This is a genomic window from Arthrobacter sp. B2060 (assembly GCF_059090445.1).
In genome coordinates this window covers 1-112,927 of record NZ_JBNHFR010000003.1, presented here as the reverse complement: position 1 = coordinate 112,927, position 112,927 = coordinate 1, and the positions used below count along the sequence as shown (strand labels likewise).

108 protein-coding genes, 5 tRNA genes, 1 other RNA gene and 1 riboswitch are annotated in these 112,927 nt (G+C 65.8%); of the genes, 32 read left to right on the top strand and 82 right to left on the bottom strand.

The annotated features are described in order from the left end of the window. Positions 1-78 precede the first annotated feature (78 nt). Both AC5RUM_RS07305 and AC5RUM_RS07300 read left to right on the top strand, forming a co-directional pair. A tRNA-Arg gene (locus AC5RUM_RS07305) sits at positions 79-154 on the top strand. Between the two features lie 323 nt (positions 155-477). Then, a complete protein-coding gene (locus AC5RUM_RS07300; protein WP_494034316.1) occupies positions 478-855 on the top strand; it encodes a LapA family protein in 378 nt (125 codons plus the stop codon). A 77-nt stretch (positions 856-932) separates the two neighbouring features. Here the strand turns inward: AC5RUM_RS07300 and AC5RUM_RS07295 are convergent, their stop codons facing one another. Beyond that, complete coding sequence (locus AC5RUM_RS07295) at positions 933-1,364, bottom strand: SRPBCC family protein (protein WP_494034315.1); 432 nt, start codon at positions 1,362-1,364, stop codon at positions 933-935. A gap of 109 nt (positions 1,365-1,473) precedes the next feature. Then, positions 1,474-2,241 (bottom strand): type I methionyl aminopeptidase, encoded by a 768-nt coding sequence (gene map, locus AC5RUM_RS07290; protein WP_494034314.1) that lies wholly within the window; start codon positions 2,239-2,241, stop codon positions 1,474-1,476. 193 nt (positions 2,242-2,434) lie between these two features. Between map and AC5RUM_RS07285 the strand changes: the two genes are divergently transcribed. After that, complete coding sequence (locus tag AC5RUM_RS07285) at positions 2,435-3,121, top strand: DNA alkylation repair protein (protein WP_494034313.1); 687 nt, start codon at positions 2,435-2,437, stop codon at positions 3,119-3,121. Here AC5RUM_RS07285 and mptB read toward each other — a convergent pair. Continuing rightward, on the bottom strand, positions 3,114-4,670 hold the full coding sequence (gene mptB, locus AC5RUM_RS07280) for a polyprenol phosphomannose-dependent alpha 1,6 mannosyltransferase MptB (protein WP_494034312.1): 1,557 nt from the start codon (positions 4,668-4,670) through the stop codon (positions 3,114-3,116). The two genes, AC5RUM_RS07285 and mptB, sit on opposite strands and share 8 nt — an antisense overlap. Positions 4,671-4,867: 197 nt before the next feature. On the opposite strand from mptB, the gene orn reads away from it, so the two are divergent. The 3 genes from orn to def all read left to right on the top strand — a co-directional run bounded on the left by orn (position 4,868) and on the right by def (position 6,463). Further along, positions 4,868-5,536 carry an oligoribonuclease gene (orn, locus tag AC5RUM_RS07275; RefSeq protein ID WP_494034562.1) on the top strand — a complete coding sequence of 223 codons (669 nt, stop codon included), beginning with the start codon at positions 4,868-4,870 and terminating at the stop codon, positions 5,534-5,536. Positions 5,537-5,673: 137 nt separating this feature from the next. Beyond that, a tRNA-His gene (locus AC5RUM_RS07270) sits at positions 5,674-5,746 on the top strand. A gap of 144 nt (positions 5,747-5,890) precedes the next feature. Further along, entirely contained in the window at positions 5,891-6,463 is a 573-nt protein-coding gene (gene def / locus AC5RUM_RS07265; RefSeq protein WP_494034311.1) for a peptide deformylase, read from the top strand. 32 nt (positions 6,464-6,495) lie between these two features. Here the strand turns inward: def and AC5RUM_RS07260 are convergent, their stop codons facing one another. The 4 genes from AC5RUM_RS07260 to rnpB all read right to left on the bottom strand — a co-directional run bounded on the left by AC5RUM_RS07260 (position 6,496) and on the right by rnpB (position 9,911). Then, entirely contained in the window at positions 6,496-7,293 is a 798-nt protein-coding gene (locus tag AC5RUM_RS07260) for an HNH endonuclease family protein (protein ID WP_494034561.1), read from the bottom strand. 121 nt (positions 7,294-7,414) lie between these two features. Beyond that, a complete protein-coding gene (locus tag AC5RUM_RS07255; protein WP_494034310.1) occupies positions 7,415-7,636 on the bottom strand; it encodes a hypothetical protein in 222 nt (73 codons plus the stop codon). 108 nt (positions 7,637-7,744) lie between these two features. Beyond that, positions 7,745-9,238 carry a glyceraldehyde-3-phosphate dehydrogenase gene (locus tag AC5RUM_RS07250; RefSeq protein ID WP_494034309.1) on the bottom strand — a complete coding sequence of 498 codons (1,494 nt, stop codon included), beginning with the start codon at positions 9,236-9,238 and terminating at the stop codon, positions 7,745-7,747. A gap of 281 nt (positions 9,239-9,519) precedes the next feature. Continuing rightward, an RNA gene (gene rnpB, locus AC5RUM_RS07245) (RNase P RNA component class A) lies at positions 9,520-9,911 on the bottom strand. Between the two features lie 101 nt (positions 9,912-10,012). Between rnpB and AC5RUM_RS07240 the strand changes: the two genes are divergently transcribed. Both AC5RUM_RS07240 and AC5RUM_RS07235 read left to right on the top strand, forming a co-directional pair. Next, on the top strand, positions 10,013-10,870 hold the full coding sequence (locus tag AC5RUM_RS07240) for an alpha/beta hydrolase (RefSeq protein ID WP_494034308.1): 858 nt from the start codon (positions 10,013-10,015) through the stop codon (positions 10,868-10,870). A 68-nt stretch (positions 10,871-10,938) separates the two neighbouring features. Further along, on the top strand, positions 10,939-11,703 hold the full coding sequence (locus AC5RUM_RS07235; RefSeq protein ID WP_494034307.1) for a YaaA family protein: 765 nt from the start codon (positions 10,939-10,941) through the stop codon (positions 11,701-11,703). Positions 11,704-11,731: 28 nt separating this feature from the next. Here the strand turns inward: AC5RUM_RS07235 and AC5RUM_RS07230 are convergent, their stop codons facing one another. Both AC5RUM_RS07230 and AC5RUM_RS07225 read right to left on the bottom strand, forming a co-directional pair. Then, positions 11,732-12,469, bottom strand: coding sequence for a zinc ribbon domain-containing protein (locus tag AC5RUM_RS07230; protein ID WP_494034306.1), 738 nt, complete (start codon positions 12,467-12,469; stop codon positions 11,732-11,734). A gap of 62 nt (positions 12,470-12,531) precedes the next feature. Continuing rightward, positions 12,532-13,449: a Nif3-like dinuclear metal center hexameric protein gene (locus AC5RUM_RS07225; RefSeq protein ID WP_494034560.1), complete on the bottom strand. Its 918-nt coding sequence runs from the start codon at positions 13,447-13,449 to the stop codon at positions 12,532-12,534. A gap of 100 nt (positions 13,450-13,549) precedes the next feature. Here AC5RUM_RS07225 and msrA point away from each other — a divergent pair, with 100 nt between their 5' ends. The 3 genes from msrA (at position 13,550) to epsC (ending at position 15,701) form a co-directional block, all read left to right on the top strand. Continuing rightward, on the top strand, positions 13,550-14,074 hold the full coding sequence (gene msrA / locus AC5RUM_RS07220) for a peptide-methionine (S)-S-oxide reductase MsrA (RefSeq protein WP_494034305.1): 525 nt from the start codon (positions 13,550-13,552) through the stop codon (positions 14,072-14,074). A gap of 65 nt (positions 14,075-14,139) precedes the next feature. After that, positions 14,140-15,075 (top strand): cysteine synthase A, encoded by a 936-nt coding sequence (gene cysK, locus AC5RUM_RS07215; protein WP_494034304.1) that lies wholly within the window; start codon positions 14,140-14,142, stop codon positions 15,073-15,075. A 41-nt stretch (positions 15,076-15,116) separates the two neighbouring features. Next, positions 15,117-15,701, top strand: a complete 585-nt coding sequence (epsC, locus tag AC5RUM_RS07210; protein ID WP_494034303.1) for a serine O-acetyltransferase EpsC — start codon at positions 15,117-15,119, stop codon at positions 15,699-15,701. A gap of 18 nt (positions 15,702-15,719) precedes the next feature. Here the strand turns inward: epsC and AC5RUM_RS07205 are convergent, their stop codons facing one another. Next, positions 15,720-16,553, bottom strand: coding sequence for an oxidoreductase (locus AC5RUM_RS07205; RefSeq protein ID WP_494034302.1), 834 nt, complete (start codon positions 16,551-16,553; stop codon positions 15,720-15,722). 146 nt (positions 16,554-16,699) lie between these two features. Further along, positions 16,700-18,136, bottom strand: a complete 1,437-nt coding sequence (gnd, locus tag AC5RUM_RS07200) for an NADP-dependent phosphogluconate dehydrogenase (RefSeq protein ID WP_494034301.1) — start codon at positions 18,134-18,136, stop codon at positions 16,700-16,702. Positions 18,137-18,367: 231 nt separating this feature from the next. Between gnd and AC5RUM_RS07195 the strand changes: the two genes are divergently transcribed. Next, positions 18,368-19,108 (top strand): FadR/GntR family transcriptional regulator, encoded by a 741-nt coding sequence (locus AC5RUM_RS07195; protein ID WP_400575672.1) that lies wholly within the window; start codon positions 18,368-18,370, stop codon positions 19,106-19,108. Here AC5RUM_RS07195 and AC5RUM_RS07190 read toward each other — a convergent pair. The 3 genes from AC5RUM_RS07190 to AC5RUM_RS07180 are packed head-to-tail and all read right to left on the bottom strand — an operon-like array spanning position 19,105 to position 21,904. Continuing rightward, entirely contained in the window at positions 19,105-20,205 is a 1,101-nt protein-coding gene (locus AC5RUM_RS07190) for an L-idonate 5-dehydrogenase (protein WP_494034300.1), read from the bottom strand. The two genes, AC5RUM_RS07195 and AC5RUM_RS07190, sit on opposite strands and share 4 nt — an antisense overlap. Next, positions 20,205-20,975, bottom strand: coding sequence for an SDR family oxidoreductase (locus AC5RUM_RS07185; RefSeq protein WP_494034299.1), 771 nt, complete (start codon positions 20,973-20,975; stop codon positions 20,205-20,207). Before AC5RUM_RS07185 ends, AC5RUM_RS07190 begins: the two co-directional genes overlap by 1 nt. Next, a complete protein-coding gene (locus AC5RUM_RS07180) occupies positions 20,972-21,904 on the bottom strand; it encodes an NAD(P)-dependent oxidoreductase (RefSeq protein WP_494034298.1) in 933 nt (310 codons plus the stop codon). The genes AC5RUM_RS07185 and AC5RUM_RS07180 overlap by 4 nt, the downstream gene beginning before the upstream one ends. A 70-nt stretch (positions 21,905-21,974) precedes the next feature. Here AC5RUM_RS07180 and AC5RUM_RS07175 point away from each other — a divergent pair, with 70 nt between their 5' ends. Both AC5RUM_RS07175 and AC5RUM_RS07170 read left to right on the top strand, forming a co-directional pair. Beyond that, positions 21,975-23,039 carry a D-2-hydroxyacid dehydrogenase gene (locus AC5RUM_RS07175; protein ID WP_494034297.1) on the top strand — a complete coding sequence of 355 codons (1,065 nt, stop codon included), beginning with the start codon at positions 21,975-21,977 and terminating at the stop codon, positions 23,037-23,039. A 287-nt stretch (positions 23,040-23,326) separates the two neighbouring features. Then, entirely contained in the window at positions 23,327-24,154 is an 828-nt protein-coding gene (locus tag AC5RUM_RS07170; protein ID WP_494034296.1) for a DUF1206 domain-containing protein, read from the top strand. Positions 24,155-24,345: 191 nt separating this feature from the next. On the opposite strand, the gene AC5RUM_RS07165 is transcribed toward AC5RUM_RS07170, so the two are convergent. From AC5RUM_RS07165 to AC5RUM_RS07130, 8 genes are all read right to left on the bottom strand, one after another. Next, complete coding sequence (locus AC5RUM_RS07165) at positions 24,346-24,555, bottom strand: hypothetical protein (protein WP_494034295.1); 210 nt, start codon at positions 24,553-24,555, stop codon at positions 24,346-24,348. A 155-nt stretch (positions 24,556-24,710) separates the two neighbouring features. After that, entirely contained in the window at positions 24,711-26,060 is a 1,350-nt protein-coding gene (locus tag AC5RUM_RS07160; protein WP_494034294.1) for an MFS transporter, read from the bottom strand. A gap of 172 nt (positions 26,061-26,232) precedes the next feature. Next, positions 26,233-27,030: an IclR family transcriptional regulator gene (locus tag AC5RUM_RS07155; protein ID WP_494034293.1), complete on the bottom strand. Its 798-nt coding sequence runs from the start codon at positions 27,028-27,030 to the stop codon at positions 26,233-26,235. A gap of 339 nt (positions 27,031-27,369) precedes the next feature. Further along, on the bottom strand, positions 27,370-27,660 hold the full coding sequence (locus tag AC5RUM_RS07150; protein WP_494034292.1) for a hypothetical protein: 291 nt from the start codon (positions 27,658-27,660) through the stop codon (positions 27,370-27,372). Between the two features lie 145 nt (positions 27,661-27,805). Next, a tRNA-Val gene (locus AC5RUM_RS07145) sits at positions 27,806-27,878 on the bottom strand. Between the two features lie 81 nt (positions 27,879-27,959). Next, a complete protein-coding gene (locus AC5RUM_RS07140) occupies positions 27,960-28,889 on the bottom strand; it encodes an NAD-dependent protein deacetylase (protein ID WP_494034291.1) in 930 nt (309 codons plus the stop codon). A 4-nt stretch (positions 28,890-28,893) separates the two neighbouring features. After that, entirely contained in the window at positions 28,894-29,370 is a 477-nt protein-coding gene (locus AC5RUM_RS07135; protein WP_494034559.1) for a peroxiredoxin, read from the bottom strand. Between the two features lie 23 nt (positions 29,371-29,393). Beyond that, a complete protein-coding gene (locus tag AC5RUM_RS07130; RefSeq protein WP_400575657.1) occupies positions 29,394-29,813 on the bottom strand; it encodes a DUF3052 domain-containing protein in 420 nt (139 codons plus the stop codon). A 339-nt stretch (positions 29,814-30,152) separates the two neighbouring features. On the opposite strand from AC5RUM_RS07130, the gene aceE reads away from it, so the two are divergent. The 6 genes from aceE to AC5RUM_RS07100 all read left to right on the top strand — a co-directional run bounded on the left by aceE (position 30,153) and on the right by AC5RUM_RS07100 (position 38,157). Next, a complete protein-coding gene (aceE, locus tag AC5RUM_RS07125) occupies positions 30,153-32,921 on the top strand; it encodes a pyruvate dehydrogenase (acetyl-transferring), homodimeric type (protein ID WP_494034290.1) in 2,769 nt (922 codons plus the stop codon). Positions 32,922-33,073: 152 nt separating this feature from the next. Next, the gene (locus AC5RUM_RS07120) at positions 33,074-34,318 is read left to right on the top strand and encodes a PucR family transcriptional regulator (protein WP_494034289.1); all 1,245 of its coding nucleotides are present in this window, start codon (positions 33,074-33,076) and stop codon (positions 34,316-34,318) included. A gap of 88 nt (positions 34,319-34,406) precedes the next feature. Further along, the gene (locus tag AC5RUM_RS07115; protein ID WP_494034288.1) at positions 34,407-35,336 is read left to right on the top strand and encodes an ACP S-malonyltransferase; all 930 of its coding nucleotides are present in this window, start codon (positions 34,407-34,409) and stop codon (positions 35,334-35,336) included. Next, entirely contained in the window at positions 35,333-36,421 is a 1,089-nt protein-coding gene (locus tag AC5RUM_RS07110; RefSeq protein WP_494034287.1) for a beta-ketoacyl-ACP synthase III, read from the top strand. Before AC5RUM_RS07115 ends, AC5RUM_RS07110 begins: the two co-directional genes overlap by 4 nt. 79 nt (positions 36,422-36,500) lie before the next feature. Continuing rightward, positions 36,501-36,746 (top strand): acyl carrier protein, encoded by a 246-nt coding sequence (locus tag AC5RUM_RS07105; protein ID WP_400581526.1) that lies wholly within the window; start codon positions 36,501-36,503, stop codon positions 36,744-36,746. Positions 36,747-36,921: 175 nt separating this feature from the next. Further along, positions 36,922-38,157: a beta-ketoacyl-[acyl-carrier-protein] synthase family protein gene (locus AC5RUM_RS07100; RefSeq protein ID WP_494034286.1), complete on the top strand. Its 1,236-nt coding sequence runs from the start codon at positions 36,922-36,924 to the stop codon at positions 38,155-38,157. Between the two features lie 70 nt (positions 38,158-38,227). Here the strand turns inward: AC5RUM_RS07100 and AC5RUM_RS07095 are convergent, their stop codons facing one another. The 17 genes from AC5RUM_RS07095 to AC5RUM_RS07015 form a co-directional block, all read right to left on the bottom strand. After that, on the bottom strand, positions 38,228-38,731 hold the full coding sequence (locus AC5RUM_RS07095; RefSeq protein ID WP_215054028.1) for a DUF3145 domain-containing protein: 504 nt from the start codon (positions 38,729-38,731) through the stop codon (positions 38,228-38,230). A 261-nt stretch (positions 38,732-38,992) separates the two neighbouring features. Then, on the bottom strand, positions 38,993-39,919 hold the full coding sequence (locus AC5RUM_RS07090) for a tyrosine recombinase XerC (RefSeq protein WP_494034285.1): 927 nt from the start codon (positions 39,917-39,919) through the stop codon (positions 38,993-38,995). Between the two features lie 92 nt (positions 39,920-40,011). Continuing rightward, positions 40,012-41,193 (bottom strand): DNA-processing protein DprA, encoded by a 1,182-nt coding sequence (dprA, locus tag AC5RUM_RS07085; protein ID WP_494034284.1) that lies wholly within the window; start codon positions 41,191-41,193, stop codon positions 40,012-40,014. Positions 41,194-41,203: 10 nt separating this feature from the next. Beyond that, positions 41,204-42,748: a YifB family Mg chelatase-like AAA ATPase gene (locus tag AC5RUM_RS07080; protein WP_494034283.1), complete on the bottom strand. Its 1,545-nt coding sequence runs from the start codon at positions 42,746-42,748 to the stop codon at positions 41,204-41,206. After that, positions 42,748-43,104 (bottom strand): YraN family protein, encoded by a 357-nt coding sequence (locus AC5RUM_RS07075; protein ID WP_494034282.1) that lies wholly within the window; start codon positions 43,102-43,104, stop codon positions 42,748-42,750. The genes AC5RUM_RS07080 and AC5RUM_RS07075 overlap by 1 nt, the downstream gene beginning before the upstream one ends. 106 nt (positions 43,105-43,210) lie before the next feature. Further along, complete coding sequence (locus AC5RUM_RS07070) at positions 43,211-43,537, bottom strand: DUF2469 domain-containing protein (protein WP_400581532.1); 327 nt, start codon at positions 43,535-43,537, stop codon at positions 43,211-43,213. A 68-nt stretch (positions 43,538-43,605) separates the two neighbouring features. Next, positions 43,606-44,277, bottom strand: a complete 672-nt coding sequence (rnhB, locus tag AC5RUM_RS07065; protein WP_494034281.1) for a ribonuclease HII — start codon at positions 44,275-44,277, stop codon at positions 43,606-43,608. A gap of 2 nt (positions 44,278-44,279) precedes the next feature. Then, positions 44,280-45,074, bottom strand: coding sequence for a signal peptidase I (gene lepB, locus AC5RUM_RS07060; RefSeq protein ID WP_494034280.1), 795 nt, complete (start codon positions 45,072-45,074; stop codon positions 44,280-44,282). Beyond that, positions 45,075-45,755: a signal peptidase I gene (lepB, locus tag AC5RUM_RS07055; RefSeq protein ID WP_494034279.1), complete on the bottom strand. Its 681-nt coding sequence runs from the start codon at positions 45,753-45,755 to the stop codon at positions 45,075-45,077. Positions 45,756-45,839: 84 nt separating this feature from the next. Next, on the bottom strand, positions 45,840-46,199 hold the full coding sequence (rplS, locus tag AC5RUM_RS07050) for a 50S ribosomal protein L19 (RefSeq protein WP_003806064.1): 360 nt from the start codon (positions 46,197-46,199) through the stop codon (positions 45,840-45,842). Between the two features lie 264 nt (positions 46,200-46,463). Further along, the gene (trmD, locus tag AC5RUM_RS07045; protein WP_494034278.1) at positions 46,464-47,258 is read right to left on the bottom strand and encodes a tRNA (guanosine(37)-N1)-methyltransferase TrmD; all 795 of its coding nucleotides are present in this window, start codon (positions 47,256-47,258) and stop codon (positions 46,464-46,466) included. Next, positions 47,259-47,828: a ribosome maturation factor RimM gene (gene rimM / locus AC5RUM_RS07040; protein WP_494034277.1), complete on the bottom strand. Its 570-nt coding sequence runs from the start codon at positions 47,826-47,828 to the stop codon at positions 47,259-47,261. It abuts the gene before it with no gap. Between the two features lie 135 nt (positions 47,829-47,963). Continuing rightward, positions 47,964-48,206, bottom strand: coding sequence for an RNA-binding protein (locus AC5RUM_RS07035; protein ID WP_400581538.1), 243 nt, complete (start codon positions 48,204-48,206; stop codon positions 47,964-47,966). A gap of 1 nt (position 48,207) precedes the next feature. Then, the gene (gene rpsP / locus AC5RUM_RS07030; protein WP_056632653.1) at positions 48,208-48,618 is read right to left on the bottom strand and encodes a 30S ribosomal protein S16; all 411 of its coding nucleotides are present in this window, start codon (positions 48,616-48,618) and stop codon (positions 48,208-48,210) included. 194 nt (positions 48,619-48,812) lie between these two features. Further along, on the bottom strand, positions 48,813-49,250 hold the full coding sequence (locus tag AC5RUM_RS07025; RefSeq protein WP_494034276.1) for a hypothetical protein: 438 nt from the start codon (positions 49,248-49,250) through the stop codon (positions 48,813-48,815). Between the two features lie 111 nt (positions 49,251-49,361). Next, positions 49,362-50,237, bottom strand: coding sequence for a VOC family protein (locus AC5RUM_RS07020; protein WP_494034275.1), 876 nt, complete (start codon positions 50,235-50,237; stop codon positions 49,362-49,364). Between the two features lie 72 nt (positions 50,238-50,309). Continuing rightward, positions 50,310-51,398, bottom strand: coding sequence for an amidohydrolase family protein (locus AC5RUM_RS07015; protein ID WP_494034274.1), 1,089 nt, complete (start codon positions 51,396-51,398; stop codon positions 50,310-50,312). Between the two features lie 62 nt (positions 51,399-51,460). Continuing rightward, positions 51,461-51,568: riboswitch (TPP riboswitch) on the top strand. Here AC5RUM_RS07015 and thiC point away from each other — a divergent pair. Further along, on the top strand, positions 51,563-53,386 hold the full coding sequence (gene thiC, locus AC5RUM_RS07010; RefSeq protein ID WP_494034273.1) for a phosphomethylpyrimidine synthase ThiC: 1,824 nt from the start codon (positions 51,563-51,565) through the stop codon (positions 53,384-53,386). (Overlaps the previous riboswitch by 6 nt.) Before the next feature lie 88 nt (positions 53,387-53,474). On the opposite strand, the gene AC5RUM_RS07005 is transcribed toward thiC, so the two are convergent. Beyond that, positions 53,475-54,209 (bottom strand): alpha/beta fold hydrolase, encoded by a 735-nt coding sequence (locus AC5RUM_RS07005; RefSeq protein ID WP_494034272.1) that lies wholly within the window; start codon positions 54,207-54,209, stop codon positions 53,475-53,477. A 52-nt stretch (positions 54,210-54,261) separates the two neighbouring features. Continuing rightward, complete coding sequence (gene ffh / locus AC5RUM_RS07000; protein WP_494034271.1) at positions 54,262-55,839, bottom strand: signal recognition particle protein; 1,578 nt, start codon at positions 55,837-55,839, stop codon at positions 54,262-54,264. A 143-nt stretch (positions 55,840-55,982) separates the two neighbouring features. Between ffh and AC5RUM_RS06995 the strand changes: the two genes are divergently transcribed. Then, positions 55,983-57,386: a glucose-6-phosphate dehydrogenase gene (locus AC5RUM_RS06995; protein WP_494034270.1), complete on the top strand. Its 1,404-nt coding sequence runs from the start codon at positions 55,983-55,985 to the stop codon at positions 57,384-57,386. A gap of 108 nt (positions 57,387-57,494) precedes the next feature. Here AC5RUM_RS06995 and AC5RUM_RS06990 read toward each other — a convergent pair whose 3' ends face one another. Continuing rightward, positions 57,495-57,833 (bottom strand): P-II family nitrogen regulator, encoded by a 339-nt coding sequence (locus tag AC5RUM_RS06990; RefSeq protein WP_131131786.1) that lies wholly within the window; start codon positions 57,831-57,833, stop codon positions 57,495-57,497. Next, a complete protein-coding gene (locus tag AC5RUM_RS06985) occupies positions 57,830-59,194 on the bottom strand; it encodes an ammonium transporter (RefSeq protein WP_494034269.1) in 1,365 nt (454 codons plus the stop codon). The genes AC5RUM_RS06990 and AC5RUM_RS06985 overlap by 4 nt, the downstream gene beginning before the upstream one ends. Before the next feature lie 229 nt (positions 59,195-59,423). Here AC5RUM_RS06985 and AC5RUM_RS06980 point away from each other — a divergent pair, with 229 nt between their 5' ends. Next, positions 59,424-60,683 carry an MFS transporter gene (locus tag AC5RUM_RS06980; protein ID WP_494034268.1) on the top strand — a complete coding sequence of 420 codons (1,260 nt, stop codon included), beginning with the start codon at positions 59,424-59,426 and terminating at the stop codon, positions 60,681-60,683. A gap of 66 nt (positions 60,684-60,749) precedes the next feature. On the opposite strand, the gene ftsY is transcribed toward AC5RUM_RS06980, so the two are convergent. The 8 genes from ftsY to coaD form a co-directional block, all read right to left on the bottom strand. Further along, complete coding sequence (gene ftsY, locus AC5RUM_RS06975; protein ID WP_494034267.1) at positions 60,750-61,958, bottom strand: signal recognition particle-docking protein FtsY; 1,209 nt, start codon at positions 61,956-61,958, stop codon at positions 60,750-60,752. 73 nt (positions 61,959-62,031) lie between these two features. Next, positions 62,032-63,288 carry a low temperature requirement protein A gene (locus AC5RUM_RS06970; protein WP_494034266.1) on the bottom strand — a complete coding sequence of 419 codons (1,257 nt, stop codon included), beginning with the start codon at positions 63,286-63,288 and terminating at the stop codon, positions 62,032-62,034. A gap of 43 nt (positions 63,289-63,331) precedes the next feature. Beyond that, positions 63,332-66,982 carry a chromosome segregation protein SMC gene (smc, locus tag AC5RUM_RS06965; protein WP_494034265.1) on the bottom strand — a complete coding sequence of 1,217 codons (3,651 nt, stop codon included), beginning with the start codon at positions 66,980-66,982 and terminating at the stop codon, positions 63,332-63,334. Positions 66,983-67,092: 110 nt separating this feature from the next. After that, entirely contained in the window at positions 67,093-68,049 is a 957-nt protein-coding gene (gene mutM / locus AC5RUM_RS06960) for a bifunctional DNA-formamidopyrimidine glycosylase/DNA-(apurinic or apyrimidinic site) lyase (RefSeq protein ID WP_494034264.1), read from the bottom strand. A gap of 7 nt (positions 68,050-68,056) precedes the next feature. After that, positions 68,057-68,776 carry a ribonuclease III gene (rnc, locus tag AC5RUM_RS06955; RefSeq protein ID WP_494034263.1) on the bottom strand — a complete coding sequence of 240 codons (720 nt, stop codon included), beginning with the start codon at positions 68,774-68,776 and terminating at the stop codon, positions 68,057-68,059. A gap of 21 nt (positions 68,777-68,797) precedes the next feature. Next, complete coding sequence (gene rpmF, locus AC5RUM_RS06950) at positions 68,798-69,001, bottom strand: 50S ribosomal protein L32 (RefSeq protein ID WP_009356569.1); 204 nt, start codon at positions 68,999-69,001, stop codon at positions 68,798-68,800. Between the two features lie 36 nt (positions 69,002-69,037). Continuing rightward, on the bottom strand, positions 69,038-69,562 hold the full coding sequence (locus AC5RUM_RS06945; RefSeq protein ID WP_494034262.1) for a YceD family protein: 525 nt from the start codon (positions 69,560-69,562) through the stop codon (positions 69,038-69,040). Positions 69,563-69,745: 183 nt separating this feature from the next. Then, the gene (gene coaD / locus AC5RUM_RS06940) at positions 69,746-70,246 is read right to left on the bottom strand and encodes a pantetheine-phosphate adenylyltransferase (protein ID WP_494034261.1); all 501 of its coding nucleotides are present in this window, start codon (positions 70,244-70,246) and stop codon (positions 69,746-69,748) included. A 92-nt stretch (positions 70,247-70,338) separates the two neighbouring features. Between coaD and AC5RUM_RS06935 the strand changes: the two genes are divergently transcribed. Next, positions 70,339-71,547: an aminotransferase class I/II-fold pyridoxal phosphate-dependent enzyme gene (locus AC5RUM_RS06935; RefSeq protein ID WP_494034260.1), complete on the top strand. Its 1,209-nt coding sequence runs from the start codon at positions 70,339-70,341 to the stop codon at positions 71,545-71,547. A gap of 2 nt (positions 71,548-71,549) precedes the next feature. Then, positions 71,550-72,335 (top strand): spermidine synthase, encoded by a 786-nt coding sequence (locus AC5RUM_RS06930; protein WP_494034259.1) that lies wholly within the window; start codon positions 71,550-71,552, stop codon positions 72,333-72,335. A gap of 16 nt (positions 72,336-72,351) precedes the next feature. On the opposite strand, the gene rsmD is transcribed toward AC5RUM_RS06930, so the two are convergent. The 4 genes from rsmD to thiL all read right to left on the bottom strand — a co-directional run bounded on the left by rsmD (position 72,352) and on the right by thiL (position 77,352). Beyond that, complete coding sequence (gene rsmD / locus AC5RUM_RS06925) at positions 72,352-72,957, bottom strand: 16S rRNA (guanine(966)-N(2))-methyltransferase RsmD (protein ID WP_494034258.1); 606 nt, start codon at positions 72,955-72,957, stop codon at positions 72,352-72,354. Positions 72,958-73,020: 63 nt separating this feature from the next. Further along, on the bottom strand, positions 73,021-75,282 hold the full coding sequence (locus AC5RUM_RS06920; RefSeq protein ID WP_494034558.1) for an ATP-dependent DNA helicase RecG: 2,262 nt from the start codon (positions 75,280-75,282) through the stop codon (positions 73,021-73,023). Then, positions 75,282-76,304: a DAK2 domain-containing protein gene (locus AC5RUM_RS06915; protein WP_494034257.1), complete on the bottom strand. Its 1,023-nt coding sequence runs from the start codon at positions 76,302-76,304 to the stop codon at positions 75,282-75,284. The genes AC5RUM_RS06920 and AC5RUM_RS06915 overlap by 1 nt, the downstream gene beginning before the upstream one ends. 22 nt (positions 76,305-76,326) lie before the next feature. Beyond that, a complete protein-coding gene (thiL, locus tag AC5RUM_RS06910) occupies positions 76,327-77,352 on the bottom strand; it encodes a thiamine-phosphate kinase (protein ID WP_494034256.1) in 1,026 nt (341 codons plus the stop codon). 209 nt (positions 77,353-77,561) lie between these two features. Between thiL and AC5RUM_RS06905 the strand changes: the two genes are divergently transcribed. After that, positions 77,562-78,014, top strand: coding sequence for a DUF3515 family protein (locus tag AC5RUM_RS06905; protein WP_494034255.1), 453 nt, complete (start codon positions 77,562-77,564; stop codon positions 78,012-78,014). A gap of 26 nt (positions 78,015-78,040) precedes the next feature. Here the strand turns inward: AC5RUM_RS06905 and AC5RUM_RS06900 are convergent, their stop codons facing one another. The 6 genes from AC5RUM_RS06900 to leuC form a co-directional block, all read right to left on the bottom strand. After that, positions 78,041-79,186 carry a D-alanine--D-alanine ligase family protein gene (locus AC5RUM_RS06900; RefSeq protein ID WP_494034254.1) on the bottom strand — a complete coding sequence of 382 codons (1,146 nt, stop codon included), beginning with the start codon at positions 79,184-79,186 and terminating at the stop codon, positions 78,041-78,043. A 2-nt stretch (positions 79,187-79,188) separates the two neighbouring features. Continuing rightward, on the bottom strand, positions 79,189-80,241 hold the full coding sequence (locus AC5RUM_RS06895; protein WP_494034253.1) for an NAD(P)H-dependent glycerol-3-phosphate dehydrogenase: 1,053 nt from the start codon (positions 80,239-80,241) through the stop codon (positions 79,189-79,191). Then, positions 80,238-80,984 (bottom strand): lysophospholipid acyltransferase family protein, encoded by a 747-nt coding sequence (locus tag AC5RUM_RS06890; protein ID WP_494034252.1) that lies wholly within the window; start codon positions 80,982-80,984, stop codon positions 80,238-80,240. Before AC5RUM_RS06890 ends, AC5RUM_RS06895 begins: the two co-directional genes overlap by 4 nt. A gap of 9 nt (positions 80,985-80,993) precedes the next feature. Beyond that, positions 80,994-82,319: a UDP-N-acetylglucosamine 1-carboxyvinyltransferase gene (gene murA / locus AC5RUM_RS06885; protein WP_494034251.1), complete on the bottom strand. Its 1,326-nt coding sequence runs from the start codon at positions 82,317-82,319 to the stop codon at positions 80,994-80,996. 200 nt (positions 82,320-82,519) lie between these two features. Then, the gene (gene leuD / locus AC5RUM_RS06880; protein WP_400581565.1) at positions 82,520-83,122 is read right to left on the bottom strand and encodes a 3-isopropylmalate dehydratase small subunit; all 603 of its coding nucleotides are present in this window, start codon (positions 83,120-83,122) and stop codon (positions 82,520-82,522) included. Positions 83,123-83,131: 9 nt separating this feature from the next. Beyond that, positions 83,132-84,589 carry a 3-isopropylmalate dehydratase large subunit gene (gene leuC / locus AC5RUM_RS06875; protein WP_400581566.1) on the bottom strand — a complete coding sequence of 486 codons (1,458 nt, stop codon included), beginning with the start codon at positions 84,587-84,589 and terminating at the stop codon, positions 83,132-83,134. Positions 84,590-84,700: 111 nt separating this feature from the next. Between leuC and AC5RUM_RS06870 the strand changes: the two genes are divergently transcribed. From AC5RUM_RS06870 to AC5RUM_RS06860, 3 genes are all read left to right on the top strand, one after another. Beyond that, complete coding sequence (locus AC5RUM_RS06870; RefSeq protein WP_043420062.1) at positions 84,701-85,420, top strand: IclR family transcriptional regulator; 720 nt, start codon at positions 84,701-84,703, stop codon at positions 85,418-85,420. Between the two features lie 59 nt (positions 85,421-85,479). Next, entirely contained in the window at positions 85,480-86,031 is a 552-nt protein-coding gene (locus AC5RUM_RS06865; RefSeq protein WP_494034250.1) for a DUF1697 domain-containing protein, read from the top strand. Positions 86,032-86,102: 71 nt separating this feature from the next. Continuing rightward, positions 86,103-86,855 (top strand): hypothetical protein, encoded by a 753-nt coding sequence (locus AC5RUM_RS06860; RefSeq protein ID WP_494034249.1) that lies wholly within the window; start codon positions 86,103-86,105, stop codon positions 86,853-86,855. 36 nt (positions 86,856-86,891) lie between these two features. On the opposite strand, the gene AC5RUM_RS06855 is transcribed toward AC5RUM_RS06860, so the two are convergent. The 5 genes from AC5RUM_RS06855 to AC5RUM_RS06835 all read right to left on the bottom strand — a co-directional run bounded on the left by AC5RUM_RS06855 (position 86,892) and on the right by AC5RUM_RS06835 (position 91,759). Further along, positions 86,892-88,508, bottom strand: coding sequence for a GTPase (locus AC5RUM_RS06855; protein ID WP_494034248.1), 1,617 nt, complete (start codon positions 88,506-88,508; stop codon positions 86,892-86,894). Continuing rightward, the gene (locus AC5RUM_RS06850; RefSeq protein ID WP_494034247.1) at positions 88,505-90,292 is read right to left on the bottom strand and encodes a dynamin family protein; all 1,788 of its coding nucleotides are present in this window, start codon (positions 90,290-90,292) and stop codon (positions 88,505-88,507) included. The genes AC5RUM_RS06855 and AC5RUM_RS06850 overlap by 4 nt, the downstream gene beginning before the upstream one ends. A 7-nt stretch (positions 90,293-90,299) precedes the next feature. After that, positions 90,300-91,355 carry an acyltransferase family protein gene (locus AC5RUM_RS06845; protein WP_494034246.1) on the bottom strand — a complete coding sequence of 352 codons (1,056 nt, stop codon included), beginning with the start codon at positions 91,353-91,355 and terminating at the stop codon, positions 90,300-90,302. Between the two features lie 126 nt (positions 91,356-91,481). Next, positions 91,482-91,557: transfer RNA gene (locus tag AC5RUM_RS06840), tRNA-Glu, on the bottom strand. Between the two features lie 130 nt (positions 91,558-91,687). After that, positions 91,688-91,759, bottom strand: a tRNA-Gln gene (locus AC5RUM_RS06835). 171 nt (positions 91,760-91,930) lie between these two features. Here AC5RUM_RS06835 and AC5RUM_RS06830 point away from each other — a divergent pair. Genes AC5RUM_RS06830 through AC5RUM_RS06820 form a run of 3 tightly spaced genes read left to right on the top strand, consistent with a single transcriptional unit; the run spans position 91,931 to position 93,067 of the window. Next, on the top strand, positions 91,931-92,128 hold the full coding sequence (locus AC5RUM_RS06830; protein ID WP_494034245.1) for a hypothetical protein: 198 nt from the start codon (positions 91,931-91,933) through the stop codon (positions 92,126-92,128). Between the two features lie 31 nt (positions 92,129-92,159). Next, entirely contained in the window at positions 92,160-92,837 is a 678-nt protein-coding gene (locus AC5RUM_RS06825; RefSeq protein ID WP_494034244.1) for a GDSL-type esterase/lipase family protein, read from the top strand. Then, positions 92,834-93,067, top strand: coding sequence for a zinc-ribbon domain-containing protein (locus AC5RUM_RS06820; protein ID WP_494034243.1), 234 nt, complete (start codon positions 92,834-92,836; stop codon positions 93,065-93,067). Before AC5RUM_RS06825 ends, AC5RUM_RS06820 begins: the two co-directional genes overlap by 4 nt. Positions 93,068-93,097: 30 nt before the next feature. On the opposite strand, the gene AC5RUM_RS06815 is transcribed toward AC5RUM_RS06820, so the two are convergent. The 16 genes from AC5RUM_RS06815 to AC5RUM_RS06740 all read right to left on the bottom strand — a co-directional run bounded on the left by AC5RUM_RS06815 (position 93,098) and on the right by AC5RUM_RS06740 (position 112,609). Further along, positions 93,098-93,838, bottom strand: coding sequence for an HAD family hydrolase (locus AC5RUM_RS06815; RefSeq protein ID WP_494034242.1), 741 nt, complete (start codon positions 93,836-93,838; stop codon positions 93,098-93,100). Next, the gene (gene gltX, locus AC5RUM_RS06810; RefSeq protein WP_494034241.1) at positions 93,838-95,361 is read right to left on the bottom strand and encodes a glutamate--tRNA ligase; all 1,524 of its coding nucleotides are present in this window, start codon (positions 95,359-95,361) and stop codon (positions 93,838-93,840) included. The genes AC5RUM_RS06815 and gltX overlap by 1 nt, the downstream gene beginning before the upstream one ends. A gap of 130 nt (positions 95,362-95,491) precedes the next feature. Further along, positions 95,492-96,268 carry a fumarylacetoacetate hydrolase family protein gene (locus AC5RUM_RS06805; RefSeq protein ID WP_494034240.1) on the bottom strand — a complete coding sequence of 259 codons (777 nt, stop codon included), beginning with the start codon at positions 96,266-96,268 and terminating at the stop codon, positions 95,492-95,494. 69 nt (positions 96,269-96,337) lie between these two features. Continuing rightward, positions 96,338-97,135, bottom strand: a complete 798-nt coding sequence (locus AC5RUM_RS06800; protein ID WP_494034239.1) for an MBL fold metallo-hydrolase — start codon at positions 97,133-97,135, stop codon at positions 96,338-96,340. Positions 97,136-97,161: 26 nt separating this feature from the next. Next, complete coding sequence (locus tag AC5RUM_RS06795; RefSeq protein WP_494034238.1) at positions 97,162-97,533, bottom strand: DUF1304 family protein; 372 nt, start codon at positions 97,531-97,533, stop codon at positions 97,162-97,164. A gap of 165 nt (positions 97,534-97,698) precedes the next feature. Next, positions 97,699-98,811 carry a branched-chain amino acid aminotransferase gene (locus tag AC5RUM_RS06790; protein WP_494034237.1) on the bottom strand — a complete coding sequence of 371 codons (1,113 nt, stop codon included), beginning with the start codon at positions 98,809-98,811 and terminating at the stop codon, positions 97,699-97,701. A gap of 101 nt (positions 98,812-98,912) precedes the next feature. Then, the gene (locus tag AC5RUM_RS06785) at positions 98,913-99,965 is read right to left on the bottom strand and encodes a 3-isopropylmalate dehydrogenase (RefSeq protein ID WP_494034236.1); all 1,053 of its coding nucleotides are present in this window, start codon (positions 99,963-99,965) and stop codon (positions 98,913-98,915) included. Positions 99,966-100,042: 77 nt separating this feature from the next. Continuing rightward, positions 100,043-100,825 (bottom strand): class F sortase, encoded by a 783-nt coding sequence (locus tag AC5RUM_RS06780; RefSeq protein ID WP_494034235.1) that lies wholly within the window; start codon positions 100,823-100,825, stop codon positions 100,043-100,045. A 75-nt stretch (positions 100,826-100,900) separates the two neighbouring features. Continuing rightward, positions 100,901-101,674: a hypothetical protein gene (locus AC5RUM_RS06775; RefSeq protein ID WP_494034234.1), complete on the bottom strand. Its 774-nt coding sequence runs from the start codon at positions 101,672-101,674 to the stop codon at positions 100,901-100,903. Between the two features lie 344 nt (positions 101,675-102,018). Continuing rightward, positions 102,019-103,578 (bottom strand): methionine--tRNA ligase, encoded by a 1,560-nt coding sequence (gene metG / locus AC5RUM_RS06770; protein ID WP_494034233.1) that lies wholly within the window; start codon positions 103,576-103,578, stop codon positions 102,019-102,021. 35 nt (positions 103,579-103,613) lie between these two features. Next, positions 103,614-104,369 (bottom strand): ABC transporter ATP-binding protein, encoded by a 756-nt coding sequence (locus tag AC5RUM_RS06765; protein ID WP_205653709.1) that lies wholly within the window; start codon positions 104,367-104,369, stop codon positions 103,614-103,616. After that, complete coding sequence (locus AC5RUM_RS06760; protein ID WP_494034232.1) at positions 104,366-107,161, bottom strand: ABC transporter permease; 2,796 nt, start codon at positions 107,159-107,161, stop codon at positions 104,366-104,368. Before AC5RUM_RS06760 ends, AC5RUM_RS06765 begins: the two co-directional genes overlap by 4 nt. 200 nt (positions 107,162-107,361) lie before the next feature. Then, entirely contained in the window at positions 107,362-108,951 is a 1,590-nt protein-coding gene (gene serA, locus AC5RUM_RS06755; RefSeq protein WP_494034231.1) for a phosphoglycerate dehydrogenase, read from the bottom strand. Positions 108,952-109,078: 127 nt separating this feature from the next. Continuing rightward, positions 109,079-110,104 carry a ketol-acid reductoisomerase gene (gene ilvC / locus AC5RUM_RS06750; protein WP_494034230.1) on the bottom strand — a complete coding sequence of 342 codons (1,026 nt, stop codon included), beginning with the start codon at positions 110,102-110,104 and terminating at the stop codon, positions 109,079-109,081. Positions 110,105-110,186: 82 nt separating this feature from the next. Beyond that, positions 110,187-110,699 carry an acetolactate synthase small subunit gene (gene ilvN / locus AC5RUM_RS06745; RefSeq protein WP_055796055.1) on the bottom strand — a complete coding sequence of 171 codons (513 nt, stop codon included), beginning with the start codon at positions 110,697-110,699 and terminating at the stop codon, positions 110,187-110,189. A gap of 2 nt (positions 110,700-110,701) precedes the next feature. Beyond that, a complete protein-coding gene (locus AC5RUM_RS06740) occupies positions 110,702-112,609 on the bottom strand; it encodes an acetolactate synthase large subunit (protein ID WP_494034229.1) in 1,908 nt (635 codons plus the stop codon). Between the last annotated feature and the right edge of the window lie 318 nt (positions 112,610-112,927).

Genomic DNA, 112,927 nt, shown 5'->3' with positions numbered 1-112,927 from the left:
CGTTCACGGCCCTGCCACCGGCCGGCCGGAAGGCAATGTAGACTTTTTGAGGCACCCGGCTAAGCCGGGCACCCACTTGCCCCAGTAGCTCAGGGGATAGAGCAGCGGCCTTCTAATCCGCCGGTCGGGGGTTCGATTCCCTCCTGGGGCACCAACGAAAGAGGCTCTGGCCTGCGCATCGCAGATCAGAGCCTCTTGTTCTTTGCTATTCCTCTCCGCAGTCGTTCCGGTGCTGCCCCGACATGCGCGGCACCGGAGAATGCCAAGCATGCTTACTATAAGCGGAAAACGTGCTTATGATCGAAGTGGGCTGCCCGCACGCTGGCGTGGCGTCGGCGCCCACGTACCCCGCCCTGATGGAGCGAACACCGGAAGGATTCATTCGACATGCCGCAGAGTCGTTCTGATCGTGACCCGTCCGAGCAGCAATCCTCACCCCCTCCGGCGCAGACTCCTGGACCTGCCACACCCCCGCCTTTGGAAGAACCCCGTCCCGCCGCCGAGATGGGGCAAACCCGGCCAGGGACCGACGCCCTCCCGGGCTATGACGGAACCTCCACCCCTGCTGCGGACAAGGAGGAACCGAAACGTCAGGTGACCCGCGCCGGCATGATCTGGGCCGCGGTTGCGTCGGCACTGGTAGTCCTTGTGCTGCTGATCGTCTTCATCCTGCAGAACCAGGAACTGGTCCAGGTGAAGTTCTTCGGGCTGGAAGGTGCTGTGGCCCTCGGCATCGCGCTGTTCATCGCCGCAGTGGGCGGCGGCGTCCTCGTGGCCATGGCCGGCGCTGCGCGGATCATCCAGCTCCGGGCCGCTGAACACCGCCGCCGCGTATCCGCCACGCGCCGACGATAGGAACTAAAGCCGGCGTTAGGAACTAAATTCAACGTCCCTAGACGCGGTTTGCCAGGAATCTGAGCCTGCTCGCCCGCTCAGCGCTCCAGATACTCCTTGAGGTTACTAAGCACCAGGTCCCACAGCTTCGCAGATTCCTCGGCTTCGGCGTCGTCCCGGTTATTGCTCTGGACGATGGTGACTCCAGTGCCTTCGGCCCGTGCTGACAGGCGGTACTCCACCGTGTGATAGTTCTCGGGGAGGTCGGGCAGACCGCTCAGCGGACTGTAATGGCTGATGCGAAGGAGCACATTGGGCCTGCACTCCAGAACGGTGCCCTTGTCCTCGTAGGCCTTCCCCTTCCACTCACCGGTGAATGTCACCGGATCACCCTCACGCCACGTCGACGTGACGATCGTGCCCAGAAAGTACTCTTTGACTTCCACGGGGTCGGTGAGTGCTTTCCAGACTCTTTTCGGCGAGCACGCCACAACAATGGACGAGACGGCGTCCCTCCCCCGGTGATCCATCAGCCTGCCTCCTGAGCAACGATTCCTGCGTCAGCATCACCCTACGCGGAGCGGGAGAGTGCAGGTAAGGGGATGGTCAGGGCCAACGCCTGGGGAAGGCGCTGTTTCGTCATGGCAGCGTAAGGATCACCGGGCCGTCGGCGGTCACTGCCACCGTGTGCTCGCTGTGCGCCGCGCGGCGGCCGTTCGCGGACCGCAGGGTCCACTCGTCATCGTCATGGTAATAGTCCCCCTTGCCGCCGAGAATGAGCATCGGCTCGATGGCGATCACGAGCCCTTCGGTGAGCTTGAGCCCCCTGCCGGGACGCCCGTCGTTGGGTACAGGCGGCTCGGCGTGCATGGTGCGGCCGATGCCGTGCCCGCCGTGGTCGGCCAGCAGCCCGTACCCGGCACGCCGCGCGGCACCGCCGATGGCATAGGCGAGGTCACCCATCTTGTTTCCGACGCGGGCCGCCTCGATCCCCCGGGCCAGGGCCGCATCCGTCGCAGCGATGAGTTCCTGGTCAACGGGATCGGGGGTGCCCACAATGAAACTCACCGCGGCATCTCCGCACCAGCCCTCCAGGAAGGCGCCGCAGTCCACGCTGAGCAGGTCCCCGTCCTGCAGCCGGTACCCGTTGGGGATTCCGTGGACAACGGCGTCGTTAACGCTCGTGCAGATGACCCCCGGGAACGGAACCGACGCCCAGCGCGGCCGGTAGTTGAGAAATGCCGGGGTGGCGCCGGCCTCGGAAATGGACGCGGCCGCCACATCGTCGAGTTCCTTCAGGGAAATGCCGACGGCGGCAGTTTCGCGGACGGCGGCCAGGGCATTGGCCACCACCCGCCCGGCTTCGCGCATCAGGGCTATCTCAGCGGGGCTCTTGATCATGTTCATCTGATGCCCTCCGGGCTTTTAGGCGATTCGGCTGGACGCTGGCGCCGCTGCGGCTGACGGAAGTGCGTGCATCGCATCGGTACCCTGCCTACTTTAGGACCCGGCGAGATCCAGGACCACGGGGGATGGCAGGCGAACGGCATTCATGGCCGCGATCCCCTGCCGCCCACTGCGCAGCGGCTATGTTGGCTGCATGGTGAACGAGGACGTCCTGGCCGCTATCCGCTCCGCGCTGCAGTCTGCCGCCGATCCTGTCCGGGGTGCCGGCGCGCAGGCCTACATGAAGTCCTCAATGCCGTCCCTGGGCGTGCGGGTTCCGGAGGTGCGCCGCACCGTGAAGGCTGCCGCGGCGGCGTACGCCTTTGCCTCGGCCGATGAACTGCGGGCAACAGTCCTCACACTGTGGCGCGAGGCGGCCTGCCGCGAGGAACGCTACGCGGCCATCGACCTTACCGGACTGCGCCTGGTGGCGGCCGACCTGGGAATGCTGCCCGTCTATGCGGAGATCATCCGCAGCGGGGCGTCCTGGGACCTCGTGGACGGCGTGGCCCACCGCCTCTGCGCATTGCTCCAGGCGCACCGGCAGGAGGTCACCCCGGTGCTGCTTGGGTGGGCGGAAGATGAGGACTTCTGGTTTCGGCGGGCAGCGATCACTGCCCAACTCGCCGCCAAGGCGCACACCGATACGGCGTTGCTCGCCCGTGTCATTGAAGCCAACCTGGCCGACCGGGAGTTTTTCATCAGAAAGGCGATTGGCTGGGCTCTGCGCGAATACGCCAAAACGGACCCGGGCTGGGTCGTCGGTTTCGTGGAACGCCACGGCCAGTCCCTGAGCCCGCTGTCCCGCAGGGAGGCCTTGAAGAACCTGCCCGTCAGATAACGGGCCGGGTGGTCACCGGCTGGTCGGACTTGCTGAACAGGTGCTTTGTCCGTGGGTCCATGAAGATCAGATACAGGGCGAACATCAGGGCGATGATGGCCGCCGCGTTCCTCGCGAGGGCGAGTGCGAGTCCGAGGTCCTCGGACTGCAGGTACGGGAAGACCTCCAGCTGGTCCGAGATGGCGTAGACCATGAAGAAGGACACGATGAAGTAGAGCGCCTTGACCTGCCAGTCATCCCGGATGCCTGTCACCGCAAACAGCGGGATCAGCCAGACCACGTACCAGGACTGGATCATCGGGGCCAGGACGACGACGGCGGCAAAGGCCAGCGTCAGCCGGCGCATGAGGCGGTCGTGGTCACCTTTGAAAATCTGCCAGGCGACGATGCCGACGGCGAGCAGCTTCCCGGCGTCGTAAACCCATTTAGCCAAGCCCCACCCGTCCAGGCTGAAGGCATTGGCGATGGACGCCACCACAAGGCCGAGGAGCCCCACCGGGGCGTACCAGATCCAGACGCTGCCCGGGGCTGACAGTCCGTTAATCCAGCCGAACCCGAAGCCGTTCACCATGCTCATGAGGAACAACAGGGCGAAGCTGATTCCCGCCGTGAGGCCCCAAAACACAAACTTCCGCGGCCAGCCGGCGTCTTTGCCCGCCCAAAGCAGCCCGATAAACGGGAGGAAGACCACCGTGATTGGCTTGATGGAGATGGACAGCGTGACGAGCACTATTCCGAGGATCACGCGCCGCGTGGCGCTGTAATACAGGCCGGCGAGGGCAAGCCCGATCATGAGGGCATCGTTGTGGACGCTGGCGATGAAGTTTGTCAGGAACAGGGGGTTCGCTGCGGTGAGCCAGAGCGCCCTGTGCGGATTTACCCCGTGGAGTTCGGCGAGCTTGGGGACGTAGATGATGCAGAGCGCCACGCCCACCAGCGCAACAAGGCGGAAGAGCATGATGCACGCCTCGGGGTGGACATTGGTGGACCAGACAACGAACTGCTCGATCCACAGAAACAACTGCCCGTATGGCACGGGCGCCTCGGTCCACATCTTGTCCGCGCCGAGCTGGAAGTAATTCGACAGCGCGGAAATGCCGTTCTCGTAGGGGTTGAAGCCCTCAACCATGAGCCGGCCCTGCCCAATGTAGGCGTAGACGTCACGGCTGAACAGCGGAACCGTGAACATCATGGGCAGTCCCCACGCCGCCACAGCCTGGAGCGTTGCCTTGCGGGCCGCAGGCCCCCAGACCCTGACACGCTGCCCAAGCCTGAGCCATGCCCGCACCAGCAGCATGCCGCCGATCGCGATCAGCACGATGGAAAGGGCCACCCCGAATGCTTCTGTGCGCATCCAGATGAACAGCGGCATCCGGCGCAGCTCCGACGCCGGTGCGAGCCAGCCCACGCCGAGCGAACCGATCACAAGGAAAACCGAACCGACGAATCCGGAAAGGATGGGCGACCACGGGTTGTCCACCTCCGCCGGAGCCAAGTCCGTGGAAGCGCCGGTGACCTCTTCCTCCGTCTCGGGCACAGGCGACGTCATGTCAGGGCTGTCCAATCTTTTGTGGGCGTGCTCCAGTGTCTCCTGCCGGAAATGCCCGGCCAGAAAGGGCCGCGGCGGCTGGTCACAGCGGCGCCACGTACCCCGAAATCTTAGCACCGGACAGCTCCTCGACCACGAAACGGTAGGCTGATCGGGTGCCTATATCTAACGAACGCATCGTCTGGATCGACTGCGAAATGACCGGTCTCGACACCGTCAACGACGCCCTGATCGAAGTCGCCGCGCTGGTGACCGATTCCGAACTCAACATCCTCGGGGACGGCGTGGACGTGGTCATCAAGCCCGACGCGTCTGCCCTCGCCCAGATGAACGACTTCGTCCGCGACATGCACACCCGGTCCGGGCTGCTGAAGGAACTCCCGGCCGGGAAGACCCTGGCCGAGGCCGAGGAAGCAGTCATGGACTACATCCGCAAGTGGGTTCCGGATCCGCGCAAGGCGCCGCTCGCCGGCAACTCGGTAGGGACGGACCGGGTCTTCCTCGCCCGCGACATGCCCTCTGTGGTGGAGCACCTGCACTACCGGATCATCGACGTGAGCACCATCAAGGAACTGGCCCGGCGCTGGTTCGCCCGGGCATACTTCCAGGCCCCCGCCAAGCTGGGCGGACACCGCGCCCTCGGAGACATCAAGGATTCCATCGACGAGCTCCGCTACTACCGGGAGGCGGTCTTCGTGCCTGCACCGGGTCCGGACAGCGCCACCTCGCTGCAGATCTCGAAGCGGATTTCCGCCGAGCCCTCCGCCGTTGAGCGGCTGATTCAGGAACACTCCGGGCGGCAGGGACTGCCGGGCGAAACTCTGTCCGCGCAGGCCGAGGCCGGACCCGCAGTCCGTGAGCCCTAAAAGTAATCTGCGCCACGTTTGAGGGAAATTTTGCCGAAACAGCCAAAAGTGGCAAAAGCATCCCCGAACAGCAGGTAAACTATTTGACGTTGCCTTTCAAGCCAGCCGGTGAAACCGGAAGGCCGCGGAGGCGCATGGTGGGCGTAGCTCAGTTGGCAGAGCGCCTGGTTGTGGTCCAGGAGGTCGCGGGTTCAACCCCCGTCGCTCACCCTCATGAAGGATGGCATCAAGAATGCCGTCCAATCACAAAGGCTGCACCGGTTATCCGGTGCAGCCTTTGTTCGTTTTCGCCGTAGCGGCACTCTCCCGCCGCCGCGGCACTTGCCACTCGAAGCACCAGAGGAACCATCCGACATGACCGTTCTGCCGATCACCATCTGGGGTGAACCCGTCCTGCACCGCCGGGCTGCCGAAGTTGAGGTCTTCGATGACGGGCTCCGCGAGCTGATTGCCGACATGTTTGAAACGAACGACAAGGCGAACGGCGCCGGCCTGGCCGCTCCCCAGATCGGCGTGGGCAAGCGGATCTTCGTCTACAAATACGACAACGAGGACGGCGTCCCGCCGAGCGGCGTGCTGGTCAACCCGGTCCTCACGCTGTCAAAGGTCTCCGGTGCCCTGCCTGATCCGGACGAGGAAGTGGAGGGCTGCCTCTCCTTTCCGGGCTGCCAGTATCCCCTCAAGCGGGCGGAGTGGGCGCGGGTCAAGGGTTTCGACGGCTATGGCCAGCCCGTCGAGTTCGAGGCCACGGGATGGTTCGCCCGGGTGATCCAGCACGAGTATGACCATCTCGACGGAAAGCTCTACGTCAACCGCCTCATCGACCGCTATGCGCGCAAAGCCATGAAGCAGGCCAAGAAAAGCGGTTGGGGCGTTCCGGGTCTGACGTGGATGCCCGGCGTGGATCCGGACCCGTTCGGGCACTGAGGCCTGGCACTGAAGCCGGCTCTGTGCCGCCGCTAGCGCGCCACGATGGTGCGTTGACCGGGACAGGAACCCAAAACACGGCTCATGGCATCCCTTTCGGCCTGGGTCACCCAGAGCCCGTAGGCTGCCTTCACAGAGATCTGCCGTGCGACGTAGTGGCAACGGAGCGCTTTGTTCCCGGGAAGCCAGCTCGCTGCGTCCGACGCGCTCTTCTCCTGGTTAGCGGGACCGTCAGCCGCGATCAGATTAAGCGGATCATTCGCAAGATTCTGACGCTGCTTCGGGGTGAGCTCCGCGGCTCCCTTCTGCCAGGCATCCCCCAGTGCCACGACGTGGTCAATCTGGACGGCCATGCTGGAGTCGGCGCCGCGGGTGAACGTGGTGACCCGGCCTGAATACGGTTCGTGGAAGGTGCCTGACGAGACTTTGCACCGCGAGCCCGTGGAGTAGGCAACGTCGCTGAGGTCGCGGCGGAGGATGTCGTTGCGGGTGTCGCAGCCGTTGTGGTCGGCGTCGAACCAGGCCTGGCCGAAGGCCGACCGGTCGTAGTCGGTTTTGGGCGCCCTGCCCTTAACGGGCAATGAGTCGAGTGCCGCCTCCGCCGTGCCTTCCGGCACAGGCCGGGGCGGCACCACAGGCTTCATCCAGGTGGCGTCGAAGACGGGGGCTTCGCTGGGGCCGGACACCGCCGGTTCAGCGGCCAGGAACTGCCCGGCCGTGAAAAACCAGGCTATGCCCGCCGCAGCCAGGACCGCGAGAAGGGCAAGCACGGCCCATGCCTGGCGGGAGCGCCGGCGGGCTCGCCTATACGCGGACCAGCTGAGGGTCATCGCGTGGCGCCCTTCCGGGCGCGGCTTGTGCACACCCCACGAGACTAGGGCAGCTCCGGTGCCTCCGGGCAGATGTCCACAGTGTTGAGGACCGGTGCCCTGGGGAGGACGGGTTGAGGGACTACTGCTCCCTCATGACCCGGCGGAGATCCTCGTTGGCCAGGTCGAGCAGGCGCTGCAATTGTGCAACCCGCTCTTCGCCGACCTCGCCGCTGGCATGTGCGGCGACGGCTTGGTCCAAAAGGCGCTGCGCCTCTTTCTGGTTTGCACGCGCTACATCAAGTGCGTGTTCCAGTGTTGTGTCATGCGGTGTGTCGCGCTGGAGGGTCGAGTCGTGTTCCATGAGAACAGTGTGGTCCCCTTTCCCGGCTGATTCCAGAGAACCAGCCGGGAAGTTGGGAAAGAGTGGGCGCCCGCGGCTTTCGGCCGCGGGCGCACCAGAGGGCCCGGGTTAGACGGATCCCGCTGCGGCCAGCACGGGGGCTGCGTCCTTGACGGAGTCCTTGGCGGGGAACGTGGGCGGGTTAACGCCTGCCATTTCCTCCATGACCCGGACAACCTGGCAGCTGTAGCCGAACTCGTTGTCGTACCAGACGTAGAGAACCAGGTTCTTGTCGGTGGAGACAGTGGCCAGACCGTCCACGATCCCGGTACGGCGGGACCCGACGAAGTCCGTGGAGACGACCTCCGGGGAGTCGATGTAGTCGATCTGCTTGCGCAGGACCGAGTGCAGCGACATTTCCCGCAGGTAATCGTTGACCTCGTCCTTGGTGGTGCCGTGTTCCAGGGTCAGGTTCAGGATCGCCAGGGAGACATCCGGCGTGGGGACGCGGATGGAGCTGCCGGTGAGCTTGCCCTGCAGTTCCGGGAGGGCCTTTGCCACGGCCTTGGCCGCACCCGTTTCGGTGATCACCATGTTCAGCGCGGCCGAGCGGCCGCGGCGGTCGCCCTTGTGGAAGTTGTCGATCAGGTTCTGGTCGTTCGTGAACGAGTGAACGGTCTCCACGTGGCCGTGGATGACGCCGTACCTGTCGTTGATCGCCTTCAGTACCGGGGTGATGGCGTTGGTGGTGCACGATGCCGCGGTGACGATCTTGTCCGAATCCAGGATGGTGCCGTGGTTGATGCCGTGAACGATGTTCTTCAGCTCGCCCTTGCCCGGAGCCGTCAGCAGCACGCGCCCCACGCCCTTGCTCAGCAGGTGCTGGGACAGGCCCTCGCTGTCGCGCCAGCGGCCCGTGTTGTCCACGACCAGGGCATCGTTGATGCCGTACGCCGTGTAGTCGATCGTGGCGGGGTTGTCCGAGTAGATGACCTGGACCTGGACGCCGTTGGCCGTGATGGTGTTCGCTTCCTCGTCCACCTTGATGGTGCCCTCGAAGGAACCGTGGACCGAGTCGCGGCGCAAGAGGCTCGCACGCTTGGAAAGGTCGTTGTGGGAACCACGCCGCACGACGATGGCGCGCAGGCGCAGGCCATGTCCGCCGCCGGCCTTTTCGATGAGGAGCCGGGCGACAAGGCGGCCGATCCGGCCAAACCCATAAAGGACGACGTCGGTGCTGGTGCGGTCATCGGCGCCACGCTTGCCAACGATCTCAGCCAGCTCGGCGCGGAGGAATTCTTCCAAAGTGGCGTCTCCGCCGTCGGACTTGAACTTCTGGTTCAGGCGCGCGATGTCGATCGCAGCGGCACCCAGGTCCAGCTTTGCGAGCGTATCGAGCAGGGGTGCCGTTTCCTCCAGGAGCAGCTCGTCCTTGCTCATCCGGCGGGCGAAGCGGTGCGCCTTGAGGATGTTCATGGTGGACTTGTTGATCAGGCTGCGGCCGTGGATCGAGGTGACCACGTTATTTTCCCGGTACAGCCGGCCGATCACCGGGATCATGGCCTCGGCGAGTGCCTCGCGGCCCATCCACGTATCGAGACAAGAATCTGACGTCTGGCTCACAGAACTACCTTCCTTGGTTCGACCGGCTACGTCCTCGTAACCGGAAGTCGGCCACCCGAAGCATCCAGGGGCGCTGGCACCGGCAGGGTTTCGGTCCGCCCCGGATGCCATTGACGTTGCAAAGAAAAACCGCCGGTTGCGAACGCAGATCCGGCGGTAGAACTTCTACGTTCAAGGTCTATTCTAGGGCTGGCCACGCGCCGCGGTTGACCGGGGGCACGTGAAATCTCTCACACCGGCCGGGCGCGCCCGGCGTGCGGCAGGAACGGCGGCGGAATAAGTGGATGGGTTGACCGATACGCCGGGTTCTGTGTTCCCGCGCCGTTGCCGGGGCGGGAGTAGCGGCCATCCATCTACGAACGCCGTTGCCGACGCCCTCCAGCGGCCTACCCGGGCACTCGGGCGAGCAGCCCTCAAACGTGCCCTGTCTGGCCTTGCTCCGGGTGGGGTTTACCTAGCCTTCCCGGTCACCCGGGAAGCTGGTGGTCTCTTACACCACCGTTTCACCCTTACCTGCATCGTGCCGCTTTCAAATCGGCGCGAGGCAGGCGGTCTGTTTTCTGTGGCACTGGCCTGCGGGTTACCCCGAGTGGGCGTTACCCACCACCCTGCTCTGCGGAGCCCGGACGTTCCTCGAGCCACTTGCGTGACGCGCGGCCGCCTGGTCAACCCATCCGCAGTCCATTCTACGGTCAGTGCGGGCAGGCCCTGCCACACAGTGCCCCTGCCACATATTCCCCTGCCACACGTGCGCGCCGAGCCTATGATCGGATCATGGACGCGTCCGCAGTGACCCGCCGCCGCCTGCTTCAGCTGGCAGGGCTGAGCGTTGGCGCCTACGCGGTCACCGGGTGCACCGCCAGCCATCCGCCCCCCTCCCCGTGGCCCAACCCACCGGCGGGACCTCCCTCGGTGGCCATGCGCGGCGGTTCCTTCGTTTCGAGGTTCCGGCCTGCGGCAACAACCCACTGGTCCATTGCCACGCCGGTGCTCCCCGGCAGGAGCGGCACGGACTTCCCGCTGGCGCTGTTCCTCCACGGCCTGGGCGGCAACAACGAGGGAATCTTCGATGTGCTCAAGGCGCACGAAGTCCTGAAACGCCACCTCTTTATCGGCGGGACACCGTTCGCCATTGCGTCGGTGGACGGCGGCGACACCTGGTGGCACCCCCGCGCCGACGGCACCGACACCCAGTCAATGCTGGCGGATGAGTTTGTTCCCTTCCTGGGCTCGCAGGGCTACGACCTTGGCCGGATCGGCCTCTTCGGTCTGTCCATGGGAGGCTTCGGCGTCCTGCTGCTCGCCTCGCAGGCCCGCCTGCCCGGCATCCGGGCCGTGGCGGCCATGAGCCCGGCAGTCTGGGACCGCTATGACAAGCGAATCGAAGGCGCCTTCGACAGCCCGTCCGATTTTGCGGCCCATGACGTGTTCGCGCTGCGGCCCAGGCTGGCAGCGGTGCCCAAGCGGGTGGATTGCGGAACCGAGGACGAATTGTTCCCCTGGGTCAAGCAGTACGCCAGCGGCCTCCCCGGAGTGGTGGAGGGAGGCTTCCGGGCGGGCGGACACGATGCGGATTACTGGCGGGCCATCCTGCCTGAGGTGATGTCCTTCCTGGGCAGGCACCTCCGCTGAGCGCGCAGCCCCCGGAGACGCGCAGCCACCGGAGAACAGGGCCGGGCGGGCACCGGTAAGATCGTACGGTGCTGATCCTGCTTCCCCCGTCTGAAGGTAAGACCCCTGCCGTCCGCGGCGACGCCATGGACTGGACGTCCCTGAGCTTCCCTGAACTGAACCCGTGCCGGGCCAAGGTGCTCGATGCCCTGGGGACGGTAAGCGCGCACGAGGATGCGCTGGCGCTGCTAGGCGTCGGAGCGTCGCTGACGTCCGACGTCGAACGCAACACCCGGCTGCACGCGGAACCGGCGGCGCCGGCCCACCAGGTGTATTCAGGCGTGCTGTACGACGCGCTGGGCTACAAGTCGATGACGGCAGCGCAAAAGCGCCGTGCGGACGACGCGGTGCTCGTGATTTCGGCACTGTGGGGAGCCATCCGCTTCGCGGACTCCGTGCCCGCCTATCGGCTGTCGATGTCAACGGCACTGCCCGACGTCGGACGCCTTGCGTCGTTCTGGAAGCCGCAGCTCACAGACGCACTCACCGCCGCCACGGCCGGGCAGCTGCTGGTGGACTGCCGCTCCAGCACCTATACCGCGGCGTGGACTCCCCCGTCGGCGTCGACGGTGACGGTGAATGTTTTCACAGAAGTGAACGGCGTGCGCAAGGTGGTCAGCCACTTCGCGAAGCACACCCGGGGCGAATTGGCGCGGCATCTGCTGACCCGGCCGGGAAAAGCACCCGGGACGCCGGCCCAGCTGCACAAGGCCGCCAGTGAAAAGTGGAATGCCGAACTCGTCCCGGGGACGGCGCGGAAGGCGCACGCCCTCAACATCATCCTTCCCGGTTAGCTGCCGCTGCGGTTCGGCCTTTCTGGGTTCAGACCCATTCCGGGGAGCGCACCAGGATGCAACCGGAATCCGGGCAGAAAACGATGTCGTCGTCGGCGGCGGCCTTGATCTCGGCAAGGTCACCCGGACTCAGCTGCATGCCTGACCCTTCGGACGTGCCGTGGAACAGCCGGGCAGCACCCACGCCGCGGCGGGCCAGGGTTTTTTCATAGACCGCCAGCATTCCGGCGTCCAGCCCCGAGGCGAACACTGCCCTGCGGCCCCGAACCACCGTTTCTTCCGCCGCAATCTCTGCCAGCTGCCCGTCCAGCTCCGCCCGGATCGCGCCGAAGGAACCCTGGATGTCATCGACGATCTTCTGCTGGGCCGCCTGCCGCTCGCGCAGCGAGTCCAGCCGCTCCATGACTTCGAGTTCAACGTCTTCGAGGTCGGACCGCCGCTTATTGAGCGAGGCGATGTCCTTCTGCAGGGCCACCAGGTCCTTGGACAGGCCGGTTCCGCTGTTCAGCCTCGCTTCGTCGCGTTCGATCCTGCCGGCCACCTGTTCGACGTCAGCCTCGGCGCGCTTTAACTCCGCCTGTGCGTCATGGACGGCCATCTTTGCTGCGCCCAGCTCGCCGTTGGCAATGTTCAGCGCCGCCTGGAGGTCTTCGATGCGGGGATCTGTTTCAAGGCTGCGGCGGCGGCTGGCCAGTGACTTGAGTTTCGCGTCCAGCCCCTGGAGTTCGAGCAACTTCAACTGTTCCGCCGGTGCTGCCTTGGCCACGATTACCTCCGCTTGATCCCATCCGGCCTGCGCCGGGCACCCCTGCAGGGGCTTTATAGACTCTAGTCCCCGCCGGGAGTCAGAATGAAGTCCCATGGGTCGCTGTTGGTGGCGCTGACACGGATGTCGACGTCCAGGCCCTGGTCCGCAAGGACATTGCCCAGGGCATCTGCAGCAGCGGGAAGCCACAGCCATTCGCTGGCGAAATGGGACACGTCGATAAGGTACGGGCGCCCGTTGACAGCGGCCTCGCGGGCCTCGGAAGCGGAGTGGTGCCGAAGGTCGGCCGTGACATACAGATCGGCGCCGCTGGCCCGGACCTGGTCAAACAGTGAGTCCCCTGCGCCGCCGCAGACCGCGACCCGGCGGACCAGGCCGTCCTTGTCACCGGAAACCCTGACGCCGCCCGCGACAGAAGGCAGGATCCCAAACACCCTCGCGGCGAAGTCGCCCAGCGTCATTGCCTCGGCAAGATCGCCGACCCTGCCGATGCCTTCCTCCGGAAGGCCGTTGGCTGCACGGTTCAGAGGAGACACATTGTCCAGCCCCAGGGCGTCGGCCAGGACATCGGAGACACCTCCGACGGCGGAATCCCCGTTCGTGTGGACGGTCAGGAGAGCGGTTCCCGACTCGATCAGGCGATGGACGGCCTTGCCTTTGGGGGTGTTGGCCGCGACTGACGTTACGCCTCTGAGCAGCAACGGGTGGTGCGTGATCAGCAGCTCTGCGCCCCACTCGATGGCTTCGTCGATAACGTCAAGCGTGGGATCCACGGCAAACATGACCTTGGTGATTTCCGCCGACGGGTGCCCGGCAACAAGGCCCACCTCGTCCCACTCCTCGGCGAGCGACTCAGGCCAGAGCTCTTCGACGGCCAGCATGAGCTGTCCGAGCGTCGGCGCCTCCGGGGCCTCCTCGGCAGCTGCCGTGTCCGGAGATTCTGCCGGCTCTGCTGCAACACCACTGTTCACAGGTTCCATACTCATATTTTTACTCTATAGGCGCCGCTGGCCCCTCCCGGGTTCGGACCCGTAGTGTGGCTGGGGGAATCATCGGCGCCCCTCAACCATTGAAGAGGACATGAGAACTTTTGTGCTTGGCGGAGGCTGCTTCTGGTGCCTGGACGCCGTATACCAGAAAACCATCGGCGTCAGCGAGGTGGTCTCGGGCTACACGGGCGGCCACGAACGCCACCCGGACTACTACTCCGTCTGTTCAGGCACCACGGGCCACGCGGAAGTCGTGGCAGTCACCTTCGACGAGGAGATTATCCCGTCCGAGGTCATCCTGGACATGTTCTTCGCGCTGCACGACCCCACCACGCTGAACCGCCAGGGATACGACGTCGGGACGCAGTACCGCTCGTCCATGTTCTATGAGACGACAGAGGAAAAGATCCTCTTCGAGGAAGCGATCGAACGCAACCAGGCCTTGTGGTCACGGCCGATCGTGACGGAGGTCAGCCGGCTCCCCGAGTTTTACCGGGCCGAGGAGATCCACCAGGACTATTACGCAAAGTTCCCGGAACAGGGCTACTGCCAGGTCATCATCAACCCGAAACTGGCCAAGGCGCGGAAATATTACTCTGCATGGCTTAATGCTTAGCGGCGGCGCTTACGCCCTAGTTAGGCTGACCACAGTATTCCCTCCTCAAAGATAGGCGTAAGTACATGGCACGGATCTACGACGATGTAACACAGCTTGTAGGCGGCACCCCCCTGGTCAGGCTCAACCGGCTGAGCGAGGGCCTGGGCGCCACGGTGGCCGTCAAGCTCGAGTTCTACAACCCGGCCAACAGCGTTAAGGACCGCATCGGCGTCGCCATCATCGACGCTGCCGAAAAGTCCGGCGCGCTCAAGCCCGGCGGAACCATCGTCGAGGGCACCTCCGGCAACACCGGCATCGCGCTGGCCATGGTGGGTGCGGCACGCGGCTACAAGGTCATCCTGACCATGCCGGAAACCATGTCCACGGAACGCCGTGTCATGCTGCGCGCCTTCGGTGCAGAGATCGTCCTGACCCCGGGTTCCGAGGGCATGCGCGGCGCCGTCGAGAAGGCCCAGGAAATCGTGGCCAACACCGAAAACTCCATCTGGGCCCAGCAGTTCGCCAACGAGGCCAACCCGGAGGTCCACCGCAGGACCACCGCCGAGGAAATCTGGGAAGACACCGACGGCAAGGTGGACATCTTTGTCTCCGGCATCGGCACCGGCGGAACCATCACGGGCGTCGGCCAGGTCCTTAAGGAGCGCAAGCCCGGCGTCCAGATCGTTGCCGTGGAGCCCAAGGACTCCCCCATCCTCAACGGCGGCACTCCCGGCCCCCACAAGATCCAGGGCCTCGGCGCCAACTTCATTCCGGAACTGCTCGACACCAACGTGTACGACGAGGTCTTGGACGCCACCCTTGAGGACTCCGTGGCTGTGGCCCGCGACCTGGGCATCAAGGAAGGCATCCTGGGCGGCATTTCCTCGGGTGCCATCGTGTGGGGCGCGCTGGAACTGGCCAAGCGCCCGGAGAACGCCGGCAAGCTGATCGTGGCCGTCGTGTGCGACTTCGGCGAGCGTTACATCTCCACCGTTCTCTATGACGACATCCGGGGCTAAGCCTTACCCTGCCCCTCCTCGTTTCCTGTAGAAAGATCTTTGTGGGCTTTTTCGCAAGACTTAAGGAAGACCTCGACGCCGCCCGGTCCCATGACCCGGCGGCTCGAGGTTCTTTTGAGAACTTTTTCGCCTATTCCGGGCTGCATGCCATCTGGGCACACCGGCTGACGCACAAGCTGTGGCGCAACCCGGCGCTGCGGTTCCCCGCGCGCCTGATTTCCCAGCTGGCCCGGTTCCTGACCGGCATCGAAATCCATCCGGGTGCCACGATCGGCCGGCGGTTCTTCATCGACCACGGCATGGGCGTGGTCATCGGTGAAACAGCTGAAATCGGCGAAGACGTCATGATCTACCACGGCGTGACACTCGGCGGACGCTCACTGGCAAAGGTAAAGCGGCACCCCACGATCGGGGACCGCGTGACCATCGGAGCCGGGGCCAAGATCCTCGGCCCTATCACTATCGGCCGGGACAGCGCCGTCGGCGCCAACGCCGTCGTCGTCAAAGACGCCCCGCCGGAGTCAATCGTCACGGGCGTTCCGGCCACCTGGCGCCACCGCGACGCGCAGCGGGAAACCTCCCCCGCCGTGGATCCTGCCGAGTACTACATCGAGTACCGGATCTGAGGATTCCGGGGTGCCGCCTCAGCGCGCCAGTCGTTTGAGGACACCCGTCACCGCCGCATCGAACAGTCGGTCCGGGAGGATCCGGCGCAGCATCATGATGACGGGCGCTCCCCTGCCCACCGGATAGCGCGTCTTCGGGCGTGCAGCGGTAGCGGCATGGACCACGGCGTCGGCGATGATTCCGGGATCCGTTGATGTGGCGGGCCTTCCCGTGGATGCCAGTACACCGGCCATCTCTTTCGCCTGCTCCCGGTAGGGACCGTTGCCCGAGCGGGCCAGCAGCCCTTCTGCCGCGATGCTGCCCCATTCAGTCACGGTGCTGGCAGGCTCGATGATCGCCACCTGGATCCCATGGGGCTTCAGTTCGAGCCGCAATGCATCGCTGAAGCCTTCCACGGCGAATTTGGTGGCGTGGTACCAGGTTCCCAGAGGCTCGTAGAACTTCCCTCCGATGGAGGAGATGTTGATGATCCGGCCCCGCCGTGCGGCCCGCATTCCGGGCAGGACCAGCTGGGTCATCCTCGCGAGGCCGAAGACGTTGACATCGAACTGCCTTCGTCCCTCCGCCAGCTCAACCTCTTCCAAAGCCCCGAACGCGCCATAGCCGGCGTTGTTGACCAGGACGTCTATCCGCCCGTGGGACCCGAGGACTGCGGAGACCGCGCTGCGCATGGACTCCTCGTCAGTAACGTCCAGGTGCAGGACGTTGACACCGTGTGCCTTCAGCGGCTCCATCCTGTCCACCCGCCGCGCTCCGGCGAAGACGGTGAATCCTTTATTGCTGAGCTTTTTGGCTGCCTCGAATCCGATGCCGGTGGAGGCTCCGGTGACAAACGCGACGGGCTGGGACACGCGGGACTCCTGGATCAGATACGGAAAACGGCCGGCGCCTCCCACAGTATCGGGAAGCGCCGGCCGTTTGCCGTAGCAGGCTGTTTGCCGTAGCAGGCTGTTTGCCGTACCAGACTCTGCTATCAAGCAGTGCCGGTCAGCCGGGGCTAGTGGGTGTCCACTGCCTCGATTTCAGACTTGTCCTCGCCCCACAGGGTGTGGAACGTGCCCTCGGCGTCAACACGGCCGTAGGTGTGGGCGCCGAAGAGGTCGCGCTGGCCCTGGATCACGGCGGCCGGCAGGCGCTTGCGGCGCAGGCCGTCGTAGTAGGCCAGCGAGGAGGAGAAGACCGGGACCGGGATTCCGAGCTGGACAGCCGTGGCCACAACGCGGCGCCAGGCCGGCAGGACTTCGGCGATGGCCTTGGTGAAGGCCGGGGCGAACAGCAGGTTTGCGGGCTTCTCCTCGGCGGCGTAGGCCTTGGTGATTTCCTTCAGGAGTTCTGCACGGATGATGCAGCCGCCGCGCCACAGCGACGCGATCTCATCCAGCTTCAGGTCCCAGCCGTATTCCTTGGCTGCCGAGGTCAGCATGTCCAGGCCCTGGGCGTAGGAAACAAGCTTGGAGGCGTAGAGCGCCTGGCGGACATCCTCGACGAAGGTCTCGGGGATCTCAACGTTGGCTTCCTCGCCGGCGAGGAGTTCCTGGGCCAGCTTCCGCTGGTCAGCCTGGGACGACAGGGCGCGGGCGAAGACCGACTCGGCGATGCCCGACGTCGGGGAGCCCAGCTCGAGTGCCGAGATGACGGTCCAGCGGCCGGTGCCCTTCTGGCCGGCGGCGTCCACAACGACGTCGACGAACGGTTTGCCCGTGCGGCCGTCCACATGGCCGAGGACCTCGGCGGAAATTTCGATCAGAAACGAGGCAAGCTCGCCCTTGTTCCACTCAGCGAAGATCTTGGACTGCTCCGCGGGCTCGATGCCGGCGCCCGAACGCAGCAGGTCAAATGCCTCGCCGATAACCTGCATGTCGGCGTATTCGATGCCGTTGTGGACCATCTTGACGAAGTGGCCGGCGCCGTCCGTGCCGATCCAGGCGCAGCAGGGCTGTCCCTCAACGTTGGCAGCGATCTTTTCCAGCAGCGGGCCCAGGGCGTCGTAGGACTCCTTGGAACCGCCGGGCATGATGGAGGGGCCGTTCAGGGCGCCTTCCTCACCGCCGGAGACGCCGATGCCCACGAAGTGCAGATCCTTCTTCGCCAGCGCGGCTTCGCGGCGGCGGGTGTCCTCGTAGTGGGAGTTGCCGGCATCGATGATGATGTCGCCCGCCTCCAGCAGGGGTTCGAGCTGCTCGATCACCGAGTCAACCGGCTTGCCGGCCTTGACCATGATCAGGACGCGGCGCGGCTTCTCGAGGGAGTTGACCAGCTCCTCAAGGGATTCGGTCCGGACGAAATCGCCCTCGGAGCCGTGCTTCTCGAGCAGTGCGTCGGTCTTTTCAACCGAGCGGTTGTGCAGGGCGACAGTGAAGCCGTTCCGGGCGAGGTTACGGGCCAGGTTGGCACCCATGACCGCAAGGCCGGTGACACCGATGTGTGCAGACATCAATTCTCCAATTCATTTCTGTGCAGCGTGTGCAGCGAGCGTTCCGCACGTCCTGCGGAGCGCGCTTTGGGAGGTGGCTGTGAATAAAGCATATATATTCCGGGCCGCGGGGAAAAGTGGCCTTCTCTTAATGGCAGCGGAACGCGTCACAAAGAGTCTATGACGCCGGGCAGAACGGCAGCCTGCCCCGCGGCGCCGGCCACAGGTGCCCGCCCCACTATGCTTACCAATATGTCGACCAGTCTCCATCACCGTGCCGTAGAGAATCTGGGAACCCGGATAGTGGGCGGCAGCCTTCCCGCAGGCCACATCATGCTCGCGGAACAGCTGGAGGACGAACTGAAGGTTTCCCGCTCGGTGGTTCGCGAAGCGGTGCGCGTACTGCAGTCCCTTGGACTCGTGGAAACCACCAAGCGGGTGGGCATCCGGGTACTTCCGCCCGAGCGCTGGAATCCGTTCGACCCGCTCGTGATCCGCTGGCGGCTCGCCGGCGAGGGCCGCGGCGCCCAGTTGCGCTCCCTCGCGGAGCTGCGCTCCGCCGTCGAACCCGTTGCCGCCGAACTCGCGGCCGCCAATTCCCCCGCCGAGCTCCGGCAGGAGCTGCTCGACGTAGCCCTGGCCATGCGCGACGCCGGCAAGGCCGGGGACGTACCCCGCTTCCTGGAGCTGGACATCCAGTTCCATTCCCTCCTGCTGAGCGGATCCGGCAACGAAATGTTCGCCAACCTGGTGGGACAGGTCGCCGAAACCCTGACCGGCCGCACGGTTCACGGGCTGATGCCCGACCGCCCCAGGGACCTCACACTGCAGTGGCACCTGGATGTGGCCGAGGCCATCTTCGCGGGCAACGCAGAGGAAGCCCGCGACGCCGCCAGCAGAATCATGCGGCGGACGATCTCTGAAATGGAACCGGTCTGGGTTGAGCAGCCGCGGGTTTTTGTGCCGGTGCAACGGCACCGGCACTCTGCCTAGGTCTGTGCAGGTCCCGCCGGTTCTGCAGGTCCTGCCGGCCGGAAGTCCAGGAGCACTTTTCCTGATTCGGCCGAATTGCGCGCCACACCGAAGGCTTCAAGTGCCTGTTCAACCCGGTACTCGTGCGTAATCACGGGACCGATCTCCAGCGAGCCGTCTGCCAGCGCTGCGATCACCTCGTCAATCTCGTCGTTGAACCGGAAGGACCCGAGGAGTTCGAGCTCCCGCGTGATGGCCAGCGAAACCGGAACGGGCTGCGGACCCGACGGCAACAGCCCCACCATCACCACGATGCCGCCCCGGACCGCACCCCCGATGGCGGACGCCAGGCCCTGGTGGCTGCCGGAGGACTCGATGACCACGTCCGCCTCCACAGCAGCAATGGCCTCGGTGTCGCCTGCAGGCAAGACATCCGTGGCGCCGACAGCTGCCGCGATCTCCAGCGGCTTGGCGTGCATATCCACTGCAACGATCCGGCGCGCCCCGGCCCGCTTCAAAACCGCCACAGTCAGGGCCCCTATGGGGCCGCACCCGATGACCAGGGCCGTCTTGCCGGCAACGTCGCCGGCGCGGGCGACGGCATGCCACGCGACGCTGGCCGGTTCGATCAGCGCCGCCGTCCTGAGATCGAGGTCCCCGGGAAGGACCCGGAGCATGCGGGTGGGAAGGTTCACGTATCGGCTGAAGGCTCCGTCGGTGTGAGGGAACCGCGCGGCACTGCCCAGGTAGGTACAGCCGGGCGACAGATTGGGCCGATCCTCCGGATACCTGGCGGCGCCAGGCGCGGGGGTCGCGGGGTGCACGGCCACGGCCTCGCCGAGCGCAGGTCCGCTGCCGTCTGCCGCTGCCCGGACCACGGTGCCCACCACCTCGTGGCCGAGGACCAGCGGCGCTTTGAGGACCGACTCCCCCGCCGCACCGTGAAGCCAGTAATGCAGGTCGGAGCCGCAAATGCCGCCGAAGGCCACCTCCACCACGGCCTGGTCCGCTGCCGGAGCGGCCAGTGCCACGTCGTCGAGGCGCAGGTCACCCGCGGCGTGGGCCACCACGGCCGGCGAGACCGGCGGAAGTTCCGTGCTCACCGCCACCGACGCCATCAGACCACCACCGTCATTCCGCCGTCGATGAAGATCGTCTGGCCGTTCACGAAGTCTGAACCGCTGGAGGCAAGCCAGACGGCCGGCCCGGCCAGGTCCTGGACGGTGCCCCACCGGTGCGCAGGCGTGCGCCCGAGAATCCAGGCGTTGAAGTCCTCGTCGTCCACCAGGTTCTGCGTCATCTCCGTGTGGATGTAGCCCGGGGCGATCCCGTTGATCTGCAGCCCGGATCCGGCCCATTCGGCCGTCATGGCACGGGTCAGGTTCCGCAGCCCGCCCTTGGCCGCGATGTAGGGCGCGATCGTCGGGCGGGCGAGGTCGGTCTGCACGGAGCAGATGTTGATGATCTTGCCCCGTCCCCGGGGGATCATGCGCCGGGCCGCCTCCCGGCCCACCAGGAACGCGCTCGTCAGGTCGGTGGAAAGGACCCGCTCCCAGTCGCTGACGTCCAGTTCGAGCATGGGCACCCGGTGTTGGATCCCGGCGTTGTTCACCAGGATGTCCAGGGGGCCCACGTTGGCCTCGATCCAGGCGATACCCTCCGCGGCCGCCGTATCGCTGGTGACGTCGAAGGCGCAGCTGCGGATCCGGCCTTCAGGGTAGCCGGCGGCCATGGTGTCCTCCGCGGCCTTCAGCCGGTCAGGGGTGATTCCGTTGAGCACCACGGTGGCACCGGCGTCCGCGAGGGCGCGAGCCAAGGCGTTTCCGATGCCCCGGCTGGAGCCGGTCACCAGGGCGGTGCGCCCGGTCAGGTCAAATAGTGCGCTCATGCTGTGATGGTCCCTTCGTCCGCGGCAGCCGCGGCCCTGTTGCTGAGGTTGTAAATTGTTTGCCGCACGGCCGCCAGGTCCTGGTCGCCCAGTCCCTGCCGCTTAAGTTCGGCATAGAGTTCGACGCCGGCCGCCGCCATGGGGACGGCGGCACCGGCAGCCTCGGCTGACTCGACGACGAAGGAAAGATCCTTGTGCATGAACTTGGCCGGGCCGGTAGGTGTGTAGTCCCGCTGCACGAGCCGCGGTCCGACGATGTCCAGCACCCTGCTGCCCGCCAGCCCGCCGGAGAGGACCTCGTAGAGGGCCGCCACATCCAGTCCCGAGCGCTCGGCGAGTTCGGCCGCTTCGGCGAGTGCCGCCGTCGTGGTTCCCACAATGAGCTGGTTGCATGCCTTCGCCAGCGATCCGGCGCCCAGCGGGCCCAGCAGCCGCACCGTGGTGCCCATCGCCGCCAGCAGCGGCCGCAGCCTGTTGAAGGCCGCTTCATCATCGGCCCCGGCCATGATGGCCAGGGTCCCGTCCACGGCGCCCTTGGTGCCGCCGCTCACAGGAGCGTCAACCACGAATGCGTTGCCGGCGCTCGCTTCCCGGACGCGGTCCCCGAAGCCGCGGACCCCGGAGGGTGAAACGCTGCTCATGACCACCACTGCGGTTCCGGAAGCGGGCGGAGCGTCTGCCCAGCTGGCAAGCAGCCCTGCCGCAGCCTCTTCGATGAAGCCGAGGTCCGGCAGCATGAACACGATGACGGGCTGGTCGCGGAGCGACGCCACATCATCGGCACGCGATCCGCCCAGCTCTTCGAAACCGTCGAGGGCGGAGGCCGATCGGTTCCAGGCAGTAACAGCCCAGCCCTTCCTCACGAGGTTGGCGGCCATCGGCGCACCCATGAGCCCGAGGCCCACAAACCCTGCCTTCTGTATATTCATGTGCAGAACTGCCTCACTTCGACGTGGTTAATCTTCGGAAATCTGTTCAGTATTCTAGCCGCTATTCAGTATGATGAACAGCATGACGACTCAAACCACCGTCGCAATCGCCGTCCCGCTTGAAGCAGAGCTGGTGAAGCGCATTCGCGCCGTAGACCCCTCCGTGACCGTTCTCTATGAACCCGATCTCCTGCCCCCGGAGCGCTTTCCGGCTGACCATTCCGGCGACCCGGGCTTCAAACGCACGCCCGTGCAGGAAGAGCGCTACTGGGACATGCTGGGCCAGGCACAGGTCCTGTACGGATTTCCCAACGAAAGCCCGGCAGGCCTCGCGAGAATCGCCCGCGAAAACCCGCACCTGCAGTGGATCCACGCGATGGCGGCGGGCGCCGGCGGAGCGGTCAAGGCCTCCGGCCTCGACACCGAAACGCTGAACAAGTTCCACATCACCACCTCGGCCGGGGTGCATGCCCTGCCGCTGGCCGAGTTTGCGGCGCTGGGAATCCTCAACGGCTTCAAGCGGAGCGCTGAACTCGCCCAGGACCAGGCCGCCAAGGTATGGCCGGAGCTGCGGACTCCGACGCGACTCGTCAACGGCTCAACCCTGGTGGTGGCCGGGCTCGGGGAGATCGGCCTGGAAACGGCACGCATTGCGCGGGCGCTCGGCATGAAGGTCAGCGGCACCAAGCGGAACGTGGAACCGATCGATGGAATAGAGGAAGTGGCCGGCAACGACGGGCTGCCCGCACTGCTGGCCTCGGCCGATGCCGTGGTCAACACCCTGCCGGGCACGCCGTACACGGAGAAGCTCTTCAACCGCCAGGTCTTCTCAGCCATGAAACCAGGCACCGTTTTCGTGAACGTGGGCCGCGGCACGGTGGTGGACGAGGAGGCGCTGCTGGAGGCGCTCGAGGGCGGACAGGTCTCCTACGCGTGCCTGGACGTTTTCGCCGTCGAGCCGCTTCCCCAGGACAGCCCGCTCTGGAGCCACCCCCGCGTTATGGTGTCGCCGCACACCTCTGCGCTCAGCGCCGCCGAGAACCGGCTCATCGCCGAGCGCTTCTGCGGCAACCTGCGCACATTCCTCGACGGCGGCGAACTCCCCCACCTCGTGGACACGGTGCACTTCTACTAAGGACGCGGTTCGACGGCCGGCGGGATGACTGGCCAGCGCAGGAATACCGGAGAGCCGGGAAGCCACAAGTGGCTGCTCGGCTCTTTCGCGTCCTGGTGGAGCGCGAACGGGCACTGCGGCGTCGCCGTGATTTCCTATGGTGCGAGGACCCGGCGCACGGCTTCCCTGCCAACAGGCTCCGCGGTGCTGTCTTCGCTGGCTCCGATGAGGCCTGTCTGTGGATGGTACTCCCGTGACAAAATAGGCGTTAAGCACCACCGTATCTGCGCTTGCGCTAAGGATCGGAAATGAAGAGAGAGCTGAAGGACGCCGCGAACGCGGTCGAGGATGCATCGAACTCGAGGGCTCTCGTGATAGCCGCCAGGGCAGGTTTTGCGGTCAGCGGCCTGTTGCACCTTCTGGTCGGGTTCGTCGCCATTCAGTTGGCGCTAGGCAGGGCCGGACAGGCGGGACCGGCGGATCAGGCCGGTGCAGTCGCCCAACTCGCCGCCCAGCCGCAGGGTCTGCTGCTGCTGTGGGCCGGATTCGCCGCCTGCGTTGCTCTGGCTCTCTGGCAAACCAGCAACGCTGTGTTCGATTACAGTCAGCTGGAGGCCAGGAAGAAGGTGGGAAAGAAGCTTTCCGCAGCCGGCAAGGCGGTGGTGTTCGCTGTCATCGCCCTGACGTTTGCTGCCTCCGCCAGCGGAAACAGCCAGACCAGTGGACAGTCCACCAGCGATTTCACGGTCTCCATCATCAAAGCGCCCGGGGGTACGTTCCTGCTGATCGCCATCGGGGCTGCGGTCGCCATCGCCGGCCTTGTCTTCGTGGTCCTCGGAGTCAAAGGATCGTTCAAGAAAGAACTACGGTTGCCACCCTCGGAGCCCGCCCGATCCGTCGTGACGGGGCTGGGAGTGGTCGGCTATGTAGCCGAGGGCGTCGGACTGTTTCTGGTGGGATTGCTGTTCATCATTTCCACCGTTAACGCCCACCCTCAGGAGTCCACAGGCCTGGATGGCGGGCTGAAGGCGCTGCGCGAGCAGCCGTACGGGGTTTACATGCTGACCGCCGTCGGCGCCGGCCTGATATGTTACGGGCTCTACCTGATGGTGAAGGCCAAATTCGCGCGGATGTAGGCGTCCCCGCCGAGGCGGCCAGCTCCTGCTCCGGGCGAGCGGCGGCTCTACCGCGAGGGCAGCCGGCCAAGCGTGCGCGGCCAGGCGCAGGGCAGGGCGGCGAGAAGGTCAGCAAACACGTGAGCAGCTTCCCGGACCCGTTCCTGCGAACCCTCACGAACAGTCCGGAAGTCAGCAGCCCCACGCACACGTTACTCGACGCGGTTCACGCCGTCCCATCCCCGCTGCCTCATCCGCCGGCCGGCAACCATGGACAGCGCACCACACACCACCCCGATGACAACGGCGGATACCCCACCGATGAACCATCCACCCTGCCCGAAGATCATCATCACAACACCGAGGAAACACAGACCTTTGGCAGCGATGTCCAGATACAAAGGACCCTTCAGGTACTCCATGCATCCACGGTAAACCCGCGACCCTGCCACACAACCCTGCCCCACGCATTCCCGTCCCGCCCCAGTGCAATAAGCCACCTGCGCCTGAAGCGCGAACGGACACTTGCGGCCCCGCCGAGGGGCACAAGTGTCCGTTCGCGCTTTGCTGCGGAGTGCTAGCTCGCGTCCTCGATCAGCACGAGGTCACGCCCGTTGGTTTCCGGCGTGAAGAAGGTGGTGATGAAGGAGATCAGCGCCAGCACGAAGGAATAGATCGCCAGGACGAGCCAGGAGTATCCGGAGGCGGCGAGCAGTGCCGCGCCGACCAAAGGCACGAGGCCGCCGGCGAGCACTGCGGAGAGTTCGCGGCTCATGGCGACTCCCGTGAAGCGGTACTGGGAGCCGAACAGTTCGGGCAGGAGCGGGCACTGCGGGCCCAGCATGGACTGCACGCCGAGGGCGATGCCCACCACCATGACCGCCCAGACGAGTGTGGGATTGCCCAGCGTAACGAGGTAGAACGCCGGGAAGGCAATCAATGCCTGGAAGAGGGCCCCGTAGCGGTAGACGGGGACGCGTCCAAAGCGGTCGGACAGCGCGCCGAAGGTGATCACCATGACGGCGGCGAAGCCGGCAGCGATGAGCAGGCCCACGGGGCCGATGAATTTGTCGCCGGGGAAGATGCCGGCCGGAGCCGCCAGGAAGGCTACCAGGAGCGCGGAGTAGATGGAGGAGTTGCCGTTTTCGCCCATGCGCAGGCCGATGCCCACCAGGACGTTCTTCTTGGAGTGCTTCCAGAGTTCGCCTACCGGGTTCTTCACAACGTTCTTGTGCTTCTCCAGCTCCTGGAACACCGGGGTTTCCTTGAGTTTCAGCCGGATGAAGACGGCCACCGCAATCAGCAGAATGCTCGCGAGGAAGGGAACGCGCCAGAGCCAGCCCTCCAGGACCTCTTTATCGGCCATTGCGATCAGCGCAAAGGTGCCGGCCCCGAGGAGGGTGCCCAGCTGGATTCCCACGAAGGGAAGGGAAGCGAAGAACCCGCGACGGCGGCGCGGCGCGACTTCGGAGATCAGCGTCGTCGCGCCGGCCTGCTCCGCTCCCGCGCCGAGGCCCTGGACAATGCGGAGGATGACCAGCAGCACGGCACCGAGCATGCCCGCCTGCTCGAATGTCGGCAGCAGACCGATGGCAAAACTTGCCGTTCCCATCAGGCCGATGGTCAGGATCAGCACCATTTTCCGGCCGAAGCGGTCCCCGATGTAGCCAAAGACGACGCCGCCGAACGGCCGGGCCGCGAAGCCGACGCCGTACGTGGCGAAGGAGGCGATCAGTGCACCCTCTTCGCCCAGCGGCTTGAAAAACAGCGGCCCGAAGATCAGTGCCGAAGCGAGACCGTAAATATAGAAGTCGTAGTACTCCAGAGCGGAGCCTACGGAACTGGCAAGAGTCGCCTTACGCAGCTGGTCCGGTTCGACGACGGCGCCGTCCGCATCAGCCAGCTGTATATCAGTACGAGTTGTCACAAGCACTCCCTCAAAAACACTCCAGGCCCCCGTTGGCCTTGGTGGAAATAGTGACAACACCTATGGCGTCGATCACTATGTTGAACAGAGTACAACAAGTTGAACGACTCGCCAATAGGTTGAGGTTTCGCAGGCCATGGGGCGCCAATATGACGCCTCCTCATGGTCTGCCTCACCCCATAGGATTACCCAGGGACCTGGCCAGTTCCTTCAGCTCCTTGACCATCTGGGCCCCCTGCTCAGCGGAATACGTGGCTTTCAACGCAGTAACAGACAAGCCCAGGCTGGGGCCGTGGGCGCCATGGGTGGGCACCGACACGGCCAGGCACACGACGCCGGTGGTGGACTCCTCATCTTCAAAGGCATAGCCCTGCTGCCGGATTTCGCGGATCTGCGCCTTGAGTGCGGCACCCGTGCGGATCGACTTTGGCGTCAGCACCGGCAGTTCAGCATCGTCCGGGAACATGGCTTCGAGGTCATGGTCGTGCAGACGCGCGATCAGGACCTTGCCCACCGCGCAGAGCGACACCGGCATCTTGTCCCCGATGTTGGACGTCAGCCGGACCGCAGGATGCCCTTCATAGCGAGCCAAGTAGATGACATTGGTACCGTCCAGCATGGCGATTCGGACAGTTTCCCCGGAGAGGGTGGGGGCCTGCTCACAAAACCGGTAGAACTCCTGGACTTCATCCAGCCGGCTCAGATAGGCCGCGCCGAGTTCAACAAGTTTGCGGCCCAGGGTGAACTCGGCGCCCTGCCTGCTGATCAGGCGGGCCTCCTCCAGGGCCAGGAGCAGGTTGGACGTTGAGGACTTCGGAATGCCGAGTTCCCGGGCGAGGTCACTCAGGGTGAGCCGGCCGGTAGCCGACGCGGCCAGTGCCTCCATCACAGCGGCCGCCCGGGTGACGGCCGGAGCCGGGGACGTGCTGCCTAATCCATCATTGGGGCGGGTGGCGCGGGAATCGACCATGATTCTCCTTCAATCAGTACGCGCTGGGGCGCAGGCAGCATGTCTGCCAGCCAACGGCCAGCGGCAGTGGCATGCAACTGTTCATGTGGCTGAACACTTACCATCATAATGGCTCGCCTCACTGCGTGGCTGGAGCGGATAGCTGGGCTTGCCCGGATAGCCGGACCGGATAATTGGCCCGGGAGGGCGCACCCGGCACCGTACGGGTCAAAGGCCCGAAATAATTTTCGTGTTTCCGAATGTTCACGGTATATTCGTTCTAGGCCTTCCACCGCGGCATCCCCCAATAGTCGCGGTGGAGGGCTGTTCCAATTAAGCGGGTCCAATTTAGCAAGGTGTTTAAGCGGCGTCGGCAACTGCCTCCCTCAGCTTCCAGCCACCACCCAGACCATCCCGCAGGATTTCCATGGTGGTGAACGCAGAGTTTTCGTTCCTGCCCAGCCTCGCCTGGAGGCGCCAGACTTCGACGTCCACCCGGCTCCAACCGAGCGGCATCCGGCGTTCAGCTTCCCACCAGCTGACGCGTTCAAACCATCTGACAGGCTCCGCGCCGACAGTCCATTCGCGTCCACCACGGATAACGGTGGCCGGGCGGCCGTCCGCAGCTGTTCTCACCAGTATGTGTTCCATGCCGCAAGGCTACGAACGGGCCCTGACATTTTTTCCGGGCCAAAGGCTGTGGCCTATGAGGATGCAGCAACCAACACAAAGACGCCCAACACAAAAAACCCCGCCTTGCCGGCATCTGATGCCGGGAAGACGGGGTTCTTCCTTGTGGGTCCTACCGGGATCGAACCGATGACATCCACGGTGTAAACGTGGCGCTCTACCAGCTGAGCTAAAGACCCAAACTGCCGGTTCCGCTTCGAAGCTCGCGAACCAACGAACATAGACTCTACCCGACGACAGGCCCTCATGACCAATCCGGATCAGGGCTGCGGCGCGCCGGGCAGCTCCTCGGCAAGCCAGGAAAGCGCTTCACTGACACCTGCGGCCAGTTTGACCGTTGCCAGCTCATCGCCGCGGGTCTCTCCGCGATTAATGATGACCACGGGTTTGCCCTGCTTGGCGGCGTGGCGGACGAAACGCAGTCCACTCATGACGCTGAGGGACGAACCGGCGACGAGCAGCGCTCCCGCCTCATCCACCATCGAGTAGGCCCGCTCCACACGGTCCTTTGGGACGTTCTCGCCGAAGTACACAAAGTCCGGCTTCAGCACACCGCCGCACGCAGGGCACTTCGCCACGACGAAGCTGCTGATGAGCTCCGAATCCTCCACAGTCGCGTCGGCATCGGGCGCTATTTCAACAACCCCCGATTCCAGCGCACGCTCAAGGAACGACGGGTTCAGTTCCTCCAAAAGCCCTGCGAGCAGACCACGGGAGTACGTGCGGCGGCAGTCCAGGCAAATGACTTGGTCGAAGCGGCCGTGCAGGTCCACGACGTTGACGCTTCCTGCATCCTCATGCAGGCGGTCCACATTCTGGGTGATCAGTCCCGTCAGGAGCCCCCGGCGTTCCAGCTGGACGACGGCGGCGTGGCCGGCATTGGGTTCAGCCCGCCGGAGATGGGACCAACCGATATGGTTCCGCGCCCAGTAGCGCTGCCGGTTGCCCGCGTCGCGCACGAACTCCTGATAGGTCATGGGCGACCGCGGCGGTGAGTCCGGGCCCCGGTAGTCAGGTATCCCGGAGTCCGTGCTCAGTCCTGCTCCGGTGAGGAGCGCCAGGCGCAGCCCTGACACGACGTCCCGGATGTGCCGCAAGACCTCCAGTTCCGGGGGCGACGGCTCGGCCCGTGGCACCGGCGGTCCGCTGGCAAACCCTGTCAGGCCGATGCCGGCGCGCCGCTGGTCCACGGATTCAGCCTTGCGTCAGTCCTGCCAGCGCGCGGCGATACTCGTCCAGGTCGCGTGCCTGCCCGCGGGGATTGACCACGACATACCGCACGACGCCCTCGGCGTCGATGATGAACGTCCCCCGGACCGCCATGCCGCTCTCCGCGTCAAAAACGCCGTACCGCATGGCCACGTCCCCGTGAGGCCAGAAGTCAGCAAGCAGGCTGAATTCGTAGCCTTCCTGCCCGGCATAGGCCCGAAGGGCAAATTTGCTGTCCACTGAGATGGCAAGCACTTCGGCGTCAGCGTGCTCGAAAACGGAAAGGTTGTCCCGGATCTCACACAGTTCGCCCGTGCAGATGCCGGAGAAGGCGAAAGGGTAAAAGACCAGCACGACGTTGCGTCCGCGGAAGTCTGCCAGCCGGACCGGCTCGCCGTACTGATTGGCGAGTGTGAAGTCCGGAGCCTGCTGCCCAACCTCAGGAACGGCCGCAACACCCATGGAGTCCACGGTGTTTGTTGCGGTCACTTGTTCTTCCTGGTCACCAGGCGGGTGGCACTCCAGTCCTTGGACACTCCCACAGATGTGGTGCAGTGCAACCCGGCCGTAGGGGCCGCGTCCTGGATGTCTGAGGGGGAAACGTAGCCCGGGCGGCCGGACTTGGGGGTAAGGACCCAGACGACACCACCTTCGGTCAGCGTCGTAAGCGAGTCGACAAGGGTGTCAACAAGGTCGCCGTCGCCGTCGCGCCACCAGAAGATGACTGCGTCCACGACGTCATGATCGTCTTCGTCCAGGAGCTCTGACCCCGTCAGATCTTCAATGTCATCACGCAAGTCGAAGTCGACGTCGTCGTCGTAACCGAACTCCTGAATCAGATCCCCGTTCTTGAAACCCAATTTTTCCGCCACATTTACCGAAGTGGCGGCGTCGGCCTCACTCACGCGTTCCTCCTATGAATAGTGATATCGATTACTCCAAGCCAACACCCTTTGGGCGTGTGCTTCAAGCTGCCAGTGCCGCGGGGCGGCTTATTGTGCGTCACACAACCAGTATGACGGTCAAATACGGCAGGGGCGCCAGACGCGGCTACGCATCGGCAAGCCGTCAGAGCTAGAGTGGCTGGTGACAGCCATGCCGCGGGGCGACCGCCCTGGACGGATTTAGGCAGTCTTAGACGAGATAGAACCCTGCCCGGCGCACCTGACCGGGCTGTTGTAACCGATATGTCGCACGCGTCGCGTTCACGCCAGGCAGCTACCCTGCCGGACCTGAGTGCGCCGATGAATGCGCGCAAAGAGAGGTTGGACGTGGCTGCAGGAGAAGATACCTCCCATATCCTCAGCGGGTTGACTAACCAGCTGCCTGATCGTGATCCGGAAGAGACCGCCGAATGGGTTGAGTCCCTGGATGCGCTGATCAGGGAACAGGGCACCGAGCGTGCCCAATACATCATGCGCAGTCTCCTGCAGCGTGCCGGCGCGCAGAGCGTCGGGGTTCCGATGGTGACCACCACGGACTATGTGAACACCATTCCGGCGGACCAGGAAGCGGAATTCCCGGGCAACGAGGAGTTCGAGCGGCGTTACCGGGCGTACATGCGCTGGAACGCGGCGGTGATGGTGCACCGGTCCCAGCGGCCGAACATCGGCGTGGGCGGGCACATCTCCACCTATGCCGGGGCCGCGACGTTGTACGAGGTCGGGTTCAACCACTTCTTCCGCGGCAAGGACCACCCCGGCGGCGGGGACCAGGTGTTCTTCCAGGGCCACGCCTCCCCCGGGATGTACGCCAGGGCGTTCATGGAAGGCCGGCTGACCGAGCAGGACCTGGACGGCTTCCGGCAGGAAAAGTCCAAGGAGGGCCACGCCCTGTCCTCCTACCCGCACCCGCGGCTGATGCCCGAGTTCTGGGAATTCCCCACCGTGTCGATGGGCATCGGGCCGATGAACGCGATCTACCAGGCCCAGTCCAACCGGTACCTGCACAACCGCGGCCTGAAAGACACCTCCGACCAGCAGGTCTGGGCGTTCCTGGGCGACGGGGAAATGGACGAGCCCGAGTCCCGCGGCCTGCTCCAGCTCGCCGCGAACGAGAACCTGGACAACCTGAACTTCGTGATCAACTGCAACCTCCAGCGCCTGGACGGGCCGGTGCGCGGCAACGGCAAGATCATGCAGGAACTCGAGGCGTTCTTCCGCGGCGCGGGCTGGAACGTGATCAAGGTCGTCTGGGGCCGGGAATGGGATGACCTGCTCACCCGCGACACCGACGGGTCGCTGGTGAAGATCATGAACGAAACCCCCGACGGGGACTACCAGACCTACAAGGCCGAATCCGGCGGTTTCGTCCGCGAGCACTTCTTCGGCAAAACCCCGCAGACCAAGGACATGGTCGCGGACCTCACCGATGACCAGATCTGGAACCTCAAGCGCGGCGGGCACGACTACCGCAAGGTCTACGCCGCCTACAAGGCAGCCACCGAATTCAAGGGCAAACCCACCGTGATCCTGGCCAAAACGGTCAAGGGCTACGGACTCGGCCCCCACTTCGAAGGCCGCAACGCCACCCACCAGATGAAAAAACTCACCCTGGACGACCTGAAGAAATTCCGCGACCACCTGCGGATCCCCGTCACGGACGAACAGCTCGAGAAGGACCCGTACCAGCCGCCGTACTACCACCCGGGCACGGATGCGCCGGAAATCAAGTACATGATGGAACGCCGCGCCGCCCTGGGCGGTGCCGTGCCGGAGCGCCGGTCCAAGCACTCCGACATCACGCTGCCGGACCCGAAGACCTACGAGGTCGCCAAGCGCGGTTCGGGCAAGCAGCAGGCTGCGACCACCATGGCCTTTGTCCGGCTGCTCAAGGACCTGATGCGGGACAAGAACTTCGGCAAGCACATCGCGCCGATCATCCCGGATGAGGCCCGCACGTTCGGCATGGACGCGTTCTTCCCGACGGCGAAGATCTACAACCCCAAGGGCCAGAACTACCTGTCCGTGGACCGGGACCTCGTCCTGGCCTACAAGGAATCCGCGCAGGGCCAGCTGATCCACCCCGGCATCAACGAAGCCGGCGCCGTGGCAGCCTTCACCGCCGCCGGCACCGCCTACGCCACCCACGGCGTCCCGCTGGTCCCGATCTACGTGTTCTACTCCATGTTCGGCTTCCAGCGCACCGGCGACGCCTTCTGGGCCGCCGCGGACCAAATGACCCGCGGCTTCATCATCGGCGCCACCGCAGGACGGACCACCCTCACCGGCGAAGGACTCCAGCACGCTGACGGCCACTCCCCCATCCTCGCCGCCACCAACCCCGCAGTGGTCACCTACGACCCCGCCTACGGCTACGAGATGGGCCACATCGTCCGCGACGGTCTGGAGCGGATGTACGGCCCGGATTCAACGGACCGGAACCTGATGTACTACATCACGGTCTACAACGAGCCCATCACCCAGCCTGCAGAGCCGGATGAGCTGGACGTTGAAGGCGTCATCAAGGGCATCTACCTGCTGGCGCCGGCCAAGATCGACGGCCCGCGCACGCAGATCCTGGCCTCCGGCGTCTCGGTTCCCTGGGCCATCGAAGCCCAGCGGATCCTGGCCGAGGACTGGGGCGTCTCCGCCGACGTCTGGTCCGTGACCTCCTGGAACGAACTGCGCCGCGACGGCATGGCCGCCGAGGAAGAGGCGTTCCTGAACCCCGGCAAGACCGCCCGGGTGCCGTTCGTCACACAGCAGCTCGCCGGCGCCACCGGCCCGGTGGTTGCCGTCTCGGACTACATGAAGGCCGTCCCGGACCAGATCCGCCAGTTCATCCCGAACGAGTTCGCCTCCCTGGGTGCCGACGGCTTCGGCTTCTCCGACACCCGCGCCGCAGCACGCCGCTTCTTCAAGAACGACACCCACTCCATCGTGGTCCGTTCGCTGGAGATGCTGGCCCGCCGCGGTGAGGTTGACGCCCAGGCACCTGCGCAGGCCATCGAGAAGTACCGCCTGCACAACGTCAACGCCGGAACCACCGGCAACGCGGGCGGCGAGTCCTAACACGCCCGGCACACGTACGACGGCGGCCCTCACCGAAAGGTGGGGGCCGCCGTCGTCGTTCGGTGCTTTTGCGGGGTTGTGATGCAGCGCAACCGCAGTTGTAGCCTTTGCACAAAATGGAGCTTGCAGGTTAGGCACCGTATGCTCGATGCATGCCCCAGCCAACCCCCGCCCCCGCAAAGCGTAAACCGGTGTCGCCCAGCATCACACCGGAGAAGTCAGAGACCCTGAAGAAGCTCAGGGCGAGTGTTGGCCAGTTGTCCACCACCACCATGCGCCAGCTGGAAAAGTCCCTGCCCTGGTACACGCGCCTCAGTTCTGATGAGCGCTCGGCGCTGGGGCTTGTGGCCCAAAACGGAATCGCCGCGTTCGTTACCTGGTACGAGCGCCCCAGCTCCCCCTCGTGGATCCTCACCGATGTTTTCGGCACGGCCCCCACGGAACTCACCCGGTCCATCAGCCTTCAAAAGGCCCTCCAGCTGATCCGGATCGTCGTTGAAGTGGTTGAGGAGCAGGTGCCCGTGATCGCACCGGAGGCCGACCAGCCGTCACTGCGCGAGGCAGTGTTGAGGTATTCACGTGAGGTGGCTTTTGCTGCCGCGGACGTCTATGCGAGGGCCGCCGAATCGCGGGGCTCGTGGGACACCCGGCTGGAAGCCTTGATCGTGGACGCCATCCTGCGCGGTGAAAACACCGACGCGCTGCGGTCCAGAATCGCCGCCCTCGGCTGGAAAGCCCAGGAGAGATTCACCGTGATGGTGGGAAATTCGCCGTCGGAACCCAGTGCCAGCTACGTCAGCGAATTGCGCCGCACGGCCGGCCGGTACGCCGAGGACGCCCTCGTCGGGATCCAGGGCGACCGTCTCATCCTGATCCTCGGCGGCGTCCATGACCGCGAAACGGCATATCTCAAACTGAGTGAAATGTTCGCGCCGGGGCCCGTGGTGTACGGCGCAGAAGCGAATTCCCTGCTGGAGGCCAGCGGCTCTGCCCAGTCGGCCTTCGCAGGGCTCACCGCCGCGCGGGCGTGGCCGTCCGCGCCGCGGCCGGTAGCGGCCGACGACCTGCTTCCCGAGCGGGTGATCTCCGGGGACGATGCGGCGCGCCGGTCCCTCGTCAAAAACATCTACCGGCCCCTCCTGGCCGCGTCCAACGGGCTTGTGGAAACACTGGGTACCTACCTGGAACTGGGGCATTCGCTGGAGGCAACAGCCCGGGAACTTTTCGTCCACGCCAATACCGTCCGTTACCGGCTCAAGCGGGTTTGTGACGTCACAGGCTGGGATCCGCTGCTCCCGCGGGAGGCCTTCGTGCTGCAGGCCGCCCTGGTAGTGGGCCGGCTTTCCACCCCGCCGAAGGCCGCCGTGGAACGCCAGCCTGGGCGGAACCAGAGCTGAACCGTTGTAGACTTCCTACAAACTGACCCAGTGAGCTTGGTGTACGCAAACACCCTTGGTTCACGCGGTAATTTGGAAAGCTGGTTACGTGCTTGCAATCGTCTGCCCTGGACAGGGCTCACAGACCCCCGGTTTCTTGGCCCCTTGGCTGGAACTGCCTTCCGTAGCAGGCCATCTGGCCTCCCTCAGCGAAATCGCAGGCATTGACCTCACTGCGCATGGGACAACCTCGGATGAGGAGACCATCAAGGACACCGCCGTTGCGCAGCCCCTCATCGTCGCTGCCGGACTCGTGGCGGCAAAGTCACTGTTCGACGTCGAACTCAGCACCCTTCCGGTCATCCTGGCCGGACACTCGGTGGGCGAGATCACGGCCTCGGCACTGGCCGGGGTGCTCACGGAAAAAGAAGCCATGACCTTCGTCCGCGAACGCGCCAACAGCATGGCCGCGGCCGCTGCGGTCACGCCCACCGGCATGAGCGCCGTAGTTGGCGGCGACCCCGCCGAGGTGCTGGCCGCCATCGAGGCCGCCGGCGCCACCCCCGCCAACGTGAACGGTGCGGGCCAGACCGTCGCCGCCGGCACCTTCGAGCAACTCAAGGCCCTGGCGGAGAATCCCCCGGCAAAGGCCCGGGTGATTCCGCTCAAGGTGGCCGGGGCTTTCCACACCTCACACATGGCACCCGCGGTAAGCGCCCTCGAAGCCCTGCGCCCCGAGCTGCAGCCCCAGGCGCCCGCTGTTCCCTTGCTGTCCAACTTCGACGGCCGGGAAGTCACCGACGGCGCTGCCGCCGTCGACAGCCTGATCGCCCAGGTGTCCCGTCCCGTCCGCTGGGACCTCTGCATGGAATCACTCGTGCAGCGCGGGGTCACCGGCGTCATTGAACTGGCACCCGCCGGCACCTTGGCGGGCCTCGCCAAGCGCGGGATGCCCGGCGTCAAGACCGTGGCAGTGAAGACCCCCGAAGACCTGTCCGCAGCCCTTGCATTGTTCGCAGAACTGGAGGGACAGGCATGAGTGTTCCCACGCTAAAGCAGGCACCGATCAACGAACACACCCGGATCCTCGGCGTCGGCGCCTACCGCCCCGACGTGGTGGTGACGAACGAGGACGTCTGCCAGTGGATTGACTCCTCCGACGAATGGATCCGGCAGCGCACGGGCATCATCACCCGCCACCGGGCCCCTGCCGACGTCAGCGTGATTGACATGGCGGAAGGCGCCGCACGCGAAGCCCTCTCAAAGGCCGGCATCGAGGCCTCCCAGCTCGGAGCCGTCATTGTGTCCACCGTGACGCACCCCTACGCGACGCCGTCCGCGGCCGCAAGCCTTGCCGACCGGCTCGGCGCAACGCCCGCACCCGCATTCGACATCTCGGCCGCCTGCGCAGGCTACTGCTACGGCATCGCCCAGGGCGATGCACTGGTCCGCTCCGGCACCGCCGAGTACGTGCTCGTCGTCGGGGCCGAGAAACTGTCCGACGTCATCGACAACAGCGAACGCACCATCTCGTTCCTGCTGGGTGACGGCGCCGGCGCCGTGGTCATCGGCCCGTCGGAGACGCCGGGCATCGGCCCGTCCGTCTGGGGTTCCGACGGCAGCAAGTGGGATGCGATCGGCATGACCCACTCCCTGCTCGATGTTCGCGAGTACTCCGCGGCGCACTCCGGGTCACTCGTCCACGCGGGCTCACCGCAGGGCAGCGCCCTCAGCGCGGAAGAAGCGTCCGTCACCGACGCCGCCATCTGGCCCACCCTCCGCCAGGACGGCCAGACCGTCTTCCGCTGGGCCGTCTGGGAGATGGCGAAGGTGGCACAGCAGGCCCTCGATGCCGCAGGTGTCCAGGCCGAGGACCTCGTGGCGTTCATTCCCCACCAGGCCAACATGCGCATTATCGACGAAATGGTCAAGAAGCTGAAGCTGCCCGAAACCGTCACGGTGGCGCGCGACATCGCGGAGGCCGGCAACACATCGGCGGCGTCCATCCCGCTTGCCACCCACAGGCTGCTGCAGGAACACCCCACGCTGAGCGGCGGCCTCGCGCTGCAGATCGGTTTCGGCGCGGGCCTGGTTTTCGGCGCCCAGGTTGTAGTCCTTCCGTAGGAATCCCCACCAAACCGCAACCGCGGTTTGCCCCGTTTCCGGCAGCCCCTGCCGGCAATAACAAGAAAAGGAGCCACCAATGGCTAGCAACGAAGAGATCCTGGCCGGACTGGCTGAAATCGTCAACGAAGAGACCGGCCTGGCCCCCGAGGCTGTCGAGATGGACAAGTCCTTCACCGAGGACCTGGACATCGACTCCATCTCCATGATGACCATCGTCGTTAACGCCGAGGAGAAGTTCGGCGTGCGCATCCCCGACGAAGAGGTCAAGAACCTCAAGACCGTCGGCGACGCCGTGGACTTCATCTCCAACGCCCAGGCCTAAGCAGGCCCCAGCCGCATGGCGGCTGAAACCCGGCTGGCCGGCCCGCATTTCACTGCTGTGGCCGGCCAGCCGATGCACCATCACAGATTTTCGAATTCCCCCTCGCACGCCACCGATGCAGGCCGTCCGGCCACGAAGCACGGGACAGGCTCGCGCACCGACAGAGAGTGATCCCATGACACGCAAAGTAGTCATTACCGGTCTGGGTGCCACCACGCCCATCGGCGGCGACGTACCCACTATGTGGCAGAACGCGCTGAAGGGGGTTTCCGGCGCCCGCACGCTGGAGGACGACTGGGTCGCCAAGTACGAGCTTCCCGTTCACTTCGCCGCCCGGTGCTCCACGCCCGCCCTTGACGTCCTGAGCCGCGTTGAAGCCAAGCGCATGGACCCCTCGACCCAGTTCGGCGTTATTGCGTCCCGCGAGGCCTGGGCTGACTCCGGCATCACCGAATTCGATCCGGACCGCCTGGCCGTGGCCTTTGCCACCGGCATCGGCGGCGTCTGGACCCTCCTGGACGCCTGGGACACCCTGAAGGAGAAGGGCCCCCGCCGGGTCCTGCCCATGACGGTCCCCATGCTCATGCCGAACGGTGTGGCCGCCGCGGTCAGCCTTGACCTCGGCGCCCGGGCAGGCGCCCACACGCCCGTTTCCGCCTGCGCCTCCGGCACCGAAGCCATGCACCTGGGCCTGGACCTGATCCGCTCCGGCAAGGCCGACGTCGTGATGTGCGGCGGCGCCGAGGCCGCCATCCACCCGATGCCGCTGGCCGCGTTCGCCTCGATGCAGGCTCTCTCCCGCCGCAACGACGATCCCGAAGGCGCCTCCCGGCCCTACGACCTCGGTCGCGACGGCTTCGTCATGGGTGAAGGTGCCGGCGCCCTCGTCCTCGAGGCCGAAGAGCACGCGCTTGCCCGCGGTGCCCGGATCTACGGCGAACTGGCCGGCACGTCCGTGACGGCTGACGCCTACCACATCACGGCTCCGGACCCGCAAGGCCTGGGCGCCACCCGCGCGCTCAAGGCAGCCATGTTTGACGGCCGCATCCAGGCCGAGGACGTCGTCCACGTCAACGCGCACGCAACGTCCACGCCCGTGGGCGACAAGCCGGAATACACCGCGCTGAAGGCCGCCCTGGGCGGGCAGGTCGACAACGTGGCCGTGTCCGCCACCAAGTCGCAGATGGGCCACCTGCTGGGCGCTTCCGGCGCCGTGGAGGCTGTCCTCACCGTGCTGGCCGTGCACGAGCGCAAGGCCCCCCTGACGATCAACCTCGAGAACCAGGATCCGGAGATCCCGCTGGACGTCGTCACCTCCGCCCGTGATCTGCCCGCCGGAGACATTGTGGCACTGAGCAACTCGTTCGGCTTTGGCGGCCACAACGCCGTCATCGCCGTCCGCAGCGTGTGATCACTGATGCATAGCGAAGAAGCCCCCGCCGGTTGGCGGGGGCTTCTTCGTTGCTATGGGGATCGGCGTGTCAGCCCACCTGGTGCAGCCAGCGGACGGGTGCTCCCTCGGCCGCGTGCCGGAAAGGCTCCAGCTCCTCATCCCAGGCCTCGCCGAGGGCAAGGGAAAGCTCGTGGTAGACCGCAGACGGATCGCCCGCACCGGACTCATAGGCGTAGCGGATGCGGTCCTCGGAGACCATGATGTTCCCGTGGACATCCGTCACGGCATGGAAAATTCCCAGCTCCGGCGTGTGGGACCAGCGGCCGCCGTCCACGCCCTGGCTGGGTTCCTCTGTCACCTCGAAGCGCAAGTGTGCCCAGCCCCGGAGGGCAGACGCCAGCTGCGCACCTGTCCCCTGCACGCCGGTCCAGGAGAGCTCCGAACGGAACATTCCGGGCGCGGCAGGCTGAGGGGTCCACTCAAGATCTGTCCGCTTGTCCACGACAGATCCGATGGCCCACTCGACATGAGGGCACAGTGCGGTAGGCGCCGAGTGAATGAAGAGCACACCGCGGGTCATTACAACAGACATTCCATCCTCCATAGCTGTAGGTACGTCTTCCCCAACGACCTGCATGGATGGATATCTGGTGCTCCGGCGCCGCGTGGTGCCTCGAACTCCTGCCAATCTATGAAACTGTTGCCGGGCTTGCAAGATGGCCAAAGGCTTAAAGCACAACTTGAAAGTTGCCGGACTTGGCTCTTATTGTGCCGTACCCTGCGTAATTACGCCAGTGGGATTCGGCGCGCCGTCGAGGCGCGCCGAGGACGGCCTCCGGGGACGGCCGGGGCGTTACGCCCTCGGGTGGGCCTGCTGGTAGCTCTTGCGGAGCCGGTCCACCGAGACGTGGGTGTAGATCTGGGTGGTGGCAAGGCTGCTGTGCCCCAGAATCTCCTGGACCGCGCGAAGGTCGGCCCCTCCGTCGAGCAAGTGCGTGGCCGCCGAGTGGCGCAGCGCATGGGGGCCGGTAGCGGCGGTGTCCCCCAACGCTTCGAAGACGCCGTTGACGACGCTCCGCACCTGGCGCTGGTCCACGCGGCGGCCCCGCATCCCCAGGAACAGTGCCGGCCCGCTGCCTGCCGATGCGAGCTTGGGGCGGCCGCGGCGCAGCCAATCGTCGACGGCGAGCGCGGCCGGCAGTCCGTAGGGAACCGTCCGTTCCTTGTTGCCCTTGCCCAGGACACGGAGGGTTCTGCGGTCGGGGTCGAGGTCATCGACGTCGAGACCGGCCAGTTCCCCGACGCGCAGGCCGGTGGCATAGAGCAGTTCGACCATGGCCCTGTCCCGCAGCGCCATCGGCGCGCCGTCCTGCGCCGCCTCGTTGAGTTCGGTGAGCAGCCGGGTAAGTTGCTGTTGCTGCAGCACGCCCGGCAGCGAGCCTTCAACCTTCGGCGCCTTCAGGCGCAGGGCCGGATCCGTGTCAATCATCTCCTCCCGGAGCGCCCAGGCGGTGAAGGTCCGTGCAGTGGCCGACCGGCGGGCCAAGGTGGAGCGGGAGATGCCGGCGTCACTCTGTGTGCCCAGCCAGCGCCTGAGCGTCCCGAGCTCAATCTCTCCGAGCTCGCGGATTCCCTCCCCTGCGGCATAGTCCAGCAGACTTCCGACGTCGGAGAGGTAGGCGCGGACGGTGTGCTCCGAGCGTGCCCGCTCGCCGGTCAAGTACCGGCCGAAGCTGCTGACCGCCTCCGCCAGCGCCGGCGGCAGTTCCACTTTCTCCACGCACTCACTTTCCCAGCAATCGGCGTGCGGTCAAGGATTCCCGCGGCGAGCCGCGGTGTGGCGTTTCCCCGGCATGCCGCCACGTACACCCGTCAGCCGGCATGCTTGGACCGCTTCCAGCCGCCGTTGTGGGATTCGGCGAGCCCCAGGAGCCCAAGCCGCCCGAGCCCGGCCCGCACGGACTCGGGGCCAAGTCCGGCCACGGTGCAGAGCTTTTCCACTGAACTGGTGGACCGCAGCGGCAGGGCATCCAGCAGGATCAGGTCCTCCAGCGTGAGTCCGTCGTGGACGGCACTCCCGCCCCGCGGATCAGGCATGAAGTCCCCGCTGGGCGCGGCGAGCTCGGCAACCTCGCCGGCATCCGTCACACATACCGCGCCGCCGTCACGCAGGAGCCGGTGGCATCCGGCCGAGTTGGCGCTGTGGACGGATCCAGGCACTGCGCCCACAGCCCTGCCCAGTGACTCCGCGTGGTGTGCCGTATTCAGCGCTCCGGACCGCCATCTGGCCTCGACAACAACAGTCACCGATGCCAGGGCCGCGATGATCCTGTTCCGCTGCAGAAAGCGGTAGCGTGTGGGCGCAGATCCTGGCGGCACCTCGGCGAGGACTGCGCCCTGGTTCGCGACGGACCGAAGCAGGTCCTCATTCCCCGAGGGATAGAAGCGGTCAACTCCCCCGGCCATAACGGCGATTGTCGGCATGGATTCCGAGCTGCCGGCCAGGGCGGCCCGGTGGGCATGTGCATCGATTCCGTAGGCGCCTCCCGAAACCACCGTGAAGCCCCGCTGCGCCAGGGAGTATGCAAGGTCGCCGGTCACTGCCGCGCCATAGCTCGTGCTGTCCCGGGAACCGACCAGTGCAATCGACTTCGGCGCAGCGGGAAGCTCCTGCTCGACTCCACGCCACCACAGGCAGATCGGTTCGTGGATGCCGAGATCGCCGAGCTGGCGGGGCCACAGATCGTCTCCCGGAATGATCACCCGGCCGCCGAGCCGGTGCATGGTGGCCAAGTCCCGTTCAGGGGCGAGGTCCGGGACCCTTGGCGCCCAGCGCTTGAGAGCTGCACCCAGTCCCGCCCAGGAGGCCGCCGAACTGTGTTCGGCCAGCACGCCCGTGAGTTCCTGTTCCAGCGCGGGGCCATAGCTCAACTGCCCGGTGGCAATGCCCAGCGCGTCCAGAGCCCCCGCCACCTGCACCAGCGCCAGTCCAGCCGAATCCTGAGGCTCCATGAGCCGGGACAGGGCGGCCCGCGCGAGTCTCTCGTTATGCATGTCGCTCCCTTCACGCGGCGGCCGAAGCAGCCTGCCGGAGGCTCAGAGCCTGTCCGATGTCATTGAGGTCCGGGCGTTCCCGGCCGGCAAGGTCTGCCAGGGTCCAGGCCAAGCGCAGGACGCGGTCGTAGCCGCGGGCTGTGAGCACGCCCCGTGCGAGCGACTGGTCCAGGATGCGCGTGGTGGCCGACGGAAGCCTGAACTCCCCGCGCAGGATCCTTCCGGGGACCTGCGAGTTGGTTTCCATGCCCGCAGGGCCAAGGCGCTGCAGCTGGCGGCGCCTGGCCGCACCCACCCGGCCGGCGACTGTCGCTGTGTCTTCCTCGCCGCCGGACTGGCCGAAGTCTGCCAGTGAAACCCGCTCGACCTGCAGCTGGATGTCGACCCGGTCAAGCAGCGGCCCGGACATCCGCGCCAGATACCTGCGGCGCATCATGGGAGTGCACATGCATTCGATGCCCTTGCCCGATGCCTTCCCGCAGGGACAGGGGTTCGCCGCAAGGACCAGTTGGAAACGTGCGGGGTAGGCTGCCGTGCCCGCGGATCTGTGAATCACCAGTTCTCCGCTCTCGAGCGGCTGCCGGAGTGCATCGAGGACTCCCCGTTCGTATTCGGGAGCTTCGTCGAGGAACAAAATTCCGCGGTGGGCGCGTGACGCGGCGCCGGGCCGCGGCAGTCCCGTGCCGCCGCCGATGATGGCGGCGGACGTCGCCGTATGGTGTGGGTTCTCGAAGGGCGGGCGCCGCACCAACTGCAGCGAGGACGACGGCAGCGCACACAGCGAATGGATCGCTGTCACCTCCATGGCTGCGGTGTCGCCCAAATCGGGCAACAGCCCTGGGAGCCGCTCGGCCAACATGGTCTTTCCCGCACCCGGCGGTCCTGTGAGAAGCAGATGATGGGCCCCTGCTGCGGCAACTTCCAGGGCCCTGCGTGCATCTCCCTGGCCGGCGACATCGCACATGTCAGGGGCCGCTCCGGGCATGGAATCCGGTTCTTCGCCCGCTTCATCATCCTGCGGTTCGAAATCAAGGGCCAGCTCCTGGGGGTCCGCGCCGAAATCGAACGCGAGCCGGGCGAGGGTCCTGTAGCCCTGGACCCGTGCGCCGGGCACCAATGCGGCTTCGGCGGCGTTCGCCTGTGCCACCACGACGTCCGGATAGCCCGCTTGGACGGCAGCCATCACCGCAGGGAGGACACCGCGGACGGGCCGCAGCCGCCCGTCCAGGCCGAGCTCGGCGATAAACACCGTACGGCCCGTTGTCCTGATGTCATCGGCCGCACAGAGCGCTGCCATGGCGATGCCAAGGTCGAAGCCCGAGCCCCGTTTGGGCAGGGACGCAGGAATGAGGTTGGCCGTGATCTTCCGCCGGCTCAACGGGATTCCGGAGTTCTGCGCGGCGGAACGGATCCGTTCCTTCGCCTCGTTGAGAGAAGCGTCAGGCAGCCCCAGGATCACGAAGGCGGGCAATGTCTGACCGATGTCGGCCTCGACCTCCACGATGTAGCCGTTTAGCCCCACCAGGGCCACAGAGTAGGTTCTTCCCAGGCCCATTACCCCACCCCCGGCAGGTGCTCAACGGTCGGCTCGCACACGCCGTCGTCCAGCACTGCAATCACGTCCACGCGGCGCAGCGGCATCCGGAGCTCGTGGTCGCGGCACCAGGCCGATCCCAGCCGGTGCAACCGTGCAAGCTTGTCCGTGCCCACCGCTTCGAAGGGGTGCCCATAGGCGAGGGACCGGCGCGTTTTCACCTCCGCAATGACGAGGGCGTCGCCGTCGAGCGCAACAATGTCGATCTCGCCCTCGGGGCAGCGCCAGTTGCGCTCCACGATGAGCATGCCCAGCGATTCCAGGTATTCCGCCGCGAGCTCTTCCCCGCGCTGGCCAAGCAGGTCTTTGGCTTTCATTTTCTACCTCCGCAACCAGACTGCGGGGGCAGCGTCGGCGCCGACAGGCGCCTATCGCCCTATGTGGGAAAACCGGCCGAACGGACCGCTGTGGAGGAGGAGTCGGTCAGTTGCCCAGGTCGGAGTCCTTGGGCAGGGCAAGCTCCTCGTTCCGCGGGAGCTCCTCGACGTTGACGTCCTTGAAAGTGATGACGCGGACGCTCTTCACAAACCGGGCGGACCGGTACACGTCCCAGACCCAGGCGTCCTGGAGGGTGAGGTCAAAGTAGACCTCGCCGTCGGCGCTGCGCGCCTGCAGGTCCACATGGTTGGCGAGGTAAAAGCGGCGCTCGGTCTCAACCACGTAGCTGAACAGCCCGACGACATCGCGGTATTCACGGTAGAGCTGAAGCTCCATGTCGGTTTCGTAGTTTTCAAGATCCTCGGCACTCATGGTTCCATCTTGCACCATGCAGCGGGCCCCTGCGCACACGGAACAGGCGCAGCGGGACCGGCGGCAGCTTATTCGGACAGCAGGTTCCAGCTGACGCGGTGATACGGGCTGGGGCCGGACACCCGGATGGCTTCCCGGTGGGCCGCGGTACCATACCCCTTGTTGACGTCCCAGCCGAAGGCGGGGTATTCACCGTGCAGCACCTGCATGGTGCGGTCCCGTTCCACCTTGGCCAGAACGCTCGCCGCGGCGACGCTCAGGCACTGCATGTCCGCCTTGACCAACGTGTGCACCGGCGCTTCGCAGCCCGGATCGACCACCACCTCGTCAAACAGCGACGGCTGGGCGGCGGGCGACAGCCAGTTGTGGCTGCCGTCCAGCAGCACCACATCCGGCGTGATTCCGGCGCCGAGGATTTCGAACCACGCGCGGTTGCCCGCTGCCCTCAGCGCCCCCATGATGCCCAGCTCGTCGATTTCCCGGGCGGTGGCGTGGCCGACTGCTGAGGCCACGCTCCAGGCCCTGACCAGAGGGTCCAGCCGTTCGCGGTCGGCGGGCTTCAGCAGCTTGCTGTCCCGGACATCCGCCAGCAGTTCCATCCTCCGCAGGTCCACGACGGCAATTCCCACGCTGACGGGGCCGGCCAGGGCACCGCGGCCCACTTCATCGACGCCGGCCAGGAACCGCGCTCCCCGGGGAAGGAAGCGCTTCTCGTAGTCAAGGGTGGGTGCAACGGACATCGCTAGCCTTCCGAGGGGACACTCTTGAAGACGTCCGGATAGTTGTCCAGTGCCGCCCAGCGGTTCAGCGGCCAGGCGATGACGGCGGCTTTGCCCTCGACGTCGACCAGGTCAATGAAACCGCCGTTGGAATCCATGTGGGCCCGGGAGTCGGCGGAATGGTTGCGGTTGTCCCCCATGACCCAGACCTTGCCTGCCGGCACCACGACGTCGAAGTCACGCACCAGCGGCACCTCGGCAGGGTTGACGTACTTTTCATCCAGCGGGACCCCGTTGACGGTCACTTTGCCGTCGGGGCTGCAGCAGGACACGCGGTCCCCGGGCAGGCCGATGACGCGCTTCACCAGATGCTGCTCCGAGTTGTCCGGAAGCAGCCCGACAAAGGTCAGGCCGTCCTCGACCCAGGTGAAGGGGCCGTCCACTTTCTGCGGCGACGGCGGCAGCCATCCCTTGGTGTCCCTGAACACCACCACGTCGCCGTGCTCCAGGGCGAACGGCTCCGGGACCAGCAGGTTGACGAAGATGCGGTCGTTGACGTCCAGGGTGCTGACCATGGACTCCGAGGGGATGTAGAACGCGCGGAACAGGAACGTTTTGATGAGGAAGGAGAGAACGACGGCGATGACCACCACCGTGGCGATCTCCTTCAGCCACAGCAGGAACGGGTTGCGCTGCGGGGCGGGCTCCTTCACGCGGCGGCCTGCAGGCGCAGCCGGGACGGGCTCACCCAAAGCATGCCTTCCCTGCCTGGCAGCGGCCTGCTGCGGCTCGGAAGTCCCGGGATCGTTCTCCGGCATTTACTGTCCGTCCTTAGTCGTTGTAGTGGCCACCTGCGGCGGCCGTGCCACTGAGGCAAATCTATCAAGCGGCCAGATGATCTGTACCGGCCGGCCGATTACCTTGTCCATGCGCACCATGCCCCCGCCGGGCGCGCCCAGCAGGCTGCGGGAGTCGGCCGATACGGAGCGGTGGTCCCCCATCAGCCAGAGCCGTCCAGCCGGCACGGACACACTGAACTTCTGGTCGCTGGGCGCATCTCCTGCTTGGATATAGGGTTCCACGACCGGCTGGCCATTTACTGTGAGCCGCTGCTGGGCGTCACAGCAGACAATGCTGTCGCCAGGCAGCCCGATGACGCGCTTCACGTAGGTGGTGTCGCTGCCCGTGAGGCCCAGCCAGTTTCCGGCGGCGGCCACCGCCGCCGGCAGCGGGCCCGCGCCGGAGTGCAGCGGCGCGAAGGAACCGCTGCCGTCAAACACCACGACGTCGCCGCGGCGGATCGGCTCGGACTGAAAATCGGTGCGGGACACCACGATTCTGTCGCCCGTACTGAACAGCGGTTCCATGGACGCCGAGGGAATGAAGTAGACATCCAGCCACAGTGAACGGACCAGTCCGCTGACAAGGACGGCCAGGGCGAAGGCCAGAAACACGAAACGCCAGCCCGGTTTCCCTGGCTGGCGTTTCGTGTGGTCCATGATCCGTATCCTGTGGCGCTGTTGCGGATGGCTCCGGCGCTGGCCGGACACGGGTCGGGGACCCACCGTGAAAGTCCGAAAGACTTACTTGGCGGTGCTGAAGTCGCGCTTTTCCTTGATCTTCGCAGCCTTACCGCGCAGTGCACGCATGTAGTAAAGCTTGGCGCGGCGCACGTCACCCTTGGTGACGAGCTCGATCTTTTCGATGATCGGGGAGTGCACCGGGAAGGTACGCTCTACGCCGACACCGAAGGAAACCTTGCGGACGGTGAAGGTCTCGCGAATACCGTCACCCTGGCGGCCCAGGACGAAGCCCTGGAACACCTGGACGCGGGAGTTCTTGCCTTCGATGATGTTCACGTGAACCTTGAGGGTGTCACCCGCGCGGAACTCGGGAACATCGGTGCGCAGCGAGGCTGCATCTACGGAATCGAGGATATGCATTGATCCACTCCTGGTGAACGCCACAGGTCATTCACTTTGGGTCACGGCGGCCAAGCCCGGACAAACGTCCGGGAATTGCCGCCGAAGTGTTGTTGTCCGGTACCGCCACTGATTGGCCGTACCGGGGTGTCTTGCTGTTGGCTGCGCTCCCCCTGTGGCAGGTGCGGGCCCAGCAGACACAAGGGTTAATTATGCCCCATAGGGAAAGAATTGGATAATCTTGGAACGCTTCGTGCCGCTGGGAAGCAGCGGCGCGGGAACTGCTTAGGCGTCCGGCCGCCGCTTCAGGTGACCGTCGACGACGTCGTACCCCAGGTCCGCGAGAGCGGTGCGGTCTGCGCGGGGAAGATTTCCGGCGTCGAACGCCTCCAGCAGGTCCGGGCGGCGTTCCGCCGTCCTCCGGTACTGCTCGTGGCGGCGCCACTGCGCGATTTTTCCGTGGTTGCCGCTGAGCAGGACCGCCGGAACTTCCCGTTCCCTCCAGACGGAGGGCTTGGTGTAGACGGGGTACTCGAGCAGTCCGTCCGAGTGCGACTCCTCCACCAGGGACTCGGGGTTGCCCACCACACCCGGCAGCAGCCTGCCGATGGCCTCCACCATGGCGAGGACGGCAACTTCTCCGCCGTTGAGCACATAGTCGCCGAGGCTCACCGGACGCACCGTGAAGTGCTCCGCCGCCCATTCGATGACCCGCTCGTCGATGCCTTCATAGCGGCCGCAGGCGAAGACCAGATGGTCCTCCTCGGCAAGCTCGTAGGCCAGCGCCTGGTTGAACCGCTCCCCCGCCGGCGACGGCACGATCAGCACCGGCTTGCCCGCGTCCGCGGGACGCGCGTTCGCCACCGACGCCAGGGCCTGCGCCCACGGCTCCGCCTTCATGACCATGCCTGCGCCGCCGCCGTACGGGGTATCGTCCACCGTCCGGTGGCGGTCCGTGGTGAAGCTCCGGAGGTCGTGGACGTTCAGGTCCAGCAGACCGTCCTGGCGCGCCTTGCCGATCAGCGACAGATCCAGCGGTGCCAGGTACTCGGGGAAAATACTGACGACGTCGATTCTCATCTAGGCTTTGGCCCCCGGCTCAGGTTCGCCGCTGTCGTCCGTGCCCTGCTCGCCGCCGTCTTCGGTGTTGATCTCGAACAGCCCGGCCGGCGGGGTCACCAGGACGTAGCCCTCCTCGACGTTGACCTCCGGGACGATCTGCTCCACGAACGGGATCAGGATTTCCTTTCCGTCCGGCGTCTCCACGACAAGCAGATCCTGCACGGGCATCGTGTTCAGGGCAGAGATCTTGCCCACCACCTGGGAACCCACGCGGGCTTCGAGGCCGACGAGCTCGTGTTCGTACCAGCCCTCGTCCTCGTCCTCATCGAGTTCCTCAGTTTCGATGAACAGCTTGGCGCCGCGGAGCGCCTCGGCCTCGTTGCGCGTGTCAATTTCCTCGAAGGCGAGGAGCAGGATGTCCTTGTTCCAGCGGGCACTGTGCACGGTCAGGGGGCCCGCCGACGCCGGTTCCACCACGAATTCGGTTCCGGGGACAAACCGGTCCTCGGGGGCATCGGTGAGCACCTGGACTGTCACCTCGCCGCGGATTCCGTGGGGTTTGCCGATTCGTGCCACCTGAAGCTGCATGTGTTCCTCTGTTCCGGAGTGCGTTTCTGAAAGTTGGCGCTGTGCCGTGCCCGGCCAGCGGGCGGTGAAAGCAGTCCGGCCCCTCCACCGTTGCTGGTGGAGGGGCCGGATTTTAAGGCAAGTGTTGCAGGCGCGTTACCGGCGGCGGTCGGTATCGACGACGTCGACCCTGACCTGCTCGCCATCTGCCAGCGCAGCCACCACAGTGCGCAGTGCGCGCGCGGTGCGGCCCTGGCGTCCGATTACCCGTCCCAGATCCTCCTGGTGAACGCGCACCTCGAGGGTATCCCCGCGGCGGTTGCTCTTCGTGCTGACCTTGACATCCTCAGGGGAGTCAACGATTCCGCGGACAAGGTGTTCGAGCGCTTCTGCCAGCAACTTACTCAGCCTCGGTGGTCTCTGCTTCAGCCTCGGCGGGAGCTTCTGCCTTGGCCTTCTTGGTGATGGCTTCCGGGATGATCACGGAACCCTTTTCCGGGGCAACGAAGGCTTCCTTGGCAACCTTGGTCTTCAAGGTGCCTTCCTGGCCCGGGAGGCCCTTGAACTTCTGCCAGTCGCCGGTGACCTTGAGGATCGCGGCAACCTGCTCGGACGGCTGTGCGCCGACGCCGAGCCAGTACTGGGCACGGTCCGAGTCGACCTCGATGTATGAGGGCTCCTCGGTGGGGTGGTACTTGCCGATCTCTTCGATGGCACGTCCGTCACGCTTGGAGCGTGCGTCCATGACGACGATGCGGTAGTACGGTGCGCGCATCTTGCCGAAGCGCTTAAGGCGAATCTTTACGGCCACTTTTGTGGTCACTCCTGTTTCTGAAACGGGCTGAACCCGCGTTTCTGCACCCGTGGGGCGGGCCATACTTGGGGGGTTCGAAAGGACAGGATCCAGACGCGGAGAGAGGGGCCACGCAGATCGAGTACCTGTTTATTGTGCCAGATCAGCGGCCCGATTTCGACTTGACACGGGCGGGGGCCCGAAGCGGCAGGTCAGGAGGACCAGACGTAGAGGCCCGTGCGGCTGTTCTCGTCGACGCTTTCGGCAAGTTCGGCCAGCTGCTGGACGTATTTCCGCGCCTCGACGGCCCCAAACGGCATGTCGTCCTCGGCGGCCCACCGCTCGGCAACATCGTCAAGGACGTTGCCCTCGCCCTCCGATTCGTAGCTGACCAGCTCCGCCAGCGCCCGGACCATGGCCGGCGGCACGCCGAGCAGCGAGTCGCTGGCCACGTCCACCATGGCCAGTTCGTAATCGGCGCCTGCCGCATGGACAGCCGCTCCGGCGAGGTCTCCGAGCTGTTCGATTTCAAAGTCGCTGATCCCCGGGATGCGGACGCCGACCGCGGGGGCGGCTGCGCCCGACTCGAGGTCAGCGGCGCGCTTGAGGGCCTCACTGTGCGTAGCGACAAAGATTTCGGTGAAACCCATGGAATTCGTCCTCGTTCCGTCGACGGCGGGAACCCGGGCAGCGGTGAAGGCCGCCCGGGATGTTCGAGTTCAGCCTAACCCACAGGCATGCCCCGAATCGCGAACACCGGCTCAGCGTACGGCGACGCGGATCCGGTTGCGCCACGGGTCCTCGAAGCGCAACTCCACCCCCGTGTGGTGGGCAGCAACGCCGGCGGCCTTCAGGCGGTCGGCGAGCGCGCCGACGTCGTCCCCTGCCGGGACTTCGATGAGGACTTCGCCCAGCCCGAGTGTGTCCCGGCGCGGTCCTGCGCCGCGGCTGTTCCAGACGTTCATGGCCATGTGGTGGTGGTAGCCGCCGGCCGAGACGAACAGGGCCTGGCCGTGCCAGCCTGCGGTCTTTTCGAATCCCAGGGTCCCGACGTAGAAGTCATGGGCCGACTGGACGTCACCCACCTGCAGGTGCACGTGGCCCACGCCGGCTTCCGTGCCGCGCTGGCCTTCCAGCGCGTCCTCGGTCAGGTGGTCCTGCAGGTACTTCTGCGGCGGCAGCGCAAGGCTGTCCATGACCACATTCTTGCCGTCCCAGGACCACGATTCGCGGGGCCGATCCCAGTAGAGCTCGATGCCGTTCCCCTCAGGGTCGCTGAAGTAGAAGGCCTCACTGACGAGGTGGTTGGCGCTGCCTGTGAACGACCGGGGCTCATACTGGGCGGCGGTGGCGACTGTGGCAGCCAGGGATGCCTGGTCATCGAAGAGGAGCGCGGTGTGGAAGAGGCCGGCTTCGCCCCGCCCCGGAATGTTCAGTCCGGGGGCGGGAGCCAGATGGACCAGGGGTGTGTTGAGCCGCCCAAGGTAGAGACCGCCATCCTGCTCGGCTACGACATTGAGGCCGAGCGCCCGCTGGTAGTAGTCCGTCATGAGCTTCATGTCGCCGACCTTGAGCATCACGGTGCCCATGGTGAGATCGGCAGGAAGAAGATCCTGGCTGCTGGCTGCTGGTGTCATGCGAATGCTCCCGACTCCCTGGCCACCGGATTTCGATGGTCTCTACCTATCTAAATTACTTGAAGCTTCAATTTATTCCCAGCGGACGACACTTCCCCGCAAAACCACGGCCCGCAGCTGCCGTATGGTTTCAGGCACTTCCCGCGGGTCCTCTGCACACACCACAACATCGGCGCTCGCGCCCTCGGCCAGGCCCTCCGCGCGCAGCCACCGGCGGGCCCTCCAGCAGGCAGCATCCAAGGCGGCCGCGGCGGGGAGCCCTGCGCCGTGGAGGGCCAGGATCTCGTCCGCAATCCGGCCGTGCCCGATCACGCTGCCCGCATCAGTGCCCGCAAAAATCTCCACGCCGGCCTCGTAGGCGTCCCGGACCCGCTCGTTCCGGCGCTCCCACAGCGCCCTCATATGGGCCGCGTAGCGGGGAAACTTGGACTCGGCCCGGGCGGCGATGTCGGGGAACGTCGCTATGTTGACCAGTGTCGGAACGATCGGCACGTTCTGCTCCACGAGCCGCGGGATGTGCCGCGGCAGGAGCCCCGTGGCGTGTTCAATGCAGTCGATTCCGGCATCCAGCATCTGGTCGAGGACGTCCTCGCCGAAGCAGTGCGCCGTGACCCTTGCGCCTTCATCATGCGCCGCGCTGAGCGCGTCCCGGACGGCAGCGTCCGGGAACGACGGCGCGAGGTCACCGGCGTCGCGGTCGATCCAGTCCCCCACGAGCTTGATCCAGCCATCCCCGGAACGCGCCTGCTTCCGGACCGCCTCCACCAGGCCCTCCGGCTCAACCTCGACGGCGAAATTCTTCAGGTACCGTCGGCTCCGGGCAATGTGCCGTCCGGCACGGATGATCCTCGGCGCCTCAGGGCGCCGCTGCAGCCAGCGGGTGTCACTGACCACTCCCGCGTCCCGCACCAGCAGGGTGCCGGCATCGCGGTCGGTCATCGCCTGGGCATAGGCCACGTCGTCGTCCACAGCGCCGGACGGCCCCAGCCCGATGTGGCAATGCGCGTCAACGAAGCCGGGCAGCACCCAGCCGTCGAGGACCACGTCCGGAATGCGGCCGGGACGCTGAAAGGTCAGTTTGCCGTCCACAGCCCAGAGGCCGGCCCGTTCCTGGTCCGGGCCGGTGAGCACTGTGCCCGAGAATTCGATGATGCGCGCCATGGATCCAGCCTGTCATATCAGGCGTGGACGGGCACCGGCCAGCCGCCCTGTGGTAGCTTCGTCTACGACCACACGGGTGCCCCTGCAGGGGCTGAGATCGGGCTAGCGCAGCCTGCGACCGTTGAACCTGTCCGGGTAATGCCGGCGAAGGAAGTGAGCAGTACATGAGCACCCAGAAAACAGAGCTGATCCCTGCCCGAAAAGAAGCTGCCCAAAAAGAAGCAGCCTCCGGTGCGGACATCACCCAGTCCCTGAAGTCGCATTCGCTGGCGTACATCGAGGGCGACGGCCTCCGCGTTCCGGTCACGGAAATCGCCCTGGAGCCGTCACCCAGTGGGGAGCAGAACGAGCCGTTGCGGGTGTACCGGACGGCCGGACCCGGCAGCGATCCCGTAGTGGGCCTCGCGCCGTTCCGCGCGGAATGGATTGAAGCCCGCGGCGACACCGAGCCCTACAGCGGCAGGGAAAGGAACCTGCTCGACGACGGCCGGTCGGCCGTGCGCCGCGGCGCCGCGTCCGCGGAGTGGAAGGGCGCGCACCCGGTGCCACGCCGCGCCGTCGGCGGTAAGACGGTCACGCAGATGCACTATGCCCGGCAGGGCATCATCACCCCCGAGATGCGGTTCGTGGCACTCCGGGAGAACTGCGACGTTGAGCTGGTCCGGAGCGAAGTGGCGGCCGGGCGCGCCATCATCCCGAACAACATCAACCACCCCGAGTCCGAGCCCATGATCATCGGCAAGGCATTCCTGGTGAAGATCAACGCCAACATCGGCAACTCGGCCGTGACAAGTTCCATCGCCGAAGAGGTGGACAAGCTGCAGTGGGCCACCCAGTGGGGCGCGGACACCGTCATGGACCTCTCCACCGGCGATGACATCCACACCACCCGCGAGTGGCTGATCCGCAACTCACCCGTCCCCATCGGCACGGTTCCCATCTACCAGGCGCTGGAGAAGGTCAACGGCGAGGCCAACGCCCTGACCTGGGAGATTTTCCGTGACACCGTGATCGAGCAGTGCGAGCAGGGCGTGGACTATATGACCATCCACGCCGGGGTCCTCCTGCGCTACGTCCCCCTGACGGCCAACCGGGTGACCGGCATCGTGTCCCGCGGCGGCTCGATCATGGCGGGCTGGTGCCTGGCGCACCACCAGGAGAACTTCCTGTACACGCATTTTGACGAGCTGTGCGAGATCTTCGCGAAGTACGACGTCGCCTTCTCACTCGGTGACGGCCTGCGGCCCGGTGCCACCGCGGACGCCAACGACGCCGCCCAGTTCGCCGAGCTCGACACACTGGCCGAGCTGACCCAGCGGGCCTGGGAGTACGACGTGCAGGTCATGGTCGAAGGTCCCGGCCATATCCCGTTCCACCTGGTGCGGGAGAACGTGGAGCGCCAGCAGGAGCTGTGCAAGGGCGCCCCGTTCTACACCCTGGGCCCGCTCGTCACGGACGTGGCACCCGGCTACGACCACATCACCTCGGCCATCGGCGCCACGGAAATCGCCCGCTACGGCACCGCAATGCTCTGCTACGTGACGCCCAAGGAACACCTGGGCCTGCCGAACAAGGACGACGTCAAGACGGGCGTGATCACGTACAAGATCGCTGCCCATGCCGCCGACCTCGCCAAGGGCCACCCGGGAGCGAATGAGAGGGACGATGCCCTGTCCAAGGCGCGCTTCGAGTTCCGCTGGCGGGACCAGTTCGCCCTGTCCCTGGACCCGGTCACCGCTGAGGCCTTCCACGACGAGACGCTGCCGGCAGAACCGGCCAAGACCGCACATTTCTGCTCCATGTGCGGGCCCAAGTTCTGCTCCATGCGCATCAGCCAGGACATCCGCAACGAATACGGCTCCGCGGAAGCACAGGCGGCGCTGGCCGAGATGGCCGAAGGGATGCGGGAGAAGAGCCAGGAATTCCTGGCCGCCGGGGGGAAGGTTTACCTGCCCGAGCTGAAGCTTCCCGAGTCCGCCCGCCAGTAACGGCCACCCTATCGGGCCCGGTCCGGCAGGCATTGGGGGCCCGCCGGACCGGGCCTGCGGCGCACTCCGTGCGGGTAAGGAACGTTGGTCAGGACGCCCGCGGCTGCTGCCGCCGGCTGACCTCGGCAATGAACGACCGGATAAAGCGGTCGCCTTCCGCGGAGTCGTGGGGCCGGTGCCCGCCCGCTGCGATGCGGTGCAGGGCACCGGTTTCCCGCAGGTACCCGGCGATCTCCTCATAGAGGGGCTCCCAGCCGCCAGTGAGGACCAGCGTGGGAACGCCGGGGACGATCTGCAGCGGTGCCTGCCACGGAGGTGCCTGCAGCCGCAACCGCCTCGCGGCGCGCTGGCTCTCCGGGGTGCTTGGACCATGGCCTTCCGCGGCGAAAGCGCGCCGCAGGTACTCCCGCTCATAGTCGTCGTCGCCGAGCTGGTGCCGGACCTCGAAAAGAGGCTCCATCAGCGCCCGGTGGGCTGCCGTGGCGGGCAACTCGGCAGTCAGCGACAGGCAGGCCGGCTCCACGAGCGTCAGCGAGAACACGAGGTCCGGCCGTTCGACGGCGGCCATCATCGCCGCGATCGCGCCCTGGGCATGGGCCACTATGTGGCCACCGGCGGCGCCCCGGCCATCGTCTGCCAGCGACCGCAGCACGATCCGCGCGTCTTCGGCGAAGTCTGTTTCCAGCGGATCGGCTTCGGCATCGAACCCGTGCCGCCGCAGGAAGAGTGCGTCATACTGCAGGGCCATGCCGTGCTGGCGCGGCCAGGCGGCGGAGCCGAAACTCCCCGCGCCGTGGACGAACACTACCCGCTGCTTAAACATGACCCAACCTTATGGCAGCGGTCCGACAACCGAGCAGGCAGACATGGTTCCGCTACTTGCCGAGGAACTTGTCGAAGCCCTTGGGAAGGTTCAGCTGGGACGGGTCAAAGTCGCCGCCCTGCTGGCCGAAGGACGCACCCGTGGGCAGTGCCTTGGCTGCGTTGGCGCGCCGGGCCTCCGCCTCCCGGAGCTCCTGGGCTGCCTTGGCGGGGTTACCCGAGCGGGCCTTCTTCTTGGGTGCGCTCTTGGCACCCTTGCGGGGCCCGCCGCCGCCCATGCCCGGCATTCCGGGCATTCCCGGCATGCCACCGCCCTGGGCCATCTTCTTCATCATCTTCTGGGCCTGGCCAAAGCGCTCGAGCAGGCCGTTGACCTCGGAGACGTGAACGCCGGAACCCTTGGCGATGCGGGCGCGGCGTGAACCGTTGATGATCTTGGGGGCCAGTCGCTCGTGCGGGGTCATGGAACGCACGATCGCCTCGACGCGGTCGATTTCGCGTTCGTCGAACTGCTCCAGCTGCTGGCGGATGTTCTGGGCACCCGGCATCATCATGAGCATTTTCTTCATGGAGCCCATGTTGCGGATCTGCTGCATCTGCGCGAGGAAGTCGTCCAGGGTGAAGTCTTCCTGGTCGGCGAACTTCTTCGCCATCCGGGCAGCTTCGTCCTTGTCCCAGGACTTCTCGGCCTGCTCGATCAGGGTCAGGACGTCGCCCATGTCGAGGATGCGGGACGCCATGCGGTCCGGGTGGAACATTTCGAAGTCGTCCACGCCCTCGCCTGTAGACGCGAACATCACGGGCTTCCCAGTGACCGACGCGACTGACAGCGCGGCACCGCCGCGTGCATCGCCGTCGAGCTTTGACAGCACGACGCCGGTGAAGTTGACGCCCTCATCAAAGGCCATTGCCGTGTTCACGGCGTCCTGGCCGATCATGGCGTCGATCACGAAGAGGACTTCGTTGGGGACGATGGCCCGGCGGATCTGGCGCGCCTGTTCCATCATGTCGGCGTCCACGCCGAGACGTCCGGCGGTGTCGACGATGACGACGTCGTGCAGCTTCTGGCGGGCCTCTTCGACACCGGCACGGGCGACGGCGACCGGGTCGCCGGCCGGGTGCTCCAGCTCGGAGGTGGCGCCGGGGTGCGGGGCGAAGACGGGGACGCCGGCGCGCTTGCCGACGACCTGCAGCTGGGTCACAGCATTGGGTCGCTGAAGGTCGCAGGCCACGAGGATGGGGCTGTGGCCCTGCCCCTTCAGCCATTTGGCGAGCTTGCCCGCGAGGGTGGTCTTGCCGGCGCCCTGGAGGCCGGCGAGCATGATGATCGTGGGTCCGGTCTTGGCCAGCCGGATGCGCCGGGTCTCGCCGCCAAGGATTTCAACGAGTTCCTCGTTGACGATCTTCACGATCTGCTGGCTGGGGTTCAGTGCACCCGAGACCTCGGCGCCGAGGGCGCGTTCACGGACCTGGCCGGTGAATTCACGGACCACGGGAACGGCGACGTCGGCGTCCAGCAGGGCCCGCCGGATCTCACGGACTGTGGCGTCGACATCTGCCTCGGTGAGGCGGCCCTTGCCACGGAGATTCTTGAAGGTTGCTGTCAACCGGTCAGAGAGTGAATTGAACACGCGCCGTGCACTTCTTTCAGTGGATGTACGGATGGCGGCCCTGCGGCACACCAGCGTCTCGGCTGCTGTTGCCAGCTGCGTCGACGACGGGACTCGACTATCTAGGGTACCAAGACGGGCCTCCAAGATGGCATGCTGGCACAGTGACGAGCCAAACAACTGTAAAAACCCTGCTCATCCTCGGTGCTTCCGGTGACCTGACAGGACGGCTTCTGCTCCCGGGACTGGCCCGCCTGGTGGCCACCGGCCGGGCGGACGGCCTTCGGCTCGCAGGGGCAGGCTCCGATCCGTGGCCGCAGGAGCAGTGGCGGGACCGCGTCCACACGGCCTTCGCCGACGCCGCCGGTGCCGCAGGTGACGCCGGGAAAAAGGCCCTCACTGCGCTCGAAGAATCCAGCGCTTACCACCAACTCGACGTCACGGCCGACGGCCCGCTGGCTTCCCTGCTGGCCGGTCTGGAAGGCCCCGTGGCAGTGTACTTCGCGCTGCCGCCGCACGTGAGCCAGAAAGCCTGTGAAATCCTGCAGCCCGGCCAGGTCCCGCCGGGTACCCGCCTGGTCATGGAGAAGCCCTTCGGCTCGGGCGAAGAGTCGGCGCGCGAACTGAACCGCACGCTCCTGACCCTCGTTCCGGAAGACCACATCCACCGCGTGGACCATTTCCTGGGCAAGGCAACCGTCCTGAACATCCTGGGACTCCGCTTCGCCAACAATTTCCTGGAGCCTGTCTGGAACCGCGGGCACATAGAAAAAGTGGAGATCATCTTCGACGAGGACCTGGCCCTGGAGGGCCGGGCCCGGTACTACGACGGTGCCGGAGCGCTGCGGGACATGATCCAAAGCCACCTCCTGCAGATCATGGCGCTGATGGCCATCGAACCGCCGGCCACGATCCGCGAGCGCGACCTCCGGGACGCCGTGGCGGCCGTGCTCCGCGCCAGCAGCGTCAAGGCCCCGTACCAGGCCAGCACCCGGCGGGCCCGCTACACTGCCGGCAGCCTGAACGGCAGGCAGGTTCCCGACTACGTCAAGGAAGACGGCGTGGACCCGGGCCGGAACACGGAAACGCTCGCCGAGGTCCGGGTCGACATCGACAATTGGCGCTGGAAGGGAGTGCCGTTCATTTTGCGCTCGGGCAAGGCCCTCGGGGAAAAACGCAAGGAAGCGGTGGTCACGTTCCGGCCTGTCCCCCACCTGCCCGGCGGATTCACCGGCGTCGACGCCCCGAACAAGCTCAGGATCGGTTTCGGGCCGGACACGCTGGAGCTCGACGTCGATGTCAACGGCCCCGGGAACATCTTCAGTCTGGACCGCACCACGCTCCTCGCAGAACTGAATGCCTCCGAGCTGCTCCCCTACGGGGAAGTGCTGGAGGGCGTCCTGACCGGCGACCCCCTGCTGTCCGTCCGCGGCGACACGGCAGAGGAGTGCTGGCGCGTCGTTGAGCCGGTGCTCCAAGCCTGGGCAGGGGATGACGTCCCGCTCGAAACGTACGACGCCGGCACATCCGGTCCCGGGGGCTGGTCCGGTCCCGCCCGGGCCGGCTGACTCGGGGCCGGCTCAGCTCCGGGCGGGCTAACTCCGGGCACACGAAAGGGCCGGCCACCCGATGGTGACCGGCCCTTTGGCGTTGCCTCTGGCTGCCGGGTTGCGTTATCAGATGGCGGCTACGCCGCGTTCACCTGTCCGCACCCGCACTGCTTCAAAGACATCCATGGTCCAGACCTTGCCGTCGCCTGCGCGGCCGGTGTTGGAACTGGCGATGATGACGTCGAGGATGTCGTCAGCCTGTTCGTCCGTGGCCAGGACCTCCACGCGGATCTTGGGCAGCAGGTCCACGTTGTACTCGGCACCCCGGTAGACCTCGGTGTACCCCCGCTGCCGGCCGTAGCCGCTGGCTGCACTGACCGTCAGGCCCTGGACCCCGTAGGCCTCCAGGCCTTCCCGGATGGATTCGAGCTTCTCCGGTCGGACGATTGCTGTAATCAGTTTCATGCCCCCACGCTTTCCTTACCTGATGCTGAGTCGGACTTCTGCTCTGCGGTTCCTGCAGCAGGCACGGCATCCGTACCGCTGGTCGGGGCATTGCCCTTGATCAGTTCATGCAGCGGCTGGAAGCTGCCCCCGTGGCCGCCGACACCGAACTCGTAGGCGGTCTCGGCGTGCAGGCTGAGGTCCACGCCCACCGTTTCCTGTTCCTGGGAGACCCGGAAGCCCATGGTCTTGTGGATGGCCAGTGCGATCAGGAGCGTCAGGATGGCCGAGTATGCGATGGCGATGCCGGCTGCCGCGAGCTGTGCCCAGAGCTGGGTCAGGCCGCCGCCGTAGAAGAGGCCGCCGCCGACGCCGTCAACGGGCGTCGCGATGAAGCCCAGCGCCACGGTGCCGATGATGCCGGACACGAGGTGCACGCCCACAACGTCCAGGGAGTCATCGAAGCCCCAGCGGAACTTGAGTCCGACGGCCAAGGCAGATGCGGCACCGGCTACGAGGCCGAGTCCGAGGGCACCAACCGGGCTGACGTTTGCACAGGCCGGGGTAATTGCAACAAGGCCGGCTACAACACCGGATGCAGCGCCCAGGGAGGTGGGGTGTCCGTCACGAATTCGTTCCGTGATGAGCCAGCCGATCATGGCGGCGGCAGGTGCTGCCAGGGTGTTGACCCAGATCAGGCCGCCCTGCTCAGCGGTAGCGGCCAGGCCGCCGTTGAAGCCGAACCAGCCAAACCACAGGATGGCGGCCCCGAGCATCACGAAGGGGATGTTGTGCGGGCGGTGGTTCGGGTCCTTGCCGAAGCCCTTGCGGTTGCCGATGATCAGGACAAGGATCAGAGCCGCCACGCCGGCGTTGATGTGGACCACGGTGCCGCCGGCGAAGTCGATGGCCGGGCCAAGCGCCTGGCCGATCGCGCCTTCCTCACCGAAGAGGCCGCCACCCCAGACCATGTAGGCCAGCGGGCAGTAAACCAGCGTCACCCAGACGGGCACGAACACTGTCCAGGCGCCAAACTTGGCGCGGTCCGCGATGGCTCCGCTGATCAGGGCCACGGTAATGATGGCGAACGTTGCTCCGTAGCCGACAAGAATGAGGCCGTCCGGTTCCGTGATGCCTTCAAGGCCGAAGTTGGCGAACGGGTTCCCGACCATCTGCAGGAAGCCGTCACCGCCCGTCATGGAGTAGCCCCAGAGTACCCACACAACGCTCACGATGCCGATTGAGATGAAGCTCATCATCATCATGTTCAGTGCTGCCTTGGCGCGCGTCATGCCGCCGTAAAAAAATGCCAGACCTGGTGTCATGAACAGCACGAGTGCCGCCGCCACCATGAGCCATACGTGACCTGCGGTAAGTTCCATGGTGCACGTCCTCCCTATGATCGATGCTGCGGAGAGATATCCCCTTGGCCAACGCCTTTTGCGTCCTCCATAAAGTTTTGCTCCGGTGTGTTTCGCTGGCGGAGGATTTAGATTGCCGGTCTGTTACAAGAACCTCCCGGAAGTAAATGGTGCATATCTGGCTTGTTACGGTTATGTTTCACGCTTCCCATGCCTCCTTTTCCGCCCGCTGTCCAAGGATCTCCGCTTCATGACGCCACGCCCCCGTCCCGCCACCGGAAGACCGCGGTTCCCAGCCTTCAGGCGCACCGGAGATGCCCGGCTGCCCCGTGATATCAAGGTGATGCTCGTCGCGGCGTTCCTTATCGCCCTCGGGTTCGGGCTGGTGGCGCCGGTGCTCCCCCAGTTCGCCACCACTTTCGACGTCGGCGCTACCGCCGCCGCAGTGATCGTCAGCATCTTCGCGTTCATGCGGCTGCTGTTCGCCCCCGCGGGCGGGGTGCTGATCGGGCGGCTGGGCGAGCGACCGGTCTACGTGGCGGGCCTGCTGATTGTTGCCGCCTCCACCGCTGCCTGCGCCTTCGCCCAGGACTACTGGCAACTGCTGATCTTCCGGGGGCTGGGCGGTGCCGGATCCGTCATGTTCACGGTCGCGTCTATGGCACTGGTGATCAGGCTGGCCCCTCCGGAAAGCCGCGGCAGGGTTTCGGGAGCCTATGCCTCCGCGTTCCTGATCGGCAACGTCTGCGGGCCGATCGTGGGAGGCCTGTTGGCCGGGTTCGGGCTGCGGGTTCCGTTCCTCGCCTACGCTGGTGCCCTTGTCCTCGCGGCGCTCGTCGTGCAGACGCAACTGAGCCACGCGCCGGGCACCGGGGGCAAGGACGGCTCAGCCGCACCGGCCATGACATTTGGCGAGGCCCTTGCCGACAGCGCCTACCGCGCGTCGCTGTTCTCAAGTTTCGCCAACGGCTGGGCCACCTTTGGCGTGCGCATGGCAACGGTTCCCCTGTTCGCCGTCGCGGCCCTCGGTGCCGGCCCGGAGGCGGCCGGCTGGGCGCTGGCGGTCTTTGCCGCCGGAAACGCCGTTGCCCTCACGTTCTCGGGGAGGCTGGCTGACAATCTTGGCCGCAAGCCGCTGATGATTGCCGGGCTGGTGGTCACCGGCACGGCAACGGGCGGGATAGGACTCACGCAGGGTCTGGGCTGGTTCCTTGCCGCCTCCATGCTTGCCGGCGTGGGCGCCGGGCTCCTTGGCCCTGCGCAGCAGGCAGCTGTGGCCGATGTGATCGGGCGCGAACGGTCCGGCGGCCGGGTGCTGGCCGCCTACCAGATGACGGCCGACATTGGAGCCATCCTCGGGCCGGTGTTTGCCGGGCTGCTGGCGGACGCATTCGGCTACGGCTGGGCCTTCGCGGCCACGGGCGGGGTGCTGTTGCTGGCGGCTCTCGCGTGGATGCTGGCGCGCGAGACGGCGGCGCGGCACCCCTCGGATACGCCGCAAGCCGACTGACCCGCAGGTGTGGTCGTTCTGGGCGCTAACAACGATCACACCTGCGGGTCAGTTGGGTGACTGCGGCTAGTTCAGCAGCGCGTCGACGAATCCCTCGGTTTCGAAGGGTGCCAGGTCGTCCGCACCCTCGCCGAGTCCGATGAGCTTGACGGGCACGCCGAGGGTCTTCTGGATGGCGACGACGATGCCGCCCTTGGCTGTCCCGTCCAGTTTGGTGAGGACGATGCCGGTGATGTTCACGACTTCAGAGAACACCCGGGCCTGGTTGAGCCCGTTCTGGCCCGTCGTGGCGTCGAGCACGAGGAGCACTTCGTCAACCTCGGCGAGCTTCTCGATGACGCGCTTGACCTTGCCAAGCTCGTCCATGAGGCCCACTTTGTTCTGCAGGCGCCCGGCGGTGTCAACCATGACGACGTCGACTTCCTGGTCGATGCCTGCCTTGACCGCCTCGTAGGCGACCGACGCCGGGTCCGCGCCGTCGACGTCGGACTTTACGGTCGGAACGCCCACGCGCTGGCCCCACGTGGCCAGCTGCTCAGCGGCGGCCGCGCGGAAGGTGTCCGCGGCGCCCAGCAGGACGTCCTTGTCTTCCGCGACGAGGACGCGGGCCAGCTTGCCGACGGTGGTGGTTTTTCCGACGCCGTTGACGCCGACCACCATCATCACGGCCGGCTTGCCGTCGTGGCGTTCGATCCGGAGGCTGCGGTCCATGGTGGGGTCAACGAGCTTGATCAGCTCCTCGCGGAGGAGTGCCTTCACCTGTTCGGGCGACCGCGTGCCCAGGACCTTCACCCGTTCGCGGAGGGCATCCACCAGCTGCATGGTGGGTTCGGTGCCGAGGTCGGCCAGGAGCAGTGTCTCCTCCACTTCGTCCCAGACGTCCTCGTCGATCTTGTCGCTGGAAAGCAGGGCGAGGAGGCCCTTGCCCAGGACATTGTTCGACTTGACGAGGCGCTCCCGGAGGCGCGTGAGTCGTCCTTCAACGGGCAGCGGGGTCTCGACCGCAATGGTTTCCAGGCCGGCGACGTCGTCGGGAACCTCGGTTACCGGGACTTCGAGGTCTGCGCCGTCGGGCGCTTTCCGTGCCGGAGCCGCAACGGGGCGGTCCTCGAGGAGGGTCCCTCCGCCTCCGGGCGGCAGCACAGGATCGTTGGCGTCTCGGGTTCCGGGGTACTGCTTCCCGGACTTCCGTGCCTTGAGCAGCACCGGGACCAGCGCGCCGACGACCGCCAGGGCAGCAAGAATGGGCAGAAGAATTGGAAGGAGTTCGTTCACACTCCCTAGCTTCTCACAACAGCCGCCGGCGCCGCGGGCGTGCCCGAAGTGCCCGTGCGCTGGGAGGGCGGGGCTACACAGTGCCTTCGGCGGCCCTGGCTTGGAGCCTGTGGAGCGCGGCTTCGCTGCGTTCGGCGCCCCGACGCTCATCAATGACGATCGAGATCGCCAGAGCCAGGACGATCACCAGGAGGCAGACGGGCACGGACACACCGACGGCCGCGAGCCCAACACTGCCGGCCAGAAGCACCACAACACCACCAGTCCCGGCCAGGATGGCCCGGTCCACCCCAAGCATGTAGCTGAAGAGCGCGGTCAGGGACACTTTGAACAGGGCTACGGGAACAGCGATGCTGGCCACCGCCACGGCCGCGCTGATGTGGGCCTCGTGATCGACGTAGTACGCCACGACATGCAGTCCGGCGCCCGTGGCGGCGATGGCGGCGAATATCGGCATATGGCCGTAACCGAAGCCGAAGGAACGGTGCCGCTGGAGGTGCAGTGCCCGACCAGTCGGGAGGATGAAGTAGATCCACCACATGGCGAAGGCGAGCCCCGTGCCGCCGAGGCCCACCAGGGCTGCGTCCATGCTCCAGCCATGGTTGGCCACGATGGCCCGCAGGGTCTCGATGGCGCCGATCAGGCATTCGCCCAACGCGATGATCGCCAACAAACCGTAGCGTTCGGCGATGTGGTGCGCGTGCCACGGGGTCTTCGCCCGTCGTTCGGCGAGGTAGGGCGCGGCCATTTCCAGGAGAAACAAAGGCGCGGCCATGAGGAATGTGGCCAGGACATCGGCCTGCACGACCAGAACCACGATCCAGCCCAACTGCGCCAGCACGAGCAACCGGGCGTAGGTCAGGCACGCCAGCCGCCGGCCGGGATCCTGCCTCGCCGCCCGCAGCCACTGGAACACGAGGGCCAGCCGCATGATCACATAGCCGCCCACCATCACGGCGTTGTCCACGTGGCGTCCTTCTGAGATCGAATGGAACATGGGCTCGATGCCCATGGCCAGGATCAGCACGCCCAGGAGCTGGACCATCGTGACTACGCGGAAGATCCAGTCGTCGGTGTCGTAGGCGCTGGCAAACCAGCTGAAGTTAATCCAGGCCCAGATCACGCAGAACATCGCGAAGGAGAAGGCCAGCAGCCCTGCACCGAAGTGGGCCTCGGCGATCTGGTGGGCGAACTGGCTCCCCGCCACGCCGAAAGCGATCACAAACGTCAGGTCGAAAAACAGCTCCAGCGGGGTGGCAGTGCGGTGCTTTTCGTGCGGGTCACGCCCGCCCATGCGGGACATGGCGTGGCGAAGAGGGTGGGATGACATGGGCAAAGATTACCGCCGCGGCGGCGGGCGCTCCAGCGCGCTCCTAGACGTCGGCTCCGAGGCGCTGGCTGATCACGGTGGAAACGCCGTCTCCCCGCATGGTGACGCCGTAGAGGGCGTCCGCAACCTCCATGGTGCGTTTCTGGTGGGTGATGACGATGAGTTGGCTCGATTCGCGCAGCTCTTCAAAGATCGTAATCAGGCGTCCCAGGTTGGTGTCGTCCAGCGCCGCCTCCACCTCGTCCATGACGTAGAAGGGCGAGGGGCGGGCCTTGAAGATGGCCACGAGGAGGGCCACCGCCGTCAGGGACCGTTCGCCGCCCGACAGCAGCGAGAGCCGCTTGATCTTCTTGCCCGCCGGCCGCGCCTCGACCTCGATGCCGGTTGTCAGCATGTCATCGGGGTCCGTGAGGACGAGCCGGCCCTCGCCCCCCGGAAACAGCCGGGAGAAGACGTGGACGAACTGCGCCGAGGTGTCCGCAAACGCCTCCGCGAAGACTTTCTGCACGCGGTCATCAACTTCCTTGATGATGTCCAGCAGGTCCTTGCGGCTGGACCTGAGGTCTTCCAGTTGGGCGCTCAGGAACTGGTGCCGCTCTTCCAGCGCCGCGAATTCCTCCAGCGCCAGCGGGTTGACCTTGCCCAGCGACGCCAGGTCCCGTTCTGCCTTGCGCAGCCGTTTTTCCTGCTCTTCACGGACAAAGGGCTTCCCCTCCACGAGCGGTTTGCCGTCGTCATCAACGGGCGCCCGGAGTTCGGCCCATTTGTCGGTGGATCCGGCCGCGGGCAGCGGAACCGGCCGGTCCGGCCCGTAGTCCGCCACGAGCTGGTCGGCGGTCAGCCCCAGCTCTTCGACGGATCTGTTCTCCAGCGCCTCGATCCTAAGTTTCTGCTGGGTACGCGCCAGCTCGTCGCGGTGCACCGAATCGGTCAGTTCGGCGAGCTCCCGGGCCAGGGAGTCATTGGCGGTGCGGACGTCCGCCAGTTCCCGGTCGCGCTGTTCGCGGTTTTGCTCGGCCATGTCGCGTTCCAGGCCGGCCAGGTCAAGGGACGCGTCACAGAATCGGATGATGTGCTCCACAGCCTCTGCGACGGCGGCGGCCCGCCGGGCCTGGATTCTGCGGCGGCGGGCCCGCTCGGCCGCCTCTTCCCGCGCCCGGCGTTCGGATGCAGCAGCCCGTTCCAGTGACGTGGCCCGGTTGCGGACGGCGGACAGCTGCTCCTCGGCGCTACGCAGAGACAGCCGGGCATCCATCTCGGCAGAGCGCGCCAGGACGGCGGCAGCGGCCAGCGCATCACGCTCATCCGTGGACGGCTCAGCTTCGGCAGGCGCCTCCTGGGCGGCGGCGAGCCGCGCGGCGATCGCCGTGAGGGCTTCCTGTTCGGTCACGACGTTGGCTTCGGCCCGGGCAAGCGACGCCGCCAGCCTGTCGCTCTCCCCCACCGCGCTGCGCAGCACGGAATTCAGGTGGCCCAGCCTTTCGGCCACCGCAGCAAGGCGGGCATCAGAATCGTGGAGCCGTTCGAGGGCCGCATCCGCCCGGTCCTGAGCCTCGGTCCGGCGCGATTCTGCTCCCGCCAGAGCGAAACGGTTTTGCTCCAGTCCGGCGGTGACCGCTGCCAGCCGCGACGCGGCGTCGTCGACGGCGGCCTGCACCTCGAGCAGGGAAGGTGCCTTTGCGGAGCCGCCGGTGACGGTGAAAGCGGTGAAGACGTCGCCCGCCGTCGTGACCGCGGTCAGCTCCGGCAGCCCGGCGATCAGGGCGGCGGCTGAATCCAGGTCCCCGACGACGGCGGTCCCCTGAAGCAGCTGCTGCACCGCGGCCCCTGCGGGGCCCGTGGCCGACACGAGTTCAGTTGCCCAGCGGGCACCCTCAGGCAGAGCCCAGCGGGCACCCTCAGGCAGAGCCCAGCGGGCACCGTTAGGCAGAGCCGCTTCCTGCGTCCCGCTCGCTGCCGCCGACTGTCCGGCCGGCTCCGGACGTGCTTCCAGCAGCAGCGTCGCGCGGCCGGCGTCGTCTTCCTTCAGGAGCTGCAGCACAGCAGCGGCGGCTCCGGCGTCGTGGACCACCACGGCGTCTGAGGCGCTGCCAAGGGCGGCTGCAATGGCGGCCTCAAAACCGGGCGTTACCGACAGCTCGGAGGCCAAGGGCCCGATGATGCCGGGCAGGCCGGCCCCGAGGGCGTGTTCGGAACCGTCCTTGCGGTTCAGGCCCAGGATGAGGGCATCGTGCCGGGCCTTCAGCGCATCGCGTTCCCGCAGGGCCTCGCGCTCGGCGCTCCGCAGGGAGTCGATTTCTGCCAGGACTGCGTCCAGTGCGGCACTGGCTTCCTCGTACTCGGCGTCCAGGGACTCTTCGCCGTCCTCTACGCCGGCGACCTGGGATTCCAGTGCCGTGAATTCCGACTGGGCCTGCTTCCTGTGCACCTCGCCGGCCGCCTGGGATTCACGCAGCCGGCCCACTTCGGCCTGCGCCGATTCGACCCTCGATCTCGCCGCCGCAACCTGGCCTGCCAGCCGCGCCAGGCCTTCGCGCCGGTCGGCTGCAGCCCGCAGGGCGGCTGTGAGACGCTGTTCCTCGGCGGCCGCGGCATTTTCCGCCTCGCCTTTTGCGGCGCTGGCTTCCTCCAGGGCAGTGCGTCTGCCAACGATGAGCTGTTCGAGTTCCGCCTGTTCGGCCCGGACACGGGCCGCCTGCCGCTCCAGCTGGTCGGGGTCCCGGCCCGGCTCGGGTGCGGCGTCCGCCGAACCCAGCAGCCGGCACCGTTCCCGCGCCAGCGATCCGAGGGAACGCAGCCGTTCGCGTCCCGCCGAGAGCTGGTACCACGTATCCCGCGCCGCGTTCAGCCGGGGCGTGGCAGCCGCGGCAAGCTGTTCCAGCGTCGCCTGGCGCTGGCGCCCGGCCTCGAGATCCCGTTCGACGACGGCCCGCCGGGCCTTCAGCGCGGTTTCGTCGGCAACTTCCTGCGCCAGGTTGCTGCGGAGCTGGACGAGGTCGTCGGCAAGCAGCCGTGCCCGGGCGTCCCGGACCTCGAACTGCACCGTCTGGGCACGCCGTGCAATCTCGGCCTGTTTGCCCAGCGGCGTGAGCTGCCGCCGGATTTCCCCGGTCAGGTCGCTGAGCCTCTGCAGATTGGCCTGCATGGCCTCCAGCTTGCGGACGGTCTTTTCCTTCCGCCGACGGTGTTTGAGGATGCCTGCGGCTTCCTCTATGAACCCCCGGCGGTCCTCGGGCGTGGCGTGCAGTACCTTGTCCAGCTGGCCCTGGCCTACGATGACGTGCATTTCCCGTCCCAGCCCCGAATCCGAGAGCAACTCCTGGATGTCCAGCAGGCGGCACGCGGCGCCGTTGATGGCGTACTCCGAGCCCCCCGTGCGGAACAGGGTCCGGGAGATCGTCACCTCGCTGTATTCAATGGGCAGCGCCCCGTCCGCGTTGTCGATGGTCAGGGAGACGTGCGCCCGTCCCAAGGGCGGCCGGCCGGAGGTGCCGGCGAAGATGACGTCTTCCATCTTGCCGCCGCGGAGGGTCTTGGCTCCCTGCTCGCCCATGACCCAGGACAGGGCATCGACCACGTTGGACTTGCCCGAGCCGTTGGGCCCCACCACCGCGGTGACGCCGGGCTCAAAGTCGAAGGTCGTCGCCGAGGCAAACGACTTGAAGCCCCTGACGGTCAGACTCTTAAGGTGCAAGGTGTTTCGGATCTCCTGAATGGCGGCAGCGGCTGCGTTCCTGCCCTAAATCTACTGCCACGGGGCCGGGAATCCGCGGATTTACGGCGTTCCGGCCACCGAGACAACGGTCACCAGCGGCCGTTTCGGGGCCGCGGCTGGCACACGGGGCAGGTATAGGAGGAACGGTTCATGAACATGTCGCGCCGCATGCGGCTCACGATGCCGGATGCGGCGCAGCGGCGGCACTCTTCCCCTTCGCGGCCGTAGGCGTCCAGGGAACGGCTGAAATAGCCGGACGCGCCGTTAACGTTCACATACAGGGAGTCGAAACTCGTCCCGCCTGCGGCAAGGGCGTCAAGCATGACCTCCCTGGCCGCCGTGAGCACGCGCTCAGCCTCTGTCCGCCGCAGGGTATCGGTGGGGCGGGCGTAATGGAGTTTCGCCCGCCAGAGGGCCTCGTCCGCGTATATGTTGCCGATTCCGGACACCAGACCTTGGTCGAGGAGGGCCCTTTTCAGGCCGGTCCTGCGGCTGCGCAGCCGGCGGTAAAAGTCCCCAAACGAGAAGTGCGGGTCCAGGGGGTCCCGCGCGATGTGCGACGCCTCCTCAGCGATCAGGGGCAATGGCTTTTCGGCCAGCCCTCCCGGGCCTGCGTCGTCCGTGGGAACGAGCGACGTGACGAACAGGCCCCCGAATATCCGCTGGTCGACAAACCGGAGCTGCCCGGGCATGCCGTCCCGCGGGCTCAGGTGAAGACGAACCTTGAGGTGCTTCTCGTCGGGCACCGCAGTGTCCTGCATCAGGAGTTGGCCGCTCATGCCGAGATGGGCCATCAGCGCCACCTTCGGGCGGTCAGCGGCCTCGGGAACAGCGCCGGCGTCCTGCAGCGGCATCCACAGGAATTTCCCGCGGCGCACGATGTCCAGGACCGTGGCGCCTTCAAGGTTTCCGGCGAAGTCTTCAGGCCCCAGGGCGTGGCGCCGCACGGACCGTGGATCCACCACGTCAACGCCGGTGATGGTCCGGCCGAGAACCCAGCTGACCAGGCCGCGGCGGACCACCTCCACTTCGGGAAGTTCAGGCACCGGTCACCTAGACGCCGGCGGCGGATTCCGGAGAGGCGTCCGCCGGTCCCGTGGCGGAGAGTTTCCGCCACGCGTCGGCCGCAGCTTCCTGCTCCGCTTCCTTCTTGGAGTGCCCGGTTCCCGTGCCGCAGGGTTTGCCGCCAATCTGCAGCTCCGCGATGAACGTCCGCGCGTGGTCCGGCCCGGAGCCCTCCACGGCGTAGTAGATGCTGCCGAGCTGCCGGCCCGCAGCCAGCTCCTGGATGCTGGTCTTCCAGTCGGTGCCGGCCCCAAGGGCGGCGGCGTCCTTCAGGAGCGGACCGATCAGGCGCATGACCAGCTGCCGGGCGGTCTCGATGTCGTTGGAGACGTAGGTGGCGCCGATGAGCGCCTCCATGGTGTCCGCCAGGATCGAGGCTTTGTTCTTGCCCTCGGTGAGCTTCTCGCCCTGTCCAAGGTAGATGTAGTCACCAATGCCCAGGCTGCGTCCGATGCCCGCGAGGGCCCGCGTGCTGACCACGGCCGAGCGCCGCTTGGCGAGGTCGCCCTCGGGAAGGGTCGGGTTATCGCGGTACAGCGCATCCGTCACTGAGAACCCCAAAATGGAGTCGCCCAGGAACTCAAGCCGTTCGTTGGTGGGAATGCCGCCGTTTTCGTAGGCGTAGGAACGGTGTGTCAGAGCAAGACGAAGCGTCCCGGCGTCAATGGAGACACCGAGACGCTTCAGAAGCTCTTCAGTTGAAGACATCCTTTTCAGCCTGTGGGCCGATTAGACGTCCGCGACCTTGCGGCCCTTGTACTCAAGGAACAGCGCGGTGCCAGCCGAGTCGGTAACGACCTTTGCCTGGTGCGGCAGGCTGTAAGTAACCTGGCCGTTCTCGACGGTCTTCACCAGGTGGGGGGCAGTCGCCTTCCACTGGGAGCGGCGGGCGCGGGTATTCGAGCGAGACATTTTCCGCTTGGGAACAGCCACGGCTAACTCATTTCTCTCTAGAAAAACACTTACAAATCAATTTTGCCGGTCAGGCTTAGCCAGATCAGCTAGGGCAGCCCAGCGAGGATCTACGATCTCGTGGTGGTGCCCCGGCTCGTCTTCCAGGCGTGCCCCACATTCGGAACACAGGCCCTGGCAGTCTTCCCGGCACACCGGCTGGAACGGCAGCATGGTTACAACCGCGTCCCGCAACACCGGCTCAAGATCGATCAGATCGTGCTCGACTCGACGTTGCTCTTCATCGTCTTCTTCGTCGGAAGGCAAGACGCCCTCGTAGAAGAAAAGTTCTTGCACATTGACTTCAAGGTCATACGCAAGGGGATCCAGGCATCGGCCACACTCGCCGGTTACTTCGGCGACTGCGGTTCCTGATACCAGAATTCCTTCGTGTACGGCCTCGAGCTTCAGGTCCAGCTCGATATCCGAGCCTTCCTGAACGCCAATGAGCGCCACGCCAAGATCACTTGGCGCGGGTACATGTTCCGTCAGTGTACGCATGCTCCCCGGACTGCGTCCGAGGTCCTTGACATCAAGCATCAAGGGCGAACTAGCATCTCGCTTAATGAGAACTCCTGTTGAACATATGACCGACGTATTATCTTAGCCTGAAGTCCGGGAAGGACTCAAACCGGGTGCCGGCCCTGCAGGCGGAAATACCCAGCCGGCGTGACGGTGCCGGAAAGCGCCGCACAACGGACGGAAGCCGGAATGTACCGGTCAAGCCTACCCTCTTGACGGCGGGCCCGACGCAGGCGCGCCCGCTAACAGCCGTTTCAGGACGGACCTCGGGACAAACTCCGACACATTGCCGCCGAGCGTGAACACTTCCTTGATCAAGGTCGAGGAGAGGTGCAGGTAGTGCGACTCGGCCGGCAGGAACACCGTTTCCACGCCGCTCAGCTGGCGGTTCATCGTGGCCATGGGAAGTTCGTAGTCGAAATCCGACGACGATCGCAGACCCTTGACGATGGCCGAGACGCCCCGCTGGCGGCAGTATTCGGCAAGGAGGCCCTCGCCGACCGGTTCCACGACGATGCCGCGCAGGGACGCAAGTGTCTCCTTGGCCATCTCGATCCGGTCCTCCAAGGGAAAGCGGTACTTCTTGGCGTAATTGGTGGACACCGCCACGATCACTTCGTCGAATAGGCTCGCGGCTCGGGCGATGACCTCGAGGTGTCCATTGTGGATGGGGTCGAAGGAGCCTGGGCATACGGCGCGTCTCATGCTCCGAACCTACCGTATCTGCCAGCCGGGATACCATGATTTGATGCATCGGCCGCGTGGGAAAACAGGCTGAACGGACAGGCAGGACGGCAATGACAGAGACACTTCCCGCACCTTGGCAGCGCGCTGCCACCGGGGCCAACCTCCTGGCTTCCGACGGCACCCTCGGCGTCACGATCTTCGAGGAAATGACCGCACTGGCGGTCCGGACCGGGGCCATCAACCTCGGCCAGGGATTCCCTGATGAGGACGGTCCTGCCGAGATCAAGGCCGCGGCCCAGGCGGCCATCGCGCAGGGTTCGAACCAATACGCGCCCGGCAAGGGCATCCCTGAACTCCGGCAGGCCGTCGCGGCACACCAGCAGCGTTTTTACGGGCTGAATCCGGACCCCGATACCGAAATCATTGTTACCACGGGCGCCACCGAAGCGATCGCCGCTTCATTGATGGCACTGGTTGGCCCGGGCGATGAAGTCCTGACCTTTGAGCCGTTCTACGACTCCTACGGCGCGATCATCGGCCTGTCCGGAGCCACCCACGTCACCGCGCCGCTGCTTGCCCCGGACTTCATGCCCGATCCCACTGCGCTTGAAGACGCCTTCAACAGCCGCACGAAGGCTGTACTCATCAACAACCCGCACAATCCCACCGGAGCCGTCTTCCCGGCGGAAATACTCCAGCGTGTGGTTGACCTTGCGCGGCAGCACGGCGCCCTCATCATTACGGACGAGGTCTACGAGCACCTGACGTTCGGCGTGCGCCACGTCCCGGTTGCCACCCTGCCCGGCGCCGCTGAACGGACGGTCACAATTTCCTCGGCGGGGAAGACCTTCTCCTTCACCGGATGGAAGATTGGCTGGCTGAGCGGTCCGGAGCACCTGGTTTCCGCGATCCGGACAGTGAAGCAGTTCCTGACGTACAGTTCCGGCACGCCCTTCCAGAGCGCCATCGCCGCCGGGCTGGCGCTGCCGGACTCCTTCTACGATGACATCGCATCCACACTGGGCAAGAAGCGCGACATCCTGAGCGACGGGCTCAGGGCAGCGGGCCTGGACGTGTTCACGCCGAAGGGCACCTATTTCGTGAACGTCGACACCTCTCCGCTGGGCATCAGCGATTCCGTGGAGCTTGCCCGCCGGCTGCCTGCCCTCGTGGGCGTGGCAGCCATCCCGGTTCCGGTGTTCTGCCACCCGGAAGGCGCTGAGCGGACCAGGAGCCTGCTGCGGTTCGCCTTCTGCAAAAAGACGGAAGTGCTTGAGGAAGCCGCTGCCCGACTGGCGACACTGCGGGACAGGCTCTGACCATGGTGGACGGCCCTGCACGCGTGTCCCGCTACCTGCGGACTACCGGCCAGCACGCCGTCATCGAACCTGACACGTACACCGACGGCGGCTTCGTGCTCAAGATCGGCGGAGCGGAACAGTCGCATGTCGATCTGGCCGACCCCGGGGACATCTTCTACGAGTACCTGCGCAGGATCGGTCACCTCGTCGATCTTGCCGCCCCGTGGGGCGAGCCGGTCACCGCACTGCATCTGGGAGCCGGTGCGCTGACCCTCGTCCGGTACATCCAGGCGACCCGCCCCGGTTCCCTGCAGCATGCAGTGGAACTGGAACGGGAGCTGCTGGACTTCGTGCTCGAGCAGCTTCCGCTGCCCGAAGGCACCCGGCTGCACACCGTCATTGGCGACGCCCGCGAAGCACTGGCGGAGCTCCCCGCCGACCTGCGCTTCGACGTCGTGATCCTGGACATCTTCTCGGGCCCCGACGCTCCGGAGCATATCGCCTGCACGGACTTCTACGAGGAAGCGGCGGCGCTGCTGTCCGAACGGGGCGTACTGATTGTGAATGTCGGTGACGAACCGGGCCTCACCCTGGTCCGCAGCCAGGTCGCCGCACTGCGGGGTGCCATGACCGACGTCGCCGCCGTCGCCGAGTCCAGCATGTTCACGGGCCGGTATCCCGGGAACATCATCCTGGCGGGCACCCAGAAGCCCTGGCCGGCCGAATGGACCGCAGCCCTGACAGCCCGGGGGCCACATCCGGCGACGGTGCTGGCCGGGGTCGAACTGGACCCTTTCTCAGGCTGAGGCGGGTTGGAAGAACTCAGTCCTCCGCCGCCTGGTCTACGTCCACTTCCTGATCGCTGGCCGGCTCGGCAAACCACAGCCGCGTCTCGCCGTACTTCTTTTCCGCGAACCGTTCCAGGACTGCTGGCCAGGACGGCTCCGGAGACCTGGACGACCGCTCCACCACCACCACGGCTCCGGGCGCCAGGTGCCGGCCCAGTTTCTCCAGGACGGCGGCCAGGGCGGGTTCGTCCAAGGGGTACGGCGGGTCCAGGAAAGCGACGTCCCACTGGATGTCGTCGGCCGTCCGCTCAAGGAACGACTCAACCCGCGAGCGGTGCACGGTGACTGCCTTCCGGCCCAGCACGGTGTTGATCAGGTCCGCGTTCCGCTGGCAGACCGAGCTCGCCCTGGCGTCGAACTCCACCAGGTCAACGGCCTGCGCTCCCCTGCTGGCACTCTCCACGCCCAGCGATCCGGAGCCGGCATACAGGTCGAGCACGCGCGCACCAGCCAGGACGTCGAAGGCGTCCAGTCGGGAAAAGAGGGCTTCCTTGACACGGTCGCTGGTGGGCCGGGTCATTGAGCCCGGCACGCTGACCAGCGGCGTTCCTCCAGCAGCCCCTGCGACGATCCGGCTCATGCTGCCGGCCCCGCTTCTTCTGCCGGAAGCGCGGTGGCTTCAGTTCCCAGCGCATCCCTGGTGCTAGCCGCGTTCAAGGAACGCCTCCTTCTCGGGGTTCAGGTAGTCGTCGATGGCCCCGGCCAGGGCTGGGTGGTCCGCGAGTGACGGGTCACGGCCCACGATCTCCTGGGCATCCTGCCGGGCGCGGGCGATGATGTCCTCATGCTCGAGCACCCTGAGGAGCCTCAGCGTGGACCTGCCACCGGATTGGGAGGCACCCAGGATGTCGCCCTCGCGCCGCAGCTTCAGGTCCTCCTGGGACAGCTCGAAGCCGTCGGTGGTCGCCGCGACGGCGTCCAGCCTGCGGCGGCTCGGATGTCCCGGCTCCAGGGGGGTGACCAGCAGGCAGGTGCCCGGGAGCCCTCCGCGGCCCACGCGGCCCCGCAGCTGGTGGAGCTGCGATATCCCGAAGCGGTCCGCATCCAGGATGACCATCAGGGTGGCGTTGTGCACATCCACCCCCACCTCGATCACCGTCGTGGACACCAAAAGCTTCGTTTCGTTGGCGGTGAACGACGCCATGGTGTCGGATTTCACGACCGGATCCTGGCGCCCGTGCAGGGGCGCCAGGGGCACGCCGGCCAATGCCGGTTCCTCGCGGAGATGTTCGACGACGGCTGTCACCGAGGCGAGTTCCCGCCCGGCGCCGTCGTCCTCCAGATCCCCGGGGCCGGGTTCCGCTTCGCCGGGACTGAAGTCGCCGTCGTCGTCCGTTCCGATCTTCGGGCACACGACGTAGACCTGATGCCCGGCGTCGATCTCTTCCCTGGACCGGGACCAGATCCGTGAGGCCCAGCCCGGGTTCTCCGCCAGGCCCACGACATGGGTGGTGATCGGTGCCCTGCCGGCTGGCAGTTCGTCGAGCACGGAGGTTTCGAGGTCCCCGAACACCGTCATGGCCACGGTCCGGGGAATGGGCGTGGCGGTCATGACCAGAAGGTGCGGGGGCTTGCTCGCCTTCGCCCTGAGGGCATCGCGCTGTTCCACGCCGAAACGGTGCTGCTCGTCCACCACGATGAGGCCGAGGTCGTAGAAGGAGACGTTGTCGCTGAGCAGGGCGTGGGTGCCGATGACAATGCCGGCGGTGCCGGACGCGGCATCGAGCAGTGCCTGCTTGCGCGCGGCGGTGGGCATGGAGCCGGTGAGCAGGCTGACCTGGACAGCCTTGCCGCCCAGGCCGCCCAGCAGCCCGTCGGCGGCGAGCGGCCCGAGTGTTCTCCGGATGGACTCAAAGTGCTGCGCGGCCAGGACTTCCGTGGGTGCCAACAGTGCGGCCTGTCCCCCGGCGTCCACCACCTGGAGCATGGCCCGGAGCGCCACGATGGTCTTGCCGGAGCCGACCTCCCCCTGCAGCAGCCTGTTCATGGGGCCGTCCTGGGACAGCTCGGCGGCGAGGGTCTTGCCTACGGCGGACTGGCCGGCGGTCAGCGTGAACGGAAGCTGGCGGTCAAAGGCGGCCAGCAGCCCGTCCGGCACCGGCCTCCGCGCAGTTGCTTCCTCGGCGGCCAGCTGGGCGCGCCGGCGCGCCAGGGCGGACTGCAGCACCAGGGCTTCCTGGTACCGGAACCGGTCGCGGGCACGGCGCCAGTCCCCGGGCGTCTCCGGAGCGTGGATCAGGCGGTACGCCTCGGGCATGGGCAGGAACTTTTCACGGGCGGAAATGCCGGCCGGCAGCGGGTCCGCAAGAGCCCCGAGGTCGACGGTGTCCAGCAGCGTGGAGATGACCTTCTGGATGGACCAGCTGGTGAGCTTGGCGGTGGCCGGATAGACGGGGATGGGCATCGCCGCAAGCTTTTCGGGGTCCATGCCGGGAGTGTCCGGGTCTTCGTCGAGCAGCAGGAAATCCGGGTTGGTCAGCCCGAGCGTCCCGGCGTAGCGGGTGACCTTGCCGGAGAACATGGCCCGGCGGCCGGGCTGCAGCTCGGCCTTGGCGCGGTAGCCGTTGAAGAAGCTGACCTTCATCGTTCCGGGAATCCCGGGGCTGGGGTGTCCCGGTGCTTGCCGGCGCGGGGTGCCGGCGTCGTCGGAAATCACGACGTCGGTCAGGGAGCCGCGCCTGGCGCGCATCTGCCGGGTGCTGTTGGAGACGACCCGGGCGATAAGCGTCACTTCTTCGTCAAGGGGCACCTCGCTGATGGGTGTGAGCTCGCCCCGGCTCAGGTATCGGCGCGGAAAGTAGTTGAGCAGTCCGCCCACCGTGGTGATGCCCAGGTGTTTTTCGACGACGGCGGCGGAGCGCTTGCCGATCCGGCGCTCCAGGCCCAGTTCAAGCTCGGTGTTCATCATCCATCAAGGCTCCGGGCATCAGCCGCCAGCTGATCGGCAGCCAAGGGGTCGGCAGCCAGGGGGTCGGGGTCCCGCGGCAGGGCGAGCTCGCTGACCGACACGTCAGTGGGCTCCCCGAGGGAACGGATCAGCCTGAGGGCCGGCTCGGAATCCAGCACGTGCGCGTGGACGCGCCAGCGGTACCGCCCTTCCGCATCCGGCGACCGCTCCACCTGGCTCATGATCACTGAATCCCCGAGTTCATCGAGGCGTTGCCTGAGCGTGGCGGCGTCCAGCGGCGACAGGCTCACGGTGCACATGACCTCCACGCCGTCGTCGTCCGGCAGGTCGGCATGGATATGGGGATCCTGCACATCGTAGCCGTGCAGTCCGTCCAGCAGTTCGTTCTGGAGTTCCCCGCCGAGCACCGCCGACCGCAGGCAATCGAGGATCAGGAGCATCCCGACGCCGCCGGCGTCCACGACGTGGGCGGCCTGCAGGGCGTCCAGCTGCGCTTCTGTGCGGATGACGGCGTCGAGGGCTGCCTCCACGGCGGCATCCAGCACCAGGCCCAGGGCCTGGTTGCTGTCATTTCCGTTCTGGGTGGCGTCAACCGCGGCCGCTGCCCGTGCCGCCGCCTCCATGACGGAGAGCATGGTTCCGGGAACGGGATCGCTGAGAGCCGACCAGGCGCGGATTTGTGCCCGGTTCAGCGCAGCGGCCAGCAGCGTGGCGGTGAGCCGGGTGTGTCCTGACAGGGGCTCGGCGGCGGCGCACAGGAAAACCGAGAAAAGAGTGCCCGAGTTTCCCCGGGCCTGTTCCATGGCGGCCTGGCCTGCCTTGGCAAGCACGGCGCCGACGTCGTTCTGGAGCGAGGCTTCGTCCGGCGCGGTTTCCTGCAGGGAACGGGTGGCCGCCCTGACGGTCAGGTAAAGGTTGGTGCCGGTATCGCCGTCTGGCACCGGGAAAATGTTGATGGCATTGAGGCGGTCGCTGTGGTTCCCCAGGGCCGTCTCTGCCTTGCCCAACCACCGCTTCATCGCTAGCGCGTTGGCGGCAATCTTAGTCTGCAAAGTGATCCCATCCCACGGAGTCTGCGGGCCGTCCCGCGATCTTTACGCCCGCGGCTTCATTCGTGCCGCGGGTCTGTACTGAGCCTATCCCAGTGAAGCCGGGCGGCAGCTGAACGTGCGCAGGGAATGTGGCAAGCAGACCGTGGTCCTCGCCGCCGCCCAGCACCCAGGCCAGCGGATCGGCGTCGAGCAGGGCGGCGGCGGTCTCCAGCGGCGCCGTCAGCAGCTTCAGCGTCCCGGGATCGAGATCCAGGACCACGCTGCCCGCGATGGCCAGCCTGGTGCCGTCCCGCACAAGGCCGTCGGAGATGTCCATCATGGCGGTGGCCCCTGAGAGCCGGGCCAAGGGGCCGGCCTCAAGTGGCGGCTCGGGACGGCATTGAAGGTCCAGGAGGTGCCTCAACTCCGGGCTCAGCGATTCCACCGGGTGCCGCGACTCCAGGAGCGCAAGCCCCGCCGCGGCCCGGCCGGCGTTCCCTGCAATGGCCAGGGTGTCGCCGGCGGCCGCCCCGGAGCGGAGCACCGGCTGCCCGCCGCTGAGGGTGCCGAGGACCGCCACCGTCACAGAGAGCTCGCCCCCGCGGCCCAAATCACCGCCGGCGACGGAGCACGATCCGGCACCGAGCTTCCCAATGGCGGCGGCCAGTCCGTCCGCCAGGTCCTCGACCCAGTCCACGGGAGTGGCCGCCGGCATGGTCAGACTCACTACCAGTGAGGTTGCCGTAGCGCCCATGGCATTGATGTCGCTGAGGTTCTGGGCGGCCGCCTTCCAGCCCACGTCATAGCCCGTGGTCCGGTAGCCGTTGTTCCACTGGAGCCGGAAATCCTGGTCCTGCACCTGGGTATCGATGCTCACGACCGTCCGGCCGTCCGGAGCGGCGACGACCGCGGCATCATCGCCGGGCCCAAGGAGAACAGCAGCGCTGTGCGCCGCGCCCAGCTCCAGCCGCGGAAAGATCCGCGTGAGCAGCTCGGCTTCGGACAGTTCTGCGACGGTCAGTGGAGTTTGGGGCACGCCACTACGCTACCGCGGCGGGCCGACATTGTTTCCTGCCGGGACGCCGGCGCCCGGTTACGATTCAGGCAATTCCTGCGGCGGCGCCGGGATAGGGTTAACCCATGCACTGCCCTTCCGCCGTCCGTGAACCTGCTGGAAACAGATCAGCTCGCAGCCTTTGGCGCCGCGGACCGGCCGGCAGGCGGCGCACCTCGGCCGTCCTCGCCATGACGGCAGCAGCGGCGCTCGCCCTGGGCGGATGCGCCCCCGCCGTCGATGTTGCCCCCGCTGCGGATGCGGCGGACCCGGGCTGTGCCCCCATGATGGTGGTGCTCCCGGACGCCATCGGCGAACACCGCCTCCGCAAAACCAACAGCCAGGCGACGGCCGCGTGGGGCGATCCGTCCCGGGTCATCCTGCGCTGCGGCGTCAACGTTCCCGGGCCCACCACCGACCGCTGCGTCAGCGTCAACGACGTGGACTGGGTCATCAAGGAGGGCAATCCCGTGTGGACGCTGACCACGTTCGGGCGCGAGCCGGCGACGGAGATCCTGATGGACCCGGACAAGATCAGCTCAGCCACCGTGCTCGCCGATCTCTCGGCGGCAGCCGCGAAGATCAAGGCGAGCCGCAACTGCGTGGGCCAGGAGGACCTCCAGGACCTGCCGGCGAGCAAATAGGGCGTCAGGCCGGCGAGGCCGTGCCCCTAGCGGAGTCCGGTCTTGCGCGTGAGCGCCAGGTGGATCAGTTCGTCGATCAGGTCCGGATAGCTCAGGCCGGTGGCAGCCCACATCTGCGGGTACATGCTCTTCGGCGTAAACCCTGGCATCGTGTTGATCTCATTGATGATGACCGCGCCGTCCGGGGTATAGAAGAAATCAACCCGGCTCAGGCCTTCTGCTCCGACGGCGTCGAACGCCACCGCCGCGAGTTCGCGGACCCTCGTTATGGCTTCCTCAGGCATGTCGGCCGGGCAGCTCAGTGCCGCGGCGTCATCAACGTACTTGGCGTCGAAGTCGTAGAACTGGTGATCGCCGGCGGCAACCGTTATCTCCCCGGGCAGGGACGTCCGGGGCGCGTCGGAGCCACGGCCCTCCAGCACGGCACACTCGATCTCCCTGCCGACGATGCCCGCCTCGATGACGAGCTTGGGGTCATGCTCGCGGGCGGCTTCGATCGCGGCGTCAAGGTCATCCAGCGAATCCACCTTGGAGATGCCCATGGACGATCCGGCACGGGCTGGCTTGACGAATACGGGGTAGCCGAGAAGATCCACCCGCTTACGGACAGATTCGGGATCGACGCGCCACTGCCGGTCCGTCACAGCGATGTAGGGGCCCACGCGCAGGCCGGCTGCCTCGAAGACCACCTTCATGAAGTGCTTGTCCATGCCCACGGCCGATGCCAGCACTCCGGCGCCGACGTAGCGGGTGTCGGAAAGCTCCAGCAGCCCCTGGATGGTTCCGTCCTCACCGAACGGCCCGTGAAGCAGGGGGAAGACCACGTCTACCGTCCCGAGTTCCTGGGGAACCTCGTTGGGCGACGCCACGATGAGCTGGTGCTCCCCGCGGATTTGGGCCAGCGTTACCGTCTGGTCCGACGGCGCTACCTCGGGCAGCGAGGAGGATGCGAGCGACCACTGCCCCGTGTCCCCGGCGGCGAGGACCCACTGGCCGGACTTGGCTATTCCGATGGGAATGACGTCGTATTTGTTGCGGTCGATCGCTCCCAGCACCCCGGCTGCGGTGACGCAGCTGACAGCGTGTTCGCTGGAACGGCCACCAAAGAGCACCGCAACGCGGGGCTTGCGCGTCGTGGCGTTGTCCGCTGCGGTCAAGTTTTCTTCCGACACTGTCAGTAATCGCCTTCGGGTTTCAGTTCCCGGGCCAGCAGTAGCGGCCCCAGTTGGTCAACGGACAATTTTCCGGCCAGCACCGCGACTACGGCAGCGGTGATGGGCATTTCGACACCGAGCTTACCGGCAAGTTCATGGACTGCCTGGCCGGACTTGATGCCTTCGGCGGTTTGTGTCATTTTTTCCGCCACTTCGTCCAGGGTGAGACCCTGGCCGAGCAGGCGGCCGGCGGTGTGGTTTCGCGAGAGCGGCGACGAGCAGGTGGCAACAAGGTCCCCCAGACCGGCCAGGCCGGCCATCGTCTGCGCCTCGCCGCCCAGGGCGAGAGCCAGCCGCGAAGTCTCGGCGAGCCCGCGGGTGATCACCGAGGCCTTGGTGTTGTCCCCCATCTGCTTTCCTTCACAGATGCCCACAGCCAGGGCAATGACGTTCTTGACGATGCCACCGATTTCGACGCCGACGACATCCGAGGTGGTGTAGGGGCGGAAATACGGTGCAGTGCAGCTCCGCGCGATCCAGCCGGCCGCTGCGGAGTCCGAGCAGGCCACAACTGAGGCCGTGGGCTCTTCCCGCGCGATTTCCATGGCCAGATTGGGTCCGGAGACGACGGCAATGCGGTCATCCGGGATGTCCAGCTCCTCCCGGATGACCTCGCTCATGCGCGCGTCGGTGCTCAGCTCGAGGCCTTTCATGAGGGACACCACCACGGCGTCCGGCTCCAGCAGCCGCTTCCACTCGCGCAGCTGCAGCCGCAGTGACTGCGCCGGCACGGCGAGCACCACCAGATCGGCACCGGCGAGCACCTCCGCGACGTCCGTGGACGCCGAAATGCTCGGCGGCAGTTCGACGTCGGCCAGGTACTGGGGATTGCGGTGGAGACTGTTGATCTGCTCCACAACCTCCGGGCGCCGGCCCCAGATGCGGATGCGGCGATCGGCGCCCGAGGCGGTGGCTGCATCGGCGAGGATCTTCGCGAACGTGGTACCCCAGGATCCCGCGCCCAGGACCGCCACCGACAGGGCGGAGCCGGTCCGGACCTGCCCAGGCGTCATTTTCCACCCCGCTCAACGTCGCGGCCGTGCTTCGTCTGGTTGTGCGCGGCAGGATCCCAGCGTTTGGCAGGGGCCTGCTCTCCCCGGAGCTCGGCGAGCAGGCCGGTAACGGCGTCCATGATGACCTCGGTGGCCTCCATGAGGGTGGCCTTGTCCCTGGGCCGTCCCTCGAAGCGGGAGAGGTCCACCGGATCACCGATCAGGATCCTGGACGTTTTCCGCGGAAAAAGGTGGAACCGCTTGGCATACCGCGGGAAGACCTCGTGGGCACCCCAGTGGGCCATGGGCACGACAGGGATGCCGCCCTCAAGCGCCAGCCGAGCGGCGCCGGTGTGGCCCTTCATGGGCCAGAGGTCGGGGTCGCGCGTCAGCGTACCCTCCGGGTAGATAATGATCGCCCCGCCCTCGGCGACAATCTCCTTGGCGAGCTGCAGCGAGCGGTTCGCGCCCGCCGTCGAGCGTTCCACCGGAATCTGCTTGACGGCGTGGAGCACGCTGCCCAGTACCGGCACGTTGAAAAGCCCGGCCTTCGCAAGAAAATGCGGTGCCCGCTTTTGGTTGTAGAGCATGTGCCCGATCACAATTGGATCGATCTCGGTGCAGTGGTTGGGCGCGGCAATGAAACCGCCGGCGGGAAGTTTTTCCGTGCCTTCCCACTTCTTGTTCATCATCAGGTTCAACAGGGGCCGGGCGATCCCGGCAATGATCAAAAATGTGATGTGGCTTTTCGCCGATTCCTTCACCGGGCCACGCTACTTCTCAGCAGTGATGTCGAAGTCGGCCCCGAGTCCTGCCAGCTTTTCAGTGAAACGCTCGTAGCCGCGGTTGATAATGTCGATGCCCGTCACCCGGGACGTGCCCGTCGCTGCCAAGGCAGCGATGAGGTGGCTGAAACCGCCGCGAAGGTCGGGCACGTCGATGTCCGTGCCCTTAAGCTGCATCGGGCCGGAGATGACGGCTGAATGCCGGAAGTTCCGCTGCCCAAAGCGGCACGGCACGCTGCCCAGGCATTCCCGGTGGACCTGGATGCTGGCCCCCATGCGGATCAGGGCGTCGGTGAAGCCAAAGCGGTTCTCGTAGACGGTCTCGTGCACTATCGACACGCCCTCGGCCTGCGTCAGGGCCACGACGAGCGGCTGCTGCCAGTCCGTCATGAAGCCGGGGTGCACATCTGTCTCAAGCACCAGCGGCGAGAGCTTGCCGCCGCGGTGGTAGAAGCGGATGCCGTCGTCGCCGATGTCCATGCCGCCGCCCACCTTGCGGAAGGTGTTCAGGAAAGTCATCATGTCGCGCTGGGACGCGCCTTGAACAAAGATGTCGCCGCGGGTCACCAGCGCAGCGGAAGCCCAGGAGGCCGATTCGTTGCGGTCAGCGAGTGCCCGGTGGTTGTAGCCGCCAAGGTCGCGGACTCCTTCAATGCGGATGGTGCGGTCCGTCTGGACGCTGATGATGGCGCCCATCTTCTGCAGCACCGCAATAAGGTCGACGATCTCCGGCTCGGTGGCGGCGCCGGAAAGCTCCGTGATGCCCTCGGCACGCGTCGCGCTGAGGAGGACCTGCTCCGTGGCACCGACCGAAGGATACGGCAGGGAAATCTTGGCTCCGTGGAGTCCCTTGGGCGCGGAAATGTGAATGCCGCCCGGGCGCTTCTCCACGACCGCACCGAACTGGCGCAGTACATCCAGGTGGAAGTCAATGGGGCGGTCACCGATCTTGCAACCGCCAAGGTCGGGGATGAAGGCCTCCCCGATGGCGTGGATCAGCGGCCCGCACAGCAGGATCGGGATCCGGGAATCACCGGCGTGGGCGTCGATGGCTGTGCTGGGCGCCGTCTTGGCGTCCTTCGGGTCCAGGGTGAGGTCACCGCTGACTGGATCCTTCTCTACCGTGACGCCGTGGAGCTGGAGCAGGCTGGTGACAACCTCGACGTCCTTGATTTCCGGAACGTTCCGGAGCACTGACGGCTCGTTGCCCAGCAGCGCCGCCACCATGGCCTTGGGTACAAGGTTCTTGGCACCGCGGACGTGGACACGGCCAGTAAGCGGGACGCCTCCGCGGATTGTCAGAACACTACTCATTTACCGGTTTCCTCACGACTACTCGCCCCCCAAATCCTTACAAAGGCACCAGCTAAGCATATGAGCTTGCGTTACCGAACCGAAATACGGCCCCTTCTGCCGCCAGCGCAATGGCCCGGGAGCACTGTTAAGGCCCGCCGCATGGTATGCGACGGGCCTCATTGCCATGCTGGCCCCAGAGGATGCCTGGGGAAGAATTTCTAGGACAGCCTGGCCGGCAGGGTCTTCGGCTTGAAGGCCGGCCTGGTGGCCTCATAGGTGGTGATGTCTTCCTCGTGCTGCAGGGTCAGGCCGATGTCGTCCAGGCCTTCGAGCAGCCGCCACCGCGTGTAGTCATCGATCGCGAACGGAGCAACCAGGTTGCCGCAGGTGACGGTCTTGGACACGAGGTCCACCGTCACCTCGGTGCCCGGGGCGTTCTCCAGTGTCTTCCAGATGAGTTCGATGTCATCCTGGGCGAGTTCGGCGGCCAGCAGGCCCTGCTTGCCGGAGTTGCCGCGGAAGATATCGGCGAAACGGGACGACAGCACGGTCTTGAAACCGTAGTCCTTGAGCGCCCAGACGGCGTGCTCACGGGAGGAGCCCGTGCCGAAGTCTGGACCGGCCACGAGGACAGAGCCGGCACTGAACGGCGCCTGGTTCAGGATGAAGGACGGGTCCTTCCGCCAGGCCGAGAACAGCGCGTCCTCAAAGCCCGTGCGGGTGATCCGCTTGAGGTAGACAGCCGGGATGATCTGGTCGGTGTCGACGTTGCTCTGGCGCAGCGGGACGCCGATTCCGGTGTGGGTGGTGAACTTTTCCATGGGGTCTTCCTAGGCTGCGTCGGTCGTCTGGAGGGCTGCGGATTCCGGTGCCGGATCAAGGTCCGACGGCGAGCTCAGCGTGCCGCGCACGGCTGTGGCTGCCGCGACCACCGGCGATACGAGGTGGGTCCGGCCACCCTTGCCCTGGCGTCCTTCAAAGTTGCGGTTGGACGTGGACGCGCAGCGCTCCCCCGGCTCCAACTGGTCCGGGTTCATGCCCAGGCACATGGAGCATCCGGCGAAACGCCACTCCGCGCCGAAGTCCTTGAACACGCGGTCCAGACCCTCTGCTTCCGCCTCGAGGCGAACTCGGGCCGAACCCGGCACCACAAGCATGCGGACCTGGGGGTCCTTCTGCCGGCCGCGGATGATGTCCGCCGCGGCCCGCAGGTCCTCAATGCGGGAGTTGGTGCAGGAGCCCAGGAAGACCGTGTCAACCCGGATGTCCTTCATGCGCGTTCCGGCCTCCAGCCCCATGTACTGCAGGGCGCGTTCGGCCGCCGCCTTGGCGTTCTCGTCGCCGAAGTCGTTGGGGGAAGGCACCTTGTCCGAGAGCGAGACGCCCTGGCCGGGGTTGGTGCCCCATGTGACGAACGGCTCAAGGGTGTCGGCGTCGAGGTCCACCTGGGCGTCGAAGACGGCGTCGTCGTCGCTGCGGAGCGTGTTCCAGTATTCGACGGCGGCGTCCCAGTCAGCGCCTTCGGGCGCGTGCGGGCGGCCCTTCATGTAGGCGTAGGTGGTTTCATCCGGGGCCACCAGGCCGGCGCGGGCACCGGCTTCGATGGACATGTTGCAGATGGTCATCCGGGCTTCCATGGACAGCGCCCGGATGGCCGATCCGCGGTATTCCAGGACGTAGCCCTGGCCGCCGCCGGTGCCGATCTTGGCGATCACCGCGAGGATGATGTCCTTGGCCGTGACGCCGGGACGGAGGGTGCCCTCGACGTTGATGGCCATGGTCTTGAACGGCTTCAGGGACAGCGTCTGGGTGGCCATGACGTGCTCCACCTCGGACGTGCCGATGCCCATCGCCAGCGCACCGAAGGCGCCGTGCGTGGACGTGTGCGAATCGCCGCAGACCACGGTCATGCCCGGCTGGGTCAGGCCCAGCTGCGGTCCCACGACGTGCACGATGCCCTGCTCTGCATCGCCGAGCGAATGGAGGCGGACGCCGAACTCCTGGCAGTTGTTGCGCAGGGTCTGGATCTGTGTGCGGCTGGTGAGGTCGGCAATTGGCTTGTCGATGTCCAGCGTGGGAGTGTTGTGGTCCTCGGTGGCGATGGTGAGGTCCGGGCGGCGCAGTTTGCGGCCGGCCAGCCGCAGCCCTTCGAAGGCCTGCGGCGAGGTCACCTCGTGAACGAGGTGAAGGTCGATGTAGAGAAGGTCCGGCTGTGCGTTGGCGCCGTCGCCATCGCCTTTGCGCACCACGTGCGCGTCCCAGACTTTCTCGGCCAATGTGTTCGCCATGGCCTTCTCCCTTCACTGCTGTTGATTGTTGATTCCACTGAAACAGCAGAGCCGTGTAATACGCCAGTCAAAAGATTTGCATCTCAGATAATGAGACGGCAATATCATTACATGGACAATTCTAGTGGAGTCGGTGTCATTGATAAAGCGGCCCAGGTGCTTGATGCGCTCGAGGCCGGACCCACGACTCTGGCGCAGCTCGTCGCCGCCACGGGGCTGGCAAGGCCCACCGTGCACCGGCTCGCGCTGGCGCTCGTTCACCACCGCCTGGTGAGCCGGGACATCCAGGGCCGGTTCGTGCTGGGCAGCCGCCTGGTGGAACTCGCCTCGGCGGCCGGCGAGGACCGCCTCATCGCCTCGGCCGGACCCGTGCTGATGCAGTTGCGGGACGCCACCGGCGAGAGTGCCCAGATCTTCCGCCGCCAGGGCGACTGGCGCGTCTGCGTCGCCTCCGCGGAGCGTCCGATCGGCCTCCGCGATACGATCCCCGTCGGCACGCAGCTGTCCATGAAGGCGGGCTCCGCGGCCCAGGTTCTGCTCGCCTGGGAGGACCATGACCGCCTGCTGGAGGGGCTGCAGTCCGCCCGCTTTACGCCCACTGTTTTGGCAGGAGTACGACGGCGGGGCTGGGGCCAGAGCCTCGGCGAACGTGAACCGGGGGTCGCTTCGGTTTCCGCGCCGGTCCGCGGACCTTCCGGCCGGGTGATCGCCGCCGTCTCTATCTCCGGCCCCATCGAGAGGCTCACCCGCCAGCCCGGCAGGCTGCATGCGGAAGTCGTCTGCAACGCGGCCCGGGTCCTGACAGAGGCTCTCCGCAAGAACAACGACTGACCCTTACCGGCTCCAACCGCCTCCGCTCCCGGGGTTTCCGCTGGCAGTAGTCTGGGCGAATGACGAGCTACGCAGTGTTCCTCCGCGGCATCAACGTGGGCGGTATCACCATCAAGATGGCGGACCTCAAGGAAGCCCTCAAATCCCGGCCCTTCAGCGACGTGAAGACCCTCCTGGCCAGCGGCAATGTGGTACTGACGAGCGACCTGGAGCCGGAAGCGGTCAAGAAGGAGTTTGAGGCGTGCCTGCGGGAGGCCTTTGGCTACGACGCCTGGGTGGTGGTGCTCACGGCCTCCCGCGTGGCGGAGCTTGTGGAGCTCTGCCATTACCCGGCAGACGACAAGACCACACACACCTACATCACGCTGGCCTCGGACACGGCAGCGCTTGACGAGCTGTTCACCGCCGGGGAGTCGATCGGCGGAGTGGAACAGACCCGGCTGGGTCCGGAGGCGTCGGCCTGGCTTGCCCCGGCGGGCGGGACCCTGGACAGCCCGTTCAGCAAGCTCTCGGCCAAGCCGAAGTACAAGGCTTCGACCACAACGCGCAACCTCCGGACCATGGTCAAGGTCCGGGACGCCGCAGCCGCGCTGGAGCCCGGCGGCGCCTAAGACCAAGTTGCTGCCTCCTTGTTAGCATGGCCCCTGGAGTTGGTGACACTGCCGGCGGAGAGAGGCATCAGATGGCCCTTGACGGACTGGAGCGTGTCCAGTGGTCTCTCTACCACCATGCGTACGGTCAGGCGACGAATGTTCCCGCCCTGCTTAGCAGCGTCGAGTCAACGGACGCCAACACGCGCAGGGAGGCGTTGCGCGAACTCTGGGGCACGGTCTGGCATCAGGGCACGGTGTATGACTGCACGCCCTTGGTGGTTCCCTTTCTGATCGAGTTGCTCGGCGACTCTGTGATCGACAGGGACACGCGGGGAGAACTGACGATCCTGCTGGCCTCAATTGCCGGGGCAACGTCGTTCGTTGACGGATCGAGCTCGCCAAAAATGTGGCCCGCCGCGTGGCGGAGGGGCCAGGGACATCCCGCACCCAACCGGGATCTCGCGGAGGAATGCCGGGCGGCTGTCGCCAACCACGCGGACGTCCTCGCCGTCGAGTTCAGCCGAGCACCCAGGCCCGTTCGAATCGGTCTCCTGGCGGTTTTCGCCGCTATCGCCGACCGTCTTCCAGAGGGCTTGGTCGGAAGCATCAATGAACTGAGTCAAGTAACCGACCCCCGGATTGCATCAGCCGCTCAGATCGTCGTGGCACTTGCGGAGCGCCGCCCACTCGACCGAAAGGATCTCGAGGCATTGACCGTTTCGGACGATGATGTCCACGACTACTTCGACTCCATCGAGGACTGGCCACTGCGCGTGCAAGCACTCGAGGTTGCACGCGAACTGAGCATCTCAGCCATCGCCTCCCCATCGCCGGAGCCATGACATCCACGATTGCTGCGTTAGGTTGACGGACAGTGCCTAGGACGCTCCTGCGGCCGTCACAGCGGCGTTGAAGGATTTCAGGCGGCTGATTTCCACTTCCACGGGCTCCACCACAAGCTTCCCGGCTACTTGCGTAACTGCCGCGTTAAGGCGTTTCCGCGCTGCGGCCGCCCGGGCGCGTGCTGCGGCTGCCGTGATGAACTTGGCGGTGACGGCAAGGAGTATGCCCAGCACTGCGCCTCCGGCAATCATGAGCGTGGGAATAGGCCAGCCCTCCACTCGGGGCACCTGCGGGACCGGCAACTGCAGGTAACCGAGGACGGCGAGCAGACCCAGCCACCCCAGTCCGCCTGCGGCCGTCAGCAGCGACAGCCACTGGAGCACGTTGAAGACGCCCCACCACCAGGACTTCCGTCCGGCTCTGAGGTCAGTCCCGGCGATGGCTTGGTCGAGGGCGTCCGGGAGCTGGTCCCTCCCCGTCCGGGCCGCATCCCGGATGGACGCCCGCCAGGGGCCTGGTGCGCCGTCGCTCGCGGCGTCGGCAAATTCACGGACCGCGGCGTCTGTCCTGGCCCGTTCCGGCGCGCCGGCTGCGGGCAGGGAGGTCCTGTTGACCTCGGGGTTGGCGGCGCTCCGCAGGTTCAGGCGCCGCAGCGGATCCGGCCTGAACCGGACGAGCCACCGGGTTACCGGCCAGCCGGTCCTTCGGATCGATTCCTGCCTGTAGGAGCGTGTCACGGCATCAACCACGAGCGGGACGTTGGCAGCGATGGCGAGCTCCTCCGCCAGCCGCGCCTTCGATCCACTTTTCACGCCTGCTGCCTCTCCTGCCCCGGATGCCTCCGACAGCCGGGCAGAGGCCCTGGAGACATCGGCGGAGAGCCGCAGGGACAGGGCTGCCTTTCGGGCTGCAACCTGGCGGATCGCTGCGCGGACGTTGTCCACTCCGGTGCCGGTCAGGGCTGAAGCGGCCACAACCTGGACTTTCCCGAGCCCGTCCCGGGCGAGGATTCCCTTGAGCGACTCAAGCACCAGCGGCACGTCGGCTTCGGGAAGCCTGTCGGTCTGGTTCAGCACCACGAGCGTGACGGCACCGTGTGAAGCCAGCGGGGCCAGGAAATCGTTGTGGACGGCGGCGTCGGCATACTTCTGCGGATCCAGCACCCAGACGAGGACGTCCACCATTCCCACGAGCCGCTGCACCGTCTCGCGGTTTGCGGTTCTCGTCGAATCGAAGTCCGGCAGGTCCAGCAGGATCAGGCCGCTGGATTCGTCCGCGAAGCCCGGCACGGGCTGGCCATGATGGCGTTGACGCACCTCCAGCCAATCGAGCAGGGCTTCGCTGCCGTCCACTCCCCAGACACTCGCCAGCGGTTCCGACGTCGTGGGCCGGCGGGCCGCCGCCGTCGCGATCTCTGCGCCGTTGACGGCGTTGAACAGGGTCGACTTGCCGCTTCCGGTGGCCCCAAAGAAGCCCACCACGGTGTGGTCCGCCGACAGGGACCGCCGCGAGCTTGCCCGTTCCAGCACGCGGCGGACTTCATCGAGCACATCGTCCGGAAGGACGCCCTCGGCAAGATCACGGGCATTGTTCAGCGCCTCGAGCCGGGTCTGTAGCTGGGTCGCTTCCTTGAGCAGGCCGTGGCGGCTCATGCGGCGTCCGCCAGCCGGACCAGCCGCCGGGCATGGCCGGCGAGCACTTCGGCTGAAGGGCCATGATCAAAAGCCAGCCGTTCCAGGAAGCGTTCCTGTTCACCCTGCAGCAGCCTCTGGCAGCGGGCATGGAGATCTTCACGGGCAGTCCGGGCCAGCCGGCGCACGGCGTCCTCGCCGAAGAAGGCCTCGAGCAGTCTTTGGCCGACGACGGCCGTGCCGCCTGCGATGCCGACCTCCAGGCCCGTCAGACCTGCAGTCATGGAGAACACCACCACCATCAGGGCGGCTCCGAGGCCGTTGATGCCAAAGGAGAGCCACCTCGCCTGCGTTCGCTTGTCTTGCCCCTCGGTCCGGATCAGTTCCATCAGGCTCCCCTGCCAGGCCCGGATCTCCGCGGCGACGTTGTCTCCAAACCCCGGCGTGGTTCCCGAGAGATCGTCCGTGGCGAGCAGCTGGCGGCCGGCCGGATCCGAGCGCCAGCGCCGGTCCGCATCCTCGGCAGCGTTGGCTGCTTCATCGACGATGACCGCCTGCAGCCCTGTTTCAATCGCGGTTTCCACTTTCACAGCGGGGGCGGGTTCACCGCGGAAAAACGCGCCCATGCGGTCCCGGAACCTGCCGATATTCTGTTCGACGCTCCGGAAGAACTCCCCCGTGCCCACAAAATCCTGCCAGCGCGCGAGTACCTCACCGCGCAGCAGTGCTCCGTCCTGGGTGGCATGGAGGATCCGGCCCAGCGCATCCTGATATGCGCCATGGACGTCGTCGCCGAGGACTCCCGCCGCCCGCACCTGTTCGTCCGCGGCCTCCGCGGCCAGCTGTACCCGCTGGCCGAGGGCCTTTACCGTGCCGTTGAGCGTGCGGCGGGCAATGTCCGCCCGGCCTGCGGCGTCCGCGGCCAGGCTCCCCAGCCAGGCCCTAAGAGGCTCGACGGCGGCGGCAGGCAGCATGCCGAGGTGGTTGAGGGAAACTTCCGGAATGACAAACAGCCCGGCGTCCCCGAGCCCCTCGCGCGCCAGCATCGCACGCAGGTCTTCGCTGACTTCGGCTTCCGCCGCCGGAGGGACCCTGTCGAGCACCACGGCCACCATGATGTCCCGGGATGCAGCGTTCAGCAGTAGCTTCCAGGGAACGGCATCCGCGTAGCGGTTGGCTGTGGTCACGAAAACCCACAGGTCTGCTGCCGCCAGCAGTTGGCCCGCCAGCTTGCGGTTGTCATCCGAAATGGAATCGACGTCGGGGGCGTCAAGGAGCGCGACGCCCTGCGGCACGGCCGGATCCGCAACCAGAACCAGCGAAGAAACGGCGGCCGCGTCCGGCGCGGGGCCTGCCTGGCTGGCCGGAACCTCAGCCGGTACCACGACACCCCGGATGCGGCTGAGGCTCGGCAGGACGCGCTGGCCTTCAAACCATGCGCCGTCCGCCGGATGGTGCAGGAGTATCGGCTGTCTCGTGGTGGGACGGATTGCTCCTGCCCGTGTCACCGGATGGCCTGCGAGGGCGTTGACGAGCGTCGATTTGCCCGCCCCGGTGGAACCGCCGACGACGGCCAGCAGGGGGGCGTCCAGGCTGCGGTACCGCGGGAGGATGTAGTCATCGAGCTGGGCCACGGAACTGCGGATCTCCAGCCTGGTTTGTTCTGCGCCGGGCAGGGCCAGCGGCAACGACACGGAAGCCAGATCGCGCCGCACGGCCTCGAGCAGCGCCACAGCCCCGGTCGACTGCTCGACGGAGAACTGTTGCCGGCCGCTGGGCGACGCTGGCTCATTGGATGAGGTCACAGCTTCATCATGCCAGTTTAGGAACCGTTTGCGACGCGTCCTTCGTCCGGCGCCAGCGTCGGGCCGGACCCTCTACGTAACGGCAAGACAACCAGGCCAGGGGCGCCACAATGAGCAGCGCGAATCCGGAGAAAATGAGTGGTGGGACTGAGTTATGGACTCCGACGCACGCAAGGGCCTGCTGCACGGGCCAGCCGTAGATGTAGACACCATAAGAAATGTCGTAGCGGGACCCGACCGCGGATAGCGGCAACTGCAAAGAACCGGCCAGCAGAAGAACACACAAGGGCACGTGTATCAAGGACGGGGCAAACCCTAGAGCGGCAATGACAGCCACCAGGACAGCGCAGACGCCGAGGGCAGCAGGACCCGCCGGAATCCGGTCCCGAAAAAGGTAAACCAGCGAACCCGCCAGGAAAGTCAGGACCGGTACCAATGGCCAGTCGTAGGGCGCGGGAGAGGCAAGCCATCCGGCATCAACGGCAAGAACAACCGCGGTAGCGAGAATGAAGAGGCCAAGCAGGGCCAGGCGAGCAGGCTCCGGGCGGCAGACCCCGAACACGACCCCCACCAGGACGTAGCAGACGATCTCCCAAAACAGGGTCCACAGCGGACCATTCCATGAGCGGGGATCCGGCAGGCCCTCCAGCGTTCCGGGAATCCCCGCAAGCGCTACCTGCGGCATTCCAGCCGTCAGGTTCGTGGCGAAATAAATCAGCGCATCTAGCCATGCGAACGGCCGGCCTGTGAGGACAGCGGTAAGGGGCGCCATGAGGAAGGCGACCACGGCTACGCACACGATAAGTCCCGGGTAGATCCGTAGAAACCTCGCGCGGGCATAGCTCCCCGCGCTTCTCGCGTGCATCCTGCTTCGTGTGATGAGGTATCCGGAGATTCCGAAAAATCCTATGACGGCCCAGGTCCCCAGCTTCACACCTCCGGGCTGCGGTTCGGGCCCGTAGCCGCCCAACCACCACGAGTGGGAAAGGATGACCATTGCGGCCAGGACCAGCCTGATGGCGTTGAGCGAATTCTTGCCCTCCGCGAACCTGTCCCCCAGCATGGATCCCCCAAGGAATCGACTGGGTTCAGAGTATTGCAGGGCCCACACCATGGCCTAGCACTGTCAGGGACGCGCACAGAAGATGGCAACAAAAAATCCCCCGGAGCCCAAGGCTCCGGGGGAAATTGGTGACCCCAGCGGGATTCGAACCCGCGTTACCGCCGTGAGAGGGCGGCGTACTAGGCCGCTATACGATGGGGCCGCGTACTTTTCCGTTCAGCATTTCTGCCGTTCGGGCTAAGTGATTGTTTCACACACTTAGCGAGTGTTCCAAATCGGTAATTCTCTCTGGAACGTCCGAAAATCTGCGGAATTCCGCGGATATTTCAGAGCTGGGATACCAGGACTCGAACCTAGAATGACGGTACCAGAAACCGTAGTGTTGCCAATTACACCATATCCCAATGGCACTTTCGGGCCGGTCTCACAGGATCAATCCTGCGCTCCGAGCGCCTCAGCACGAGTAATTACTTTACCCGAGAGATTTGCCCCGCACAAATCGGCGGCGGCGTCATCGCGTGTTAGGTGCGTCACCCCGCCCTCGCCACGGGAAGAATTTCGTGTCAGGATGCGGCATGAGTACGGTGAGCGACATCGGCAGGACCATCGACACGGCTCGCGAAGAGATGATTTTCATCGGGCCTGACCACCCCTACTACCCATTGCTGGCGGGTCTGGTCGCGGCCGTGCGGGATGCATGGCAGCAGGGCTATGACCATTGCCGCAGCGGCGGTTCCGGCGCAAACCCGTATGGCTGGACCAACAGTCATTGATAGGGACGCGGGCTGAAGGCAGGGAGATCCAATGACAGTAGCGGGCGCGCCGCCCTCATCCGGCCACGTGGTGCTGTTGGGCGATTCGATTTTCGATAACAAGGCGTACGTGGGCGAAGACCCGGATGTCATCACACAACTCCGCCAGGAACTCCCGCCCGGGTGGCAGGCAACGCTCCTGGCTCTCGACGGTGATGTGATCGCCGGCGTGGACCGGCAGCTGCGCCTCTTGCCGGCGAACGCTACGCACCTCGTGATCAGCGTCGGAGGCAATGACGCCCTCGGTTTCGCCGAGATCCTGCAAATGCCCGCCGGAGATGTCACACGTGCGCTGAACCTTCTGGCCGCTGTCCAGGATGACTTCGCTGCCGGCTATCTGGCCATGGCAAAGGCAGTGGCCGCAACAGGCCTGCCGTCCGCCGTATGCACCATCTATGACACTCCTTCCACCGAGCCCGGGTACAGGACCATCAAAACAGCCCTGGCGATTTTCAATGACTGCATCACCCGGGCCGCTTTCTCGCTGGGCATCTCCCTGATCGACCTGCGCCTCCTCTGCAGCGAGGACAGCGACTACGCGAACCCCATCGAGCCGTCTTCCCTGGGCGGCGCGAAAATCGCTCGCGCCATCGCCCTCATGGCCATGCAAGGCCATCAACCAGGCAGAACCACCGTCATCGCTGACCACAGACAGCTGAAAGGCACATGATGTTCATCCTCTTCGGCCTCAGCACCAAAGTCAGAGAACTGCCCTCGCGGGCTGCGACTTGCCAATACTGCGGGGCCTTTGCCCAGCAGTATCTGGAGGAGCGTGCGACCAGATTCACGCTGTTCTTCATTCCCGTCATTACAATGTCCCGGTCGTACCAGTTAACCTGCTCAAACTGTGGGCGGCGCTCCAAAATCAGCGGCCGGCAAAAGAACGCCCTGGTCCGCTAGGAACGCCCCGGCCCGGGTCATCATGGCGTCTCAACCAAGCAGCTCGAGCAGTGTCCCGACCTCATGTCCCTTGTAGTCCGGGGCTGATTCCCCCGTCCGGTTCAGCCAGACGCCAACCAGGCCGGCCGCCGTCGAGCCTTCTGCGTCGAGCAGGAGGTTGTCGCCGATATAGAGCGTGCTGTCCGGGGAACTGCCCAGCAGGCGCACGCCTTCCAGGTAGATGGCAGGATCGGGCTTCGGCACTCCAACCGTGTCAGTCCCCACGAGCCTGCGGATCCGTTCCAGCCCGGCGCTGTCGAGCTTGGCACGCTGGTAGTCATGCACGTTGTTGCTCACGGCGCCGTAGGGTATGCCGGCGTCATCCAAGGCATCCAGCAGCGGCAGAACGTCCTCGAACGCCCGGACGTAACTCGGCTGGAGGCGGGCATAGGAAGTGAGCCAGCTGTGCGCTTCTTCGCCTTCGCCGAGGTCGACGCCGAAATGCCCCAGTGCCGCCCGCCCCCGAAGCAGCCGCTGCTCGTTGAAGGTCAGTTCGCCCGCCAGGTAGCGGTCGTAGTAATGCGTGGTTTCGTGCGTGAAGATCCTGCCGAACCTCTCCCACCCGGCTTGGTCCAGGCCCGGCAGGAGATGCTCACTGACGTCGCGCAGGGCCGTGGTCATCGAGAAGGCCAGGTCGACCAGCGTGTCGTCAATGTCGAAAAGGACCCCGCCCACCGCGCCGAAGCGGCGGTCAAGGACGACGCCGGCTTCCACGCCCGCCTGCCCTTGCATCAGCCGCGGAAGGCGCGCAGCCGCGCCAGTGACGAGTCCTTGCCCAGGATCACCATGGATTCGAACAGCGGGGGCGAGATCCGGCGGCCGGAGACGGCGGTGCGGACTGGGCCGAACGCCAGCCGCGGCTTGATGCCAAGGTCTTCCACCAGGGCCTGCTTCAGGGCGGTCTGGATGTTCTCTGCGCTCCAGTCCTCGATGGGCTCGAGCGCGGCCAACGCGGCGTCGAGCACCTCGTCCAGGTTCTGCGGAAGCCCCTTGCGTGCGTCGTCAGCGATGTCGATGGCGTCGTCGTTCTTGAACAGGAAGGCGAGCATTTCCGGTGCCTCACCCAGCAGGGAGATACGCTCCTGGATCAGGGGGGCCGCCTCGGCGAGGATGTCCTCCTGGCGCGGGGTCAAGCTGTCCCCCACGAACCCTGCAGCCTGGAGGTACGGGACCAGCCGGCCACGGAAATCCTCCGGATCGAGCATGCGGATGTGGGTGCCGTTGATGGCTTCGGCCTTCTTGATGTCGAAGCGTGCCGGGTTGGCCAGGACGTCCTTGACGTCAAAGTTTTCAATCAGCTGGTCCACGGTGAAAATGTCCTCGTCGGCGGACAGGCTCCAGCCCAGCAGCGAGAGGTAGTTGAGCAGACCCTCGCGGATGAAACCGCGGTCACGGAGCAAAAAGAGGTTCGACTGGGGATCACGCTTGGAAAGCTTCTTGTTTCCCTCGCCCATGACATAGGGAAGGTGGCCAAAGACGGGCATGTAGCTCGCCACGCCGATATCCATGAGTGCCCGGATCAGCACCACCTGGCGGGGCGTGGACGAGAGCAGGTCCTCGCCGCGGAGGACGTGCGTGATGCCCATCAGGGCATCGTCAACCGGATTGACCAGCGTGTACAGCGGGGAGCCGTCAGCGCGGACGATGACGTAGTCCGGGATGCTGCCCGCCTTGAAGGTGATCTCGCCACGCACAAGGTCGGTGAAGGTGACGTCCTCGTCGGGCATGCGAACGCGCAGCACGGGTTCGCGGCCTTCGGCCTTGAACGCCGCCACCTGCTCGGCGGAAAGATCGCGGTCGAAGTTGTCGTAGCCCAGCTTGGGGTCGCGACCGGCGGCCCGGTGGCGTGCCTCCACTTCCTCCGGCGAGGAGTAGCACTCGTAGGCGTAGCCGGCCTCGATGAGTTTGGCGACGACGTCCTTGTAGAGGTCCAGGCGCTGTGACTGGCGGTACGGCTCGTGCGGGCCGCCGACTTCCACGCCTTCCTCCCAGGTGATGCCGAGCCACTTCAGCGCCTCGAGCAGCTGCTGGTAGCTCTCCTCCGAGTCGCGCGCGGCGTCAGTGTCCTCAATGCGGAACACGAACGTGCCCTTGGTGTGCCGGGCGTGGGCCCAGTTGAAGAGGGCCGTGCGGATCAGACCGACGTGCGGGGTGCCGGTCGGCGAAGGGCAGAACCGGACACGCACGGGAGTGTCGGCGGTGACTTCACGGAGGGCAGAGCTGGAGACGGCGTTCGACGCAGAAGGAGTAGTCATAGTGCCTCCAACTTTACCGCCTGCATCACGGGGGAATTCGTCACCAACTCCCCGGTTGGCTGCAGCTCCGAAAGCAGAACAGCCGCCACGCTTGGACGTGGCGGCTGCCGGGAATGCCTGGGGAATCCGGCTAGCGGCGGACGATGGGGTTGGAAAGCCTGCCGATGCCCTCGATTTCGACTTCGAAGCGGTCCCCGGCCTGCACGAGATCAACGCCTGCCGGCGTGCCTGTCATGATGACGTCACCGGGCAGCAGGGTAAACGCGCTCGAGACGATGGAGACGAGTTCCCGGACGCCGCGAATCATCTGGTTGGTGCTGCCGTCCTGGCGGAGCTCGCCGTTGAGCCGGCCCTTGATGGACAGGTCCTCGGGGTCAAGCTCGGTCTCGATCCAGGGTCCGAGCGGCGCGGAGGTATCGAACCCTTTGGCACGGGCCCACTGCAGATCGGTTTTCTGGACGTCCCGGGCGGTGAGGTCGTTGCCGCACGTGTATCCGAAGATAACGTCGTCCGCGCGCTCCTCCGGAACGTCCTTGCAGATCCGCCCGATCACCACGCAGAGTTCAGCCTCGTAGGAGACTTCATCGGAGAACTCCGGAAGCACGACGGGATCGTTCGGACCCACTACAGAGGTGTTGGGCTTCAGGAACAGCAGGGGGTGCTGGGGCACTTCATTGCCGAGTTCGCGGGCGTGTTCCGCGAAGTTGCGTCCTACGCCGATCACCTTGCTGCGGGGAATGATGGGTGCCAGCAGGCGGACGTCCTCCAGCTTGTGGCGGACGTGGGTGCGTTCCACACCGTTGAAGAAGGGGTCGCCGTTGATGACAGTGACTTCCTCACTGCCTGGCTCGCCTTCGACGACGCCGTAGAGGGGATCAGAATCAACTACAAACCGGGCAATACGCATGGCCCCAAGCCTACAGTCTCACCCGGGTGAGCCCGCTGCGCACCCAGGGGTTCCCGCTGTGGGTGCGCGTCAGAGCCGCTCGCGCAGGGAGCGCAGGTACTCCAGTTGGGCTGCCACGGAATTCTCGGCCGCGCGCCGCACGGACGGGTCGACGTCGGCATAGACGACATCGGTGACCTCGGCGATACCCGGTTCCCCGCCGAGCCCGGCGAGTGCCTCGCGGATCTGGGACAACCGGTCCAGCCGGTGGCTGCGGTAGGCCCGGACTACGGCGTCGAGCGCCGGCAGGACAGGCCCGTGGGCGGGCAGCACCGTGGCCGGCCCCAGCCGTTCCAGCTGGTCGAGGGAGGACAGGTAATCGTCGAGGCGGCCGTCCGGGTGGTCCAGCACCGTGGTTCCGCGGCCCAGGATGGTGTCGCCCGTGAGCACGGAACCGGCAGGGCCGTCGAGGGGCAGGTGGAAGCAGACCGAATCGGAGGTGTGTCCCGGAGTGGCCAGGACCCGGACCTCGGTTCCGGCCACGGAGATGACCTCGCCGGGCTGCAGCGGCGCCCCTGCAGTGCAGTGCGCCGGGTCGGCGGCACGGACCGGGGCACCCGTCAGTTCGTGGAGGCGTGCCGCCCCTGCGGTGTGGTCACGATGGCGGTGCGTGATGAGGATCAGCTCCACGGTGCGGGCTGCCAGCTCGTGCAGGTGCGCCTCGTCAAGGGGGCCAGGATCCACCACGGCAGCACCCGGATGGCCGGCCGCCGCTATGACGTACGAATTGGTGCCTTCCAGGCTCATCGGCCCGGGATTGGGCGCGAGGCGGAAGCGCGTCAGGGGGCTGCTGGCGGTCAATGCAGGGCTCGAGGGCTCAGTCGTCACAAGTACATCCTTGCACCAGCGGCCGTTCAGACAAGCAGCAGGATGACGATGATCAGCGGCAGCGCGGCCTCGGCGACGCCATTGGCCCACAGTCGCCGTTCGGTGACCAGCAGCAGAAGGCCAAGGAAGACATGCCCGAGGCAGGTGAATAGAAGCAGCGCCCGGCCGGCATCACCGCTGCTGCCCAGCAACAGCGCTCCAGTGATCGCTCCGACGCCCCACACCATGTTGTAGAACCCGAGGTTGAACGTCCACAGCCTTACCGTCTGCACGTCCTCGGGAGCCACCAGGAACAATCTGCGCAGGCCCGGCTTGTGAATGAAGAATGACTCCAGCACTCCGACGAGTATCAGCATGGCACCGAAGATGACACCCAAAACCTGGATCAGTCCGGTCATGGCGCCATTGTGCACCCGGAAACGCAGGACCCGGTAGACCTCCGTGCAGTTCAGTTGGGCTGGCGTACCCCGCCTAGTGGGGCTGAGCCAAAGTTAACGCCCGACGGCGGCCCCCACCCAAGGTGGGGACCGCCGTCGATCGCGTTGTTTGTCGGGCGGACCGGCTCAGGCCAGCCTGGTGAGCCAGCCGTGCGTGTCCGGAACCGTGCCCGTCTGGATTCCCAGAAGGTGCTCACGAATGGCCATGGTGGTTTCGCCGGCTTTGGCATCCTCGGAGCCGATGAATTCAGTCTCGTCCTTGAGGACGCCGATGGGCGTGATGACCGCTGCCGTCCCGCAGGCGAAAACCTCGGTGATGTCGCCGGAGGCCACGCCGTCGCGCCATTCATCCAGCGTGATCTTGCGTTCGCTCACATCCCGGCCCATGTCCTTCGCCACCTGGATGACGGACATTCGCGTGACGCCTTCAAGGATGGTGCCCGTCAACGCCGGGGTGACAAGCGAGCCGTCCTTCATCACGAAGAAGACGTTCATGCCACCGAGTTCCTCAACCGCGTTGTCGTTGAACTGGTCCAGGAACAGCACCTGCTTGCAGCCGTTCGCCTCTGCCTCCTGCTGCGCGATCAGGGAGGCCGCGTAGTTTCCGCCGCACTTTGCGGCGCCGGTGCCGCCGCGGCCTGCCCGGGCGTACTGGCGCGAGATCCAGATGGAGACGGGCTTGAGCTCGCCGCCAAAGTAGTTGCCGGCCGGCGAGGCGATGACCCTGAAGGACACCTCCCGGGCTGCTCGAACGCCCAGGAACGCCTCAGTGGCAATCATGAACGGACGGAGGTACAGGGCTTCGCCGTCGCCCGAGGGGACCCATTCCTTGTCCGCTGCCACGAGTTCGCGGACTGCACCGAGGAAGTATTCTGCGGGAAGCTCCGGCAGGGCAAGACGGCGGGCCGACTGGTTCAGGCGCGCGGCGTTAGCCTCCGGGCGGAAGGCCCAGATGGTGCCGTCGGCATGCCGGTATGCCTTCAACCCTTCGAAGATCTCCTGGCCGTAGTGCAGCACGGCTGCCGACGGGTCCAGCATGATGGGCCCGTAGGCTTCAATCCGGGCATCGTGCCAGCCGCCGTTGCCGTGTTCGTCGACCCTGTAGTCAACGATCGCAGTGTGGTCGGTGAAGTAGTTGCCAAATCCCGGGTTTGCCAGGATGGCTGCACGCTCTTCAGCAGACTTCGGGGTTGCCGAGGGATGCTGGGTGAATTCGACGCCATGGGCAGTCTGAGTCATGGTTCCTCCACGGTTGGCTGCCTGGCATGTGAACGTGGTTCAGCATCGGACCACGGCAGCATTTTGGTGATTCAGGTCAAGCTTACGCCTGAAGGACGGGCCTAAACGGCAGCGGCGATGGCGTCCCCGATGGCGCTGGTGCTGCGTACTTCACCGTCGCGGCTTTCGACGTCGGCAACGACGGCGGCTTCGATCTTTTGTGCCGCGGCGGAATAGCCGAGATGCTCCAGCAGGAGAGCCGCCGACAGGATGGCCGCCGTGGGGTCCGCCTTCTGCTGCCCGGCGATGTCCGGTGCAGAACCGTGAACGGGCTCGAACATGGAGGGCGCCGTGCGGTCCATGTTGATGTTGCCGGAGGCGGCGAGACCGATGCCGCCTGTGATGGCCGCGGCAAGGTCCGTGATGATGTCGCCGAAGAGGTTGTCGGTGACGATCACATCGAATCGCGCGGGGTCCGTGACCATGAAAATGGTGGCGGCGTCGATGTGCAGGTAGTCATGGCTGACCTCGGGGAATTCCTGGGCCACGGCCTCGACCGTGCGCTTCCACAGGTGACCCGCGTACACCAGGACGTTGTGCTTGTGTACCAGGGTCAGTTTCTTGCGCGGACGTTCGTTGGCACGCCGGAAAGCGTCGCGTACGACACGTTCCACGCCGTGGGCGGTGTTCAGCGAAACCTCCGTGGCCACTTCATGGCGTGTTCCGCCCCGCAGCGTGCCGCCGTTGCCCACGTAGGGGCCTTCCGTACCTTCACGGACAACGACGAAGTCGATGTTCCCCGGGTTGGACAACGGGCTTCCCACGCTGCCGTAAAGCCTGGAGGGCCGCAGGTTCACGAAGTGGTCCAGGCTGAAGCGCAGCTTGAGCAGCATCTCGCGTTCGATGATGCCGGACGGGATCCGGGTATCTCCGGGGGCTGCGCCTACGGCGCCGAACAGGATGGCGTCGCGGGTCCGCAGATCCGCCAGCACCTCGTCGGGGAGGGTCTCGCCCGTCTCGAGCCAGTGCTGCGCGCCCAGCTTGTAGTGGGTCTGTTCGAGAGTGACACCCTCGGCAGCGACCACTTTTTCGAGGACCTTGAGGGCTTCGGCGGTGACCTCGGGTCCAATGCCGTCGCCGGGGATGACAGCGAGATTGATCGTTGATGCGCTCATGTTTTTCAGAGTAGCCAAGCGATCCACATTCTGGTCAAACCGTCTCATTATTCAGACAGCGGAGCCTGCGGCAGGGCTTACTTGGACGGCACCGGTGACGCGACCACGGCTACGTTCTTGCCCCAGAGGTCTTGGGTAAAGCAACTGACCAGCACGAGGCGGTTAGGAACAACAGACCAGATGGGACTGTCCTTCAGGGAGGACTTCGTATAAGTCGTGACTGAGTCCACCTTGTAGCTGAGCTTTGCCTTGGCAGTGACGACGGTGAGTATATCCCCCGGGACTGCGGCTGAGCTGAGGTGGTTAAAGGGCGCGTCCTGGCCTTCCCAGCTGTGGCCGATGACGTAGGTCGTGTTCACGGAGCCGACACCGGGCTGGCCGAACGGTGTGAGCCAGTATCCGTCCATGGTCTCCGGCGGCACGATGGACCTGCTGTCCACGTCGCCGCTGCCCGGTTTCAGAGGGTGCACTGCTATATCCATGCCGGCAGCAGGATAGATGATGCGTTGCGGAGGAGCGGCGGTAATAACAAGCGGCTTCGCGGCCGCAGACGGCTTCGGAGCCGCAGCTTTTGCGGGAGCGGCAGCCTTGCCCGCGGCGAGAGCTGTTGCGGGGGCGGCAAGTACCTCTCCAGGGGCCGTCTCCGGGAATTGGGTCGTGGGCGCGGCAGGTGAATACCGGGCAGCCGGCGCGTTCACAGCGGCAGCGGGTGACAGGTCGCTACCGCCGACGCTATAGATGAGCCAGGCAGTCAGGATCCCCAGACAGCAGAATGACAACACAAGCAGGTCCACGTAGCTGAGCAGCAGCCTTCGGCTGCCCCCACGCTCCGCCTCCGTGTTCTGTCGATGGCTGCCCATGGCTCCTCCTTGTGGCGGGAATCGGATGGGAGGGTGCCACGTCCCAGCCACGTGGCACCCTCAAATCGCTACCGTTCAGCTGCCAAGCTTCCTGGCCCGGGCCCCGCCCCGCGCCAGGACTACGGCGGACAGGCCCGTAAAGAGGGCTGTCAGGGCGCCCAGCCAAGCAGGAATCCCGCTCTCGGTTCCCCCGCCCGCAGCCGTCTGCACGTTGTAGCCCGCATTGATCGCAGGAGCTGCAACAGGCGCCGCCGCAACCGGCGCCGCCGCCGCAGGAGCAGCCGCTGCCGGCTTCGCCACTGGCTTTGCCGCAGGCTTGACCACCGGCTTGACCACCGGCTTGACCACGGGCTTGGCCACTGGAGCCTCGGGCACCACAACCGCCGGCGGCGCTACCACCGGGGGTGCCACAACCGGGGGTGCCACAACAGGAGGCTGCTCCTCCTCCGCCGGTGGTTCCACCACTGGCGGCACGTACGGCGGCTCCTCCTCGTTGTTGTCGTCCGGCTCTACGTAGCAGGCATCGTCATCGTGCACGCCGTTCCCGTTGTTCCCGCCGTTCCCGTTGTTCCCGCCGTTCCCGCCGTTCCCGTTGTTCCCGCCGTTCCCGCCGTTCCCGCCGTTTCCGCCGTTCCCGCCGTTCCCGCCGTTCCCGCCGTTCCCGCCGTTCCCGTTGTTCTCGTGGCCGTTGGTGGCGTTCTCGTTGACGTCGATTTCCACGATCGGGTTGGTCCCGGAGCCAGTTTCATGGCAGATATGCTGCCCGTTACCCGGCGTGGCGATGGCCGGGAGTGTGGTGCCCAGGAGGCCAAGGCCGACAAGCCCCACTGCCGCGATAGTTCGTTTCATTTCATGTCCCTCCATACCGTGATCAAACTGACCGGTCCGTTCGCGGCATTTCCGTCTCACACGAGCCACTGTCTGAAGCTCAAACGGTGGAATGGATACTCCCAAAGCGTCGTCAGTCTGCTTGCAATCTCAGGGTAGGATGCGGTTCTGCGGCCGTCCCGAGTAGTCACTACGCCTTATTCGGAGGCCTTCTACTCGGTGGCGTCGGCCCTCGCGCCGGTTTGTACCTGCCACCACTTGGTTACGCACGGCGCGGGTATGGGTACAAAAGAAAAAGGCCCCCGCGCCCTGGGTGAAACCGGGCGCGGGGGCGCCGGCAGCAACCGCCGCCGGAGAAATTAGGGTCAGCCTTCAGCCGGCTCCTCATACTTCGGGAAGACCGGAACGGGTGCGGGCAGGCTGGTGCCGGGCACGATCGGCACGGGGATCGCAGTGAACTGCCGTGCGTCGCCTTCCGGCTGACCCAGTGCGCCGAGCAGCGTGGCCATGGCGCCCGGCATAACAGGTTGGGCCAGGATTGCCACGACCCGCAGCACTTCGAGCGTCACGTACAGTACCGTCTGCATCCGTTCGACGTCGGTCTTCCGCAGGACCCACGGGGCCTGTTCGGCGAAGTATGCGTTGGTGTCGCCCAGCACGCCCCAGATCGCTTCGAGGGCGCGGCTGAACTCCTGCTTGTCGAAGGCCGCACGGGCCTGGTCGAGCAGGGCGTTCGCCTGGGCAAGGATGGCCTGGTCGGCAGGGGTGAAGGCCCCGGGTACCGGCACGAGCCCTTCGCAGTTCTTGGCCACCATGGACAGAGACCGCTGCGCGAGGTTGCCGAAGTTGTTCGCCAGGTCGGAGTTCATCCTGCCCACGATTGCCTCGTGGTTGTAGCTGCCGTCGGCGCCGAAGGGAACCTCGCGGAGGAAGAAGAAGCGGACCTGGTCAAGGCCGTACTGCGCCACGAAGTCCTCGGGGGCCACAACGTTACCCAGGGACTTGGACATCTTGACGCCGTTGTTGTTGAGGAAGCCGTGGATCATGATGCGCTTCGGCAACTCCAGGCCGGCGCTCATCAGGAAGGCCGGCCAGTAAATGGCATGGAAACGCGAGATGTCCTTGCCGATGATGTGGACATCCGCGGGCCAGTACTTCCTGAAGGACTCAGAATCCGTGTCCGGGTAGCCGGCACCCGTCAGGTAGTTCGTCAGGGCGTCGACCCAGACGTACATGACGTGCTTGTCGTTGCCCGGCACCGGGACACCCCAGTCGAAAGTGGTGCGACTTATCGACAGGTCCTCCAAACCACGCTTCACGAAGCTGATCACTTCGTTGAAGCGGTATTGCGGGGCACCGAATTCCGGCTGCGCCTCGTAGAGCGCCAGCAGCTTGTCCTGGTAGTTGGAGAGACGGAAGAAATAGCTTTCCTCGGCGGTCCAGGTCACCGGCGTGTCGGTCTCCTTGGTGTACCGCGCGCCGTCCTCCTTGACCACGGTGTCGTCTTCCCCGTAGTAGGCCTCGTCGCGGACGGAGTACCAGCCCTCGTATTTGGAAAGGTAGATGTCCCCGTTGGCTTCCATCTTCTTCCAGATGGCCTGGGAGGCGGCGTAGTGGTCCGCGTCTGTGGTGCGGATGAACCGGTCGTAGGAGATGCCCAGGGCAGCATGGGCCGCCTTGTAGATTTCCGCGTTCCTGTCCACGAGCTCCTTGGGAGTCACGCCTTCCTTTTCCGCGGCCTGGGCGATCTTCAGTCCGTGCTCGTCAGTGCCGGTCAGGAACATCACGTCGTAGCCGTCGAGCCGCTTGAAGCGGGCCATTGCGTCGGTGGCAATGTATTCGTACGCATGGCCGATGTGCGGCACACCGTTGGGGTACGTGATGGCCGTCGTGATGTAGAACGGGCTCTTGTCTGAGGAAGTCACGGGCGGAAAGTTACCTTTAGTGCGGAGGGATGGATCTAGATCAGTTCCGTCAGCGTATCGCTGAGCCGGACCAGTTCGTGATCATGTGAAGCAACGAGCACGGCAATGCCATCGGACGTGGTGTCCTTCAGGATGCTGATGATGCGGTTGGCGGACGCCCGGTCCAGGCTTGCCGTAGGCTCATCGACCACGAGCACGCGGGTTCCCAATATGAGGGCCCGGGCAATGGCGACACGCTGGCGCTCACCGCCGGACAGCTGGGCGGGGCGGTGCCGCATCCTGCGTCCCAGGCCCACCAGGTCCAGCAGGTCCTTGGCCATGTCCCGGCGCTGGTCCACTTCGCCGTCGGGAACAGCCGGCAGCAGGACGTTCTCGAGGGCGCTCATTCCGTCAATCAGCGCTCCGCCCTGGTCGACGTAGCCGATGAGGGCACGGCGGCGGTCGGCGATCTCGTCGTCGCCCATGCTTTCGAGCGACTCGCCCTCCCACAGCACCCGGCCGGACGTCGGCAGTGTGAGACCGGCTCCCACCGTCAGGATGCTGGTCTTGCCGGAGCCGCTGCGGCCGGCGACGCAGTGCATCTCGCCGGCGTGCAGCGTCAGGTCGAATCCTTCCACCACGCTGACGGCGTCGGCTCCGCCCTTGCCGCCGCCGTAGCGGATGGTGATGTTGTTCAGTTCCAGCGGTGTACCGTGATCGGCGGCCTTGACGAGGGTGTTGGCGCGCGTCTGGAGCGAGCCTTCGCCGTCGTCGTTCCCGCGCGCCCGGCGAAGGTTAAGGTCGTTGGTCATTGGACTACTTTCGTTGCAATCGGAATCCAGCAAAGTACGGCCACGAGCCCGGCCACGGCGGCCCAGAGCGCGGCATAAGGAGCAAGGAGCAGCCCGACACCGAGGGCGCCCAGGACGCCGAGCGGCACCGCCACCGCGCCCACCAGGACATTCTCGAAGAACCGAACCTGCCCAAGCATGTCGGGGTTCCAGCCCATCGCCTCAAGCGTGCCCAGGTACTGGCGCTTGGCCTGCAGCTCGAAACGCCCGGTCACGAGCGTCAGCAGCAGTCCGACGGCAACGCCCGCGATGCCCAAGGTGATGCTCGGCAGGGCGACGCTGGCAGCGGCCATTCCGCTCAGGGCGCTGGCGCCGGCTGCACGCGGGATGTCGATCAGCAGTGCGATCAGGCCGCCCACTGCCGCCCCGAACACTCCGACTGCCACCGCGAGCGAGATGGCATTGAAGCGGTTGGTGGTGACTTGCCGGTTGGCGAACGTCAGGGGCGAGTCAACGGCGATGAGCCGCTCATCGTGCTGCGGCTCCTGGTCCACCTCCTCGCGGTGCCGCAGCTGCTGCGCGGCGAAGAACGCCGCAGCCGCATACAGCACCAGCACGGATGCCGAGACGATCGCCGTCGCAAGGTTCCAGCTCAGCAGGCTCAGGATGATGCCGGCCACTGCCAGCAGCCCGGCGCCCACAGCGAATTCCTCCAGGACCCACGAGCGGATCTTCCGCTGGGTCCAGCCCATGGCGCGCAGGGTACCTGCCTCGCGGCGCCGCTGGCGGACGTAGCTCACGGTTGATGCACCTGTCAGCAGCGCTGCGCCGCACAGAGTGAGGAAGAGCAGCGTGATGTTCGTGGCGGTCAGCGAGCCGCTCACGGCGTCGGCGGCGTCCTGCCTGACCCATGACTGCTGGACGGTGCCCAGTGCAGATTCCTTGCCGGCGCCGTCCCTTGAGTAGCCGGGGACGAAGATGTTGGCGTCCTCGCGCGCGGAGCCCGCCACAACCGTGGCTTCCAGGCCCATGTCGCGGATCTCGTTGGCCAGCTTCTCTACTTCCGGCTGGACCTGCTTCCAGCTTCCGGGCGCTGCGGCACGCACACGCACGGCGTCGATGACCGAGGCGTTCTTCTCGTACCCGCGGGCGGCCGCCAGGCCGTAGTAGTCCGTGATGGCGCCCGCGGACTGGCTGACCAGCCCTGTGGCGCTAAGGGACGGCTTCAGCGTGGTGTTCGGGACGTCCTTGCCCTGCGCATCCTTGGTCAGGGTCAGCGGCGTGGGGTCGTAGCCTCCCAGCGGGAGCCTGTTGACATCGCCGGCCGCCTTTTGGACGGCGGCGGGGTCGAAGGTCCCGTAAACCATGGCGAGCGGGGATGCGAGCTTCTCCCCCGTCTCGAGGTTGTCCCGGTAGGAGCGCTCATCAACGGGATTGCGCTGGGTCTGGTCTACGGGTTCACCTGCCGCCGTCTTTTCCGGAAGGCGGTTAACGGTTACCCACTCGCCGGGCGTCGCGGTCTTGTCCACTGCACCGTTGGACGCGGTGGAGCCGTCGGTGTACTTGGGCGCGGAGGCGAAGTTCGTGCTCCACGTGGCAGGAGTGTAGAGGCCGCGTCCGAAGCTTTCCGGGTTCCCCAGCAGCTTCGAGTGGTCCGTGGACCCCGGCCAGGAGAGGGCGAAGGGCGACTTTGATACGAACGGCAGGTAGTCCTTGCCGAGGGACCGGTCAACCGTTCCGACGTCCTTGACCACATTTCCGGCGTCATCGATTTCCTCGATCTTCACCGAGTACTTCAGGTCGAGAGCTGTGCCCGAGCGGACAATCAGCGGAATTGCCTGGGAATCCTCAGTCAGTTGACCGCTGAGCTTTGCCTGCTGGTACTGGGTCATCAGCGGGGCCCAGTACTTGAGCTTTACGCCGAGGAAGTCCGGCCCCTCTTCCAGTTCCTTCATGCTGATGCCGCTGGTGAAGAGGCTTTCGAAGTGCTGTCCCACCGCAGCGGCGTTGCGGGCGTCTGCGGGCGGCGCCTTCTCCAGGGGGGCCAGGAAGTCTCCAGCGGTTCCGAGCAGTGCGCGCTCGGCAACGGGGTCGACGGCGACCACGGACTCTGTGACCTCCGGTGCCATGGGCAGCGCGACGGTGAGGTTGAAAAGGCTGTGCTCGGACCCGCCGGCAGGAGCGGGGAACTTGATGCCCGTCTCCCCCTCGGGTCCGGCGATCCGGATGCTCCTGCCGCCGGCGGTCTCCTCTTCAACGAGGCGGCCCTTGCCGAGGGTCCCTTCGGCAGTGGACTTGAAGAGTGTCTGTTCGGATGAGCCGTCCGAACTCGTGGCACTGGCCGTCAGCCGGTACTTCTTGGGGGTATCGTCCAGCACCGACTCTGCCGCAGGCCATTTGCTGGGATCGGTTGCGCTCGGGTCTCCGGCCGTGGCTGTGCCAACGAGTCCAGAGTTGAAGCCGAGGTAGTCCATCGCTTCAAGCCTCGGGGCCTCGAGGTTCTGGGTGACGCGGGACACCAGGCTGATCGGCGCCGCGACGGAGGTGCCCTGAAGGTCCCGGATGCCCTGCAGCTGGTCGAAGCTGATGCCGCCCTGGCCGGTGGCGATGTCCGGCTGCATCAGTGCGCCTCCGGTACCGGCCTTGGCCTGGACCAGAATGTCGTATAGCCCGCGCGAGTTTTCGTCCACTGTCCGGTTCAGCGCGGCCTGCGACTGGGTTTGGACCAGGACGGACAGACACATGGCGGCGATCAAAATGGCAGCGGTCAGCAGCAGCACTTTGCTTCTGATGAACCTCTGGACGGCATTCATTGGGCTCCCTGAAACCTGGATGGCGTTCGCACGCCTCATCACCGTTAAAGGCGAAGGTTGTCCCCTTGCGGGCGTACAAAAAGTATTGGCCGGCCTGCCGGCAAGATCCTTAATTCGGACCTAGCCATTGTACGCAGACCGGCCAGTCATACTTGGCAGGGTGACCGCCGCGGCGCGGAGTTCACCCTGTGTTCATCTTCTTAGTCTTCGAGATCCACTTCGCGCACCATCTCGGCACCGATGCCGGCCTTGATGGCGTCAAGGACCTGCTGCGGGACGGAGCTGTCGATCGTGAGCAGCGCCAGAACCTGGCCGCCCTCTGCGCTCCGGGCCACCTGCATGCCGCCGATGTTGATGTTGTTCATGCCCAGAATGTGGCCGATGGTGCCGATGACACCGGGACGGTCGGCGTAGGAAACCACAACGAGGTGTTCGCTGATGGGGATCTCAACGTCGTAGCCGTTGACGCCGACGAGCTTCTGCACCTGCTTGGGGCCGGTCAAGGTGCCGGCGACCGAGATCTGGCTGCCGTCGCTCAGGGCGCCGCGGAGGGTGAGGACGTTGCGGTAGTCCTCGGCATCCGGGGTGGTGATGAGGCGGACGTTGATGCCGCGCTGTTCGGCGATGACAGGGGCGTTGACGTAGGACACCTGCTCGGTGACAACGTCGGCGAAAATGCCCTTCAGTGCGGCGAGTTCCAGGACCTTGACGTCAAGGGCGGCGATCTCACCGGCAACCTCGACATCGACCTGGGTCAGCGAGTCATGCGTCAGCGCCGTGAAGATACGGCCCAGCTTCTCGATGAGCGGGATGCCCGGGCGGACATCGGGGGCGATGACCCCGCCGGCGACGTTCACGGCGTCGGGCACGAGTTCACCGGCGAGGGCGAGCCGGACAGACTTCGCCACGGAAACACCGGCCTTTTCCTGGGCTTCGTCGGTGGAGGCACCCAGGTGCGGGGTCACCACGACGTTATCCAGCTTGAAGAACGGCAGGTCGGTGCTGGGCTCCTGAACGAAGACGTCCACTGCCGCTCCGGCGATCTGGCCGTCCTGCAGTGCCGTGTAGAGGGCTTCCTCGTCCACGAGTCCGCCGCGGGCGACGTTGATGACGTACGCGGTGGACTTCATCTTGGTGAACGCGTCCGCACCGAGCATGCCGACCGTCTCGGGGGTCTTGGGCATGTGGATCGTGATGAAGTCCGACTGTGCCAGCAGTTCGTCGAGGGTCACCAGCTTCACGCCGAGCTGGGCAGCGCGGGCAGAGGTGATGTAGGGATCGTAAGCGAGGATTTCTGTGTCAAAGCCCTGGAGTCGGGCCGCGACCAGGGCGCCGATGCGGCCCAGGCCGATGATGCCGATCTTCTTTTCGAAGAGTTCGATGCCGGTGTACTTGGAGCGCTTCCATTCGCCGTCCTTCAGGGCGGCACTGGCCTGCGGAATGTGACGGGCCAGGCTCAGGATGTGGCCCACCGTGAGCTCAGCGGCGGAGACGATGTTGGACGTCGGGGCGTTCACCACCATCACGCCGGCCTGCGTGGCGGCCTTGATGTCGACATTGTCCAGGCCGACCCCGGCACGGGCGATGACCTTCAGGTTCTTCGCTGCGGCTATGGCCTCTGCGTCCACCTTGGTGGCGGACCGGACGAGGATGGCGTCGACGTCCTCGATGGCAGAGAGCAACTGGGAACGGTCGGCGCCGTCGGTCTGCCGGATCTCAAAGTCCGGGCCAAGGGCCTCGATGGTGGCGGGCGAAAGCTCTTCGGCGAGCAGTACTACGGGTTTTGACACGGCTGATCCTCTGCATAGCAGTCCTGGGGATAAATCAAGTCTAGGCTGACGGAAAGGCCGGGCTCACATTTGTTAAGTGTGAACCCGGCCTCACTGTTGCGCTCTGAACGGCGCCAGGCGTTACGCCTTAGCGGGCTGCGGAGCCTTCAACATAGTCCTGGTCCTGCTGCTGCCAGGAGAACAGGGAGCGCAGCTCGCGGCCGACACTCTCGATCGGGTGCTGCTCCGCCTTGGCGCGCAGTTCCTTGAACTCGATGCCGCCGTTGTCCTGGTCTTCAATGAAGCGCTTGGCGAAGGCACCGGACTGGACGTCCGCGAGAACTGCCTTCATGTTTTCCTTCACCTCGGGGGTGATGACGCGCGGGCCGGAGACGTAGTCGCCGTACTCTGCGGTGTCGGAAACGCTCCAGCGCTGCTTGGCAATGCCACCTTCCCACATCAGGTCGACAATGAGCTTGAGCTCGTGAAGCACCTCGAAGTAGGCGATCTGCGGCTGGTAGCCGGCCTCGGTCAGGGTCTCGAAGCCGTACTGGACCAGCTGGGACACGCCGCCGCACAGGACAGCCTGCTCGCCGAAGAGGTCGGTTTCGGTTTCTTCGGTGAAGGTCGTCTTGATGACACCTGCGCGGGTGCCGCCGATGGCCTTGGCGTAGGACTTGGCCAGCTCCCAGGCGGAACCGGAAGCGTCCTGCTCGACGGCGATGATGTCGGGGATGCCGCGGCCGGCTTCGAATTCGCGGCGCACCGTGTGGCCGGGTGCCTTCGGGGCGACCAGGATGACGTCAACGCCCTCCGGTGCCTGGATGTATCCAAAGCGGATGTTGAAGCCGTGGGCGAAGGCCAGGGCCTTGCCGGGGGTCAGCTTGTCCTTGATGGAGTCGTTGAAGATCGACCGCTGGTACTGATCCGGCGCAAGGATCATGATGACATCGGCCCATTCGGCGGCGTCGGCAACGTTCTTGACCGTGAAGCCTGCATCCTGTGCCTTCGCGGTGGAGGGCGAGCCTTCCTTGAGGGCGATGACAACCTCGACGCCGGAATCACGCAGGTTCAGTGCGTGGGCGTGGCCCTGGGAGCCGTAGCCGACAATGGCCACCTTGCGACCCTGGATGATCGACAGGTCTGCGTCGTCGTCGTAGAACAATTCAGTCACTTGCGTAACTCCTCTTGAGTGGATTTTTTGTAGATAGGTGTGGTGGTGCGGTTACAGGCGGAGCGTGCCGCTGGGGCATTGCCTAAGCGGAGCGCAGCGCCCGGTCACTCATGGAGCGGGATCCCCGTCCAACGGCCAGGGTGCCGGACTGCACAATCTCGCGGATACCGAAAGGCTCCAGCACCGACAGCAGTGCCGTGAGCTTTTCGGGGTGGCCGGTTGCTTCAATGACCACGGAGTCTGTGGAGACGTCAACCACTGAAGCGCGGAACAGGTCTGCAGCCTGGGTCACCTGCAGACGAGTTGCGGCATCCGCACGTACCTTGACCAGGATGTGGTCACGCTGTACGGAAGATTCGGAAGTCAGTTCAACAATCTTGATCACGTTGACCAGCTTGTTCAACTGTTTGGTGACCTGCTCGATCAGGTCACCGTCGGCATCGACCACAACGGTCATCCGGGACATGCCCGGAACTTCCGTGGGGCCGACGGCCAGTGAATTGATGTTGAAGGCACGGCGGGCGAAAAGGCTGGCCACGCGGGTCAGCACACCGGGCTTGTCTTCGACCAGAACGGACAGTGTGTGGCGGCTCATGATCAGTCCTCCTCTTCCCATTCCGGGGTCATGTTGCGGGCTACCTGGATCTGGTCGTTGCTGACCCCGGCAGGCACCATCGGCCACACCATGGAGTCAGGGCTGACCACGAAGTCGATCACCACGGGCCGATCGTTGATTTCCAGTGCCTTCTGGATGGTGGCGTCGATGTCCTCGGCACGGTCACACCGGAAGGACGCGCAGCCGTAGGCCTCGCCAAGCTTGACGAAGTCCGGGATCCGGATGGTTTCGTGGCCCGTGTTGAGGTCCGTGTTGGAGTAGCGCCCCTCGTAGAACAGGGTTTGCCACTGCCGCACCATGCCCAGCGAGGAGTTGTTGATGACCGCGACCTTGATGGGAATCTTGTTGATGGCGCACGTGGCCAGTTCCTGGTTGGTCATCTGGAAGCAGCCGTCACCATCGATGGCCCAGACCACGCGGTCCGGCTCCCCCACCTTGGCGCCCATGGCGGCAGGAACCGCGTAGCCCATGGTGCCGGCACCACCGGAGTTGAGCCAGGCGTGCGGACGCTCGTACTTGATGAACTGCGCGGCCCACATCTGGTGCTGGCCAACGCCGGCGACGTAGATGCCCTCGGGGCCCGTCAGCGCACCGATGCGTTCGATGACGCGCTGGGGCGCGGTGAGGCCGTCCTCGGGCTCAGTCCAGCCCAGCGGGTAGGTGTCCTTGAGGTTATTCAGGAAAGACCACCAGCTGGTCAGGTCCGGGGTGCCGGAGGTGCCGAACTGGGTGCGGACTGCCTCCGTCAGTTCCGGAATGATTTCCTTCACCGAGCCGACGATCGGGACGTCGGCGGTGCGGTTCTTGGAAATCTCGGCGGGGTCGATGTCCGCGTGGATCACCTTGGCGTTGGGCGCAAACGTCTTCAGAACGCCGGTGACCCGGTCGTCGAAGCGCGCGCCCAGAGTGATCAGGAGGTCGGACTGCTGCAGGGCGGTCACGGCAGAGACCGTGCCGTGCATGCCCGGCATGCCGACGTGCTGGGGATGTGAATCAGGGAAAACGCCGCGTGCCATGAGCGTGGTGACCACAGGAGCCCCCGTCAGTTCCGCCAGTTCACGGAGCTCGGCCGAGGCATGGGCCTTGACCACGCCGCCGCCGACGTACAGCACGGGCTTGCTGGCCGCAGCGATCAGCTTCGCGGCCTCGCGGACCTGCTTGTTGTGTCCGCGGACCACCGGCCGGTAGCCGGGAAGGTCGATTTTCGGCGGCCAGGAGAACGTCATCTGGCCCTGCTGGGCGTCCTTGGCGACGTCAACGAGGACCGGTCCCGGACGTCCCGTCGAGGCGAGGTGGAATGCCTCGGCCATGACGTGCGGGATGTCATTGGGGTCAGTGACCAGGAACGAGTGCTTGGTGATGGGCATCGTGATGCCCACAATGTCGGCTTCTTGGAAGGCGTCGGTGCCGATAACTCCGCTGGAGACTTGGCCGGTGATGGCCACGAGCGGAACCGAATCCATATGCGCATCCATGATGGCGGTGACGAGGTTTGTGGCGCCCGGGCCCGAGGTGGCGATACAGACGCCCACCCGCCCGGTGACCATGGCGTAGCCTTGCGCGGCGTGGCCGGCTCCCTGTTCGTGACGGACCAGAACGTGATTCATTTTGGAGGCCATCAAGGGGTCATAGGTGGGCAGGATCGCGCCACCGGGCAAACCGAATATATCGTCGACGCCGAGTTCTTCGAGCGAGCGGACAATTGCTTCTGAGCCGGTCATCACCGTCGGGGGTACGACGTTGTTCGGCCCAAGGACAGGAGAGGCGGTTGCAGCAGTGTCGGCGCCGACGGCGGTTTCAGCCGTCCGGTCGGCGCGTTCCGGAGCCTTGGAGGCTCCAGCGGACTTAGTAGCCATCAGCGAGGGGCTGATCGGCGATCCTTTGCTCATCGGACTCTTCCTTAGTGGATCTTGGATTGGGTGGTGCTAAATGAAAGCTCAAACAGCTGCCACGCTGGGAAATAAAAAAACCCCTCAGCCTGGCGGCTCTTCGAGGGGTTGCGCGTGACAGTTCGTTACCAGTCGGGCTATAGAGCCACGCGCTTGGTAAGGACGACGACTGCATCTGCAGCGGTGCGGCCGGTAACGAGTGCGATCATGCGTTCAGTTTTCCCTCTGGTGGGATGCGTGTCAACGACGCCGACGCGCATCTCACCATGTGGACATCATTGTCCACTTTTCGGGAGGCTCCTACCCCGAGCGCCCGGC

Bases quoted from the DNA above. Each gene is read 5' to 3' on its own strand.
- AC5RUM_RS07295 (WP_494034315.1), bottom strand. From the start codon at position 1,364: ATGGATCACCGGGGGAGGGACGCCGTCTCGTCCATTGTTGTGGCGTGC.
- map (WP_494034314.1), bottom strand. From the start codon at position 2,241: ATGAACATGATCAAGAGCCCCGCTGAGATAGCCCTGATGCGCGAAGCC.
- AC5RUM_RS07285 (WP_494034313.1), top strand. From the start codon at position 2,435: ATGGTGAACGAGGACGTCCTGGCCGCTATCCGCTCCGCGCTGCAGTCT.
- mptB (WP_494034312.1), bottom strand. From the start codon at position 4,670: ATGACGTCGCCTGTGCCCGAGACGGAGGAAGAGGTCACCGGCGCTTCC.
- orn (WP_494034562.1), top strand. From the start codon at position 4,868: ATGACCGGTCTCGACACCGTCAACGACGCCCTGATCGAAGTCGCCGCG.
- def (WP_494034311.1), top strand. From the start codon at position 5,891: ATGACCGTTCTGCCGATCACCATCTGGGGTGAACCCGTCCTGCACCGC.
- AC5RUM_RS07260 (WP_494034561.1), bottom strand. From the start codon at position 7,293: ATGACCCTCAGCTGGTCCGCGTATAGGCGAGCCCGCCGGCGCTCCCGC.
- AC5RUM_RS07255 (WP_494034310.1), bottom strand. From the start codon at position 7,636: ATGGAACACGACTCGACCCTCCAGCGCGACACACCGCATGACACAACA.
- AC5RUM_RS07240 (WP_494034308.1), top strand. From the start codon at position 10,013: ATGGACGCGTCCGCAGTGACCCGCCGCCGCCTGCTTCAGCTGGCAGGG.
- AC5RUM_RS07225 (WP_494034560.1), bottom strand. From the start codon at position 13,449: ATGGAACCTGTGAACAGTGGTGTTGCAGCAGAGCCGGCAGAATCTCCG.
- msrA (WP_494034305.1), top strand. From the start codon at position 13,550: ATGAGAACTTTTGTGCTTGGCGGAGGCTGCTTCTGGTGCCTGGACGCC.
- cysK (WP_494034304.1), top strand. From the start codon at position 14,140: ATGGCACGGATCTACGACGATGTAACACAGCTTGTAGGCGGCACCCCC.
- gnd (WP_494034301.1), bottom strand. From the start codon at position 18,136: ATGTCTGCACACATCGGTGTCACCGGCCTTGCGGTCATGGGTGCCAAC.
- AC5RUM_RS07195 (WP_400575672.1), top strand. From the start codon at position 18,368: ATGTCGACCAGTCTCCATCACCGTGCCGTAGAGAATCTGGGAACCCGG.
- AC5RUM_RS07190 (WP_494034300.1), bottom strand. From the start codon at position 20,205: ATGGCGTCGGTGGCGGTGAGCACGGAACTTCCGCCGGTCTCGCCGGCC.
- AC5RUM_RS07185 (WP_494034299.1), bottom strand. From the start codon at position 20,975: ATGAGCGCACTATTTGACCTGACCGGGCGCACCGCCCTGGTGACCGGC.
- AC5RUM_RS07180 (WP_494034298.1), bottom strand. From the start codon at position 21,904: ATGAATATACAGAAGGCAGGGTTTGTGGGCCTCGGGCTCATGGGTGCG.
- AC5RUM_RS07175 (WP_494034297.1), top strand. From the start codon at position 21,975: ATGATGAACAGCATGACGACTCAAACCACCGTCGCAATCGCCGTCCCG.
- AC5RUM_RS07170 (WP_494034296.1), top strand. From the start codon at position 23,327: ATGAAGAGAGAGCTGAAGGACGCCGCGAACGCGGTCGAGGATGCATCG.
- AC5RUM_RS07165 (WP_494034295.1), bottom strand. From the start codon at position 24,555: ATGGAGTACCTGAAGGGTCCTTTGTATCTGGACATCGCTGCCAAAGGT.
- AC5RUM_RS07155 (WP_494034293.1), bottom strand. From the start codon at position 27,030: ATGGTCGATTCCCGCGCCACCCGCCCCAATGATGGATTAGGCAGCACG.
- AC5RUM_RS07150 (WP_494034292.1), bottom strand. From the start codon at position 27,660: ATGGAACACATACTGGTGAGAACAGCTGCGGACGGCCGCCCGGCCACC.
- AC5RUM_RS07135 (WP_494034559.1), bottom strand. From the start codon at position 29,370: ATGGGTGTTGCGGCCGTTCCTGAGGTTGGGCAGCAGGCTCCGGACTTC.
- aceE (WP_494034290.1), top strand. From the start codon at position 30,153: ATGAATGCGCGCAAAGAGAGGTTGGACGTGGCTGCAGGAGAAGATACC.
- AC5RUM_RS07120 (WP_494034289.1), top strand. From the start codon at position 33,074: ATGCCCCAGCCAACCCCCGCCCCCGCAAAGCGTAAACCGGTGTCGCCC.
- AC5RUM_RS07110 (WP_494034287.1), top strand. From the start codon at position 35,333: ATGAGTGTTCCCACGCTAAAGCAGGCACCGATCAACGAACACACCCGG.
- AC5RUM_RS07105 (WP_400581526.1), top strand. From the start codon at position 36,501: ATGGCTAGCAACGAAGAGATCCTGGCCGGACTGGCTGAAATCGTCAAC.
- AC5RUM_RS07100 (WP_494034286.1), top strand. From the start codon at position 36,922: ATGACACGCAAAGTAGTCATTACCGGTCTGGGTGCCACCACGCCCATC.
- AC5RUM_RS07095 (WP_215054028.1), bottom strand. From the start codon at position 38,731: ATGTCTGTTGTAATGACCCGCGGTGTGCTCTTCATTCACTCGGCGCCT.
- dprA (WP_494034284.1), bottom strand. From the start codon at position 41,193: ATGCATAACGAGAGACTCGCGCGGGCCGCCCTGTCCCGGCTCATGGAG.
- AC5RUM_RS07080 (WP_494034283.1), bottom strand. From the start codon at position 42,748: ATGGGCCTGGGAAGAACCTACTCTGTGGCCCTGGTGGGGCTAAACGGC.
- AC5RUM_RS07075 (WP_494034282.1), bottom strand. From the start codon at position 43,104: ATGAAAGCCAAAGACCTGCTTGGCCAGCGCGGGGAAGAGCTCGCGGCG.
- AC5RUM_RS07070 (WP_400581532.1), bottom strand. From the start codon at position 43,537: ATGAGTGCCGAGGATCTTGAAAACTACGAAACCGACATGGAGCTTCAG.
- rnhB (WP_494034281.1), bottom strand. From the start codon at position 44,277: ATGTCCGTTGCACCCACCCTTGACTACGAGAAGCGCTTCCTTCCCCGG.
- lepB (WP_494034280.1), bottom strand. From the start codon at position 45,074: ATGCCGGAGAACGATCCCGGGACTTCCGAGCCGCAGCAGGCCGCTGCC.
- lepB (WP_494034279.1), bottom strand. From the start codon at position 45,755: ATGGACCACACGAAACGCCAGCCAGGGAAACCGGGCTGGCGTTTCGTG.
- rplS (WP_003806064.1), bottom strand. From the start codon at position 46,199: ATGCATATCCTCGATTCCGTAGATGCAGCCTCGCTGCGCACCGATGTT.
- trmD (WP_494034278.1), bottom strand. From the start codon at position 47,258: ATGAGAATCGACGTCGTCAGTATTTTCCCCGAGTACCTGGCACCGCTG.
- rimM (WP_494034277.1), bottom strand. From the start codon at position 47,828: ATGCAGCTTCAGGTGGCACGAATCGGCAAACCCCACGGAATCCGCGGC.
- AC5RUM_RS07025 (WP_494034276.1), bottom strand. From the start codon at position 49,250: ATGGGTTTCACCGAAATCTTTGTCGCTACGCACAGTGAGGCCCTCAAG.
- AC5RUM_RS07020 (WP_494034275.1), bottom strand. From the start codon at position 50,237: ATGACACCAGCAGCCAGCAGCCAGGATCTTCTTCCTGCCGATCTCACC.
- AC5RUM_RS07015 (WP_494034274.1), bottom strand. From the start codon at position 51,398: ATGGCGCGCATCATCGAATTCTCGGGCACAGTGCTCACCGGCCCGGAC.
- thiC (WP_494034273.1), top strand. From the start codon at position 51,563: ATGAGCACCCAGAAAACAGAGCTGATCCCTGCCCGAAAAGAAGCTGCC.
- AC5RUM_RS07005 (WP_494034272.1), bottom strand. From the start codon at position 54,209: ATGTTTAAGCAGCGGGTAGTGTTCGTCCACGGCGCGGGGAGTTTCGGC.
- AC5RUM_RS06990 (WP_131131786.1), bottom strand. From the start codon at position 57,833: ATGAAACTGATTACAGCAATCGTCCGACCGGAGAAGCTCGAATCCATC.
- AC5RUM_RS06985 (WP_494034269.1), bottom strand. From the start codon at position 59,194: ATGGAACTTACCGCAGGTCACGTATGGCTCATGGTGGCGGCGGCACTC.
- AC5RUM_RS06980 (WP_494034268.1), top strand. From the start codon at position 59,424: ATGACGCCACGCCCCCGTCCCGCCACCGGAAGACCGCGGTTCCCAGCC.
- AC5RUM_RS06970 (WP_494034266.1), bottom strand. From the start codon at position 63,288: ATGTCATCCCACCCTCTTCGCCACGCCATGTCCCGCATGGGCGGGCGT.
- rnc (WP_494034263.1), bottom strand. From the start codon at position 68,776: ATGTCTTCAACTGAAGAGCTTCTGAAGCGTCTCGGTGTCTCCATTGAC.
- coaD (WP_494034261.1), bottom strand. From the start codon at position 70,246: ATGAGACGCGCCGTATGCCCAGGCTCCTTCGACCCCATCCACAATGGA.
- AC5RUM_RS06935 (WP_494034260.1), top strand. From the start codon at position 70,339: ATGACAGAGACACTTCCCGCACCTTGGCAGCGCGCTGCCACCGGGGCC.
- AC5RUM_RS06930 (WP_494034259.1), top strand. From the start codon at position 71,550: ATGGTGGACGGCCCTGCACGCGTGTCCCGCTACCTGCGGACTACCGGC.
- rsmD (WP_494034258.1), bottom strand. From the start codon at position 72,957: ATGAGCCGGATCGTCGCAGGGGCTGCTGGAGGAACGCCGCTGGTCAGC.
- AC5RUM_RS06920 (WP_494034558.1), bottom strand. From the start codon at position 75,282: ATGAACACCGAGCTTGAACTGGGCCTGGAGCGCCGGATCGGCAAGCGC.
- AC5RUM_RS06915 (WP_494034257.1), bottom strand. From the start codon at position 76,304: ATGAAGCGGTGGTTGGGCAAGGCAGAGACGGCCCTGGGGAACCACAGC.
- AC5RUM_RS06905 (WP_494034255.1), top strand. From the start codon at position 77,562: ATGACGGCAGCAGCGGCGCTCGCCCTGGGCGGATGCGCCCCCGCCGTC.
- AC5RUM_RS06895 (WP_494034253.1), bottom strand. From the start codon at position 80,241: ATGACGCCTGGGCAGGTCCGGACCGGCTCCGCCCTGTCGGTGGCGGTC.
- murA (WP_494034251.1), bottom strand. From the start codon at position 82,319: ATGAGTAGTGTTCTGACAATCCGCGGAGGCGTCCCGCTTACTGGCCGT.
- leuD (WP_400581565.1), bottom strand. From the start codon at position 83,122: ATGGAAAAGTTCACCACCCACACCGGAATCGGCGTCCCGCTGCGCCAG.
- leuC (WP_400581566.1), bottom strand. From the start codon at position 84,589: ATGGCGAACACATTGGCCGAGAAAGTCTGGGACGCGCACGTGGTGCGC.
- AC5RUM_RS06870 (WP_043420062.1), top strand. From the start codon at position 84,701: ATGGACAATTCTAGTGGAGTCGGTGTCATTGATAAAGCGGCCCAGGTG.
- AC5RUM_RS06865 (WP_494034250.1), top strand. From the start codon at position 85,480: ATGACGAGCTACGCAGTGTTCCTCCGCGGCATCAACGTGGGCGGTATC.
- AC5RUM_RS06860 (WP_494034249.1), top strand. From the start codon at position 86,103: ATGGCCCTTGACGGACTGGAGCGTGTCCAGTGGTCTCTCTACCACCAT.
- AC5RUM_RS06855 (WP_494034248.1), bottom strand. From the start codon at position 88,508: ATGAGCCGCCACGGCCTGCTCAAGGAAGCGACCCAGCTACAGACCCGG.
- AC5RUM_RS06845 (WP_494034246.1), bottom strand. From the start codon at position 91,355: ATGCTGGGGGACAGGTTCGCGGAGGGCAAGAATTCGCTCAACGCCATC.
- AC5RUM_RS06830 (WP_494034245.1), top strand. From the start codon at position 91,931: ATGAGTACGGTGAGCGACATCGGCAGGACCATCGACACGGCTCGCGAA.
- AC5RUM_RS06825 (WP_494034244.1), top strand. From the start codon at position 92,160: ATGACAGTAGCGGGCGCGCCGCCCTCATCCGGCCACGTGGTGCTGTTG.
- AC5RUM_RS06820 (WP_494034243.1), top strand. From the start codon at position 92,834: ATGATGTTCATCCTCTTCGGCCTCAGCACCAAAGTCAGAGAACTGCCC.
- AC5RUM_RS06815 (WP_494034242.1), bottom strand. From the start codon at position 93,838: ATGCAAGGGCAGGCGGGCGTGGAAGCCGGCGTCGTCCTTGACCGCCGC.
- gltX (WP_494034241.1), bottom strand. From the start codon at position 95,361: ATGACTACTCCTTCTGCGTCGAACGCCGTCTCCAGCTCTGCCCTCCGT.
- AC5RUM_RS06805 (WP_494034240.1), bottom strand. From the start codon at position 96,268: ATGCGTATTGCCCGGTTTGTAGTTGATTCTGATCCCCTCTACGGCGTC.
- AC5RUM_RS06795 (WP_494034238.1), bottom strand. From the start codon at position 97,533: ATGACCGGACTGATCCAGGTTTTGGGTGTCATCTTCGGTGCCATGCTG.
- AC5RUM_RS06790 (WP_494034237.1), bottom strand. From the start codon at position 98,811: ATGACTCAGACTGCCCATGGCGTCGAATTCACCCAGCATCCCTCGGCA.
- AC5RUM_RS06785 (WP_494034236.1), bottom strand. From the start codon at position 99,965: ATGAGCGCATCAACGATCAATCTCGCTGTCATCCCCGGCGACGGCATT.
- AC5RUM_RS06780 (WP_494034235.1), bottom strand. From the start codon at position 100,825: ATGGGCAGCCATCGACAGAACACGGAGGCGGAGCGTGGGGGCAGCCGA.
- AC5RUM_RS06775 (WP_494034234.1), bottom strand. From the start codon at position 101,674: ATGAAACGAACTATCGCGGCAGTGGGGCTTGTCGGCCTTGGCCTCCTG.
- AC5RUM_RS06765 (WP_205653709.1), bottom strand. From the start codon at position 104,369: ATGACCAACGACCTTAACCTTCGCCGGGCGCGCGGGAACGACGACGGC.
- AC5RUM_RS06760 (WP_494034232.1), bottom strand. From the start codon at position 107,161: ATGAATGCCGTCCAGAGGTTCATCAGAAGCAAAGTGCTGCTGCTGACC.
- ilvN (WP_055796055.1), bottom strand. From the start codon at position 110,699: ATGAGCCGCCACACACTGTCCGTTCTGGTCGAAGACAAGCCCGGTGTG.
- AC5RUM_RS06740 (WP_494034229.1), bottom strand. From the start codon at position 112,609: ATGAGCAAAGGATCGCCGATCAGCCCCTCGCTGATGGCTACTAAGTCC.